This window comes from Corallococcus macrosporus (assembly GCF_017302985.1).
GTDB classification, from domain to species: domain Bacteria; phylum Myxococcota; class Myxococcia; order Myxococcales; family Myxococcaceae; genus Corallococcus; species Corallococcus macrosporus_A.
In genome coordinates, this window is record NZ_JAFIMU010000008.1 from 172,012 (window position 1) to 283,042 (window position 111,031).

General features: G+C 71.0%; 86 protein-coding genes, 6 tRNA genes and 2 pseudogenes (1 of these 94 cut by a window edge). 26 read left to right on the forward strand and 68 right to left on the reverse strand.

The annotated features are described in order from the left end of the window. From JYK02_RS27515 to JYK02_RS27540, 5 genes and pseudogenes are all read right to left on the reverse strand, one after another. A protein-coding gene (locus JYK02_RS27515; RefSeq protein WP_207055533.1) for a DUF6691 family protein crosses the window boundary here: on the reverse strand, positions 1-330 show its 5' portion. The gene continues 126 nt to the left of window position 1, outside the view; 330 of the gene's 456 nt are visible here — the first part of the coding sequence; its start codon is at positions 328-330; the stop codon falls past the left edge of the window. A gap of 1 nt (position 331) precedes the next feature. Further along, on the reverse strand, positions 332-754 hold the full coding sequence (locus JYK02_RS27520) for a YeeE/YedE family protein (RefSeq protein WP_207055535.1): 423 nt from the start codon (positions 752-754) through the stop codon (positions 332-334). Positions 755-806: 52 nt separating this feature from the next. Next, positions 807-1,166, reverse strand: coding sequence for a hypothetical protein (locus JYK02_RS39950; RefSeq protein WP_242589279.1), 360 nt, complete (start codon positions 1,164-1,166; stop codon positions 807-809). 404 nt (positions 1,167-1,570) lie between these two features. After that, positions 1,571-1,660: pseudogene (locus tag JYK02_RS40810) on the reverse strand (hypothetical protein); the annotation flags it as partial. A gap of 171 nt (positions 1,661-1,831) precedes the next feature. Then, positions 1,832-2,722: a hypothetical protein gene (locus JYK02_RS27540; RefSeq protein ID WP_207055536.1), complete on the reverse strand. Its 891-nt coding sequence runs from the start codon at positions 2,720-2,722 to the stop codon at positions 1,832-1,834. 294 nt (positions 2,723-3,016) lie between these two features. Between JYK02_RS27540 and JYK02_RS40930 the strand changes: the two are divergent. Further along, positions 3,017-3,472, forward strand: a pseudogene (locus JYK02_RS40930) (MFS transporter); the annotation flags it as partial. Here the strand turns inward: JYK02_RS40930 and JYK02_RS27545 are convergent. Beyond that, complete coding sequence (locus tag JYK02_RS27545; RefSeq protein WP_431603505.1) at positions 3,453-4,232, reverse strand: MsnO8 family LLM class oxidoreductase; 780 nt, start codon at positions 4,230-4,232, stop codon at positions 3,453-3,455. The pseudogene JYK02_RS40930 and the gene JYK02_RS27545 sit on opposite strands and share 20 nt — an antisense overlap. A gap of 99 nt (positions 4,233-4,331) precedes the next feature. Then, positions 4,332-4,937: a cysteine hydrolase family protein gene (locus JYK02_RS27550; protein WP_207055537.1), complete on the reverse strand. Its 606-nt coding sequence runs from the start codon at positions 4,935-4,937 to the stop codon at positions 4,332-4,334. Positions 4,938-5,215: 278 nt separating this feature from the next. Here JYK02_RS27550 and JYK02_RS27555 point away from each other — a divergent pair, with 278 nt between their 5' ends. Both JYK02_RS27555 and JYK02_RS27560 read left to right on the forward strand, forming a co-directional pair. Then, positions 5,216-5,980 (forward strand): glutamine amidotransferase-related protein, encoded by a 765-nt coding sequence (locus JYK02_RS27555; RefSeq protein ID WP_207055538.1) that lies wholly within the window; start codon positions 5,216-5,218, stop codon positions 5,978-5,980. Between the two features lie 306 nt (positions 5,981-6,286). Further along, entirely contained in the window at positions 6,287-10,204 is a 3,918-nt protein-coding gene (locus JYK02_RS27560; RefSeq protein ID WP_207055539.1) for a protein kinase domain-containing protein, read from the forward strand. Positions 10,205-10,213: 9 nt separating this feature from the next. Here the strand turns inward: JYK02_RS27560 and JYK02_RS27565 are convergent, their stop codons facing one another. Both JYK02_RS27565 and JYK02_RS27570 read right to left on the reverse strand, forming a co-directional pair. Beyond that, positions 10,214-10,732, reverse strand: coding sequence for a GNAT family N-acetyltransferase (locus tag JYK02_RS27565; RefSeq protein WP_207055540.1), 519 nt, complete (start codon positions 10,730-10,732; stop codon positions 10,214-10,216). 10 nt (positions 10,733-10,742) lie between these two features. After that, positions 10,743-11,792: a hypothetical protein gene (locus JYK02_RS27570; RefSeq protein ID WP_207055541.1), complete on the reverse strand. Its 1,050-nt coding sequence runs from the start codon at positions 11,790-11,792 to the stop codon at positions 10,743-10,745. A 148-nt stretch (positions 11,793-11,940) separates the two neighbouring features. Between JYK02_RS27570 and JYK02_RS27575 the strand changes: the two genes are divergently transcribed. Beyond that, a complete protein-coding gene (locus JYK02_RS27575; RefSeq protein ID WP_207055542.1) occupies positions 11,941-12,234 on the forward strand; it encodes a hypothetical protein in 294 nt (97 codons plus the stop codon). Positions 12,235-12,240: 6 nt separating this feature from the next. On the opposite strand, the gene JYK02_RS27580 is transcribed toward JYK02_RS27575, so the two are convergent. Genes JYK02_RS27580 through JYK02_RS27590 form a run of 3 tightly spaced genes read right to left on the reverse strand, consistent with a single transcriptional unit; the run spans position 12,241 to position 16,166 of the window. Then, positions 12,241-13,704 carry a putative metal-binding motif-containing protein gene (locus JYK02_RS27580; RefSeq protein ID WP_207055545.1) on the reverse strand — a complete coding sequence of 488 codons (1,464 nt, stop codon included), beginning with the start codon at positions 13,702-13,704 and terminating at the stop codon, positions 12,241-12,243. A gap of 11 nt (positions 13,705-13,715) precedes the next feature. Beyond that, a complete protein-coding gene (locus tag JYK02_RS27585) occupies positions 13,716-15,209 on the reverse strand; it encodes a putative metal-binding motif-containing protein (protein WP_207055546.1) in 1,494 nt (497 codons plus the stop codon). 30 nt (positions 15,210-15,239) lie between these two features. Next, positions 15,240-16,166 (reverse strand): RluA family pseudouridine synthase, encoded by a 927-nt coding sequence (locus tag JYK02_RS27590; RefSeq protein WP_207055547.1) that lies wholly within the window; start codon positions 16,164-16,166, stop codon positions 15,240-15,242. Positions 16,167-16,265: 99 nt separating this feature from the next. Here JYK02_RS27590 and JYK02_RS27595 point away from each other — a divergent pair, with 99 nt between their 5' ends. Beyond that, on the forward strand, positions 16,266-17,504 hold the full coding sequence (locus JYK02_RS27595; protein ID WP_207055548.1) for an MFS transporter: 1,239 nt from the start codon (positions 16,266-16,268) through the stop codon (positions 17,502-17,504). A 4-nt stretch (positions 17,505-17,508) separates the two neighbouring features. On the opposite strand, the gene JYK02_RS27600 is transcribed toward JYK02_RS27595, so the two are convergent. From JYK02_RS27600 to JYK02_RS27645, 10 genes are all read right to left on the reverse strand, one after another. Then, complete coding sequence (locus JYK02_RS27600; protein ID WP_207055549.1) at positions 17,509-18,585, reverse strand: M20/M25/M40 family metallo-hydrolase; 1,077 nt, start codon at positions 18,583-18,585, stop codon at positions 17,509-17,511. Then, entirely contained in the window at positions 18,572-19,441 is an 870-nt protein-coding gene (locus JYK02_RS27605; protein WP_207055550.1) for a [LysW]-aminoadipate kinase, read from the reverse strand. Before JYK02_RS27605 ends, JYK02_RS27600 begins: the two co-directional genes overlap by 14 nt. Positions 19,442-19,517: 76 nt before the next feature. Then, positions 19,518-20,294: an SDR family NAD(P)-dependent oxidoreductase gene (locus JYK02_RS27610; protein ID WP_207055551.1), complete on the reverse strand. Its 777-nt coding sequence runs from the start codon at positions 20,292-20,294 to the stop codon at positions 19,518-19,520. 593 nt (positions 20,295-20,887) lie between these two features. Continuing rightward, the gene (locus JYK02_RS27615) at positions 20,888-21,883 is read right to left on the reverse strand and encodes a sulfotransferase (protein WP_207055552.1); all 996 of its coding nucleotides are present in this window, start codon (positions 21,881-21,883) and stop codon (positions 20,888-20,890) included. Next, a complete protein-coding gene (locus JYK02_RS27620) occupies positions 21,883-22,728 on the reverse strand; it encodes a family 3 encapsulin nanocompartment shell protein (RefSeq protein ID WP_207055553.1) in 846 nt (281 codons plus the stop codon). Before JYK02_RS27620 ends, JYK02_RS27615 begins: the two co-directional genes overlap by 1 nt. Positions 22,729-22,759: 31 nt before the next feature. Continuing rightward, positions 22,760-23,803, reverse strand: coding sequence for an N-acetyl-gamma-glutamyl-phosphate reductase (gene argC / locus JYK02_RS27625; RefSeq protein ID WP_207055555.1), 1,044 nt, complete (start codon positions 23,801-23,803; stop codon positions 22,760-22,762). Next, positions 23,800-24,651 carry a RimK family alpha-L-glutamate ligase gene (locus tag JYK02_RS27630; protein ID WP_207055557.1) on the reverse strand — a complete coding sequence of 284 codons (852 nt, stop codon included), beginning with the start codon at positions 24,649-24,651 and terminating at the stop codon, positions 23,800-23,802. Before JYK02_RS27630 ends, argC begins: the two co-directional genes overlap by 4 nt. Positions 24,652-24,660: 9 nt before the next feature. Continuing rightward, complete coding sequence (gene lysW / locus JYK02_RS27635) at positions 24,661-24,864, reverse strand: lysine biosynthesis protein LysW (RefSeq protein WP_207055559.1); 204 nt, start codon at positions 24,862-24,864, stop codon at positions 24,661-24,663. 1 nt (position 24,865) lies between these two features. Next, complete coding sequence (locus JYK02_RS27640; protein WP_207055561.1) at positions 24,866-25,903, reverse strand: transketolase family protein; 1,038 nt, start codon at positions 25,901-25,903, stop codon at positions 24,866-24,868. Then, entirely contained in the window at positions 25,900-26,760 is an 861-nt protein-coding gene (locus JYK02_RS27645; protein ID WP_207055563.1) for a 1-deoxy-D-xylulose-5-phosphate synthase N-terminal domain-containing protein, read from the reverse strand. Before JYK02_RS27645 ends, JYK02_RS27640 begins: the two co-directional genes overlap by 4 nt. 286 nt (positions 26,761-27,046) lie before the next feature. On the opposite strand from JYK02_RS27645, the gene JYK02_RS27650 reads away from it, so the two are divergent. Genes JYK02_RS27650 through JYK02_RS27660 form a run of 3 tightly spaced genes read left to right on the forward strand, consistent with a single transcriptional unit; the run spans position 27,047 to position 37,968 of the window. Beyond that, positions 27,047-28,714 carry an AMP-binding protein gene (locus JYK02_RS27650; protein ID WP_207055565.1) on the forward strand — a complete coding sequence of 556 codons (1,668 nt, stop codon included), beginning with the start codon at positions 27,047-27,049 and terminating at the stop codon, positions 28,712-28,714. 19 nt (positions 28,715-28,733) lie between these two features. Then, entirely contained in the window at positions 28,734-28,994 is a 261-nt protein-coding gene (locus JYK02_RS27655; protein ID WP_207055567.1) for a phosphopantetheine-binding protein, read from the forward strand. A gap of 55 nt (positions 28,995-29,049) precedes the next feature. Then, positions 29,050-37,968 (forward strand): non-ribosomal peptide synthetase, encoded by an 8,919-nt coding sequence (locus tag JYK02_RS27660; protein ID WP_207055569.1) that lies wholly within the window; start codon positions 29,050-29,052, stop codon positions 37,966-37,968. A 10-nt stretch (positions 37,969-37,978) separates the two neighbouring features. On the opposite strand, the gene JYK02_RS27665 is transcribed toward JYK02_RS27660, so the two are convergent. After that, positions 37,979-41,644 (reverse strand): type I polyketide synthase, encoded by a 3,666-nt coding sequence (locus JYK02_RS27665; RefSeq protein ID WP_207055571.1) that lies wholly within the window; start codon positions 41,642-41,644, stop codon positions 37,979-37,981. Positions 41,645-41,995: 351 nt separating this feature from the next. Here JYK02_RS27665 and JYK02_RS40530 point away from each other — a divergent pair, with 351 nt between their 5' ends. The 4 genes from JYK02_RS40530 to JYK02_RS27685 all read left to right on the forward strand — a co-directional run bounded on the left by JYK02_RS40530 (position 41,996) and on the right by JYK02_RS27685 (position 53,609). Continuing rightward, entirely contained in the window at positions 41,996-51,691 is a 9,696-nt protein-coding gene (locus tag JYK02_RS40530; RefSeq protein ID WP_207055572.1) for a non-ribosomal peptide synthetase, read from the forward strand. A gap of 113 nt (positions 51,692-51,804) precedes the next feature. Next, positions 51,805-52,065 (forward strand): phosphopantetheine-binding protein, encoded by a 261-nt coding sequence (locus JYK02_RS27675; RefSeq protein ID WP_207055573.1) that lies wholly within the window; start codon positions 51,805-51,807, stop codon positions 52,063-52,065. Between the two features lie 97 nt (positions 52,066-52,162). Continuing rightward, positions 52,163-52,762, forward strand: a complete 600-nt coding sequence (locus tag JYK02_RS27680) for a 2,3-bisphosphoglycerate-dependent phosphoglycerate mutase (protein ID WP_207055574.1) — start codon at positions 52,163-52,165, stop codon at positions 52,760-52,762. Between the two features lie 121 nt (positions 52,763-52,883). Continuing rightward, positions 52,884-53,609, forward strand: coding sequence for a DUF4476 domain-containing protein (locus tag JYK02_RS27685; RefSeq protein ID WP_207055575.1), 726 nt, complete (start codon positions 52,884-52,886; stop codon positions 53,607-53,609). A gap of 10 nt (positions 53,610-53,619) precedes the next feature. On the opposite strand, the gene JYK02_RS27690 is transcribed toward JYK02_RS27685, so the two are convergent. Then, positions 53,620-54,165, reverse strand: coding sequence for a hypothetical protein (locus tag JYK02_RS27690; protein WP_207055576.1), 546 nt, complete (start codon positions 54,163-54,165; stop codon positions 53,620-53,622). 134 nt (positions 54,166-54,299) lie between these two features. Here JYK02_RS27690 and JYK02_RS27695 point away from each other — a divergent pair, with 134 nt between their 5' ends. Beyond that, positions 54,300-55,790: a chondroitinase-B domain-containing protein gene (locus JYK02_RS27695; RefSeq protein WP_207055577.1), complete on the forward strand. Its 1,491-nt coding sequence runs from the start codon at positions 54,300-54,302 to the stop codon at positions 55,788-55,790. 52 nt (positions 55,791-55,842) lie between these two features. Here JYK02_RS27695 and JYK02_RS27700 read toward each other — a convergent pair whose 3' ends face one another. The 3 genes from JYK02_RS27700 to JYK02_RS27710 all read right to left on the reverse strand — a co-directional run bounded on the left by JYK02_RS27700 (position 55,843) and on the right by JYK02_RS27710 (position 58,430). Then, complete coding sequence (locus tag JYK02_RS27700; RefSeq protein ID WP_207055578.1) at positions 55,843-56,280, reverse strand: hypothetical protein; 438 nt, start codon at positions 56,278-56,280, stop codon at positions 55,843-55,845. A gap of 50 nt (positions 56,281-56,330) precedes the next feature. Then, positions 56,331-57,452, reverse strand: a complete 1,122-nt coding sequence (locus tag JYK02_RS27705; protein WP_207055580.1) for a cytochrome-c peroxidase — start codon at positions 57,450-57,452, stop codon at positions 56,331-56,333. Positions 57,453-57,650: 198 nt separating this feature from the next. Continuing rightward, entirely contained in the window at positions 57,651-58,430 is a 780-nt protein-coding gene (locus tag JYK02_RS27710; RefSeq protein ID WP_207055582.1) for a hypothetical protein, read from the reverse strand. A gap of 93 nt (positions 58,431-58,523) precedes the next feature. Between JYK02_RS27710 and JYK02_RS27715 the strand changes: the two genes are divergently transcribed. Further along, positions 58,524-59,663, forward strand: coding sequence for an acyltransferase family protein (locus JYK02_RS27715; RefSeq protein ID WP_207055634.1), 1,140 nt, complete (start codon positions 58,524-58,526; stop codon positions 59,661-59,663). A gap of 6 nt (positions 59,664-59,669) precedes the next feature. Here the strand turns inward: JYK02_RS27715 and JYK02_RS27720 are convergent, their stop codons facing one another. Next, complete coding sequence (locus JYK02_RS27720; RefSeq protein WP_207055583.1) at positions 59,670-60,854, reverse strand: DTW domain-containing protein; 1,185 nt, start codon at positions 60,852-60,854, stop codon at positions 59,670-59,672. Between the two features lie 109 nt (positions 60,855-60,963). Here JYK02_RS27720 and JYK02_RS27725 point away from each other — a divergent pair, with 109 nt between their 5' ends. Beyond that, positions 60,964-61,698: a 16S rRNA (uracil(1498)-N(3))-methyltransferase gene (locus JYK02_RS27725; protein ID WP_207055635.1), complete on the forward strand. Its 735-nt coding sequence runs from the start codon at positions 60,964-60,966 to the stop codon at positions 61,696-61,698. On the opposite strand, the gene JYK02_RS27730 is transcribed toward JYK02_RS27725, so the two are convergent. From JYK02_RS27730 to JYK02_RS27800, 15 genes are all read right to left on the reverse strand, one after another. After that, complete coding sequence (locus JYK02_RS27730; protein ID WP_207055584.1) at positions 61,685-63,058, reverse strand: DUF2914 domain-containing protein; 1,374 nt, start codon at positions 63,056-63,058, stop codon at positions 61,685-61,687. The two genes, JYK02_RS27725 and JYK02_RS27730, sit on opposite strands and share 14 nt — an antisense overlap. Positions 63,059-63,149: 91 nt before the next feature. Beyond that, positions 63,150-63,467 (reverse strand): Grx4 family monothiol glutaredoxin, encoded by a 318-nt coding sequence (grxD, locus tag JYK02_RS27735; protein WP_207055585.1) that lies wholly within the window; start codon positions 63,465-63,467, stop codon positions 63,150-63,152. A 17-nt stretch (positions 63,468-63,484) separates the two neighbouring features. Beyond that, positions 63,485-63,742 carry a BolA family protein gene (locus tag JYK02_RS27740; protein WP_128795669.1) on the reverse strand — a complete coding sequence of 86 codons (258 nt, stop codon included), beginning with the start codon at positions 63,740-63,742 and terminating at the stop codon, positions 63,485-63,487. Continuing rightward, complete coding sequence (locus tag JYK02_RS27745; protein WP_207055586.1) at positions 63,742-64,287, reverse strand: YqgE/AlgH family protein; 546 nt, start codon at positions 64,285-64,287, stop codon at positions 63,742-63,744. The genes JYK02_RS27740 and JYK02_RS27745 overlap by 1 nt, the downstream gene beginning before the upstream one ends. A gap of 60 nt (positions 64,288-64,347) precedes the next feature. Then, positions 64,348-64,797 (reverse strand): response regulator, encoded by a 450-nt coding sequence (locus tag JYK02_RS27750; RefSeq protein ID WP_120527433.1) that lies wholly within the window; start codon positions 64,795-64,797, stop codon positions 64,348-64,350. A gap of 65 nt (positions 64,798-64,862) precedes the next feature. Continuing rightward, entirely contained in the window at positions 64,863-65,675 is an 813-nt protein-coding gene (locus JYK02_RS27755) for an ABC transporter permease subunit (RefSeq protein ID WP_207055587.1), read from the reverse strand. Beyond that, on the reverse strand, positions 65,672-66,556 hold the full coding sequence (locus tag JYK02_RS27760) for an ABC transporter permease subunit (protein ID WP_207055588.1): 885 nt from the start codon (positions 66,554-66,556) through the stop codon (positions 65,672-65,674). Before JYK02_RS27760 ends, JYK02_RS27755 begins: the two co-directional genes overlap by 4 nt. 285 nt (positions 66,557-66,841) lie before the next feature. Beyond that, on the reverse strand, positions 66,842-68,503 hold the full coding sequence (locus JYK02_RS27765; RefSeq protein WP_207055636.1) for a peptide ABC transporter substrate-binding protein: 1,662 nt from the start codon (positions 68,501-68,503) through the stop codon (positions 66,842-66,844). 167 nt (positions 68,504-68,670) lie between these two features. Further along, positions 68,671-71,124 (reverse strand): endopeptidase La, encoded by a 2,454-nt coding sequence (lon, locus tag JYK02_RS27770; protein ID WP_207055590.1) that lies wholly within the window; start codon positions 71,122-71,124, stop codon positions 68,671-68,673. Positions 71,125-71,318: 194 nt separating this feature from the next. Next, complete coding sequence (locus JYK02_RS27775) at positions 71,319-73,514, reverse strand: prolyl oligopeptidase family serine peptidase (RefSeq protein WP_242589283.1); 2,196 nt, start codon at positions 73,512-73,514, stop codon at positions 71,319-71,321. A gap of 180 nt (positions 73,515-73,694) precedes the next feature. Continuing rightward, positions 73,695-74,978 carry an ATP-dependent Clp protease ATP-binding subunit ClpX gene (gene clpX, locus JYK02_RS27780; RefSeq protein WP_014394869.1) on the reverse strand — a complete coding sequence of 428 codons (1,284 nt, stop codon included), beginning with the start codon at positions 74,976-74,978 and terminating at the stop codon, positions 73,695-73,697. A 235-nt stretch (positions 74,979-75,213) separates the two neighbouring features. Continuing rightward, entirely contained in the window at positions 75,214-75,834 is a 621-nt protein-coding gene (gene clpP, locus JYK02_RS27785; protein WP_207055591.1) for an ATP-dependent Clp endopeptidase proteolytic subunit ClpP, read from the reverse strand. Positions 75,835-75,882: 48 nt separating this feature from the next. Next, positions 75,883-77,160 (reverse strand): trigger factor, encoded by a 1,278-nt coding sequence (tig, locus tag JYK02_RS27790; RefSeq protein WP_207055592.1) that lies wholly within the window; start codon positions 77,158-77,160, stop codon positions 75,883-75,885. A 104-nt stretch (positions 77,161-77,264) separates the two neighbouring features. Continuing rightward, positions 77,265-77,346, reverse strand: a tRNA-Leu gene (locus JYK02_RS27795). A 133-nt stretch (positions 77,347-77,479) separates the two neighbouring features. Beyond that, positions 77,480-77,552 (reverse strand) — tRNA-Lys (locus tag JYK02_RS27800). 316 nt (positions 77,553-77,868) lie between these two features. Here JYK02_RS27800 and bet point away from each other — a divergent pair. Then, positions 77,869-78,999: a phage recombination protein Bet gene (gene bet, locus JYK02_RS27805; protein ID WP_207055638.1), complete on the forward strand. Its 1,131-nt coding sequence runs from the start codon at positions 77,869-77,871 to the stop codon at positions 78,997-78,999. A 283-nt stretch (positions 79,000-79,282) separates the two neighbouring features. Beyond that, entirely contained in the window at positions 79,283-80,506 is a 1,224-nt protein-coding gene (locus JYK02_RS27810) for a hypothetical protein (protein WP_207055593.1), read from the forward strand. A gap of 95 nt (positions 80,507-80,601) precedes the next feature. Here JYK02_RS27810 and JYK02_RS27815 read toward each other — a convergent pair whose 3' ends face one another. From JYK02_RS27815 to JYK02_RS27880, 14 genes are all read right to left on the reverse strand, one after another. Then, entirely contained in the window at positions 80,602-81,879 is a 1,278-nt protein-coding gene (locus JYK02_RS27815; RefSeq protein WP_207055594.1) for a trypsin-like serine peptidase, read from the reverse strand. A 175-nt stretch (positions 81,880-82,054) separates the two neighbouring features. Then, positions 82,055-82,128: transfer RNA gene (locus tag JYK02_RS27820), tRNA-Arg, on the reverse strand. Between the two features lie 15 nt (positions 82,129-82,143). Beyond that, positions 82,144-82,217, reverse strand: a tRNA-His gene (locus JYK02_RS27825). A 97-nt stretch (positions 82,218-82,314) separates the two neighbouring features. Continuing rightward, positions 82,315-82,388, reverse strand: a tRNA-Arg gene (locus JYK02_RS27830). A gap of 40 nt (positions 82,389-82,428) precedes the next feature. After that, positions 82,429-82,502, reverse strand: a tRNA-Pro gene (locus tag JYK02_RS27835). 71 nt (positions 82,503-82,573) lie between these two features. Further along, a complete protein-coding gene (gene rdgB / locus JYK02_RS27840) occupies positions 82,574-83,164 on the reverse strand; it encodes an RdgB/HAM1 family non-canonical purine NTP pyrophosphatase (protein WP_207055595.1) in 591 nt (196 codons plus the stop codon). Continuing rightward, the gene (rph, locus tag JYK02_RS27845) at positions 83,161-83,865 is read right to left on the reverse strand and encodes a ribonuclease PH (RefSeq protein ID WP_014394861.1); all 705 of its coding nucleotides are present in this window, start codon (positions 83,863-83,865) and stop codon (positions 83,161-83,163) included. Before rph ends, rdgB begins: the two co-directional genes overlap by 4 nt. 48 nt (positions 83,866-83,913) lie before the next feature. After that, positions 83,914-84,720 (reverse strand): N-acetylmuramoyl-L-alanine amidase family protein, encoded by an 807-nt coding sequence (locus JYK02_RS27850; RefSeq protein WP_207055596.1) that lies wholly within the window; start codon positions 84,718-84,720, stop codon positions 83,914-83,916. Between the two features lie 65 nt (positions 84,721-84,785). Further along, on the reverse strand, positions 84,786-85,850 hold the full coding sequence (selD, locus tag JYK02_RS27855) for a selenide, water dikinase SelD (protein WP_207055597.1): 1,065 nt from the start codon (positions 85,848-85,850) through the stop codon (positions 84,786-84,788). Between the two features lie 11 nt (positions 85,851-85,861). Next, positions 85,862-86,806, reverse strand: a complete 945-nt coding sequence (locus JYK02_RS27860) for a DUF4388 domain-containing protein (RefSeq protein WP_207055599.1) — start codon at positions 86,804-86,806, stop codon at positions 85,862-85,864. Between the two features lie 37 nt (positions 86,807-86,843). Continuing rightward, positions 86,844-87,566, reverse strand: a complete 723-nt coding sequence (locus JYK02_RS27865) for a tetratricopeptide repeat protein (RefSeq protein ID WP_207055600.1) — start codon at positions 87,564-87,566, stop codon at positions 86,844-86,846. Positions 87,567-87,603: 37 nt separating this feature from the next. Next, positions 87,604-88,308, reverse strand: coding sequence for a hypothetical protein (locus JYK02_RS27870; protein ID WP_207055601.1), 705 nt, complete (start codon positions 88,306-88,308; stop codon positions 87,604-87,606). Beyond that, entirely contained in the window at positions 88,305-89,075 is a 771-nt protein-coding gene (locus JYK02_RS27875; protein WP_207055602.1) for an outer membrane protein assembly factor BamD, read from the reverse strand. Before JYK02_RS27875 ends, JYK02_RS27870 begins: the two co-directional genes overlap by 4 nt. A 12-nt stretch (positions 89,076-89,087) precedes the next feature. Next, complete coding sequence (locus JYK02_RS27880; protein ID WP_207055603.1) at positions 89,088-89,594, reverse strand: regulatory protein RecX; 507 nt, start codon at positions 89,592-89,594, stop codon at positions 89,088-89,090. 36 nt (positions 89,595-89,630) lie between these two features. On the opposite strand from JYK02_RS27880, the gene JYK02_RS27885 reads away from it, so the two are divergent. Further along, positions 89,631-90,368 (forward strand): hypothetical protein, encoded by a 738-nt coding sequence (locus tag JYK02_RS27885; RefSeq protein WP_207055604.1) that lies wholly within the window; start codon positions 89,631-89,633, stop codon positions 90,366-90,368. Positions 90,369-90,397: 29 nt separating this feature from the next. Here JYK02_RS27885 and JYK02_RS27890 read toward each other — a convergent pair whose 3' ends face one another. The 4 genes from JYK02_RS27890 to JYK02_RS27905 all read right to left on the reverse strand — a co-directional run bounded on the left by JYK02_RS27890 (position 90,398) and on the right by JYK02_RS27905 (position 95,052). After that, a complete protein-coding gene (locus tag JYK02_RS27890) occupies positions 90,398-91,816 on the reverse strand; it encodes a type IV pilus twitching motility protein PilT (RefSeq protein WP_207055605.1) in 1,419 nt (472 codons plus the stop codon). 143 nt (positions 91,817-91,959) lie between these two features. Beyond that, entirely contained in the window at positions 91,960-92,361 is a 402-nt protein-coding gene (gene rpsI / locus JYK02_RS27895) for a 30S ribosomal protein S9 (protein WP_120526842.1), read from the reverse strand. Positions 92,362-92,370: 9 nt separating this feature from the next. After that, entirely contained in the window at positions 92,371-92,817 is a 447-nt protein-coding gene (gene rplM / locus JYK02_RS27900; protein WP_207055606.1) for a 50S ribosomal protein L13, read from the reverse strand. A 168-nt stretch (positions 92,818-92,985) separates the two neighbouring features. Then, complete coding sequence (locus JYK02_RS27905; RefSeq protein WP_207055608.1) at positions 92,986-95,052, reverse strand: ATP-dependent helicase; 2,067 nt, start codon at positions 95,050-95,052, stop codon at positions 92,986-92,988. A gap of 34 nt (positions 95,053-95,086) precedes the next feature. Between JYK02_RS27905 and JYK02_RS27910 the strand changes: the two genes are divergently transcribed. Both JYK02_RS27910 and JYK02_RS27915 read left to right on the forward strand, forming a co-directional pair. Further along, positions 95,087-95,647, forward strand: coding sequence for a hypothetical protein (locus JYK02_RS27910; protein WP_347402602.1), 561 nt, complete (start codon positions 95,087-95,089; stop codon positions 95,645-95,647). A gap of 28 nt (positions 95,648-95,675) precedes the next feature. Further along, positions 95,676-96,173, forward strand: a complete 498-nt coding sequence (locus JYK02_RS27915; protein ID WP_120526854.1) for a caib/baif family protein — start codon at positions 95,676-95,678, stop codon at positions 96,171-96,173. 15 nt (positions 96,174-96,188) lie between these two features. Here JYK02_RS27915 and JYK02_RS27920 read toward each other — a convergent pair whose 3' ends face one another. Together JYK02_RS27920 and JYK02_RS27925 are read right to left on the reverse strand one after the other, a co-directional pair. After that, positions 96,189-97,367 (reverse strand): class I SAM-dependent rRNA methyltransferase, encoded by a 1,179-nt coding sequence (locus tag JYK02_RS27920; RefSeq protein ID WP_207055610.1) that lies wholly within the window; start codon positions 97,365-97,367, stop codon positions 96,189-96,191. A gap of 8 nt (positions 97,368-97,375) precedes the next feature. Then, positions 97,376-98,635, reverse strand: coding sequence for a metallopeptidase family protein (locus JYK02_RS27925; protein ID WP_207055612.1), 1,260 nt, complete (start codon positions 98,633-98,635; stop codon positions 97,376-97,378). Positions 98,636-98,740: 105 nt separating this feature from the next. Here JYK02_RS27925 and JYK02_RS27930 point away from each other — a divergent pair, with 105 nt between their 5' ends. Beyond that, on the forward strand, positions 98,741-99,322 hold the full coding sequence (locus JYK02_RS27930) for a Maf family protein (protein ID WP_207055613.1): 582 nt from the start codon (positions 98,741-98,743) through the stop codon (positions 99,320-99,322). An 11-nt stretch (positions 99,323-99,333) separates the two neighbouring features. Here the strand turns inward: JYK02_RS27930 and JYK02_RS27935 are convergent, their stop codons facing one another. Continuing rightward, on the reverse strand, positions 99,334-100,296 hold the full coding sequence (locus tag JYK02_RS27935) for a hypothetical protein (RefSeq protein ID WP_207055614.1): 963 nt from the start codon (positions 100,294-100,296) through the stop codon (positions 99,334-99,336). Positions 100,297-100,663: 367 nt separating this feature from the next. Here JYK02_RS27935 and JYK02_RS27940 point away from each other — a divergent pair, with 367 nt between their 5' ends. Further along, positions 100,664-100,915 carry a hypothetical protein gene (locus JYK02_RS27940; protein WP_207055615.1) on the forward strand — a complete coding sequence of 84 codons (252 nt, stop codon included), beginning with the start codon at positions 100,664-100,666 and terminating at the stop codon, positions 100,913-100,915. Between the two features lie 350 nt (positions 100,916-101,265). Here the strand turns inward: JYK02_RS27940 and JYK02_RS27945 are convergent, their stop codons facing one another. Then, positions 101,266-102,744, reverse strand: a complete 1,479-nt coding sequence (locus JYK02_RS27945) for a TolB family protein (RefSeq protein ID WP_207055616.1) — start codon at positions 102,742-102,744, stop codon at positions 101,266-101,268. Positions 102,745-102,866: 122 nt separating this feature from the next. Here JYK02_RS27945 and JYK02_RS27950 point away from each other — a divergent pair, with 122 nt between their 5' ends. Together JYK02_RS27950 and JYK02_RS27955 are read left to right on the forward strand one after the other, a co-directional pair. Continuing rightward, the gene (locus JYK02_RS27950; RefSeq protein WP_207055617.1) at positions 102,867-103,664 is read left to right on the forward strand and encodes a TatD family hydrolase; all 798 of its coding nucleotides are present in this window, start codon (positions 102,867-102,869) and stop codon (positions 103,662-103,664) included. Between the two features lie 29 nt (positions 103,665-103,693). Next, on the forward strand, positions 103,694-104,593 hold the full coding sequence (locus JYK02_RS27955; protein WP_207055618.1) for a tRNA threonylcarbamoyladenosine dehydratase: 900 nt from the start codon (positions 103,694-103,696) through the stop codon (positions 104,591-104,593). Here JYK02_RS27955 and JYK02_RS27960 read toward each other — a convergent pair. Continuing rightward, on the reverse strand, positions 104,590-105,555 hold the full coding sequence (locus JYK02_RS27960) for a PD-(D/E)XK nuclease family protein (RefSeq protein ID WP_207055619.1): 966 nt from the start codon (positions 105,553-105,555) through the stop codon (positions 104,590-104,592). The two genes, JYK02_RS27955 and JYK02_RS27960, sit on opposite strands and share 4 nt — an antisense overlap. A gap of 143 nt (positions 105,556-105,698) precedes the next feature. Here JYK02_RS27960 and mutY point away from each other — a divergent pair, with 143 nt between their 5' ends. Further along, complete coding sequence (mutY, locus tag JYK02_RS27965; protein ID WP_207055620.1) at positions 105,699-106,886, forward strand: A/G-specific adenine glycosylase; 1,188 nt, start codon at positions 105,699-105,701, stop codon at positions 106,884-106,886. A 199-nt stretch (positions 106,887-107,085) separates the two neighbouring features. Further along, on the forward strand, positions 107,086-107,328 hold the full coding sequence (locus tag JYK02_RS27970; RefSeq protein ID WP_207055622.1) for a DUF2934 domain-containing protein: 243 nt from the start codon (positions 107,086-107,088) through the stop codon (positions 107,326-107,328). 27 nt (positions 107,329-107,355) lie between these two features. Here JYK02_RS27970 and JYK02_RS27975 read toward each other — a convergent pair whose 3' ends face one another. Together JYK02_RS27975 and JYK02_RS27980 are read right to left on the reverse strand one after the other, a co-directional pair. Further along, positions 107,356-108,450, reverse strand: coding sequence for a hypothetical protein (locus tag JYK02_RS27975; RefSeq protein WP_207055623.1), 1,095 nt, complete (start codon positions 108,448-108,450; stop codon positions 107,356-107,358). 56 nt (positions 108,451-108,506) lie between these two features. Further along, on the reverse strand, positions 108,507-111,031 hold a 2,525-nt coding region (locus JYK02_RS27980), incomplete at its 5' end, for a vitamin B12 dependent-methionine synthase activation domain-containing protein (protein WP_207055624.1).

Consider the following 111,031-nt stretch of genomic DNA (forward strand, 5'->3'; position numbering starts at 1 on the left):
GGAGGTGAAGGCGGGACCCGGGCAATAGCCGGCGAGCCCCCAGCCCGCGCCGAAGAGCGCAGCGCCGGCGACCAGCCGCGCGTCCGGGCGTGCGTTGCCGAGCGCCGGGAAGGTGGGCGCGAGCACGGGCGCGCGGCGCTGGCGCAGGATGAGCCGGCGCAGCAGTGCGTAGGTCCCCATCGCGCCGGCCATGACGAAGGCGAGGCCGGGCTGCCAGTCACCCGCCACATCGAGGAAGCCCACCACCTTGGCGGGGTCGGTCATGCCGCCCAGCCCCAGGCCGAGCGAGAAGAGGATGCCGGCGAGCCCGGCCATCAGTGCGGCCTTCATCTCAGAGACCTCCGAGAACGTGGTGGACGAGGAACACGGTGAGCGCGCCCGTCACCATGAAGGTGCCGGTCGCGACGAAAGAGCGCAGCGAGCCGCGGGCCAGACCGCACACGCCATGGCCGCTGGTGCAGCCATTGCCCAGGCGCGTGCCGAAGCCCACCAGCAGCCCCGCGAGCACCGTGAGGCCGGCGCCCGTCACCACCGGGGCGCCGAACACCTGTGGAAACAGCGCGCGCAGCAGCAGTCCGCCGCCCACGAGCCCGCCGACGAATGCGGCGCGCCAGGCGAGTTCGCCGCGCGGGGGCAGCAGCAGTCCGCCTGCGATGCCGCTGATGCCGGCAATGCGACCATTGAAGAGGAGGAGCAGGCTCGAGGCGAGCCCGATGAGAATGCCGCCGAGCAGGGGTGGGAGGAACTGTGTCACGTAGGAAGACCTCGCGAGAGCGGTGAAGGGGAAACGGCGGAGCGAGAGAACCTCAGCGCTGCACGGCCGCGGCGGCAGCCGGCGCGGCGTGCGCGGTCGAGTCGAGCAACACGCCGCGGTTCTTGAAGAGGATGAAGGCGCCCATCAGCACGAGGACGAGGGAGAAGGCGCGCTTGAGGGCCGCCTGGGAGACGAAGCGCACGAGGGTGGTTCCCAAGAGGATGCCCGCGGCCGCGAGGGCGGTGAACTCGCCCAGCAGCCCCCAGGGCACCCGCACCTGACCGAGGTAGCCCGCGGCGGGCAGCCCCAGCACGTACACGAAGATGGGAACGGTGAGGATGGAGCCGCCGCCGCCGAGCAAGCCGAGGGCGAGGCCGACGAGGGCAGCGAGCGAGAGGCCGAGGACCAGCACGGCAGGACTCCAGGAGCAGAGGAGGGGCGCTGCCCCCCCCCGCGGCGAACGGGTGTGCGGCACCCACGGGCCGCTTCGCCCATGAGAGCCAGGACAGGCGAAAAGGGATTCACCCCCGCGGTCCGGAGACGCGAAGGCAGCCCGCGCCGACGCACACAGCCACTACAGGCGCCGGCCAAAGCGGCGCAGGCGCAGGCTGTTGAGCAGGACGGAGACGCTGGACAGCGACATGGCGGCCGAGGCGACGACCGGCGACAGCTGCCAGCCCGTCCGCGAGCCGGGAGGTCCGCCACGGCGACGAGACCCGCGAGCCCGCCGTCCACGGCCACGAAGAAGGGCGTGCGGCCCAGCGCGCAGGGGCAGGCCAGCACCAGCACCGCGACGAAGCGCTCCACGGCCGTGGCGAGGCCCGTGGCGCTCGGGTCCACCCCCAGCCACGCCGCGAGCGTGACGAGCGCGATGCCCAGCACCACGGGGACGAAGATGCCGGCCACCGTGTCCGCCAGGCGCGCGATGGGCGCGCGGCTGCACCGCGCGCGAAAGGCGCTCAAGACGGGACTGGAGCAGGTGTGCGGCGGGTGCGCTGCCGCGGGCTGCCTGGACTGCGGCTGCGCGAAGAAGGCCGCGGCGCTGGCGCGGTAGGGCGCCCCTCGGGCTGGCGGTCGCTAGTGATGCGACCCGTGAGCCCCATGGCCAGGCACGCCCACCGGACCGGAAGTGTCCGCCGGCTGCACGCGCAGCACGAAGGGCACCGTCACCACCCGGCCCTGGCGCTGCACCTGGACCCAGAGCTTGTAGAGGCCCGCGCGAGGGAAGACGGCGTGGGCCGCGACGCCCTGCCCAGGCTTGGAGTCAAGCGGGTGCACGTGGAGGAAGTCCTTTCCGTCCGCGCTGAGCACGGCGAAGTGGGCCATGGCCTCGAGGTAGGGCTCGAGGTCGTCCACGGGGCGGCCCGTCGCAGCGTCGGCAATGGCGAAGTGCAGGTGGGCACCACCGGCGCCCGCACGCGCCGCGTCGCCTCCGTGCAGGGTGAAGACGAGGCCGTCACTGCGCTGCGTCGTGGGCGTCACGGTGAGCGCGGGCGATGGACGGGACGGGCCCTCCACCCGAAGCGGATGCCGGTCCACCGGGGCGCCGCCGCCCGGTCGCGCGTAGTCCACGAGCACCATGTACTCGCCGCCCGACTCGAAGGTGTGCTCCAGCGCGAACTCACCCTCCCGGGCCTCCGGGTGCACGTGCGCGAAGCTCCGCAGGTCCTTGGAGATGAGGAACAGGTGCATGGGCTTGCCGTGCGACAGGTCCAGTGTCGACACGGGCTGGCCCTGCGCATCCCTCACCCGCAGCGCGAGCGTCGCGGGCCTGCCCGCCTGCACAGGCGAGGGGTTGGTGCGCAATTGCGTGCTGAACATGGCGGACTCCTGCTTGGGCTGAGCGTGGGGATGGCCGCGGACCTGCGATGCGGCCTGTCCGGGCGCGGGTCCCGCCAGGGCGAGCGGCGCGGCCAACAGCGCGACGTGCGCAAGGGCGGTGGTGAGGGCAGGTTTCAGGCGTGCCATGGAGCAGCTCCGGGGGAAGACGTGGATGGAGTGACCTCCTCCAGGAAGACGCACGCGGGCGCAGGGCCTTACACCCCTCCAGTGCGGCCACGGGACGACCCACCAGGGTGTAAGGCCCCAGAGCGGCCTTCGTCCCTCTTCAGAGCACGGGAGTTCTTCATCTGCCCGCCTCGCCACTCGCTCGAAGGGGTCTTCCATGTCCGCCACGCTTCTACCCAGACCGCCCCGTCCGCGGCGTTCCTCAAGGAGCGCGCGCTTGGCCTGTCGCTGCTCGTCATCGCGACGGCGCAGTTGATGCGCGTCCTGGACGATGCCATCGCGAACATCGCGCTGCCGAGCATCCAGCGTGACCTTGGCGTCTCCGCGGCGGCCCTCCCGTGGGTCGTCAATGCATACGTCCTCGCCTTCGGCAGCCTGCTCCCATCCGGCGGCCGGCTCGGCGACCTCTTCGGACGCCGCCGGGTGTTCCAGGTCGGCCTGGGTGTGTTCGCCCTCGCCTCGCTGCTCGGCGGCCTCGGCGTCAACGTCGAGATGCTCATCGTGTCGCGCGGCCTCCGGGGGCTTGGTGCCGCGCTGGTCGCCCCCAATGCGCTGGCCCTCATCGCCACCACCTTCCCGGTGGGCCCGCCGCGCAACCGCGCGATGGCCGTCTACGGCGCGATGTCCGCGCTCGGCATCAGCATCGGCGTGCTGCTGGGTGGGTTGCTGAGCTGGCGATGGGTGTTCTTCATCAACGTCCCCATTGGCCTCGCGGTGCTCCTCGGCACCCGGACGCTCGTCGAGGGGCAGCGCAACCGCGGCCGGCTCGACCCGAATAGTCGGACGACCCCAGCAGCCACACCGGCGGACGCGCGAACGAGCGCGGGATGCCATTCTCCTGGTCCTGGACGGGGCCGGGCACGGCATGGACGCCACCGTCTTTGTAGGGATGGCCGTCGGGGAAGTGGCCCTCCAGGAAGTGAAGCAGTTCTCCGAGCTGAGCCGGGAAGTCCTCCGGGCTGACCTGTCCGCGCCGCAACGCGGCCGCGGTGGCCATGTCCGTGCCCGGCGCACGGCCAACGCCCAAGTCGATGCGCCCCGGCGCGAACGAGGCCAGGAGCCCGAACTGCTCGGCGACGACCAGCGGCGGGAAGTTGGGCAGCATCATGCCGCCCGCGCCGAGCCGAATCCGATGGGTCTCGCCGACGAGCCGGGCCAGCAGCATCGCGGGCGACGACGTCGTGACGCCCGGCATGGCGTGGTGCTCGGCGACCCAGTAGCGGGTGAAGCCCCGGCGATCCACCAAACGGGCCAGCTCGATGCTGCCTGCCAGGGCCTCGCGCGCCGTCACGCCTCTTCCCGCCATTGCGAAGTCGAGGATGGGAATGGCAGCCGGCGCCGTGCCGCGGCGCGTACCGAGAATTGCATCGTTCACGAGGTCTTCTCTCGAATGAAGGGGGTCTTCAGGAGATGCCTGGGGAGCGGCTCCTCTCGGATTCGAAGTCCGGGGAGGCTTCGAGTTGGTGGCCACCTGCGGCCCGAGGGCCTCCCCGGTGGAGGACCGGGTGGCGTGAGCGCGGAGCAGCGCGCGTCGGGCCGCCTGGCGCGCCGCGCCCCGCGCTCGGAAGCCTTACGCCCAGGCCCCCGCGTCCTTCACCACCAGCGCGAACAGATCGCCGAGCGCCGCGAGTTCGTTGCGCTGCAGCTCCGCCGCCGGCACCACGCCTCCGGTGGGGCCGGGCAGGTCGCGCGTCGCGGTGGCCGCGGCCACCACCGTGTTGCTGTAGCCAAGGTCCAGGGCCGCCCGCGTCGTGGCCGAGACGCACATATGCGTCATGAAGCCCGCGATGATGAGCTCCTTGCGGCCCGTCGCCTGAATGCGCGCGTGCAGGTCGGTGCCGGCGAAGGAGTTCGGCAGGGCCTTGGTCACGACCGCCTCGCCTTCCTTCGGAGCCACGGCCGGGATGATGGCGCTGCCAGGCCCCCGCGGGTCGAAGATGGTGCTGCCGGCGGGGCCGTGGTGCACGACATGGAAGACCGGCGTGCCATGGCGGCGGGCCAGCTCGAGCAGGCGCGCCGTCTCCGCCACCGCGGCGTCAATGCCGGCGAGCGGCAGGTTGCCGGAGGGCAGGTACTCCGCCTGGGCGTCGACGATGACGAGCACCGCGCGGTCGAGCGGGGAGGGATGGGCCGGCGGGGCACCGAGCATGGATAGAAGCGTACGGGGGGCAGTCATGGAGGTCTCCTCGAGGGGCTGGCAGCCCGGGTTGGTCCCCATGGAGTAGTCCGTGCGCATCCGCTCCGTCATTCGCTGTCTTCGTGCAATGCCTGTGCAGAAATGGTCAGGGTCGGAGCTCGAAGCCGTGCTGCGAGCCGGCGGGAGCGGCGCGGGGCGTTGGCTTTCGAGCGCGGCAGGGGGAACGCAGCGTCCAGCGGACCGAGAACTTCCGTTTCCCGGGCGGACGCTGGGGACCATCCTTAGGCTCCTGCACCGACCTCGCCCTGGAGCCCCCTGTGACGCCTCGCCCGCCTCGCGCCGTGCTCTTCCAACACGACCTGCCCGTCGGCTCCGGTGGGCTCGCCGCCGCGCTCGCGGGGGCGGGATTCGCCCTCGAGCCTCGCTACCGGGAGGTCCGCCCGGGGGACGCCGACGCGGAGCTCGCGGTCGTGCTCGGCGGCTTCATGGGCGCGTACGAGGCGCAGCGCTACCCCATTCTTCGTGACGAGCTGTCGCTGCTGGAGCGGCGGCTCGCGCGGGGCCTGCCCACCCTGGGCGTGTGCCTTGGCGCGCAGCTGCTCGCGCAGGTGGCCGGCGCGCGCGTATATCCGGACCCCCAAGGAATGGTCGTCGGCGTGCACCCGCTCGTGCCCACGCCCGCCGGCCGGGCCCATCCCGTCTTCGCGCCGGACGCCCCCGTCTTCGACGTTGCCCACTGGCACGCCGACACGTTCGACCCCGTTCCCGGGGCCATCCGGCTTGCGGGCTCGGAGCGCACGCCCCAGGAACTCTTCGCGCTGGGCAGTGCGCTCGGCATCCTCGTCCATCCCGAAGTCGACGCGTCCACCTTCGAGGGCTGGGCCCGAGCGAGCCCGGACTCGCTCGCCCGGGCCGGCCGCACGCTCGAAGCGCTCGCCGGGGACGAACTCCCGCGGCTTCGGAGCAACGCGCCCCGCATCGAAGCGTTTCGCGTCCGGCTCGCCCATTTCCTCATGGGCCAGGTCGCCTCGCTCGCGGGCCGGGTAGGAGGCCCGGGCGCCCCGGCGCGCGTCTCGGAGTGAGCCCGGACCGCCGAGCGCAGTGCGGCTGAACAGCGGCTTGTGTCAGCCGAGCAGGGCGAGGTTCGCCCGCGACAGTCCGGCGTCGCCGTGGCAACGGATTGCCCAAGGTGACGTTCTTCCAAGCACGGCCTCGCCTTCCCCCCGCGTGGACTGCCCCAACGGCTCACGGAGTCCTCGCTGACGCCCAGCTGGCGCGCGACCTCCGCCGCTCCGCCAGTTGCCGCGCCGTCCAGCGCTTCGGCGACGTAACACGTCAGGCCCTTACCCAACTTGCCTGAAGGGGGTTAGCGTGAAGGCCCTGCCCCCGTGATCGCGACCCCTTCCAGCTGCCTGACCGACGAGGTCCTGGTCGAGCTCCTCGAGGACCAGTTGACGGACGAGGCGCTGGCGCAGGTGCACCGCCACGCGGCCGGGTGTGTCGAGTGCCGGGGCCTGCTGGCCACGCTCACGCCCGGCATCCAGCGCTCGCAGGTGGACGACCCGCAGGAGCGGGAGACGGACAGCCTGCCGCCGGATCCGGTGCCCTGGACGCCGCCACCGTCCTTCGATGCGTTCCGCCTGGAGCGCCCGCTGGGCCGGGGAGGCATGGGCATCGTCTACCTCGCGCACGACACCTCGCTGGACCGGCGCGTGGCGGTGAAGTTCATGGCGTCGGCGCAGCCGGATGAGCGCTTCCGAGACCTGTTCACCACGGAGGCCCGGGCGCTCGCGCGGCTTCAGCACGCGAACATCGTCAGCGTGTTCAGCGTGGGCACGGTGGACGGCCATCCGTACATCGTCTCCGAGTACGTCGTCGGAGAGACGCTCGCGGAGCTGCCCCTGCCGGTGCCGTGGCGGCGGGTGCTGTCGTTGGGCGTGGGCCTGGCGCGGGGGCTCGCGGCGGCGCACCGCCAGGGCGTCCTCCACCGCGACCTCAAGCCCTCCAACGCGCTCGTCACGCGCGAGGGCGAGGTGAAGCTGCTCGACTTCGGCCTCGCCGAGCGCTTCGAAGTGGGCGCGGAGCTGGCGTCCGGCTCGCCGCTGCTCGTGGGCACGCTGCCGTACATGGCGCCGGAGGTGCTGGCCGGAGGCCCCTCGAGCGCCCGCAGCGACCTGTACGCGCTGGGCCTCATCCTCCACGAGCTGTGCACGGGCCAGGTGCCCCGCCGCGCCTCACGCCGTCCCGAGGACACGCCGCCCCGCGCCGCGCTGGGCCCGGAGGTGGATCCGGACTTCGCCGCCATCATCCTGCGCTGCCTCGCGGTGGATCCGCACGAGCGCTTCGCCTCGGCGGAGGCGCTGTGCGAAGCGCTGGAGCAGTTGGAGCGCTCCATCTCGCCCGCGCCGCTGGCGGCCGGCAATCCCTATCGCGGCCTGGCGCCGTTCGCGGCCGAGCACCGCGCCCTCTTCTTCGGACGCGAGGGCGACATCCGCGCCGTGCTGGAGCGCCTGCGCACGCGCCCGTTGGTCCTGGTCGCGGGCGACTCCGGAACGGGCAAGTCCTCGCTGTGCCGCGCGGGAGTGCTGCCCCGCGTGGCGGCCGGAGACCTGGGCGACGGACGAGAGCCGCACGTCCTCACGCTGTGGCCCGGCCACCGCCCGATTGAAGCGCTGGCCGCCGCGCTCGCGCCGGTGCTGGGGCGCAGGGAGGCCGACCTCGTCACCGCCCTCACGGACACGCCGGCCTGGCTGGGGCAGGCGCTGCGCGAGACGCACGGGCGCGGGCGGGGACTGCTGCTCTTCATTGATCAGCTGGAGGAGCTGCTCACCCTCTCCGACCCGGGACAAGCGGCGCACTTCGCGCGGCTGCTGGGAGAGCTGGCCCTGCCCTCCCCCGGCGTGCGCGTGCTGCTGGCGGTGCGCGGCGACTTCCTCACGCGCCTGTGCGCGCTCCCGGGTCTGGGGGACGAGGCGGAGCGCGCGCTCTACATCCTCCGGCCCCTGTCCCCGGAGGGCGTGCGCGAGGCCATCATCGGTCCGGCCCGCGCGCGGGGCGTGGCCTTCGAGTCACCGGAGCTGGTGCAGACGCTCGTCGCCTCCACGGCGCATGGCGTGGGCAGCCTGCCGCTCCTCCAGTTCGCGCTCGCGGAGCTGTGGGAGCGCCGCGACTCCGCCGGGGGCCGCATCACGCGCTCGGCGCTGGAGGCGATGGGCGGCGTGGCCGGAGCGCTGTCCCGGCACGCGGACGGCGTGCTCGCGCGCATGAGCCCGGCGGAGCACGCGGCGGCGCGGCGGCTGCTGCTCCAGCTGGTGACGGCGGAGGGCACGCGCATCGAGCGTGGCGCGGAGGACCTGGCGGACGCCTCGGATGACACGTCCCGCGCGGCGCTGCGCGTGCTCGTGGAGGGGCGGCTGCTGCACACGCGCACCGTGAACGGCCTGCCGCGCTGGGAGATCGCCCACGAGTCGCTGATCCGCAGCTGGGGCACGCTGCGCGACTGGCTGGACGACGACATCGGGCACCGCGTGCTGCGCAAGCGCGTGGAGGCGGCCAGCGCGGAGTGGGACCGGCTGCGCCGCGCCAGCGAGGCCCTCTGGGGTCAGCGCCAGCTGGATGAAGTGCGGCTGCTGGAGCCCGCCACCCTGGGCTCCCGGGAGCAGGCCTTCCTGAGCGCGTCCCACCGCGCCGTGCGCCGCGCACGCTGGGGACGGGGGCTCACCGCGCTCGTGCTCGCGCTCGCGGTCCTCGCGTCCTACGGCGGGCTCAAGCTCCAGGCGTACCTGGAGGACTCGCGCTTCATCGACGCGGAGCTGGGCACCGCGAAGGAGGCGCTGGCCTCGGGCCGCACCCTCGCCGCCCGGGCGCTCGCGAGCCGCGAGGAGTCACTGGCGATGTTCGACGGCCGGGCGCCCTCCTCGCTGGGCCCGGAGACGGCCACGGATGCCACGGGGCTTCGCAGCGCCGCGGAGAAGCGGTGGACGGAGACGCTCGCGCTGCGTGACCAGGCGGAAGCCGCCTTCACCCGCGCCAGCCGCAGCCTGGAGCGCGGCCTGGACCGGGACCGCCACCACGCCGACACGCGACGGCTCATCGCGGCGGTCCTGTCCGAGCGCGTGCTGCTGGCGGAGTCCTTCCACCAGCGACACGAGCGCGACGCGTGGCTGCAACGCCTGGAGCAGGAGGTGGACGCATCGAAGGAAGGCGCGGCCTGGCTGCGGCGCTTCCACGAGCCCGCGGAGCTGTCCTTCGAGAACCTGCCCTCCGGCGCCCACGTCTCCCTCTCGCGCGTCGTCCGGACGGACGGTCCGTTCCGCCAAGAGCCCCTGCCGGACACGGGCAGCTCGCGCTTCGTCCTCCCGGAGGGCTCCTACGTGGCCCACGTCACGCAGCCGGGACGTGTGCCCGTGGACGTCCCGGTGTTCCTCACGCACGGCACCCGGGAAGCGCTGCGCCTGACGCTCCCCACGCAGGTGCCCGAAGGCTACGTCTACATCCCGCCGGGCTGCTTCCTCCTGGGCAGCGCCGAGCCGGAGGTGGTGCGCCGCTTCACCTTCAGCCCGCCCATGCATCGCTACTGCCTCACCGGCGGATACCTGGTGGGCCGCGACGAGGTGACGTTTGGCGACTGGCTGCGCTACCTGGAGGACCTGCCTCCGGACGCGCCCGCGAGGCGGGTCCTGGAGCAGCCGCACTTCGGCGACGGAGGCGCCATCACGCTGCGGTGGAAGCAGGGCACGGGCTGGGTCTTCACCTTCCACCGCACCCGCGAGGAGTTCCGCACCGCGAAGGAGGGCGAGCCCCTGCTCTACGCGGAGCGCACGCGTCACGCGAGCGTGGACTGGAAGCAGCTCCCGCTGTCCGGTGTGTCCGCGCAGGACCTGGAGGGCTACTTCTACTGGCTCCACCGGACGAGGCGGCTGCCGGGAGCGCGCCTGTGCGGCCAGCATGAATGGGAGTACGCGGCGCGGGGCGCGGACGGCCGGCGCTACCCCCACGGCGACCAGCTCCAGCCGGACGACGCCAACATCGACGCGACGTATGACCGGCGGCCGCTGGCCTTTGGCCCGGACGCGGTGGGGACGCACCCCGCGTCGGTGAGCCCGTTCGGACTCCAGGACATGGCGGGCAACGCCTACGAGCTGACGCGCTCCGTGACGCCGGAATTCGGCAGCGTCGTGCTCCGGGGAGGCTCCTGGTATTACGACTCGTTCGTCGCGGCGAGCGCCGACCTCTCCCCCGGTGACGCGACCGCGCGGGACGTGCGCAGCGGCGTGCGCGTCTGCGCTTCGTTCGACCCGCGCTGACGCGGAAGCTCAGCCAATCACATACACGCGGTTGGCGATGCCATCCTCGGTGACGTGGCGGTCCAGGCGCATCCCCAGCCGCTCCGCCACGCGGATGGACGCGACGTTGTTCGGGTGGATGATGGCCACCAGCGGGACGTGTGGCAGGTGCCGGGCCGCGAGCGCCAGCGCGACCCGGGACACCTCCGTCGCGTAGCCGGAGCCCCAGGTTTCCGGCGTGAAGCGGTAGGCCAGGTTCAGCACGCGCTGGCCTTCCAGCTCCTTGTGGCGCACGCCGCCCAGGCCCACGACGACGCCGGGCGCGTCCAGCCGCTCCACCAGCCAGTAACCCACGCCGTCGCGCGCCCAGTCCTCCAGCCAGACGTCCAGGATGCGCCGCGCGGCCTCGCGCGTCTCCATGTAGCCGCGGCGGCTGAACTGGTTCGTGGCCGGATCCGAGTGGAGGGCATAGACGGCCTCCAGGTCGGGCTCGCTGACGGCGCGCAGCAGCAGCCGCTCGGTGGTCGTGCGTTCGAAGTCCTGCTTCATGCCGGGCAGTCTACGTGAGCCAGGTCCACTCCAGGTCGTCCAGCGCGGGGGCCTTGCCGGCCCTCACGCGCCGTGCGGCGAGCTCCTCGCGCCACGTCTCCCGTCCTCCCGGGATGGGCCAGGCGCGCGACACGGTCCCCTTGGGGCCGGGGGTGAAGCTGCGCACCAGCATGCGGTTGACGCGGTCGACGGTCTCCGGCGTCGCGCCGGCGCGCAGCTGGAAGTCCGCGCTGAACAGGGCGCCCTCCTCGCGGACGGAGTTCCCGGGGCGCGGCGGGTCGATGAACGGCCACAGGCCCAGCAGCGGGGGCTCCACGCCTTCGAGCAGCGCCGCGTGAAGCCGGTTGTGGCCATCCAGCACCAGCCACTTCGCCAGGATGTCCACGTACATCAGCAGCACGGGCGGCAACGTCCCGGCCCTCGCGTGCTTGCGCCAGCTCTTCACGCGCCCGGAATCAGGGGGCATGGGCGGGCGCAGCCAGAGCACGGCGCCGGGCCGTTGTGCGGGCGTGTTCTCCCACCAGTCCTCCCTCCACGCGAAGGGGTACGTCGGCTCCGTCACGGAGGCCAGCGAGTGCGGCGGCATGGGCGGCTGACCGAAGCCCCACTCCATGGGGGAGACGGGGTGCCGCTCCGCCTTCTCCGCGGGGATGGCGCGCACGGGGCGCAGACACCAGTGCCCGGCGTGGAGCACCGGCAGCGGAGCCTCCACGAGCGCCCGCGCCAGCCGCCAGTTCCACTGCTCCCACCAGGCCTCGGTGCCGGAGGCGGCCTCCACGGACCGGACCTCGGGCGCGGACAGCGGCGGCAGGACCTCCGGAGGGGGCCACGTTCCCCTCAGGAAGATGGCGCGGTCCCAGTACGCGTCGATGCGGGTCCACAGCAGCGTCACGCCCACGCCGCGCACGCGGAGGCGGTAGTCCGCGGTGGCATCCAGGTGCAGCGCGGGCCGTCGTGCCCAGCGGCCCACCGCGGGCACGTGCAGCAGCAGTCCAGGGCCGGGGGTCTCCAGTCCCCAGCTCCGGTTGTCATCCGCGACGATGGAGACTCCCAGGTGCATGCTCCGCGCTCCTCGCAGTGCCCGGGCAGCATGGGCTTCCGGAGCGTAGCCGACCGCACGCCTGCCTTGCGGCCATGCGGGGACTGCCCGCTCCCCCCTGCCATCCCGGGACGGCCGCCCCCACCTTGAGGGCAGGAGGTGATGGGACATGGCGGACAGGATTCTGGAGAAGCAGCACGAGCACGAGCGCGAACAGGAGCGCGAGCGGCTGCGCGAGCTGGAGCAGAAGGACCTGGAGGTGGAGTCGAAGCGAGGCGCCCGTCCCCTGGAGGGCTTCGCGGGAGGCCACACCACGTGGACGGGGGATCAGGACGACCAGGCCGCGGCCCGCGTGCACGCCGGTGACGCCGACGCCGCCTGGGAGGCCAGTGAGCGGCAGGCCCGGCTGGAGCCCGCCGAGCCCTCGTCCGAGGACGACGACTCGGGGCTCCGCCGGGAGTAGCCGGCTTCAGGGCGCGCAGTAACGCACGGACTGGAGCGTGAAGGCCTGGGGGTCTTCGGTGGCGGTCATCAGGAGCGCCCCCATCCAGTTTCCGGGCAGCTCATGCACCCGCACCCACTGCGAATGGCGGTGCAGGGGCATGGGCTGGGGCCCCGGGCTCTGGTCCTTCGCGCTGCCATCGGGCCCCCGGGTCCAGAACCGGCCCTCCCAGTCGAAGGACGTGTCGCCCGTCCCCTGGGGGGAAACGGCGCGCACGGAGAGCCAGGCCATCTGGAGGCCCCGGGAGGTCATCGTGGCGCCAAACCACGGCACCTCGCCCTCCGTCGTGGACGCGAGCGTTTCCGGCGCGGGGCTCTTGAAGACGGACCGCAGCTGCTTGAGCGGTGACGGCCGGACCGACGTGTCGCGATAGAGCAGCGACGGCTCGTCGCCCAGCAACATGGCCGTGGGCGAATCCCCCACGTCGAGCACGCGCGAGTCGGTCGAGGAGGACAAGCTGCCGTCGTAGCGCGCCAACTGGATGCGCGACGGCTGGCCGACGCCGTGGTCTTCCACCACCATCAGCAGGAACCCTCCACCCTCGAGCGCCATTACGGTCGGAGTGGACAGACGGACCTGCTCCTCCTTCGTCAGGAACACGACCCAGGGACCGCTCACCACGCGTCCGTCCAGGTCCACGACCCGCCCCAGCACCTCCTTGGCATCGCTCGTGGCGCTCCAGACCACCGCGACCTGCTGTCCGTCCCGGCTCACGGCCGCCCGCGCGGCGACCGAGACATGGAAGTGCTCGTAGATGAGGATTCCTCCCGGGGGCCCCAAGGGGTTGCCCTGCTCATCCAGGTGAACGAGGAGCAATCGCGAGCTGACCTCCGAGGTCACGTACCGCCCGACGTAGACCAGCGCCGGTCCACGCGCGGTCCGCACCAGGCTGACCGAGGTGATCGGTTCAGGGCCGGGCGCGACGGGCACCTGGATGACGGCCTGCAGCTTCAGCGACGCATCCAGACGGCGAACCTGGAGCGTGTCCGAGCCCGCGACGGAGGCCATCAGGAAGCCCCCCGGCACGGGCAGGCTGTCCACGAGGCCTCCGTGCGGCGGCGTCCCCAGGGAATCCACCTGCGCCCAGGTGGCTGGATCCGTCACCCCGTCACAGTCGTTGTCCAGCCCGTCGCAGCTCAGCTCCGTCGCTTCGTACTTCTCGCCATAGGAGCGCGCGGTGCACACGGCCTCATAGGCGCCGTCCACCAGGGCCCGACTGGCTCCGGCGCAGACGCCCTGGGTCTTCTCGCAGGGCAGGGCCTGCGCCACGCCACTGTCGGGCGTCCCGGCGTCGTCCGTGACGCCGGCATCCCCCTGCGTGCCCGCATCCACCTGCGTGCCGGCATCCTGCTCCGGGCCCGACGGGCTCGTGTTGGAACCACAGCCTGCGAGCAGCAGGGCCACCACCAGGGACTTCATCCGTGAATGCATGTGTCCTTTCCTCACTGCGCGCAGTACCGCAGTGAGCGAAGCGTGTAGGTCCTGGGGGTGTCCGTGGCGGTCATCATGAGCGCGCCCATCTGGCCCCCCGGCAGCTCATGCAGCCGCACCCAGGAGGCGGTGACATGAAGGGGGATGGGCGCGGCGCCGGGCGTCCAATCCGTCACGCTCCCCGTCGGGCTCCGGCCCCAGAGCCGGCCTTCGACGGCGAACGAACCGTCCCCTCCGGGCGGCGGGTCGGAGACGAAGAGCATGGAGAGCCACGCCAGCTGCAGCCCCCGGGAGGTCATCGTCGCGCCGAACAGGCTGGTCTGGCTGCGTGTCGTGGCGACCAGGGGCTCGGCCGTGCCCTGGTTGAAGAGGGACCGCACCTGGAGGAAGCGGGGATTGAACCCGTTCGGCTCACGGTAGATCAGCGTCGGCTCTCCCGTGCCGCCCTCTTCCAACGGAGCTGTCAGCAGCATCCGGGGAAGGGCCCCATACTTCACGGTGAGGATGCGCTCGTCCCCCACGGGCAGGAGGTCGCGGTCGAAACGCCGCAGCCAGACCCGCGTGTCATCGAACGAGCCCTGCTTGTTCTCATTCGCCTTCACCAGGAAGCCGCCATCGCCCAGGGCCAGCACCTCCGCCTCGGAGAGGGTCAGCGGGTCCGACGTGTGCAGCACGCGCGCGGCGGCCAGGACCTGGCCGGCGGGGTCCACGGTCATGCCGTGCACTTCGCGGGCCCCTCCGAGCTCCCACGCCCAGAGCACCGCGAGCCGCTCTCCATCCAGGGACGGGGCCACGTGCACGGTCACCCAGCTATAGGGCCCCTCGATGACGACGAGGCCCTCGGGCGGGCCGATGGGAGCGCCCTGCTCGTCGAGCGGCACGAAGTGCACCTGCGAGTGGTAGGCCGGCTCCGGGTACACGGTGGCGTAGAAGAGCGCGACGCCTCGCGAGGTGCGCACCAGCTGGGCCCCCGTCACGCGAATGGGCGCGGGCGACAGCGGCAGGGCCACCGAGCCCTGGAGGCGCAGGGACGCATCGAGCCGGAGCACCTGGATGGAGCCCAGGCCGTCGGAGGAGACGAACAGGAAGCCCCCCTCCACGGGCAGGCTGTCCGCCCATTTTTCATTCGGAGCCCACTGCATCGGCGCGGCATCCGTCCACGTCGTCGGATCCGCGACGCCGTCGCAGTCGTTGTCCAGGTTGTCGCAGCGCGTCTCCGCGGCCTCATAGTCCGCGCCGTACGAGCGCGCGGTGCACACGGCCTCATAGGCCCCGTCCACCCACGCCCGCTTCGCGCCGGCACAGACGCCCTGGGTCTTCTCGCAGGGCAGGCCTTCCGCGATACCACTGTCCGGCGTCCCCGCGTCGTCCGTGACGCCCGCGTCGACAGAAGTCCCCGCATCCACCTGCGTGCCCGCGTCCCGCTCCGGCTCCGACGGGCTCGTGGAGGATCCACAGCCCACGAGCACCAGGGCCAGCACCAACGACTTCACGACCGATTGCATGTTCCCCTCTTCCCCAATGCTCAAAACGTATCACGCGGTCTGACGTAGCACCGTGAGCCCCCGCATGAAGTCCTCCGGCAGCGGGGACTCCACCTGGATGATCCGCCCCGTCGCGGAGGACGGTACCTCCAGCCGCCACGCGTGCAGGGCCTGACGCCCCACCGCGAGCGCCGCCGGGTGCTTGCGCGCGTCTTCCGTGCCGTAGAGCGAATCCCCCAGCACCGGATACCCGGCCTCCGACAGCTGCACGCGGATCTGATGCGTGCGCCCCGTGTCCAGGTCGATGTCCAGCAGCGCCCCCTCCCGGAACCGCTCGCGCACCGTGAACGTCAGCGCCGCGCGCCGGGCGGAGGGCACGCGCGTGGTGAAGCGGCGCGGATCCTTCGGGTCCCTCGCGTAGGGCCCCTCCAGCCTTCCGGTGTCCGGAGGCCGCCCCAGCACCAGCGTCTGGTAGCGCTTGTCCACGCGCTTCTCCTGGAACGCCTTCAAGAGCGCCGCCACCGCGTCGTCCGTCCGGGCCAACGCCAGACAGCCGCTCGTCTCGCGGTCCAGCCGGTGCACCACGCCCGGCTGTGCCACGCCCTCCACGTCGAACGGCGGGCACCGCGCCGCGAGCAGCCCCACCACCGACGCCGCCCGCCCCTCCGGCTCCACCACCAGGTCCGGCGGCTTGGCCACGATGACGAGCGCCGCGTCGTCGTACAGCACCGGCAGCTCCGGGCCTTCCATGGACGCATGCGGCGACGGCCGGGGCTCCGGCGTCTCCAGCGTGAGTTCCTCGCCGCCCCACAGCTTGCGCGTCGCCTGCGCCTTCTTGCCCCGGATGCGCACCCGTCCCGCGTCCAGCATCGCGCGCGCCCGCTCCGGCGTGAGGCCCGGGACGTGCTTCGTCAGGAACCGGTCGAGCCGCTCGCCGGCAATCTCCCGGGGAACCACGAGAACCTTGTGCCGCGTCATGCCTTTCCCCGTCTCCCAAGGCAGGCAGGGAGTCAACCACCGTGTAGGCGTGCGCCCACCGAGCACACGTCAGGGGCGCGCAGTAGAAAGGGGCCCTCCGTGGCCACCTCCTTGTTTTCCCGTTCGGGCTCCGCTCGGGCCCTGTCCCACCGCGACTTCACCCTCCTCTGGCTGGGCACGCTCGTGTCCAACATCGGCACGTGGATGGAGTCCGTCGCGCTGGGGGTCTACGTCACGCAGGTGACGGGCCAGGCCGCCTGGACGGGCGGCGTCGCGGCGCTGACGCACCTGCCCTCGATGGTGCTCGCGCCCCTGGGCGGCGCGCTCGCGGACCGCTTCGACCGGCGCACCTTCATGGCCGTGTGCGTGTGCGTGCAGGCGCTCCTGGCCGCGCTGCTCACGGTGCTGGCCGGCACGGGGAACCTGTCCGTGCCGTGGGTGGCGGCCATCTCGCTGCTCAACGGCGCGTTCAGCACGCTGGTCATCCCCTGCGCCACGGCGCTCACCGTGGCCGTGGTGCCCAAGGAGGACCTGCACAACGCGCTCAGCCTGGACTCGGCGCAGTTCAACCTGGGCCGCATCATCGGGCCCGTGCTGGCCGCGCTCGTGCTGACGAAGGTGGGCATCGCCGGGGCGCTCTTCGTCAACACCCTGTCCTTCCTCGCCGTGCTGCTGGCGCTCGCGGCCATGCGGGGCGCGGCGGCGAGCGCCATCCCCCCGCGGGTGGAGGCGCTGTGGGCCGGCATCATGCGCGGCGTGCGCCTGGCGTGGACGGACCCGGGCATCGCGCTCGCGCTGGGCTCCGGGGCGCTGGTGGGGCTGCTCATCTCCCCGTTCGTGGGGCTGGTGCCGGTGTTCGCCCTGAAGGTGCTGGGCGGGGACGCGACCACCACGTCCATGCTGCTCACCGCGCAGGGCACGGGCGCGGTCATCGCGGCGTTCGGCTCGGGCGCCATCGCCGCGAGGATGGGGCGGCAGGCCTTCCTGGAGTCCGCGCTGCTGCTCGTGGGGCTGTGCTCCGCCGCCTACTGGCTGTCCCCCACGCTGCCGGTGGCCCTGGTGACGCTGTTCATCCTGGGCGCCGTGTACCTGGTGGCCTTCACCGGCCTGAAGACGGTGTGTCAGGCGCGTACGCCGCCGGAGCTCCAGGCGCGCGTGAGCAGCCTGTTCCTCCTGCTGGTGAACGCGGGCTACATCCTGGGCGTCTGGGGCCAGGGCGCGCTGTCGGACCGCGTGGGCGTGCGGCCCATCACCGCCGGGTGCGCCCTGCTCTTCTTCGGCATCGTGGTGGGGATGCGCACGCTGCGCGCCCGGGGCCTGGCCGCGCTGGGCACCTGAGCGCTCAGCTCCCCGCGGGCGCCTTCGCCGGCAGCAGCGCCAGCACGCGCGCGAGGACGGCGACGCCCTCCTCGTACTCCGGCAGGTCGATGTGCTCGTTCGGCGTGTGGTCCAGCGCCGCGTCGCCGGGGCCGTAGGCCACCGTGGGCACGCTCCACGCGGAGGCCACGGTGTTCCAGTCGGACGTGCCCGTCTTCAGGCGCAGCGTGGGCTTCGCGCCGCGCTCGCGGATGGCCTGCTTGAAGACGCGGGAGAGCGCGTCGTTGCCGTTGGTGGACACGGCGTCCTTGCGCGCCACGGTGCGCACCGTGACGGTGGGCACGGTGGCCAGCGCCGCGAGCAGCGCTGCCGTGTCCGTGGACGGGCCGGTGCGGATGCTCACCGCGGCCGTGGCCCACTCCTCCGTCTCCGTGGCGCCGGTGTGGAAGGCGTTGAGCGAGGGCAGGTTCTGCTCGAAGAGGGACGGCCGCTCGCGGTTCCAGTCGTCACACAACCGCTTGAGCGCGTTCCACGCGTCGATGACGTGTTCGGCGGCGGCGCGGTAGTCGCGGCTCGCGGTGTGGCGGCGGCTGGCGCGGTGCTCCAGGTCCAGGCGCAGCAGCCCCTTGTAGCCGATGGTCACCGCGTGCGCGCCGCTGGGCTCGCCGTTGATGACGAAGTCCGGGGCGTACTGCTCGCGCACGTGCAGGGCGCCGCGCGTGATGGCGACCTCCTCCTCCACGCAGCCCAGGAGGAGGAACTGCTTGCCGGCGCGCTCCGCGTCGTCCAGCAGCTCCACGGCTTCGATGAACGCGCACAGCGGGCCCTTGGCGTCCACGGCGCCCCGGCCGTAGAGCTTCTGGCCCTCCAGCCGCACCGGCACCTCTCCGGGCACGGTGTCGATGTGGCCCAGGAACGCGATGACGGTGTCGCCGTCCCCATAGCGGGCAATGGCGTTGCCCATGGCGTCGGTGTGCGCCCGCCAGCCGCGCGTGCCCAGCCGCTCCACCAGCGCTCCGGCGAAGGAGGCCTCCTGGTGGCTGGGGCTGTACTGCTCCACCATCCACCGCAACAAGTCGACGCCCGGCTCACGCGCCCGCATCCGCCCCGCCTTTGTCCCGAAGGGTGAACTTCGTGCCGCCCGCCTCCTCCAGCGCGGAGAACACCGGCCGCGCCACGCGAGACGCGCTCACGTACGCGGAAGGAACGCCGCCCTCCAGCGCCCGGCGCACGGCCTCCAGCTTGTAGCGCATGCGCCCGCCCGCCAGCGGCATGCAGCCCTCCACGTCATCGCTCGCGCGCACCAGCGTCGCGGGGTCCTTCGGATCCGCGAGCAGCCCCGGCACGTTGGAGAGGATGACGAGCGCCCGGGCCCCGAGCGCCGCCGCGATGGAGGACGCCACGTGGTCCGCGTCCACGTTCACGAGCACGCCGTCTTCCGTCACCGCCGGAGGGCACACGACGGGCACGTAGCCGCCGTCCAGGAGCGTCCCGAGGAGCGCCGCGTTGACGGAGGAGACCTCACCGGCCAGGTGCTCGCGGTCGATGCGCATCCGCCCGTCCGCGCCCTGCAGCTTGAGCGGCGGCCGCCTGCGCGCGGTGAGCACGCGGCCGTCCGCGCCGCACAGCCCCAGCGCGGTGACGCCCTTCGCGAGCAGCGCCAGCACCACGGCCTTGTTCACCTCACCCACCCACGCCATGGTGAGCGCGCGCAGCGTGGGCGCGTAGGTGAGGCGCACGACGTTGCCGTTCGCGGTGGTCGCCTCCGGGCGCTCCATGCCCAGCGAGCCCAACAGCCGCTCACCGGCCTCCGAGCCGCCGTTGACGACGACGACGCGCGCCCCCTGGCGGACGAGCTCCACCACGTCCGCGCAGACGTTCTCCAGATCCACGCCCGCCGCGCCGCCAATCTTCACGACGACGGGGCGGGAAGCGGAAGAAGCGGGGATGGAGCTCATAGGCACTCCAGGTCCACGCTCGCCGCGCCGCCAATCTTCACGATGGGGCGGCGGGACGGAGTAGCGGCGTTGGCGCTCATCCGATGACGCTCGCGCCGCCGTCCACCAACTGCACGGTGCCGGTGATGAAGGATGCGCGCTCACTGGCGAGGAACACCGCCGCGGCGGCGAACTCCTCCGGGAGCCCCACGCGCTTGAGCGGGATGTGGGCGCCCATGGCGCGAAGTCCCGCCTCCACGTCGCCCGCGTTGCCGGCGGTGCGCTCCACGGGCGGCGTGCGCATGTAGCCCGGTGCCAGCACGTTGACGGTGATGCCGCTGTCGCCCAGCTCCTGCACCAGCGCGGCGGAGAAGCCGACGATGCCCAGGCGAGCGAAGCCGGACAGCGCGAAGCGGGCCACCGGCCGCACCACCGTCTCCGACGTGATGAACAGCAGCCGTCCCCACCCGGCCTTCTTCATGTGGGGCAGCGCCGCGAGCGCCAGGGAGATGGGCGGCAGGAGCACCGCGTCCGCCGCGCTCCGGTACGCGTCCACGCCGAAGGTGGAGGCCGGGCCGGGAGGAGGACCGCCGCTGTTGGTGACGACGACGTGCAGCGCGCCCAGCTTCGCCGCGACGTCATCCACCCAGCGGCGCACGTCCGCGTCGTCCTTCACGTCCACGCGCGTCGCCAGCACACGGCCACCGCGCGCCACGGCCTTGAGCCGAGCCTCCGCCTGGGCCAGCCGGTCCGTGTCCCGCGCGCCGATGGCGACGTGCGCGCCCTCCTTCGCCAGTTCCTCCGCGACGGCGAGTCCCAGCCCGCTGGAGCCACCCGCGACGAGCGCGACCTTGTTGGCGAGTCCCAGTTCCATCCGCGTCCCTCCAGAAGTCGGCGCCAACCGCGCCTGAGTCATCCCACCGCACGCCACCGGACCGCGCATCAAGGTCCCAACCGATCCGACTGTCGGGCCCGCTTCCGCCGCTCGGGTGGAGCACGCCTTCCCTGCCGCCGTTCCCCAACCGGTCCGACTGTCGGACCACTTCCCGCAGACCGGGCCGTTCAGCCCTCTCCTGCCGCCATTCCCAACGGGTCCCACTGTCGGCCCACTTCCCGCGGCCCGGGCCGTTCAGCCCTACCCCGCCGCCGTCCTCCAACGGGTCCAACTGTCGGACCACTTCCCACGGCCCGGGTGGAGCAGCCTTCCCCGCCGCCATTCCCAACGGGTCCGACTGTCGGACCACTTCCCACGGCCCGGGTGGAGCACGCCTTCCCTGCCGCCGTTCCCCAACCGGTCCGACTGTCGGACCACTTTCTACGGTTCGGGTGGGGCAGCCCCTCCCTGCCGCCGTTCCCCAACGGGTCCGACTGTCGGACCAGTTCGTCCGGTTCGCCGCCGCCGGGGAGGCCCCTCCGGGTTCTCACCTTCTCAACCCCGGGGATGGGATTCAGGCCCGAGGGCTCAGCTCAGGAGCGGGGCTCCACGCCCGCGGCGTCCGGCGCGGCCCCACCGATGGGCGCGCGCTTTGCGCCGCTGAAGTACCCGTACTTCGCCATCAGCGGCCACGCGAGCGCCACGGTGAGCGCCTTCGCTCCGGACGCCAGCTCGCCCTTCCAGGCGTCGTCCTCGCCGCGCAGGAGCGTGGGGCCGCTGCGGAAGCGGTCCGGGTTGCCGGTGACGGTGTGGTTCTTCCCCAGCACCACCGTGCGGCCCTTCACCGGGTTCTGCGCACGCGGCACGCCCACCAGGTCCAACACCGTGTCCACGGCGCGGTCCGGCGCGGCGATGAAGTCCTCGTATCGCAGGAAGAGCGACTGGCCGGGGAACCGGCGCGTCACCTCTTCCGACGCGGCGTTGAAGCCCACCCAGTACGCCGTGCTGCGCGCGGCCGACATGGGGACGACGTACTGCTTCGTCTTCGTCCACGAGTGCGTCACCGCACGCGGGTCCCGCACCAGGTGCAGATACAGCGGCCGGATGCCTTCCACGCGCGGCAGCAGCGCCGCCTCGGACGGGAACTTCCCGCTGTCCACCAGCACCGTGCTCCCCGTGGCCCGCGCGATGGTGCGGTACGTGCGCGCCAGGAAGTCCGCGTGCGCCTGGAGCGCCTGCGAGTCCCCCGCCTCGTCCAGCACCCGCAGCGTGTGCCGCGTGCGCACGGCGGCCTGCTGCCGCTTCACCACCGCCTCGGCGTGCGCGCGGGGCGTGAGGCCCGCCGGCACGTCGGAGGTCAGCACCGTGTTCCAGATGCCGCACTCCACCAACTGCTGGCCGCAGCCGCACAGCGTGTTGGAGCCGTTCCCGTACGCGTTCTTCCACAGGAAGCTCAGCTCCCCCACGTGGAAGAACCCCGGCACCTCGTTGAGCACGTTGCCCAGGATGGTGCTGCCGCTGCGGCACCAGCCGGTGATGTAGAGGACGGTGAGCGGCGCGGCCTCGCTCTTCGCGCTCGCGGTGGCCATCAGGTCAGCGACGCCACGAAGAAGTGGGTGGGCAGGTGCACCGCGAGCGTCGTGTAGACCTCGCCGTAGGCCGCCAGCCCCTCGCGCGGGAAGATGCCCGGCGGCGGCTCCGCGAACCGGATGACCGAGCGCTCGCTGTCATACAGCGTCGCCGCGGCGGTGAAGTCCCCCACGATGATGGTGCCCGGGTTCACCATGCGCGTGCGGCACAGGCGGATGCCCATGGCGGCCAGGTCCGACAGCAGCGACTGCTGGCCCACGAGGTGCTCGTAGAAGTCCAGCGAGTTGATGACGATGCCGTCCGCGGAGCCGCCCATCTGCTCCACCTGCGCGCAGGCGTTGAGCAGCGAGCGCACCGCGGTCTTCTGCGCCGGCAGCCGCACGATGCCCGGCGTGTGCAAGAGGCCCCGCACGCCGTCCCCACCCTTGCCGATGCACAGCGCCTGGTTCTCCGCCGTGTTCAGCCGCACCAGCAGGCGGAAGTCGATGAACTGCGCCAGCGACTTCGGATCCTCCAGCAGGTTGCGCGGCACCTGGATCCACGCGCGCGTGGGCTTGAGCGCCTGCGTGTCCTGGTGGAACTCGAAGCCGGCTTCCGGGCGCAGCTCCACGTCCTGCACCGGCCCGCTGGGCTTCGTCTGGGGGTGCGTCTCGTACCAGAACGGCACCGGGTCGCGCTCGGCCTTGGCCGTCTTGAACATGCCGCGCACCGCGATGCGCGGACGGCGCTTGAAGCCGGGGAACGCGTCCACGATGGAGTGGTCGTAGTCCACGTGCGCCTTCGTGCCCTGCTTCTGGACCGCGGCCGCGAACACCTCACCAGGGGACTTCGTGGTCAAGCTCATGGGATGCGGCTCCTCTAAAAAGAACAGCGGTCTAGAGCGGATGCAGGCCCCGGAAGCCCAGGCCTTCGGTCTCCGGACGGCCCAGCATCAGGTTCAGCGCATGCACCGCCGTACCGGCGGCGCCCTTCACCAGGTTGTCGATGGCGGCGTTCACCACGATGCGGCCCCGCTCCGCGTCCACGTCCACCGCCAGGTCGCAGTGGTTCGTGCCCAGCAGCGGCCCCGGCTCCGGGAACGGCGACAGGGACGCGCTGGGGCGCAAGAGCCGCACGAAGGGCTTTTCGCGGTAGCGCGTGGCGATGGCGCGCACCACCTCCGCCTCATCCACCGGCCGCGCCGCGAAGGCGTGCACCGTCGCCAGGATGCCGCGCACGCCCGGCACCGCCGTGGCGCTGAAGTGGATGGTGGGCTTCTGGCCGGTGACGTGCTCCGCCACGCCCTCCAGCTCGCCCGTGTGCCGGTGGCCCACCGGCTTGTAGCAGCGCAGCGCGTTCGCGCGCTCCGGGTGGTGCGAGGAGCGGTCCGGCGTCGAGCCGCCCCCGGACGAGCCCGTCTTCGCGTCCACCACCAGCACGTCCGGGCGCGCGAGCCCCGCGTGCAACAGCGGCAGCAGCGCCAGCAGCCCCGCGTGCGCCATGCAGCCGGGAATGGCCACGTGGCGCGCATTCGGCAGCGCGTCACCCATCCACTCCGGCAATCCGTAGACGAACGCGGGCACGTCCTCCGGGCGCGGGTGCTTGCCGTACCAGCGCGCGTGCCCCGCGGGGTCCAGGCGGAAGTCCGCGCTCAGGTCCACCACCCGCTCCGCCAGCCGGCACACCCTCGGCCAGCGATGGAGCAATTCGCCTTGAGGCAGGCAGCTCACCAGCACGTCGCAGGACTCCAGCGCGTCGTGCGGCGTGTAGCGCAGCGTCCCCGCCCCGCGCAGGTGCGGGTGCGGGAAGTCCAGGCGCTTGCCGGCGAACTGGCCGGAGGTGGCCTGCACCACCTCCACGGCCGGGTGCGCGAGCAGCAGGCGCAGCACCTCGCCGCCGGTGTAGCCCGCGGCTCCCAGCACCGCCACGCGCGCGCTCATCGCCCGGCTCCGGCTCCGGAGGCGACGTACTCCGCGATGAGGTCCGGCAGCGGGACGCCCGTCTCGTCGATGCTGCGCGCGAACTCCACGCAGTGGTTGATCTCGTTGACGTAGATGTCGCCGCCGCGCGTCTCCAGCAGGTCCACCGCCACCATGTCCCCGCCCACCGCGTCCGCCGCGGCCTCCGCCAGCTTCGCGTGCACCCCCGACACCTCGTAGCGCTCCGGCACGGCGCCGCGCGCGGTGTTGGTGATCCAGTGCTCGGAGCGGCGGCGCAGGCCGCCCACCGCACGGCCGATGACGTAGACGCGCAGGTCGTAGCCCGGCTTGTCCACGTACTCCTGCACCAGCGCCACGTGGTCCTGCGCGCCGCCGCTGCCAAAGCGCGTGGACAGCACGCCCTCCGCCGCGGAGCGCGAGTCCAGCCGGGCCACCATCCGGCCCCAGCTCCCCAGCACGGGCTTGGTCACCACCGGGTAGCCCCTGGCCTCAATCGCATCCAGGCACGCGTCCTCGTCGAAGGCCACGAACGCCCACGGCATGGGCACGCCCTTCGCGGCGAGCGCCGCGCTGGTGAGCGCCTTGTCCCCGCACAGGGAGATGGTGCGCGCGCTGTTGAGCACGCGCAGCCCCTTCATCTCCAGGAACGTGGCCAGGTAGCGCGCACGCGTGAAGGACATGCTGCGCATCAACACGGTGTCGGCCTCGTTGACGCGCTGCCGGTCCATCGACAGCACCATCCCGGAGTCCTGCACCAGGTTGACGGCGCAGTCGCGCCTGCGCAGCGCCTCGAGGAGGAGCTTCTCCTCGGTGCGAATGCGCGTATAGACGAGGTCGACCTTGCGCATGGCGCGGGTCTACTCCCCCCAGTCTTCCTCGACCTCGGGTGCTTCCTCGAGCCGCAGCGGGTTCACGCCCACCACCTCCAGCTCTGCGGAACAGCCGTCACAGGAGAGCACCTCGCCCACCATCCGGTTGCCCGCGGGCACCGGCTGCGCGCACAGGGGACACTGGTCGGCCGGCACGGACTGCGTCATCGGGTTCGGGTTCTGGACCTGCATGTCAGTCCCTCCTCGGTTCGGATCCCACGGCAAACACCGGGGTTCTTGGGAGCACTCCCAGGATGCGCTCGGCCACCTGCCCGCCCTCCAGCCCGTGGCCCTTGAGCAAGGCTTCGTGCGAACCGGCGCGCGGGTCGTAGCGGTCCTGGATGCCCACGCGCAGCACGCGCCGCCCCAGGTCCAGCGAGCACACCGTCTCACACACCGCGCTGCCCAGGCCGCCGAGCACGTTGTGCTCCTCCACGGTCACGAGCAGCCGCGTGCGCGACGACGTCTCGCGCACCGCCTCCTCGTCCAGCGGCTTGAGCGTGTGCACGTTGAGCACGCGCGCGGAGACGCCCTGCGCCTCCAACAGCTTCGCGGCGTCCAGCGCCACGGCCACGCCCACCTCGCCGTGCGCGAGGAGCCCCACGTCGTCGCCCTCGCGCAGGAGCGCGGCGCGGCCCAGTTCGAAGGGCGGGCGTTGAATGTCCAGGCGGGTGACGCGGTTGCGGCCCAGCCGCAGGTACACCGGCCCCTCGTGCGCGAGCATCGCCTGCGTGGCCTGCACCGTCTCCAGGCCGTCCGCGGGCGACACCACCGTGAGGTTGGGCATCGCGCGCAGCACGGCCAGGTCTTCGATGGCGTGGTGCGTGGGGCCGAAGAACGCGCCCGCCACGCCGCCGTAATCACAGACGAGCTTCACGTTGGCGCGCGCGTAGGCCAGGTTGAGCCGCACCTGCTCGCACGCGCGCATCACGCCGAACGCCGCGAAGCTGTGCGCGATGACGGTGTGCCCGCCGTGCGCCAGGCCACACGCCATGTCCAGCATGGTGGCCTCGCAGATGCCCAGGTTGAAGTAGCGCTGCGGGTGGCGCTTCTCGAACGGGTCCCCGCCGCCGCCCAGGTCCGCCTCCAGGAAGACGACGCGCGTGTCATCTTGAGCGAAGCGCGCCGCCGCGTGCCGGAACACCAGCCGGCTGGACAGCTCCGGGTGCGCGGCGAGCCACGCCTCCGGCGCCTGGGCCAGGTCCACCGCCGGGGCCAGCGACGCGCTCATTGGCCGTCCTCCCCCAGCGACGCGAGCGCCCGGCGCAGGTGCTCCGCGGAGAACACGGCGTAGTGCGGCCCCTTGCCCTTGAGCATGGGCACGCCCGCGCCCTTCTGCGTCCGGGCGACGACCGCGCGCGGACGGCCCCCCACGACCGGCGCCTCCAGCGCGGCGCACAGGGCGGGCAGGTCGTGCCCGTCCACCTCCAGCGACTGGAAGCCGAACGCGTCCAGCCGCTGCACCAGCGCCTCCTGCGACAGGATGGACTCGGTGGGCCCGTCGTTCTGCCCGCCGTTGCGGTCGATGATCAGCGTCAGGCCCGTGAGCTTGCGGTGCGACGCCACCTGGAGCGCTTCCCAGTTGGAGCCCTCGCCCATCTCGCCGTCGCCGCAGATGACGAAGGTGCGGTTGGGTTCACCGCGCAGCGCGTGCGCCAGCGTCAGCCCCACGCCCAGCCCCAGCCCGTGGCCCAGGCTGCCGGTGGCGAACTCCACGCCCGGCACCGCCGCGTTCACGTGCCCGGTGAAGATGCTGCCGTCCGCGTTGTAGTCGCGCACCAGCGTCTCCACGTCCACGAAGCCGAACTCCGCGAGCGCCGCGTAGAGCCCCGCCGCCGCGTGTCCCTTGGACAGGATGAGGTGGTCGCGCTCCGGCATCTTCGGCGCGCGCGGATCCACGCGCATCACCCGGCCCAGCAGCGCCACCAATATCTCCACCATCGACAGCGAGCCGCCCAGGTGACAGCCCGACGGCGTCGCCGCCAGCCGCACGATGGTCTGACGGATGCGCTTCGCTCGCCGGGGCAGCAGCGCCAGCCCCGCGTCCGACGCGGCGCCCGAGGGGCCGTCTCCAGTGCGAGCAGGCATCGCCGGGCCGCTGGAGGCCGTGGGTTCATCTGGCGTCCGCGCGTCGCGCGACAGCCCGGGAGTCGTTGGATTCGCCGAGAAAGTCATGCCCGTAGCGTCGCTGTCACAGCCCCGGAATCCGGCTGTTGTGAGACACACTAGGAAATCGCATTATGCGCCGTCAACGCGGATTTTCTTAAGATGTAGATGTACGAGAAAAAACCGTCTTGCCCGGTAATCTCGCGGTGTTACACGCGCGGCACGCTCTGCATTCCCAGGCCTCGCGTCAATGGGAGGAGACCTTCAGATGGGGCAGCGTTTCCATAACGCAGCGGCGTTGGAGAAGGGTTCGGAGTACCGCCGGAAGGGTTGGTGGCGTGACACCACGGTGGTTGACGATCTGCGTCGCTGCGTCCAATCGCATCCGGACAAGACCGCGATCATTGCCGCACGGTACTTTTCCAAGGACATCACGCGTCTGACCTACGCGGAGCTGGCGCGGTACATGGACCGCTTCGCGCTGGGCCTGCGCGATTTGGGCGTGGGGCGCGAGGACATCGTCGCGGTGCAGCTGCCCAATGGGTGGCACTTCACGGCGCTGGCGCTGGCGTGCGCGCGGATCGGGGCGGTCATCGCGCCCATCCCGCCCGACTACCGGCGGCGCGAGGTGGAGTTCATCCTGGGGCGCACGGAGGCGTCCGTTTACGTGGGGCCCACGTCATGGACGGGGCACTCACACCGGGACATGGCCCGCGACATCGCGGCGGCGCTTCCGTCGCTGCGCCACCGGGTGCTGCTCGGCAGCAACGACGGGCTCCAGGCAGGCGAGCGGGACTTCGAGCGCCACTTCATCGAGCGGGAGTGGGAGAAGGAGGCGTCGCTGGAGGGCGTGGCCCCGGCGGCCGCGGACGACGTCTGCAACATCCTCTACACGTCCGGCACCACGGGCGAGCCGAAGGGCGTGGTGCACTCGCACAACACGAACTACGGCATCACGCGCGCGCTCTGCGACACGCTGGGCATCGACGGCACGGACGTGGTGGCGCTGCCCTCGCTGCTGACGGCGTCCACGGGGTTCACGTACTCGTACCTGATGCCCATGCTGCTGGGCGCCACGGCCATCTACATGGACGTGGGCGACCCGGAGCTGACGCTCAAGCTCTTCGAGGAGCATGGCGTCACGTTCACGTACGGCATTCCCACGTACCTGATGAACCTCATCGCGTTGCAGAAGAAGCGCCAGCGAAACACCTCCTCGCTGAGGCAGCTGGCCACGGGCTCCATCCCGGTGCCGCCGCACCTCATCGCGGCGGTGCGCGAGGTGTTCGGCGTGCGGCTGCACACGCTGTGGGGCATGACGGAGAACGGCGCGGTCACCATCACGCGCCATGAGGACCCGCCGGACTGGCCCAGCCAGAGTGACGGGCGGGCGGTGGCGTGGATGGAGACGAAGATCGTCCCCGCGCTCGCGGAGGACGGCACGCCGTATCCGGACGGGACGGGGCGGCTGCTGGTGCGCGGCGCCAGCCAGTGCCTCACCTACTTCAAGCGCGACGACGTGTACGCCGCGGCGGTGGACGCGGAGGGCTGGTTCGACACGGGCGACCTGGCGCGCGACGACGGACGCGGCGGCATCCGCATCGTGGGGCGGCTCAAGGACGTCATCTTCCGGTACGGCTACAAGATCCCCGTGGTGGAGGTGGAGTCCGCGCTGTACTCGCACCCGAAGGTGAAGGAGGTCGCCGTCGTCGCGCACTCGGACGACAAGATTGGCGGCGAGCGGGTGTGCGCCGTCGTGGTGGTGCGCGAGGGCGAGGCCCCGCCGACGCTCACCGAGCTGCGCGACCACCTCAAGCAGCAGGGCATGTCCAACCAGTACTGGCCGGACCGCCTGGACATCATCGACGAGATGCCCAAGACGGCCACCGGCAAGGTGCGCAAGTACCTCTTGCGTGAACGCCTGAAGCCCGCGTGAGCGGACGGGAGGAACGGCCATGAATCCGAGCACCGAAGAAGCCGCCACCAGCGGCACGGAAGCGACGCTCGCCGCGTGGTGGAAGGAGCTGCTGGGCGTGGAGGTCGTGCGCCCGGAGGACCACTTCCTGGAGATTGGCGGCAACTCCCTCATGGCCACGGTCCTGTCCAACCGCATCGAGAGCGAGCTGGGCGTGGAGGTGTCCATGGTGGAGCTGTTCGACACGCTCCGCGCCGTGGCCACGCTGTGCGACGAGCTGCGCCAGGAGCAGACCGCTTGAGCCGCGCCGCCCCTTGAGGGCGGCCCCCTTCTCCCCGCTTCCCTTCGAGGGCGACATGACGACCGAGCACCCCGGCTCCCCTTCCGCCTCCGCGCCGAAGTCCCGTCGCCGTGCGCCTCCGGTGGTGCCTGTCTCCCGCGACGCGTTGTTGCCGCTCTCCTTCGGGCAGCAGCGCATGTGGTTCATCGAGCAGCTCACGCCCGGGGGCATCTCCTACAACGTCCCGTACTTCGCGAGGCTCACCGGCGCGCTGGACGTCCCCGCGCTGGAGCGCGCCCTGGCCGTGCTGGTGGAGCGGCACGAAGCGCTGCGCACCACATTCGCCGTGGTGGATGGACAGCCCGTGCAGCGCATCGCACCGTCCCTGTCCCTGCCGCTGCGGGTGGAGTCGCTGGAGGCACTGCCCGCGTCCGAGCGGGAGCAGGCCCTGCGGCGGACCGCGGAGGCGGAGGCGCGCACGCCCTTCGACCTGGGCGCGGGGCCGCTGGTGCGCGTGCGGCTGCTGCGGCTGGGCGAGACGGAGCACGTGCTGCTCCTGATGCTGCACCACATCTGCTGCGACGGCTGGTCGCTCACGGTGATGGAGCGGGAGCTTCAAGCGCTCTACGCGGCCTTTCGCACCGGCACGACGCCCGCGCTGCCCGCGCTGCCCGTGCAGTACGCCGACCATGCGGTGTGGCAGCGGCAGTGGCTCCAGGGCGAGCACCTGACGCAGCAGTTGGAGTGGTGGCGCGGTGAATTGTCGGGAGCGCCCCCCGCGCTGGAGCTGCCCACGGACCGGCCCCGTCCCTCCGCGCAGTCCACTCGCGGCGCGGTGCACCGCCACGCGCTTCCTCCGGAGCTGGGGAAAGCGCTGGAGGTGTTGTGCCGCAGGCAGGGCGTCACGCTCTTCATGGCGCTCTTGGGTGGCATGCACCTGCTGCTCTCGCGGCTCAGCGGCCAGGACGACGTCGTCATCGGCTCGCCCATCTCCGGCCGCACGCGCCAGGAGGTGGAACCGCTCATCGGCTTCTTCATCAACACCCTGCCCTTGCGCGTGCAGGGGGAGGGCTCGCTCGGCTTCGGGGAGCTGCTGCGCCGCGTGCGCAAGACGTGCCTGGACGCGTACGCGCACCAGGAAGTGCCTTTCGAGCAACTGGTGGACGCGCTCCAGCCCGAGCGCGACTTGAGCCGCCCGCCGCTCTTCCAGGTGCTCTTCACGCTCCAGCACTCGGCCGTGCCCGCGCTGGAGTTGGAGGGCTTGAAGACGTCCGAGCTGGACTTCGAGCCGGGCGTCTCTCGCATGGACCTCACCGTCTTCCTGCGCGAGACGCCTGAAGGGCTCGTGAGCCTTTGGGAGTACAGCACCGACCTCTTCGACGCGGCCACGGTGGCGCGCTTCGCGGAGCACTACACGCGCCTGCTGGAGGCCGCGGTCGCGGAGCCCGAGCGGCCCGTGGCCACGCTGCCGATGCTCAGCGAGGCGGAGCGCCAGCGCCTGCTCGAGCTGGGCACGGGCGCCGCCGTCCCCTACCCGCGCGAGGCGTCCCTGCCCGCCCTCTTCGCGGAGCAGGCCGCGCGCACGCCTGACGCGGTCGCCCTGGAGGCAGGAAGTCAGAAGCTCACGTACGCGGAGCAGGCCGCTCGCATACCTGATGCGATTGCCCCGGAGGCCAGAGGCCAGCGGCTCACATATGCGGAGCAGGCCGCGCGCACGCCTGACGCGGTCGCCCTGGAGGCCGGAGGTCAGCGGCTCACGTACGCGGAACTGGAGGCACGCGCCAACCAACTCGCGCACCACCTGCGGGGCCAGGGCGTAAGCCTGGGAACTCCGGTGGGCCTGTGCGCGAGCCGTTCTCTGGAGATGGTCGTGGCGACGCTCGCCATCCTCAAGGCGGGGGGCGCGTACGTCCCGCTGGATCCGTCCTACCCGTCCGAGCGCCTGGAGTTCATGGCGCGCGACGCGCGCATCTCCGTGCTCCTGGTGGAGCCAGGCCGTGAGTCCGCGCTGAAGGGCCTGGCCTCGCGGGTCGTGGTGCTCGACCCGTCGTGGCGGACCTTCGCGGGCCACCCGGAGTCCGCGCCCGACGTGCACATCCCCGCGGATGCGCTCGCGTACGTCATGTACACGTCCGGGAGCACGGGGCGGCCCAAGGGCGTGGGCGTTCCCCACCGGGCCGTGACGCGGCTGGTGAAGGGCGTGTCCTACGTCCGGTTCGACGCGCAGGACGTCGTCCTCCAGTTGGCCACCACGTCATTCGACGCCGCGACGCTGGAGCTGTGGGGAGCGCTGCTCAATGGCGCGAAGCTGTTCCTCTACCCGCCGGTAACGCCATCGCTGGAGGAACTGGAAGCGACGCTGGAGCGCGAGCACATCAGCGTGCTGTTCCTCACCACCGCCTTCTTCGAACAGATGGCGCTCAACCGGCCCGCTTCACTCGCGCGGGTGAAGCAGGTCATCACCGGTGGCGACGTCCTGTCTCCGCTGGCCGCGCGCAAGCTGCTGGACGCGGGCCGTGCAGTCGTCAACGGCTACGGCCCCACGGAGAACACCACCTTCTCCGCCACCTACCAGGTGAAGCGGGACCTGGATGCGCGGATGCCCGTGCCCATTGGCCGGCCGCTGGAGAACTCCCAGGCGCTGGTGCTGGACGCGCGCCTGGAGCCCGTGCCGCCCGGCGTGGTGGGCGACCTGTACGTGGGAGGCGACGGCCTCGCGTGGGGCTACCTCGACCGGCCGGAGCTCACCGCGGACCGCTTCGTCCCCCATCCCTTCAGCGAAACTCCCGGCGCACGCCTCTACCGCACCGGAGACCGCGCGCGGTGGCTGCCCTCCGGCGAGCTGGCATTCATGGGCCGCGCGGACTCGCAGGTGAAGCTGCGCGGCTTCCGCATCGAGCTGGGAGAGATTGAGACCGCCCTGCGCCACCTGCCCGGCGTGGAGGACGCCGTGGCGGAGGTGCGAGAGTACGCCCCCGGCGACAAGCGGTTGGTGGCGTGGGTGGCCGGCACCACCGTGGACATGAGCGCGCTGCGCCCAAGTCTGGCCGCGCGGCTGCCCGCGCCGCTGGTCCCCTCCGCCTTCGTGAAGCTGGACCGGCTGCCGCTGACGCCCGTGGGCAAGGTGGACCGCAAGGCGCTCGCCACCCCCATGGGTGACGCGCCCACGGGCGAGTCCTCCGTGGCGCCCGTCACCCCGACGGAGACGGCGGTCGCGGAGGTCTGGGCCGCGCTCCTGGGCCGCACGCGCGTCGGCGCGCAGGACTCCTTCTTCGAATTGGGCGGGCACTCGCTGCTCGCCACGCAGGTCGTCTCGCGGCTGCGGGAAACGTTCGCCGTGGACCTGTCCGTGCGCATGCTGTTCGAGGCGCCCACGGTCAGCGGACTGGGTGCGCGCATCGACGCCCTGCGCGGCGAGGGGCCATGGACCAAGGGGCTCCCGTTGGTGCCCGGCCCGCGCGAGGGGTGGCAGCCCCAGTCGTTCGCGCAGCAGCGGCTGTGGATCATCTCGCAGCTCGATCCGCTGGGCGCGTCCTACAACGTCCCGCTGGTGACGCGCCTGCGCGGACCGCTGGACGCACGAGCCCTGGAAGCCAGCCTCGTCTCGGTCATCGAGCGCCACGCCGTCCTGCGAACCACCTTCGGGACCGTGGATGGCCAGTCGATGCAACGCATCGGGCCCGCGGGGGACTTCACGCTGCAACGGGAGGACGTGGACGCGGGCGCGGTCCAGGCGCGGGTGGAGGCGGAGGCCCTCCAGCCTTTCGACCTGCGACAGGGGCCGGTGGTCCGAGCCCGGCTGCTGCGCGTCGCGGACGATGACCACGTCCTGGTGCTCGTCATCCACCACATCGTCTTCGACGGATGGTCCATCGACGTGCTCCAGCGCGAACTCGACGCGCTCTACCCCGCGAACGGACAGAGCACGCTGCCCGCCCTGCCCATCCAGTATGTGGACTTCGCGCGCTGGCAGCGAGAGGTCTTCCAGGGCGAGGAGTTGGAGGCCCACCTCACCTGGTGGCGTGATCAACTGGACGGCGTCCCGCACGTCCTGGAGCTGCCCGCCGACAAGGCGCGCCCGGCCGTGCAGACCTTCGCGGGCTCCAGCCTCCAGGTCCCCCTGTCGCCCGAGCTGTCACGGGCCCTCACCACGCTGGGCCAACGAGAGGGCGCCACCCTCTTCATGACGCTGCTGGCCGGCTTCCAGGCCCTGCTGTCGCGCTACAGCGGCCAGCCGGACTTCCTCGTCGGCTCGCCCATCTCCGGCCGCAATCGCCGCGAGGTGGAGGGCCTGCTGGGCTTCTTCGTCAACACGCTGGCCCTGCGCGCGGACCTCTCTGGTGCTCCGTCCTTCCAGCAGTTGCTCGGCCGCGTGCGCGAAGCCTGCCTGGGCGCCTTCGCTCATGAAGACCTGCCGTTCGAGCAACTGGTGGACGCGCTCAAGCCGCCGCGCGATCCCGCCCGTTCCCCGCTGGTCCAGATCCTCTTCGTCCTCCAGCGCGCCGCCGCGCCCCTCGCCCTCCCCGGCCTCCAGGCCGAGGACGTCCCGTTCCGGTCCGGCACCAGCCGTGGCGACCTGATGCTCTTCGTGCGCCAGACCGCGCACGGACTCGTCGCGTATTGGGAGTACAGCACCGCCCTCTTCGAGGAGGCGACGGTGCTGCGGATGGCCGCGCACTACGTCCGGCTGCTGGAGGGCGCGGTCGCGCGTCCTGATCTGCCCGTGGCATCCCTGCCCCTCATGTCCGCCGAGGAGCGCCAGCAGGTCCTGGTGACCTGGAACGCCCGCGGGGTTCGCATCCCCGCGACGAGCCGACTCCCGCTCCCCAAGGACGTGGAGGGACCTCCTGCCTGGACCACCCGCGAGGCGTTGAGCTGGCGGAAGGAGGCAGGCGGTGCTCCGGCGTCGCCGCCCTTCTCCGTCTACGTGTTGGATCCGCTGCGCGAGCCGTGCCCCATCGGCGTTCCGGGCGAGCTGTACGTCAGCGGTGAGGGCTTCGCGACCGAGGACGCCGGACGCCCGGACCTCGCCGCCGAGCGCTTCGTGCCGTCGCACCTGGGCACCGTGCCCGGCGCCCGGCTGTACCGCACGGGTGAGCGGGCCCGGTGGCTCGCGGATGGCCAGTTGGAGCGGCTGCCTCCCTTGCCCCGCGCCGCGCCCCCCCGCGCCTTCCGGGCAGAGCTGGGCCGGGTGGAGACGGCCCTGCGCGTCCTCAATGCCGTGCGCGACGTCGCCGTGGTGTTGCGCGAGGACACGCCGGGCCTGCGCCGGCTGGTCGCCTACGTCGTGCACCCGGAGTCCACCTTCGATCCGGACCTCCTGCGCCAGACCCTCTCGCTCAAGTTGCCGGAGCACCTGGTGCCGTCCATCTTCGTGCGCCTGGACGCCCTGCCCCTGTCGCCCGGCGGCAAGGTGCACCGCGCCAGGCTGCCCGCGCCACCGGCGGCGCAGGAGGGCTACGTCCCGCCGCTGACGGAGGTGGAGCGGAAGGTCGCCGCGCTCTGGGCATCGCTGCTGGTGCGGCCGCGCGTGGGCCTGCGGGACCACTTCTTCGAGCTGGGCGGACACTCGCTGCTCGCCACGCGGGTCATCTCGCGGCTGCGCGAGGACTTCGGCGTGGACCTGCCGATGAGCGCCCTGTTCGAAGCACCGACCGTGGCGGGGCTCGCCGCGCGGGTGGAGGCACTGCTGCACGCGGCCCCTCGTGGCCTTGCGCCGCCGCTCGTCCCCGGTTCGCGCGAAGGGATCATCCCGCAGTCCCACGCCCAGCAACGGCTGTGGTTCATCTCCAAGCTGGACCCCAGCGCCCACGCCTACAACGTGCCGCTGGTGACGCGCCTGCACGGACCGCTGGACGCACCGGCCCTGGAGGCCAGCCTCGTCGCGGTCATCCGCCGCCACGAGGTCCTGCGCACCACCTTCGACGAGGTGGACGGCCAGCCTGCTCAGCGGATCCATCCCGCCTGGGACTTCAAGCTCGCGCGCGTGGACCTGCCCCCGAGCGAGCAGGACGCCTCCTCGCTCCGGCACCGCGTGGAGGCCGAGGCCCATGTGCCTTTCGATCTACGCCAGGGCCCGCTGATCCGCGCCACGCTGTTCCGGCTGTCGGACGACGACCACGTCCTGGTGCTCGTGTTCCATCACACCGTCTTCGACGGGTGGTCCATCGCCGTGCTCCAGCGCGAACTGGACGCGCTCTACGCAGCGCGGGTGAAGGGCATGGAGGCCTCGCTGCCCGCGCTGCCCATCCAGTACGCGGACTTCGCGCGCTGGCAGCGCGACTGGCTGCGAGGGGACGTGCTGGAGGAGCAGGTGGCGTGGTGGCGCCGGCAACTCGCGGGGGTCCCTCCCGTGCTGGACCTGCCCACCGACAAGCCGCGTCCACCGGTGCAGTCCTTCAACGGCCACAGCCTCCAGGTCCCCCTGTCGCCCGAGCTGTCACGGGCCCTGACCACGCTGGGCCAGCGCGAGGGCGCCACCCTCTTCATGACCTTGCTGGCCGGCTTCCAGGCCCTGCTGTCGCGCTACAGCGGCCAGCCGGACTTCCTCGTCGGCTCGCCCATCTCCGGCCGCAATCGCCGCGAGGTGGAGGGCCTGCTGGGCTTCTTCGTCAACACGCTGGCCCTGCGCGCGGACCTCTCTGGTGCTCCGTCCTTCCAGCAGTTGCTCGGCCGCGTGCGCGAAGCCTGCCTGGGCGCCTTCGCCCATGAGGACCTGCCCTTCGAGCAACTGGTGGACGCGCTCAAGCCGCCGCGCGATCCCGCCCGCTCTCCGCTGGTCCAGCACCTCTTCGTCCTCCAGCGCGCCGCCGTGCCGCTCACCCTTCCGGGACTCCAGGCCGAGGACGTCCCGTTCCAGACGGGCGTGGCGCGCTTCGACCTCATGCTCTTCGTGCGCGAGTCGGATCAGGGCCTGACGGCGTTCTGGGAGTACGACACCGCCCTCTTCGAAGAGGCCACGGTCCAGCGGATGGCCGCGCACTACATCCGGTTGCTGGAGGGCGCGGTGGCCCAACCCGACCGCCCCGTGGCCGCGCTGTCGCTGCTCTCCGAGGAGGAGCGCCGCCAGGTCGTCGTGACCTGGAACGCGGAGAAGGACACGTCGTTCGCGCCGGGGCTGATGCACCGGTGGGTGGAGGCACAGGTCGCGCGCACGCCGGACGCCATCGCCGTGACGGACGGCGAGTCGTCGCTCACGTACGCGCGACTGGAGGTCCGTGCGAACCAGCTCGCGCATCACCTCATCGCGCTGGGTGTCACGCCCGGCAGCGTCGTGGGCCTGTGCCTGGAGCGCTCCAGCCTGGACATGCCCGTCGCGGTGCTGGCGACGCTCAAGGCCGGAGCCGCCTACGTGCCGCTGGATCCGGACTATCCGCGCGAGCGACTGGCGATGATGCTGGAGGACACGCGCCCGCCCGTCGTCCTCGCGCATGCGTCCTTCGTGGGCTCGCTGCCCCCGGCGCGCATCGTCACGCTGGAGGAGCAGACCGCCGCGCTGGCCACGCGCCCCGAATCCCCTCCGCCCGTGGAGGTGTCGCCCGAGTCGGGCTGCTATGTCATCTTCACGTCGGGCAGCACCGGACGGCCCAAGGGCATCGCCATGTCCCACCGGGCCGTGGGCAACATGGTGGGCTGGCTCATCCAGCGCGCCGTCCGCGCCCAGGCCACCACGCTCCAGTTCGCGTCGCTCAACTTCGACGTCTCCTTCCAGGAGTTCTTCGGCACCTGGTGCCTGGGAGGCCGGCTGCTCCTGTGCTCCAGCGAGATCCGCCGCGACCCCTCCGCGCTCCTGCGCCACCTGACGCATCACCGCGTGGAGCGCCTCTTCCTGCCGTTCGTCGCGCTCCAGATGCTCAGCGAGGCGGCACGCAACGCACCGGAGCTGCCTCCGCTCAACGAGGTCATCACCGCGGGCGAGCAACTCCAGGTGACGCCCGCGCTCGTCGCCCTCTTCGAGCGGCTGCCCGGCTGCGTCCTGGAGAACGAATACGGTCCTTCGGAGACCCACGTCGTCACCGCCTGGCGCGCCTCCGGTCCTCCGGCCACCTGGCCCGCTCTGCCGCCCATCGGTGCACCCCTCCCCAACACGCAGACCTACGTCCTGGACACGCGCGGCGCGCCCTGCCCCATCGGCATCCCGGGCGAGCTGTTCCTCGGCGGCGCGGGGCTCGCCAGCGGATACCACCGGCGCCCGGACCTCACCGCCGAGCGCTTCCTGCCGGACCCGTTCAGCGACGCGCCGGGCGCGCGGATGTACCGCACGGGCGACGTGGTGCGCTGGCTGCCGGACGGCACGCTGGAGTTCCGCGGGCGCGCCGACTCGCAGGTGAAGGTGCGCGGCTTCCGCGTCGAGCTGGGTGAAGTGGAGGCCGCACTGCTCGCGCTGCCGTCGGTGAAGGAAGCCGCGGTGACGGTGCGCGAGGAGCCCCCCGGCCCGAAGCGGCTGGTGGGCTACGTGGTGCCGCGTGAAGGAACACCGCTCACGGTGGACACCCTGCGGGCCGAATTGCGCCGGTCGCTCGCGGAGCACGCGGTCCCTTCCACCTTCGTGCTGCTGGAGCGCCTGCCGCTCACGCCCAGCGGAAAGGTGGACCGCCGCGCCCTGCCAGCACCGGAGGCCCTGCGCCCCGAGCTGAGCGAGGACTACCGCGCGCCCGAAGCAGGCCTGGAACAGGCGCTGTCCGCCATCTGGTCCCAGGTGCTCCACGTGGACCGGGTGGGCGCGGGCGACAACTTCTTCGACCTGGGGGGCAACTCGCTGCTGCTCCAGTCGGTGCACGCGAAGCTGGAGACGCTGGTGGGCCGCAAGGTCTCGCTGGTGACGCTCTTCCAGTACCCCACGGTGCGCGCCCTTGCCGCGCACCTCGCGCCGGCTCCGGAGACTCCCTCGCAAGCCCCCGTGCCCACGACGCCGCCTCCGGAAGCCGGGGCCCAGCGGCGCGACAACCTGCGGCGCATGGCCCAGCGGCGCGGCCGGCCGCCGGGCTCCGGATGAACTCCGGGCGTCAGGGGATGAGCGCCGCCAGCTTCGCGCCCAGCGCGGCGGCGTTCTCGCCGGTGAGCATGGAGTTGTGGTCGCCGGGCACCGTCTCCACCCGCACCACGGCGCCCGTCTTCAGCCACTCCAGCCCCAGGTGCTCCGGCAGCGGCTCCACCACGGTGGCGGCGCGGAAGAACTGGATGGTGCCACCCTCGAAGGGAGGCATCGGGTAGCGGAGCAGCGCCTGGATGTTCGCGTCCCATACGCGCAGGAAGCGGCGCTCCTGCTCCGGATCCATGAAGGGCGCGGCGTTCTCCAGGCCCGTGCCCCCGCCCTTCTCCAGCGCCTTCACGATGTCGGCGGGGCCCGGCGAGTCGAACATCGCGCACAGCGGCACCGCGTGGCCCTCGGCGGTCAGCCGGCGGGCCATCTCGTAGATGACCGCGCCGCCGAAGGACGCGCCCGCGAGCAGGTACGGCCCCTGGGGTTGCAGCGCGCGCAGGCCCTCCAGATAGGCCGTGGCCATCTCCTCCACCGACGTGTGCACGGGGCCGTCCGGATCCAGGCCCCGGGACTCGAACGCGTAGACCGGGCGGCCCTCGCCCAGGGATTGCGCCAGCTGGCGGTAGAACACCGAGTGCCCGCCCGCCGCGTGGACGAAGAAGACCGGCGGCCCGCGCGTGCCCTGCTGGAGCGGCACCACGCCTGGAGGCAACTGGGTCCCCTTCTCCTCGGTGCCGCCCAGCTTCTTCGCCAGCAACTCCACCGTGGGCGCGGTCAGCATCTCCCGCAGCGCCAGCCGCTTGCCGAAGCGCTCGGACACCATGGCCAGCAGCCGCAGCGCCAGCAGCGAGTCACCGCCCAGGGCGAAGAAGTCGTCGCGGATCCCCACCTCCTCCACGCGGAACAGTTGCTGGAAGCACTCCACCAGGTCGCGCTCCGTGGCGTCGCGGGGCGCCACGCGCGAGGCGCTTCTCCGCGCCTCGGCGGCCCGGGGCGCGGGACGGGGCTCGCGCGAGGCGCGAGGCTGCGCGACGGCCGGAGCCTCCTCCAGGCTGTAGTACACGCGGTCGAAGCTGTACGTGGGCAGGTCCACGCGGCGGCGCTTCTCTCCATCGCGGAAGCGCTCCCAGTCCACGTCCACGCCCGCGGCCCACGCCTCGCCCAGGGCCTCCAGCGAGCTCACGGTCACGCCGTCCTTCGTCGGCAGCGTGGCGAGCACGGGCTGCGTCTTGCGCGCCGGGTGCTGGCGCGCGAGCGAGGTCAGCGTCGTCCCCGGGCCCACTTCGATGAGCGCGCGGTCGCCGGACTCCAGCAGGCACTCCAGCGCGTCGGAGAAGCGCACCGTGTGCCGCAGGTGCCGCACCCAGTATTCCGGAGACGTCGCCTCGCGCTCCTGGAGCCAGCGGCCGGTGAGGCTGGAGACGACGGGCAGCGTGGGGGCGCGCAGCTTCACCTTCGCGACCTCGCGCGCGAAGCCCTCCAGGAAGGGCTCCATCATCGCGGAGTGGGCCGCGCGCGCGTAGCGCACCCGCTTGAACTCCACGCCTTCCTTCGTGAGCGCCGCCTCCACGGCCTCCAGCGTGGGCAGCGGCCCGGAGAGCACGCACGTCTGGGGGCCGTTGACGGCGGCCACCGACACGCCGGTCCCCAGCAGCGCCTCCACGCGGGACACCGGAGCGAGCACCGACACCATCCCGCCCGGAGGCATGGCCTCCATGAGGCGCCCTCGCGCGACCACGAGACCCAGCGCCTCCTCCAGCGTGAACACGCCCGCGAGGCACGCGGCCACGTACTCGCCCAGCGAGTGCCCCAGCAGCGCCGCCGGCTTCACGCCCCACGACAGCCAGAGCTGCGCCAGGGCCCAGTCACACGCGAACAGCGCCGGCTGCGACCACAGCGGCCGGTCCAGCTCCCGGGCCGCGGCCTCCTGCCGGTCCGGGCCCGCGAACAGCACCTCTCGCAAGTCCGCGCCCATCGGCCCGCGAAGCAGCTCCGCGCAGGTGTCCAGCGCCGCGCGGAAGGCGGGCTCCCGCAGGAACGACTCGCCCATGTTCACCCGCTGCGCGCCGCCCCCCGGGAAGAGGAAGGCCACGCCGCGCCCCTCGCCCTCGTCGAACACGGTGCGCGCCGGGGAAGCCTCACCCGACAGCAGCGAAGCCGCGTCAGGGCCCCGGCCCACCACTACGAAGCGGCGCCAGGGAAAGCGCGCCCGGCCCACCTGCAACGTGTGCGCGACGTCCGCCAGCGCCTCCGGGATGGCCTCACGCGGATCCCCCCCCGCACTCCCCGCCTGCTCCCGCAGCCTCTCCACGAGCGCGAGCGTCATCCGCTCCAGTGCGCCCTCCGTCTTCGCGGACACGAGCAGCAGCTCCTCCCGCCGCCGGGCCTTGTCCGCCTCCACGCGCGGCGCCTCCTGCAACACGACGTGCGCGTTGGTGCCGCCAATCCCCAGCGAGCTCACCCCCGCGCGCAGCGGCAGGGGCCCCTCCCACGGCCGCAGGCGGGACACGACGTGGAACGGACTGCCCTCCAGCTCCAGCAACGGATGCGGCGCGGTGAAGTTCAGCGTCGGCGGCAGTTGCCGGTGCTCCAGCGCCAGCACCGTCTTGATGACGCCCACCAGCCCCGCCACCGCGCCCAGGTGCCCGACGTTGCTCTTCACCGACCCCAGGCCGCACACCCCGGGCGCCACGCCCTGGAACACCTGCCGCAGCGCCGCGACCTCGATGGGGTCCCCCAGCGCCGTCGCCGTCCCGTGCGCCTCGATATAGGACACGTCCCCGGGCGCCACGCCCGCCACCGCCTGCGCGTCCGCGATGACCGCCACCTGCCCGTCCACCGACGGCGCCGTGAAGCCCGTCTTCCCGCTGCCGTCGTTGTTCAGCGCCGTGCCCAGCACCACGGCGCGGATGGGGTCGCGGTCCGCCACCGCGTCGTCCAGCCGCTTGAGCACCACCGCCGCCACGCCGTTGCTCGCCACCGTCCCGCCCGCCTTCACGTCGAAGGGCCGGCACCAGCCGTCCGGCGACACGATGTCCCCCTCCTGGAAGCGGTACGGCGCCAGCTGCGGCAGCCGGATGGACACCCCGCCCGCGATGGCCATGTCGCACTCACCCGCCAGCAGTGACTGGGTCGCCAGGTGCAGCGCCACCAGCGCCGTGGAGCACCCGGTCTGCACCGTCATCGCCGGCCCCTTCAGGTCCAGCTCGTACGACACGCGCGTCGCCAGGAAGTCCAGGGACACGCCCACCGCCAGCCCCGCCCCCACGTCCGGGTCGCGCAGCCCGTACAGCGAGTAGCCTCCGCCCGCGAACACGGCCACCCGCTGGGGCTTGCCCCGGGGCGCGTGCCCTGCGGACTCCAGCGCGGACCACGCGCACTCCAGGAAGGCGCGCTGCTGCGGATCCATGCCCTCCGCCTCGCGCGGCGAGTACCCGAAGAACGCGGCGTCGAAGGACTCCGCCGCCTCCAGCACGCCCGCCGCGACGACCCACTCGTCCCCCTGCGGCATCCCCGCCTTCGCCCGGCCCGCGTCGTCCAGCCGCGTGATGGAGTCCACCCCGCCCGCCAGGTTGCGCCAGAACTCCCGCGCATCCGCCGCCCCCGGAAAGCGCAGGGCCAGGCCCACCACCGCCACCGCCATCGACGGCTCGGGGGCCGTCGCTTCGCTCGCGTTCGCGTCGTCCATGCCGGCCAGACTGCCAAAGAAGCCCGGAACCCGGGGAAGGACCGAACCTGCCTGCCTGCCCTGGGGCTGTGTGTGCTCGCGCGGGAGTTCTATTTTCCGCATTTCGAAACCGCTCGAGCGTCCCTCGGGCAGGAGCCTCCATCAGCACGCGGAGTGGAATCACCTCATCCATGGAGGCGTGGCTGGCCGGCACGGGCAGAAGCTGCTGGGCGTGGATGTGTCGATGCTGGATGTTCAACTGGCTCTGCGCCGTGGCCAGGTCGTGCGACGAGCTGAGCCAGGAGCAGACCGCTTGAGCCGTGCCGCTCCTCGAGGGCGGCCCCCTTCTCTCCGCATCCCTTCGAGGGCGACATGACGACCGAGCACCCCGGCTCCCCTTCCGCCTCCGCGCCGAAGTCCCGTCGCCGTGCGCCTCCGGTGGTGCCTGTCTCCCGCGACGCGTTGTTGCCGCTCTCCTTCGGGCAGCAGCGCATGTGGTTCATCGAGCAGCTCACGCCCGGGGGCATCTCCTACAACGTCCCGTACTTCGCGAGGCTCACCGGCGCGCTGGACGTCCCCGCGCTGGAGCGCGCCCTGGCCGTGCTGGTGGAGCGGCACGAAGCGCTGCGCACCACATTCGCCGTGGTGGATGGACAGCCCGTGCAGCGCATCGCACCGTCCCTGTCCCTGCCGCTGCGGGTGGAGTCGCTGGAGGCACTGCCCGCGTCCGAGCGGGAGCAGGCCCTGCGGCGGACCGCGGAGGCGGAGGCGCGCACGCCCTTCGACCTGGGCGCGGGGCCGCTGGTGCGCGTGCGGCTGCTGCGGCTGGGCGAGACGGAGCACGTGCTGCTCCTGATGCTGCACCACATCTGCTGCGACGGCTGGTCGCTCACGGTGATGGAGCGGGAGCTTCAAGCGCTCTACGCGGCCTTTCGCACCGGCACGACGCCCGCGCTGCCCGCGCTGCCCGTGCAGTACGCCGACCATGCAGTGTGGCAGCGGCAGTGGCTTCGGGGGGAGCACCTGACGCAGCAGTTGGAGTGGTGGCGGGGTGCATTGACGGGAGCGCCCCCCGCGCTGGAGCTGCCCACGGACCGGCCCCGTCCCTCCGCGCAGTCCACTCGCGGCGCGGTGCACCGCCACGCGCTTCCTCCGGAGTTGGGGAAAGCGCTGGAGGTGTTGTGCCGCAGGCAGGGCGTCACGCTCTTCATGGCGCTCTTGGGTGGCATGCACCTGCTGCTCTCGCGGCTCAGCGGCCAGGACGACATCGTCATCGGCTCGCCCATCTCCGGCCGCACGCGCCAGGAGGTGGAACCGCTCATCGGCTTCTTCATCAACACCCTGCCCTTGCGCGTGCAGGGGGAAGGCTCGCTCGGCTTCGGGGAGCTGCTGCGCCGCGTGCGCAAGACGTGCCTGGACGCGTACGCGCACCAGGAAGTGCCCTTCGAGCAACTGGTGGACGCGCTCCAGCCCGAGCGCGACTTGAGCCGCCCGCCGCTCTTCCAGGTGCTCTTCACGCTCCAGCACTCGGCCGTGCCCGCGCTGGAGTTGGAGGGCCTCAAGACGTCCGAGCTGGACTTCGAGCCGGGCGTCTCTCGCATGGACCTCACCGTCTTCCTGCGCGAGACGCCCGAAGGCCTCGTGAGCCTCTGGGAGTACAGCACCGACCTCTTCGACGCGGCCACGGTGGCGCGCTTCGCGGAGCACTACACGCGCCTGCTGGAGGCCGCGGTCGCGGAGCCCGAGCGGCCCGTGGCCACGCTGCCGATGCTCAGCGAGGCGGAGCGCCAGCGCCTGCTCGAGCTGGGCACGGGCGCCGCCGTCCCCTACCCGCGAGAGGCGTCCCTGCCCGCCCTCTTCGCGGAGCAGGCCGCGCGCACACCTGACGCGGTCGCCCTGGAGGCAGGAAGTCAGAAGCTCACGTACGCGGAGCAGGCCGCGCGCACGCCTGACGCGATTGCCCCGGAGGCCGGAGGCCAGCGGCTCACGTACGCGGAACTGGAGGCACGCGCCAACCAACTCGCGCACCACCTGCGTGGCCAGGGCGTAAGCCTGGGGACTCCGGTGGGCCTGTGCGCGAGCCGTTCTCTGGAGATGGTCGTCGCCACGCTCGCCATCCTCAAGGCGGGGGGCGCGTACGTCCCGCTGGATCCGTCCTACCCGTCCGAGCGCCTGGAGTTCATGGCGCGTGACGCGCGCATCTCCGTGCTCCTGGTGGAGCCGGGCCGTGAGTCCGCGCTGGAGTCCCTGGCCTCGCGGGTCGTGGTGCTCGACCCGTCGTGGCGGACCTTCGCGGGCCACCCGGAGTCCGCGCCCGACGTGCACATCCCCGCGGATGCACTCGCGTACGTCATGTACACGTCCGGGAGCACGGGGCGGCCCAAGGGCGTGGGCGTTCCCCACCGGGCCGTGACTCGGTTGGTGAAGGGCGTGTCCTACGTCCGGTTCGACGCGCAGGACGTCGTCCTCCAGTTGGCCACCACGTCATTCGACGCCGCGACGCTGGAGCTGTGGGGAGCGCTGCTCAATGGCGCGAAGCTGTTCCTCTACCCGCCGGTAACGCCATCGCTGGAGGAACTGGAAGCGACGCTGGAGCGCGAGCACATCAGCGTGCTGTTCCTCACCACCGCCTTCTTCGAACAGATGGCGCTCAACCGGCCCGCTTCACTCGCGCGGGTGAAGCAGGTCATCACCGGTGGCGACGTCCTGTCTCCGCTGGCCGCGCGCAAGCTGCTGGACGCGGGCCGTGCAGTCGTCAACGGCTACGGCCCCACGGAGAACACCACCTTCTCCGCCACCTACCAGGTGAAGCGGGACCTGGATGCGCGGATGCCCGTGCCCATTGGCCGGCCGCTGGAGAACTCCCAGGCGCTGGTGCTGGACGCGCGCCTGGAGCCCGTGCCGCCCGGCGTGGTGGGCGACCTGTACGTGGGAGGCGACGGCCTCGCGTGGGGCTACCTCGACCGGCCGGAGCTCACCGCGGACCGCTTCGTCCCCCATCCCTTCAGCGAAACTCCCGGCGCACGCCTCTACCGCACCGGAGACCGCGCGCGGTGGCTGCCCTCCGGCGAGCTGGCATTCATGGGCCGCGCGGACTCGCAGGTGAAGCTGCGCGGCTTCCGCATCGAGCTGGGAGAGATTGAGACCGCCCTGCGCCACCTGCCCGGCGTGGAGGACGCCGTGGCGGAGGTGCGCGAGTACGCCCCCGGCGACAAGCGGTTGGTGGCGTGGGTGGCTGGACCCACCGTGGACATGAGCGCGCTGCGCCCAAGTCTGGCCGCGCGGCTGCCCGCGCCGCTGGTCCCCTCCGCCTTCGTGAAGCTGGACCGGCTGCCGCTGACGCCCGTGGGCAAGGTGGACCGCAAGGCGCTCGTCACGCCCATGGGTGACGCACCCACGGGCGAGTCCTCCGTGGCGCCCGTCACCCCGACGGAGACGGCGGTGGCGGAGGTCTGGGCCGCGCTCCTGGGCCGCACGCGCGTCGGCGCGCAGGACTCCTTCTTCGAATTGGGCGGGCACTCGCTGCTCGCCACGCAGGTCGTCTCCCGGCTGCGGGAGACATTCGCCGTGGACCTGTCCGTGCGGGCCCTGTTCGAGGCGCCCACGGTCACCAGTCTCGCGGCCCGGATCGATGCGCTGCGGCTGGGGAGCCACCGTCTCCAGGCGCTGCCGCTCGTGCCCGGCCCCCGGGATGGGTGGCAGCCCCAGTCGTTCGCGCAGCAGCGGCTGTGGATCATCTCGCAGCTCGACCCGCTGGGCTACGCGTACAACGTGCCCCTGGTCACGCGGCTGAGGGGCGCGCTGGACACGGACGCCCTGGAGCGGAGCCTCGCGGAGATCATCCGGCGCCACGACGTCCTGCGCACCACGTTCAACGAGGTGGACGGGCAGCCGGTGCAGCGCATCGGGCCCGCGGGGGACTTCACGCTGCAAAGGGTGGACGTGGCGGCCGCGCAGCTCGCGGAGCGCCTGTCCACCGAAGCGCGCCGCCCGTTCGACCTGCGACGCGGTCCCCTGATGCGGGGCCTGCTCCTGCGCGTCGCCGATGACGACCAGGTGTTGATGCTCGTCATCCACCACATCGTCTTCGACGGCTGGTCCGTCGACGTGCTCCAGCGCGAACTGAACGCGCTCTACCCCTCGAAAGGACAGGGCACGCTGCTGCCCCTGTCCCTCCAGTACGTGGACTACGCGCGGTGGCAGCGTGAGTCCTTCCACGCAGAGGAGCTGGAGGACCAGCTCACGTGGTGGAGGGAGGCGCTCCGGGGAGCACCGCCCGTGCTGGAGCTGCCCACCGACAAGCCGCGCCCGTCCATGCAGACCTTCCAGGGCGCGAACTTCGAGGTGCGGCTGCCCCAGTCCCTCCACGGCGCGCTCCAGTCGCTGGGCCAGCGCGAAGGCGCCACGCTGTTCATGACGCTGCTGGCGGGCTTCCAGGCCCTGCTCGCGCGCTACAGCGGGCAGGAGGATCTCGTCGTCGGCTCGCCCATCTCCGGCCGCAACCGCCGCGAGGTGGAGGGGCTCATCGGCTTCTTCGTCAACACGCTCGCCCTGCGCGCGGACGTCTCGGGGACGCGGTCCTTCCGGCAGTTGCTGCGCGGCGTGCGCGAAAGCTGCCTGGGTGCGTTCGCGCATCAGGACCTGCCGTTCGAACAACTGGTGGATGCGCTCAAGCCGCCCCGCGACCTCAGCCGCACGCCCCTGGTGCAGGCGATGTTCGTCCTGCAGCGGGCCGCGACGCCGCTGTCCCTGCCCGGCCTCGCGGTGGAGGACTTCCCGTTCCAGGCGGGCATCTCGCGCTTCGACCTCATGCTGTTCATGCGGCAGACGCCGCACGGACTCGTCGCCTACTGGGAATACAACACCGCCCTCTTCGAGGAGGCGACCCTGGCCCGGATGGCCGCGCATCACGTGCGCCTGCTCGAAGGCGTCACCGCGAACCCGGACCTGGCCCTGGTGGACGTGCCGCTGCTGTCACCGGAGGAACGCGAGCAACTGCTGGTCGCGTGGAACCACCGGGAGGAACAGCTCCCCGCACGCGAGCGGATCCACGTCCGGGTGGAGGCGCAGGCCGAGCGGACACCGGACGCGGTCGCCCTCACGAACGCAGCGGAGTCGCTGACGTACGCGCAACTGGACGCACGCGCCAATCAGCTCGCGCACCACCTCATCGCCCTGGGCGTCACGCCGGGCAGCTCCGTCGGGCTGTGCCTGGAGCGCTCCAGCCTGGACATGCCCATCGCGGTGCTCGCCACCCTCAAGGCCGGCGCGGCCTGCGTCCCGCTGGATCCGAACGCCCCGGCCGAAAGTTGGGTGCCCGTACTGGAGGACACCCGCGCGCCCGTGGTCCTCGCGCATGAGCGCTTCGTGCGTGCCCTGCCTCCAGACACCTCCGCGCGCATCGTGACGCTGGAGGCCGCCTCCGTGGCACGCCATCCCGCGTCGTCACCCGACGTGCGGCTGTCACCCGAGGCGGTCTGCTACGTCGTCTTCACCTCGGCCGGGGCGGACCGTCCCAGGGGCATCGCCATGTCCCACCGGGGCCTCGGAAACGTGCTCGCCTGGCGGACCCGCCATGCCGTCCGCGCGCGGGCCACCACGCTCCAGCTCGCCCCGCCCGGCTCCGACACCTTCTTCCAGGAGCTCTTCAGCACCTGGTGCGCCGGTGGCCGGCTGGTGATCAGCGACGAAGAAGCACGCCGCGACCCACGGTCCCTGCTGCGCTTCCTCACCCGGCACCCCATCGAGCGGCTCTTCCTGCCATCCGTCGAACTCCAGTCGCTGAGCGAAGCCGCGCACGCCGCGCCAGGCCTTCCTCCGCTCCACGAGGTCATCACGTCAGGCGAACCGCTCCAGGTGACGCCGGCCCTCGTGTCCTTCTTCGAGCGGCTGCCCGGCTGCGTCCTCGAAAGCCAGTACGGCCCTCCCGAAACCCATGCGGCCTGCGCGTGGCGCGCTGCGGGCGCCCCCAGCACCTGGCCCGCACGCCCTCCCCTGGGAAGGCCGCTGCCTTCGGTCCAGCTCTACGTGCTGGACCCGCGGCAACAGCCCTGCCCCGTCGGAGTTCCGGGCGAGCTGTACGTGGGCGGAGAAGGACTCGCGCACGGTCTGCCGGGCTGGCCAGGGCTCACCGCGGAGCGCTTCGTTCCCGCTCCCTTCAGCACCACGCCGGGCGCGCGCCTCTACCGCACGGGCGACAAGGGCCGCTGGCTCGCGGACGGACAACTGGAGCGGCTTGGACGCATGGACGGACAGGTGCGGCTGCGCGGCTTGCGTATCGCGCTGGGCGAAGTGGAGTCCGCCCTGCGCGCCCTGCCCGACGTGCGGGACGCCGCCGTGGTGGTCCGCGAGGACACGCCGGGACGCAAGCAATTGGTGGCCTACGTGGTCCAGCCGGAGGCGGCCTTCTCACAACGGGTGCTGCGGCAGGCGCTCGCGCGGCGGTTGCCGGAGCACGGGGTGCCGGCCGTGCTGGTGCGCATGGACGCGCTGCCGCTGGGCCCCAGCGGCAGGGTGGACCGCAACGCCCTGCCCGCGCCCGTGGAGGAAACGGCGGACGACACCGGCTCGCGGGCCCCCATGACGGCGGTGGAGAAGGTGATCGCCGACATCTGGGCCTCCCTGCTCGTGGTGCCCCAGGTGAGCCTCCAGGCCCACTTCTTCGAGCTGGGGGGACACTCGCTGCTCGCCACGCAGGTGGTCTCCCGGCTGCGGGAGGCCTTCGGGGTGGACCTGTCCCTGCGCGTCCTCTTCGAGGCGCCGACGCTCGCGGAGCTGGCCGCGCGGGTCGAGGCCCTGCGCCAGCAAGCCCATCCCCTCCGCACCCCGCCCTTGATGCGCCTGGAGGGTGGCGACTCCGCGCCCCAGTCCTTCCCGCAGCAGCGCCTGTGGTTCATCGACGCGCTCGCGCCGGGCGGGTTCGCCTTCAACGTCCCCCTGTTCGTCCGGTGCAAGGGACCGCTCGACGTGGCCGCGCTGGAGCGGTCGCTCGTGGCGCTCATCGACCGTCACGAGTCCCTGCGCACGGTGTTCGCGCAAGAGGACGGCCAGCCCGTGCAGCGCGTGCTGCCCTCGGTCCCGTTCGCGCTCGTGCATGAGCCACGGGAGGACGTGCCGCCCCACGAGCGCGACACCGTGCTCCGCCAGCACGCGGAAGCGCGGATGCGCCACGTCTTCGACCTGCGCTCGGGTCCGCTGCTGACGGCGACGCTGGTGCGGCTGGACGCGGAGGACCACGCGCTCTTGCTGCTCATGCATCACATCATCACGGACGGCTGGTCCACGGAGGTGATGGGACGCGAGCTGGGCATCCTCTACGACGCCTTCACCCGGAACCAGACGCCGCGCCTGCCGCCCCTGCCCATCCGTTACACGGACTACGCCCGCTGGCAGCGCGCGACCCTGCGGGGCGAGGGGCTGGACGCGCAGGTGGCCTGGTGGAAACAGCACCTGGAGGGCGCGCCCCCCGCGCTGGAGCTGCCCACCGACCGCCCACGGCCGCCCGTGCAGGCCCAGACTGGCGCGGCCCATGTCGTCCGGCTCCCCGCCGCCGTGGACGCCGCCGTGAAGGAGCTGTGTCACCAGCAGGGCGTCACGCCCTTCATGGCGCTGCTCGCGGGCTTCCAGGCGCTGCTGTCGCGCTACAGCGGGCAGGACGACCTCGTCGTCGGCTCGCCCATCTCCGGCCGCAATCACCGCGAGCTGGAAGGGCTCATCGGCTTCTTCGTCAACGCCCTGCCGCTGCGCGTGAAGGTCTCCGGCGCCAGGTCCTTCCAGGGACTCCTGCACCAGGTGCGCGAGACGTGCCTGGGCGCGTACGCGCACCAGGAGGTGCCCTTCGAACAACTGGTGGACGCGCTCCAGACGCCGCGAGACCTCAGCCGCACACCGGTGTTCCAGGCCGTGTTCGCCCTCTTCCAGGACTTCCCCGGCATCCCGCTGCGAGGGCTGGAGACGGCGCCGGTGTCCTTCGATCCGGGACTCGCGAAACACGACCTCACCCTCTTCGTGCGCGAGTCCGCCTCCGGGACGCTGACGCACTGGGAATACAACACCGCCCTCTTCGACGCGGCGACGGTGGAGCGCATGGCGGGGCACTACGTGCGGCTGCTGGAGCAGTTGACGCGAACCCCGGAGCGTCCGCTCGCGTCGCTGTCCCTGCTGACGGAAGCCGAGCGGCGGCAGTTGCTCGTCGCGTGGAACGACACGGCGCTCGAGGTGCCGGCGGACGTACGCGTGCTCCCGTGCATCACGCGGCAGGCGCGGCAAAGGCCGGATGCACTCGCGCTGGCGAGCGACGGGCAACGCCTCACGTTCCAGGAGCTGGAGACGGGGGCGAACCGGCTGGCGCACCTGCTGCGCGCGCACGGCGTGGGGCCGGAGACCGTGGTCGCCCTGTGCATGGACCGCACGCCCGGCTACGTGTGCGGCGCGCTGGGCATCCTCAAGGCGGGAGCGGCCTACCTGCCCATGGACCTGAAGTGGCCGGAGGCCTGGTGGCGGCACGTGCTGACGGACAGTGACGCGCGCGTCGTCGTCACGAGGCAGGCCTTCGCCTCCCGCTTCGAGGACCGCGGCGTGCGCGTGCTCTGCCTGGACGCGGAGCCCGCGCTGGAAGCGCAGCCCACCACCGCGCCCGGGGTGACGCCGCACGATGAGGCGATGGCGTACGTCATCTACACGTCGGGCAGCACGGGCAAGCCCAAGGGCGTCGCGGTGACGCATGGCACGCTGGCGAACCTCGTCGCGGGGCTCGGCACGGTGGCGGCAATCGCGCCGGGGGACCGGGCCACGCTGCTGACGGGGCTCGCGTTCGACGCGACCGTCTTCGAGACCTGGCCCGCGCTCTCGCATGGCGCCAGCCTCCACCTGCCGTCGGACGAGGTGCGCGCGGAGCCCGCGCGGCTGGTGCGATGGCTCGCGTCGGAGGGAATCACGCTCACGACGCTGCCCACGCCCATGGCGGAGGCGGCGCTGGAGCAGCCCTGGCCCGCCGGCATGCCGCTGCGACGGGTGCACGTCGCGGGGGACGTGCTGCACCGCCGCCCGGGCCCCTCCGTTCCAGGCCGGTGGTTCAACTGCTACGGCCCCACGGAGAACACCGTCATCGCGACCTCCGGCGTCGTGACGCCCGAAGTCCCCCAGGGCCCGCTGCCGCCCATCGGCACCCCTGAGCCGAACGTGCGCGTGTACGTGCTGGATGGCGCGGGACAGCCCGTGCCGGTGGGCCTGTGGGGCGAGCTGTTCCTGGGAGGCGCCCAGGTGGCGCGGGGCTACCTGGGCCAGCCCGCGCTCACGGCGGAGCGCTTCGGGCCGGATCCGTTCTCCCCAGAGCCCGGCGCGCGCCTGTACCGCACGGGCGACGTGGCGCGGTGGCTCGCGGACGGGACGCTGGAGTTCCGGGGCCGCGCGGATTCGCAGGTGAAGCTGCGCGGCTTCCGCATCGAGCTGGGCGAAGTGGAGGCCGCGCTGCTCGCCCAGCCCCGCGTGAAGGAAGCGGTGGCCCAGGTGCGCGAGGACGTGCCCGGCCAGCGCCGGCTGGTCGCCTACGTCGTGCTCCACGAAGGGACGGCGTTCACGGTGGACGCGCTGCGCGCGTCGCTGCGCGGGGCGCTCGCGGAGCACGCCGTGCCCTCGGCGTTCGTGGTGCTGGAGCGCCTGCCCCTCACCGCGAACGGCAAGCTGGACCGCAAGGCCCTGCCCGCGCCAGACGCGCACCGCCCCGAGCTGAGCGAGGACTACCGCGTCCCCGAGGCCGGCCTGGAAGAGACGCTGGCCGCGCTCTGGGCCGGAGTGCTGGGCCTGGAGCGCGTGGGCGCGAGCGACAACTTCTTCGACCTGGGCGGCAACTCCCTGCTGCTCCAGGCCGTGCACGCGAAGCTGGAGGCGCGGGTGGGCCGCAAGGTCCCGCTGCTGACGCTCTTCCAGTACCCCACGGTGCGCGCGCTCGCCGGCCACCTCTCACCGCCGGGGGACCCGCCACCGGGAGCCAAGCCCACCCCCACCCAGGACGCGGGAGCCCAACGCCGGGACAACCTGCGGCGCATGGCCCAGCGGCGCGGACGCTGAGGAGGCCCGGGGAGCCCTCCAGCCCGCCTGCCTGCCCTGGCGTCGTCAGACTTGACGCGGTAGTTCTATTTTCCTCAATTTACAGCCATTCAAGCATTCCGGAGGAGCCCACCATGAGCACACCGAGCGCCGTCCCCTCGCCCATGGAGTCCCGGCTGGCCGGGTACTGGCAGGAGCTGCTGGGCGTGGACGCCGTGCGGCCGGAGGACCACTTCCTGGAGGTCGGGGGCAACTCGCTCCTGGCCACGATGCTGGCCAACCGCATCGAGGACGACCTGGGCCTCCAGGTGGGCATGGTGGACCTGTTCAACACGCTGAGCGCGGTGGCGGCCGTCTGCGAGCGCCTCCAGCAGGAGACCCAGGCCGCCGGCTGACCTGGAGGGCGCCGCGTGGCCGCAAGACGACGGGCCGGGCGGGTGGACGGGGCTTGCCTCTTTTCCGCCCGCCCCCGGTTGGGCTAGCAGGGGGGCCATGCCCATCCTCGCCCTCGTCCGTCATGGTCAGTCGCTCTGGAACCTCGAGAACCGCTTCACCGGCTTCGTGGACGTGCCCCTCACCGAGCAGGGCCGCAACGAGGCCCGCAAGGCCGCGGACGCCCTCAAGGGCGTGAAGTTCGACGTCGCCTACACCTCCGCCCTGAGCCGGGCGCAGCAGACGCTGGCCATCCTGCTGGAGACGCTGGGGCAGACCCCGCCCGTCATCCGCGACGCGGCCCTCAACGAGCGCCACTACGGCGACCTGCAGGGCCTCAACAAGGCGGACGCCGCCAAGGAGTTCGGCGAGAAGCAGGTCCACGTCTGGCGCCGCTCCTTCGACGTGCCGCCCCCCAACGGCGAGTCCCTGGAGATGACCGCGAAGCGCGTGCTGCCCTTCTACGACCGCGCCATCGCGGGCGACCTGCGCCAGGGCAAGAACGTGCTCGTCGTGGCGCACGGCAACTCCAACCGCTCGCTGGTGATGCGCCTGGACAAGCTGTCCGGTGAGACCGTGGTGGGCCTGGAGCTCGCCACCGGCGTGCCGCTCGTCTACGAGATTGGCGCCGACGGACAGGTCGTCTCCAAGCGCGGCTAGAGGCCGCCCGCCGGTGCTTCACCAGGGCTTCCCTGGGGGATGTTCGTGAGGGGGGCTTGAATGAGCGCCCCTCTGTCCCGTCAGATGGGACGAAGCAAGAACACCCCCAAGGATGCACACCATGAAGGCCCTGACCCTCGCCGTTGTCCTGCTGTCCTCCGCCGCCTCGCTCGCCCAGACCGCGCCGCGCGCCGAGGACTCGGTCAATGCCGCCGCCGCCTCGGAGTTCCGCCGCCCGCCGCCGCCGGGCCACTCCACGCCCCGCCCCCCGATGCCGCAGCCGCAGCCCGTTCCGCCCCCGCCGCCCGCGCGCAACCTGGCCGTCGTGGACCGCGACCAGGTGGAGCGCCGCATCGACCGGCTGGAGAACGCGCTGCGCGACGCGATGTCCCGCACGAAGGACGCCAAGGGCCGCGAGAGCATCCGCGCCGCGATGGAGCAGCTGGACAAGCTGAGCGAGTACGTGGACGAGGCCGCGCCCTACGGCACGGGCCTGCCGCCCCCGGTGGTCAACCAGCCCGCGCCGATGCCGCCCCCGCCGCCGGTGGTGCGCCCCATCGCGGACGCGCAGTTCCGCGGCCTCACCCAGGCGATGCTCCGTGAGGCCTTCCCGCGCGAGAAGCTGCGCATCCTGTCGCAGGTGGCGTCCAACGAGAACTTCCTCGTGACGCACATCATGTCCGTGCTGGGGCAGTTCTCCTTCTCCAACGACAAGCTGGAGGTGGTGCGCCTCATGCGGCCCACGCTGCTGGACCCGCAGAACAGCTACCAGCTCTACCAGGCGTTCCCCTTCTCCAGCGACAAGGAGCGGCTGGAGACCATCCTGGACGGCGGCGGGCGCTACTAGCCTTGCGCCGTCACCGCTGGAGCGCGGACCAGATGGCCCGCGCCTCCGGCGAGTCCACGGTGGCATGGACGCTGGCCACCACGCGTCCTTCCGCGTCCAGCGCCAGGACGTAGGGGGTGTCGCTGGAGGCAAGTCCCAGCGCCTTCGCCATGCCGCCGTTCTTGTCCAGCCAGGTGTCCTTCCAGGAGTCCTTCGGCACCTGGTTCTTCGCCTTGCCCCGCGCCGCGCCCTCGCTGACGAAGAACGGCAGCTTGAGGGTGATGAGCGACTGACGGTGCACCGAGTCCGTCACGTGCCGGTCCGCCGCGTCGAACCACCCGCGCATCCGGTCGCCCGCGTCCTTGTCGGTGATGATGACCAGCAGCGTGGGACGCCCCTTCAGCTCGCCGCTCGCGTGAGGGCCGGACGTCAGGTCGCGCGCGGAGAACTCCGGCAAAGGCTGGCCGTTGGAGGGCAGCGCGAACGCGGCGCCCGGAGCCGTGAGCAGCGCCCCGGCCAGCACCAGCCCTCCCAGCGTGGAGCGGCCCCAACGCGAGTTCCCGGGTCGGTGTGTCATGGGAGGACAGGTGCTCACGGGCCCGCCGGTCACCAAGCGTCCGGGATGCCTGCGCACGACAGGCTGCCTGCTTTGCCTGGATATCCGGTAGCGTGGGGGTCCCCCCTTACCCCCCTGTACCGGGAGGCCCCCCCTTGAGAACCGTTTCCCTCGCCCTGCTCCTGCTGCCCCTGACGGGCGGCGCGGCCGTGAAGAGCGTCTCCACCCCGGCCCAGCTCCAGACCGCGCTGTCGTCCGCGCAGGCCGGTGACGAGATCGTCCTGGAGGACGGCACGTACGCCTTCAGCGTGAACCTCACCTGCGCGGCGGAAGGCACGTCGGCGGCGCCCATCGTGGTGCGCGCGAAGAACCGCCACGCGGCCCTCATCCGCTTCAACGCGCAGGAGGGCTTCAAGGTGTCCGGCCGCTACTGGACCTTCGACGGGCTGACCGTGGAGGGCGTCTGCTCGAACGACCAGACCTGCGAGCACGCCTTCCACGTCACCGGCCACGCGGAGAACTTCGTCCTGCGCAACAGCCGCGTGCGCGACTTCAACTCGCAGCTCAAGGCGAACGCGACGCAGAACGGCAGCGTCTGGGAGATGCCCCACCGCGGCCTCATCGAGAACAACGAAATCTACGACACGCGCGTGCGCGCGACGGGCACGCCCGTCAACAAGCTGAACATCGACACGGGCGATGACTGGGTGGTCCGCGACAACGAAATTCACGACTTCGGCAAGCAGGGCGGCGTCTCGTACGGCGCCTTCATGAAGAGCGGCGGCAAGCGGGGCCTCTTCGAAAGGAACCGCGTCCTGTGCGCGAAGGACCGGACCGGCGAGACCGACACGCGCATCGGCCTGTCCTTCGGCGGTGGCGGCACCGGCAACCAGTACTGCGCGCCGGCCTTCGACCCCAACGTGCCGTGCTCGCCGGAGCACACGGACGGAATCATCCGCAACAACATCGTGGCGAACTGCACGGACGCCGCCGTGTACCTGAACAAGGCCGCGAACACGCGCGTGCTGTTCAACACGTTCGTCGGCAACGGGCTGGGCGTGGACTTCCGCTACGCCGCGTCCACCGGCCAGGCCACCGGCAACGTGATGGCGAGCACCGTCCGCAACCGCGACAGCGCCACCGGTACCTTCACCGCGAACCGGACGGGCGTGGACAACGCCACCTTCGCGTCCTGGTACGTGGCGCCGCTCAAGGGCGACCTGACGCTCAAGGGCAACGTGTCGTCGCTCATCGGCGCGGCCCCGAAGAACGCGCTGGCGCCGGAGGACTTCTGCCTGCGGACCCGGCCCGCCTCGGCCACGCTGGGCGCGCTGGAGCACTCGCTGGGCAACTGCACCCCGGGCACCGGCGGCGGCACGGACGGAGGCACCGGCACGGGCGGAGGCACGGACGCCGGCACCGGCGGAGGCACGGACGCGGGCACCGGCACGGGCGGAGGCACGGACGCGGGCACCGGCCTGGACGCGGGCACGGGCGGCATCATCCCGGACGCGGGCACGGGTCCGGAGGAGGAAGCCCCCGGCGATGACGACGAGGATGGCGGTTGCAGCGCGAGCCCGGGCCTGCTGCCCGCGCTCCTCGCCCTGCTCGCGCCCCTGGCCCTGCGCCGTCGCGCCCGCCGCTAGCGAAGGCACGTCGCGGGGAGGCTGGCGCTCCAGCCTCCTCGCGGCACCCGCGTCAGAACGCGGTGGAGACGAACAGGCCCGGGCGGATGGACAGGATGCCGCCCGCCACGAGCAGCAGCGACACCAGCGTGCCCACCAGCACCGGCACGTAGCCGGGCACGGGCCGCGCCGCGCCGGACGCGGAGGCCTCGCCGCTGGCCTTCAGGCGCCGGCGGGTGGCGCCCAGGGGGCCCTGGATGGCCCCCACCGCCAGGACCATCATCACGATGTGGCCGATGAGCGCCGGGTAGTACCCGCGCGTCACCAGCACCGCGATGCCCACGAGCACCTGCAACTGCAGCAGGCCGGAGTAGGACGCGCCGACGATGCGCCCCACCTTGTCGAACGGGCGCTTCGTGGCGACCGCGAACGCGAAGAACGCGAGCGCGATGACGCCGGACAGCAGCACCAGGTAGCGAAGGCCCGAGTGGAGATGGAAGAAGAAGGTCATGGGCGCAGGGGTTTAGCACCCGCCGGGCGGGACGCGACGTTTCCGGAAGGCTACGACGGGTCCGGCTTCGGCGTGCGCTTCGTGCTGGGGGGCAGGGGCGGCGCGGAGATGCGCTCGGCGGGGGGCAGCTCGCCGGTGAGGCTCTTGAGGAAGGCCACCAGGTCGTCCACCTCGCCGTCCTTCAGTGTGCGGCCCAACTGGTAGCGGCCCATCAGGCGCACCATGGTGGGCAGGTCCCTCACGCTGCCGTCGTGCAGGTACGGCCCGGTCATCTCCACGTTGCGCAGCGTGGGCACGCGGAAGTAGCCGCGGTCGTCCTCGTTCTTCGTCGCGTCGAAGCGGCCCGCGTCGGTGAGCGCCGGGTATGCCTCCACCAGCCCCAGCTTCTGGAACGACGCGCCGCCCACCGCCGGGCCGTTGTGGCACGTGGTGCAGCCGGTGGTGACGAAGGCCTCCAGGCCGCGCTGCTCCTGCGCGGACAGGGCCGAGTGCTCGCCCGCGAGGAAGCGGTCGAAGCGCGACGGCGTGGTGAGCGTGCGCTCGAAGGCGGCCAGCGCCCGGGCCGCGTTCGCCAGCGTGACGGGCTTGCCGCCCTTGGGGAAGGCGGCGCGGAAGCGGGTGGCGTACTCGGGGATGGAGGACAGCGTGGCCTCGACGCGCTTCGCGTCCGGCATGGCCATCTCCACCGGGTTCATCATCGGGCCTTCGGCCTGGGCCTCCAGCGTGGCCGCGCGGCCGTCCCAGAACTGCGCGATGTGGTGGGCCGCGTTGTAGACGGTGGGCGAGTTGCGCGTGCCCTTCTGCCCCTTGTGCCCGTCCGACAGCGCCTTGTTGTCCACGCCGAACGTGGTGAGGCCGTGGCAGCTGTTGCAGGACACGTCGTGGTTCTTCGACAGCCGGGGCTCGTGGAAGAGCATGCGGCCCAGGGCCACCTGCGCCTCGGTGTCCGTGGGCAGCGGCGCCTGGTTGCGGGGCGCCTGGAAGAAGTGCGCCGCCAGCTTCGCCACCGCGTCGGCATCCGGCACCGCGGGCTTCGCGGCCGGGGCCTCTACCGCCACGGGAGCAGGCGCGGAAGGCTTCGCCTCCGGGGCCGCGCCAGAGGAGCGCTCACAGCCCGCGAGCGCGCCCAGCGCAGACAGGGTGAACCCGAGAAGCAGTCGATTTCGCGTCATGAACAAGGCCTCCCGTCAGCGGCACGGAACGAAGCGCACCGTACCAGCGCCCCGGGCGGCGGGAGCAGGGACGGAAAGTCGCACCACCCGCCGGGCTTTCCCATGCCATCAGTCCGGCAGCGCCCGTCCGGACAGCGGCCCGGCGGGCACGGAGTGGGGGTGCTGCGGAACAACACCGGCACCGCTACCCCTTCTTCTTCAAGGCCCCGGCGGCGTGCCGGGGACGCGGACCGGCGCGTCCGCCTGGAAGCGGGGCGCCACGGAGGACGGCGGATGCAGGACGACGACACGGGCGGCAAGGGGCGGGAGGTGGACGTGCTCGTCTGCCGCAAGTGCCTGACGAAGAGCGCCCGGAGCGGCGGGCAGGACCTGCCGCGCTGGCTCCAGGGAGAGCTGGCCGAGCGGGGCCTCGCCGGACAGGTGCGCATCACGCCAACGGGCTGCATGAACCAGTGCCCGCGCCGGCAGGTCACCGTGCTCGTCTCCGACTCCGATGATCCGCAAGGCCGCATGCTGCTGGTGGAGCCCCGGCTCCAGCGCGACCTGCTCCTGAAGTTCGTGGAGCGCCGCGCGCGGCCGGACGCGCCCGCCGCTTCGCCTGGCGGCGGCGACGGTGCGGGGCGGGGGCAGGAGCACCTCGGTGATGAACCGGTCCACGAGGAACGCGGCCAGTAGCCCCGTCGCGGTGCCGGCGGTGTCCCACGCCAGGTCCTTCAGGGAGAAGGCGTTGCCGCGAGCGCGGTCGTAGACCTCCTTGCCCAGCCCCACGCCCAATCCCAGTCCCACGCCGGTAAGCGCCCGCGCTCCTGGTGAATCGAACAGCACCGCGCCCGCGCCGTAGCCCACGCCCGTGGCGGCGGCGCACGCCGCGAAGTGTCTGGGCTTGTCGTCGCCAAACCAGTCATCACCGGACGCGGCGAGGGAGGAGGCCGGGACGGCGGACAGCGCGAGGGCGGCGAGCACGGCGCGAGGGGGCATGCATCCATCCTGTAGCATTCCCCGCACGAGGACGGGACCTGGGCTGAGAGTGAAATCCAGGGGTGTTTCCACGCTTGCCGACCCCCACGGTTGGTGCGTTTTGGAGACGGAGCCCGCAGGTGGGCTTATGCTCGACTGGCTTTGAAAGGCTTCGGTCCCTCGCTCAGCTTCCGGCAGGCCCGTCACCCCGCGCTCGATGGCGCGCGGGGGTTGGCCGTGCTCGCCATGGTGATGGGTCACACGCTGGACGCGCTCTTGGCGCCGGCCTTCCGCGACCATCCGTGGGTCCAGGAGTACTGGAAGCTGCGGGGCATCACCGCCCCGCTGTTCCTCCTGGTGAGCGGCTGGGCGGTGGTGATGGCGCTGGGCACGAAGCCGGGCGCGGCGAAGGACTCCTTCGGCCGCCGGTTCCGCCGCGCGCTGTTGCTGTTGTTCCTAGGTTACCTGCTGCACTGGCCGGGCTGGGGCGCGGTGCGCGAGCTGGGCTTCAGCGACGCCATGCTGGCCAAGGTCTTCCAGTTCGACGCGCTCCAGTGCATCGGCGCGGCGCTGATGCTGGGCGCGATGGCGCTGGTGGTGACGCCGCACCGGGGCGCGCGGGCGCTGCTCCTGGGCGGGCTGGCGGTGGGAATTCCCCTGGCCAGCGCGGGCATGTGGCACGCGGGCGCGCACCTGCCGGTGCCGCTGCAGCAGTTCCTTGGCAACGGGGAGGGCAGCCGCTTCCCGTTCTTCCCCTGGGCGGGCTTCTTCTTCGCGGGCGCGTTCGCCGCGCACGGGCTGCACCTGTTGAAGCCGGGCCTGGCGCAGGGCTTCGCGCTGCTCGCGCTGGGCGGGGCGCTGGTGGCGCTCACCCGCTGGGTGCCCATCGAGTGGACGCCCACCAGCCCCACGATGGTGATGTACCGCGTGGCGCAGGGCCTGATGGTGCTGGGCGCGGTGAACCTGCTGCCGCAGCGGCTGAGCGGCCTGCTGGCGCCGCTGGGGCGGCTGTCGCTGTGGATCTACGTGCTGCACCTGCCGGTGGTGTACGGCTGGGCGGACACCGCGGGCCTCGCGCAGCGCATCGGTCCCCGGCTGGGCATCGCGGCGGCGCTGGGCGTGTCCGTGGCGCTGCTGGTGGGCTGCTATCTCGTCGCCCGCGTCGGCCGCTGGGTGCGAGAGCAGGCCCGCCCCTGGCGCGCGGGCTCCACGACCCTGGGCGCCAGTGTCGGCACCGCGCGCCTGGGCCAGTAGAACGCTTCAGCCTTCGGAGCCGGTGCGCGGCAGCTTCGCGGGAGGCTCGGTGGCATTGCCCCGGGCCACCAGCTCGCGGGCCACGGACTCCAGTGCGCTGATGCGGCGGCCCGCGCGGCCCCGGGCCCACGTGGCCACCTCCGGCGCCTTGAGCAGCGACACCGCCTGCTCCACGCCGCCCGCCTTGCCCTTGAGCGCCCGCGCCGTGGCCAGCCGCACGTTGCGCGCGGACCTGCGCGCCAGGCCGCCGTTCCACAGCAGGTCCAGGGCGAAGGTGGTCCACACCGTCAGCTCGTCGTCCGGACGCAGGAACGCCTCGAAGCGGGCCAGCGCCTGCGCGCGCGGCTCACCGGCGCGCAGCGCCTCCTCCGGCAGCTCGACATGCAGCGGCGTGCTGTGCGCGATGGGCTGCTCCGGCGCGATGACCGCCTCGAAGCGCTCGCCCGTGGCGTAGCGGACCGCCACCAGGTGCACCAGCTCCGGCGGGATGCCCGCCTCCAGCGCGTGCGCGTTCGCTTCCGCGTAGAAGAGGACCAGCCGGTCCGCGGCATCCGCCAGCGAGCGCAGCTCCAGCGGCGGGCGCCACTCGCTCTTGTAGATGCGGCGCCGGTTGGGCCCCGTGCGCGTCTCCTGCCGCTCCAGCTGCGTGTCCACCATGAACTCGAACGCGCCCAGCATGCGGTCGAAGTAGTCCGGCTTGCCCTCCAGCTGGCCGAGGATTTCCGCCACCGCCTCGATGGTGGAGACGCAGTGGTCCGCCGGCTCCGCGCGGATGCGGTAGTTGCTGGGGCGGCGAGGCACGAAGCCGATGCGCGGCAGCGCCGCGAGCACCGGGTTGCGCATCACCACCTTCTTCGCCTGCGGCCAGGTGCCGTCCACGACGATGAGCGTCTCCGGCGGGTTCGCCTGGGCCTCCTCCACGGAGATGGCGTCCTCGCCCGGGAAGAGCACCGCGACGCGCTCGGGGTGCTTCGCCAGCTCCTCCAGCCGCGCGTGGCCGGTGAAGTCCACGCCCCGGTGCAGCTCCGAGTTGGGCAGCGACAGGTGCGCCATGCGCGCCGTGCCGATGGCCACGCGCCGCTCCCGCGGATGCTGGAGGAACACCACGCGCGTGCGCGTCTGGAGCTGGGGGACGTGCGCGCAGTAGCACGCGCTTTCAGGACGCAGACACTTGATGCAGAAGGTACGCACGCCCGGCCCTTTATCACGGCCCCGCCCCCAGCGGCCGGGAGGGGCGCCCGCGCACGGAAAGGGCCGCCCCCTCCCCTGCCCGCCCGGGAACGGCTACATGGGGCCTACCGTGAACCTGCTCCTGCTCTTCGACGAGGACTTCCAGCCGGACGGCACCGCCCGGCTCACCGGCCGCCGCGCCCAGCACGCCCGCGAGGTCCTCAAGGCCGAACCCGGCGAGTCCCTGCGCGTGGGCCGCCTGGACGGCCCCACCGGCACGGGCGAGGTGCTGGAGAACGCCCCCGGTCTGCTCCACCTGCGCGTCACCCTCACGGACCCGCCCCCGCCCAGGGCCGGCGTGGACCTGCTGCTGGCCATCCCCCGCCCCAAGGCGCTCAAGAAGGTGCTGCCCGCCGTCGCGTCCCTGGGCGTGGACCGCGTGGTGCTGGTGAACGCGGCCCGCGTGGAGAAGAGCTACTTCGACTCCAAGGTGCTCAACGAGGCCTTCGTCCGCGAGCTGCTCCACCAGGGCCTGGAACAGGCCCGCGACACACGCGCCCCGGAGGTGCTGATCCGCGAGCGCTTCCGGCCCTTCGTCGAGGACGAACTCGACGCCGTCTTGGGCACGGAATCACTGCGCCTGCTCCCCCATCCACCGGCCAGCCAGCCGCTCGGGGCCCAAGGGGTGGAGCGCGCCCGGCGCGTGGTGCTCGCCATCGGTCCGGATGGCGGCTGGGTGCCCTTCGAGGCGCAGCTGCTGGAAGCGCACGGCTTCCAGCCCTTCTCCCTGGGCCCGCGCATCCTCCGTGTGGAGACGGCGGTCCCGGTGCTGCTGGGTCAGGTGACGCTGCTCAAGGCGCCGTAGCCGCCGCGGGCGCCGTCGCTGGCGCGGGAGGCGGCTGGAGCTTCTGCCACTCCTCCAGCGGCAGGGGCTTGGTGACCTTGAGCACGGACACGTCCACCCTCTCCGGGCGCGGCTCGGTGCGCGTGTCCTCGGTGACGGTGAAGTTCAGGCGGTTGATTTCATGCCCGGCCTCCGTCTCCAGCACGACGCGCCAGTCGCCCGGCTTGGGCGTGGTGCCCGGCTGCGCGTAGTAGCGGTAGCCCCCCTCCGAGCCGTTACTGCTCACGCTGGCCAGGAAGCCCTTGCCCAGCGCCGTCCAGCCCTTCTCCGGGTGGTCGTAGTACCAGCGCACGCGCACGCGGTACGGCTCGAAGCCCTTGGGCGCGAAGATGCGGAAGAAGTACATGGGCTGCTCGCCGGGCCGCACCGTGAAGTCCTGATCGCCGTGGTGGAACGCCGTCCAGACCTTCCACCAGGGCTGCGCCTCCGACGTCAGGTGATACACGCCCGGCGAGACGCGCTTCACCTGGTGGTAGATGCCGCTGTACTGCACCGCCAGGGGCACCGGGGGAATCACGCCCAGGAAGTAGCACCCGAGCAGCAGCGCCTGCGCGCCGAAGCCGGGCACCGCCACCGTGCGCAGCAGCGCCTTCTCATCCGGGCGCCACCGCTTGAGCACGCGCAGGAGCCCGTAGACGCTGCCGCAGCCCAGCAGGACGGAGAGCGTGAAGATCCACCACCCCACCCTCCCGAAGAGCACCGGCAGCAGCGACGCGAAGTACAGCGTCACGCACAGGCTGAAGACGGCCACGCGGATGACGGGCCCCAGTTGCCGGAAGCGCGGCAGCTCGTTCGCCACCAAGAGCCCGAACATGCCCGCCATGAACAGCAGCGGCGTCAGGCCCGACGAGCTCTTGAAGAGGAACAGCGTGAACGCGCTCAAGAGGCTGCCCAGGAAGAAGTGCAGCGCGTCCTCGCGGAAGCGCCACACCTTCGCCAGGAGCTTCGGCGGCTCCACGCCCTCGGGGTAGCGCTGCTCCAGCACCAGCAGGCCCGCGAGGATGGCCAGGTAGACGAAGTTCTGCACCTCCGTGAGCGCGTCGTCGACGGGGCTCAGCGTGAGGACGTCGTAGAGGAAGCCCGCGAAGAAGAAGAGGGCCATCTCCTGCTTCTCGTACTTCGCGCGGAAGGCCTGCACGCGGTCCACCAGCGTGGGCGTCTTCTCCGTGCTGACGAGGTCGTCCGGATCCGCGACGCCAGCGCCGGGCATGGCGACCGCGACGTTCGGCCCGGGCGGCAGGGGGCCTGTCCCCACCGGGCTTCCGGGCACTTCGGTGGACGCGTCCTGCGGCTTCGAATCAGGCGGTGTGACGGTGAGCACGGCGGCGAGACCCCTCTTGGCGACCGCCGCCCAGTCTACGCGGGGGACGGGGCCCGGGTCTTCCCCCCGGCCCCGAGCCCTTTGCTTGCGCCTACTTGCCGCCGGCGGCGACCAGGTCCCGCAGCTCGCCGCGCTCCGCCAGCTCCATCAGGATGTCGGAGCCGCCCACGAACTTCCCGTGGATGTAGACCTGCGGAATCGTGGGCCAGTTGGAGTAGTCCTTGATGCCCTGGCGCACGGCCGGGTCCGCCAGCACGTCCACCGTGTGCACCGGGCCCAGCGGCTGCAGCAACTGGAGGGCGCGCGCGGAGAAGCCGCACTGGGGGAACAGGGCATTGCCCTTCATGAAGAGGACGATGGGGTGCGACTTCACCGTCTCGTCGAACTGGGCCTTGAGGTTCGCGTCCATGAAACGTTGCTCCTTCTTCAGCGGGGCCCGAGCTTCTTCCACTGCTCGGGCGAATAGGTCTTGAGCGCCAGCGCATGCAGCTCGCCGGACTTCAGCCACTGCTGCAGCGGCGCGTACACCAGCTGGTGCTGTTCCACCATCGTCTTGCCGGTGAAGGCGGGAGACACGACACGCGCCTCGAAGTGGTCTCCCGTCCCCGTGGTGTCGTTCAACTCCACCTCCGAGCCCGGCAAGGCGTCGAGGAGGTAACGGCGAAGCGTCTCGGCGTCGAGCATCAGTTCATCCCCTTTCCCATCACCAACATGGCCGGGTCCACGCCCAGCCCACGCAGGGTGGCATCCCACAGCTTCCCCGGGTCCTGTCCCAGCACCGCGTCCGCGGTGGCGTCGGCGTACAGCCACGAGCCCGCGGCAATCTCACTCTCCAACTGCTTGGGGCCCCAGCCCGCGTACCCCAGGCAGAAGCGCACGCGCGGGTCGGTCCGCTGCAAGAGGGGCCCCAGCGCGTCCAGGGTGACGCTCAGGTAGAGGCCGGGCAGGACGACGTGCTTCTCCGGAACGGATTCGTCGTCATGCAGGACGAAGCCCCGCTGGGGCTCCACCGGGCCGCCCACGAACACCGGCTGCGACACGCGGTCGGTCGAGATGTCCATCGACTGACCGCGCGCCAGCTCACCGAGCGTCAGGGGCGCTCCCCGGTTCACGACGAGCCCCATGGAGCCCGTCTCCCCGTGTTCGATCATCAGGATGACCGAGCGGTAGAAGTTCGGGTCTCCGAGCTGGGGCATGGCCAGCAGGAAGCCTGAGACGAGGTTCTTCACGCCAGGGAGCATCGGCCGTCCGGCGGGGGTGTGCAACCGGAACCCGCTCCCCTGCTGGCCTCAGTGCCAGCTCTGGTGCTTGGACTTCAGCGCCTTGGCCAGCTTCTCCGGATCCAACGGCTTGCCGATGAAGAGGTCCGCGCCCAGGCCCTTGCACTTGCGCGCGGTGGCCGCGTCGCTCATGGCGCTGACGCCGATGAGGACCGCCTGCGGGAACTTCTCACGCAGCTTGGACATGAGCGTGGTGCCGCTGCGGCCGGGCAGGAACACGTCCACGATGGCGGCGTCCATGCGCTTGTTGCGCACGGCGAACTCGGCCTCCTCCGCGCTGCCCACGGGCATGGCGTCGTAGCCCCAGCCGCTCACCATCTCCACCAGGAGCTCGCGGTGCGCGGCGTCGTCCTCCACCACCAGCACTGAACCCCGGACGGTCTCCTTCCGCAGACCGTCGTCACGCGGACGCTCATCACGGGCAGGCGAGAGAGGGATTTCTTCCGTCGGGAGCGACATGGTGTTCACCTGGGGGCAAAGGGTTTCCGTTCGAATGGAACCTTTGTCCCAATGTGCGGCATTCCTCACACTTCGCGACGGCGACCTCCCCCCAAGGCCTGTGAAGCGAGCGAGGCGCCAAGCACCAGCAGGACGAGCAATCCCCACGCGGGAATAACGACGCGGCCCCCGCCCTCGTAGATGAGCGCGGCGTAGGAAGTCCCCAGGTAGCGGCCCAGGGACATGGGCTCCATGCGGGCGATGCCGAAGAAGCTCACCGTGGACTCGGTGAGGATGGCGTTGGGCAGGCGGCTCAGGAACACGGCGAGCACGAACGGGCGCAGCATGGGCCACAGGTGCACACGCAGGACGTGCAGCCCGCCGCCGCCCAGGGCCCTCGCGGCGGCCACGTACTCCTGGCCCTCCAGCGTGGCCAGGCGGTCGCGGAACATGCGCGCGGGGCCGGCCCAGCCCACCAGGGCCAGGGACGTCACCATCAAGCCAAAGGGGCCCAGGCCGCCGCCCATGCCCGCGTCCATGAGGGACTGGCCCGCGAGCTGGAGCACCATCACCACGAGCACGTCCGGCAGGGCGAACACGGCGTCGACGGCGCGAAGGAGCACCTGCTCCGTCACCCCGCCGGACAGCCGCGCGAGCGCCGCGACGGCGAGCCCCAGCACGGTGGACAGCGCACCGGCCGCGAGCCCCACGGCCAGGGACACCCACAGGCCGCCGAAGGCCAGCTCGCACACGCTGCGGTCAGGGCGGTTCAAGTCCCAGCCCAGCGGGCAGGTGTTGGACAGGGCTTCCGGGAACAGGCGTCCGGCCAGGAGGCTCAGGACGCCCAGGCCCACCAGGAGGACCAGTCCCACCCAGGCGCGCACGGGGACGCGGCTCAAGCGCGGGCCTCCCGGGCGCGCGGATCCACGAGCATGCGCAGGAGCTCCACGGTGAGGCTCACGACGACGAGCACGGTGGCGAAGGTGGTGGTGGACACGACGACGACGGCGACCTGCTTGTTGAGCACGGCGAGCACGTAGAGCTGGCCGAAGTAGGGCAGGCCGAAGACGCGCTCCGCGGCGAACGAGCCCGCGAGCAGCGCGGTGGCGACGGGCGTCACGGCGTCCAGGAGCGCGGGCCACACGTTGGGGAGCACGTGGCGGCGCAGCACGGTGCCCGGGTCCAGGCCCTTGCTGAGCGCGGTGCGCACGTAGTCGCGGGACAGCTCGGTCTCCAGCGCGTCGCCCACGAGCGTGCCCAGGAAGGTCCCGGGCCAGATGGCGATGACGACCGCCGCGCAGAGCTCCGGCAGCAGGTGTCCGCGCTCCACCACGGCGGGGGCCAGGAGCAGCGCGGGGATGAACACCGGCGTGCCGAACGCCACGGCGGGGAGCACATCACCGAAGACAGCGAAGCGCCCTCGCCGCCACCGGGTGCGAAGGAGCGCGAAGGCCACGGCCCAGGCCAGGGCCAGGGGCAGCGCGACCAGCCCCACGCCCACGCTGCCGGAGAGCTTCTGGAGGAGCTCATCGCCGGTGATGCCCTGCGCGCTGGTGCCCAGCCGCTCCCCGGAGAAGAGTTTCTGCCAGGGCCGCAGGAACCCGAGCGGCTCACCGATGCCCAGGTCGCGCTGGTACGAAGCCGCCAGCTCCGGAGACACCTGCCGCTTGGCGTCGCTCTCCGTGGTGAGCGGCAGCGCGGCCATGAGGAAGTAAGAGGCCACCGCCACCACCGGCACGAGCACGAGCTGGCGCACAAGGCGCGTCGCGATGAGGCGCATGCGCTAGCGCCCCTGCCCTGAAAGCCGTGACGGAGGGATGCGCCAGTCGCTCACCGGACACGTCACCACGTTCCACGGCGCCTGCCGCAAAGGCCGTGATGAGCACGCGCGCCATGCGCCTCCGGCGAAGTACGGCCGGACGGTTCGCATTGAGCCTTCACGCGAAGGGACTGCGCCGCGAGACGCGATGCCTCGCGACCGGGACCTCGCGCGAATGCGGCAACCGTGCGGAGCACGCAGGCAGTGCGACGTCACACTTCGCATCACGGAATCCGTGCGCATGCGCTACGGCCCCTGCCCTTCCGCGCGGGCGTTGGCCGTCTCATCCGGTCCCAGCCGCAACGCGCGCAGTGCGAGGAAGTTGAACGGATCCACGTCCAGACCGTGCAGCCGGGCCCGCGCTCGGAAGTAGCGGTCCGGGTGGTACAGCGGCGCGATGACGGCCTGCTCCCCCACCAGCACCTCCTGCGCCTTCGCGTACAGCTCGCGCGCATGCGCCGGATCCGGGTCGCCGTCCGCCGCCTCCAGCAACTGCTCGAAGCGGCGCATCGGTTCGCCACCGGCCTGCGTCTCCCAGCCGGTCTGGTGGTTGCCCTGGCGTTCGAACAGCGTGAAGAACGTGTTCGGGTGCGCGTAGTCCGCGCCCAGCCGCCGCAGCTGCAGGTCATACGCGCGCGGCCCCTGCGGCGTCCTGCGCGCCACCTCCGCGGAGAAGTCCGAGCGCGAATCCACCACCACCTGCACGCCCACCTTCGCCAGCTGCGCCGCGATGCGCTCCGCCAGCGCCTCCTCCGGCACGAACGAGTCCCCCGCCTTCACCACCAGCCGCAGCGGCCGGTCCAGCCCCTTCGCCCCCGCCAGCTCCGCCTTCGCCCGCTCCGGCTCGTAGCGAGGCAGCCGCGCCGCCTGCTCCGGCGTCGCCGCGTCCGGCAGCTCCGGAGGCAGCAGCACGTTCGTCGCGCGCGCCGCCGGCAACAACCCAGCGAGCAGCGCGTCCCGATCCAGCGCCCGAGCCAGCGCCCGGCGCACCTCCGGCCGGTCCAACGGCGGACGCTCCGTGTTGAAGGCCAGGAAGTACGTGGACAACAGCGGCTCGCGCTTCAGGTCCGCGGCCCGCATCCCGCGCAGCGCCGCCGCGCTGTCCACGAACACGAAGTCCACCCGGCCCCGCTCATAGAGCGCCGGGCCGATCTCCGACTTCATCAGCGTCAGCACCGGCGCCGGCGTCTCCCCCGGCCCCAGCGGTGGAGGGAACGCGCTGCGTGGGTTGTAGACCAGCCGCACGCGCTCACCCGCGCGGTCCCATCGCTCCACGCGGTAAGGCCCCACCGCCAGCGGACGCCCGTCACGAGGCCGGTCGAAGTAGTCGCGCACCGCCTCGTCCGACTTGCCCTCCAGGTCCGCCGACGGCGCGGGAAAGAACAGGTACACGTTCGCGAGCCGCGCCAGGAAGTAGCTCCGGGGCCGCTCCAACGTCACCCGCAGCGTCCGAGCATCCACCGCCTCCACGCCCACGCGCGCCAGCGCCGCCTTCACCTCCGCCTCCGGCGCCCCGCGCTCCAGCAACGCGAGCACCTCCTCCGCTCCCTGGAGGTCCGCCATCTCGCCACGCTCGCGCCCCAGCAACGCCCGGTGCCACCCGAAGACGAAGTCGCGCGCCGTCACGGGCGAACCGTCCGACCACGTCACGCCGGGCTTGAGGTGGAAGGTGTAGACCTCGTGCCCGGCCGCGTCCGCCTCGCGCTCCCAGCGTTCCGCCAGGCCCGGCTGGACGGAGTGGTCCGCGCCCAGCGTGGTGAGCCCCTTTTGCGTGGCCAGCATCACCGGGTAGTTCACCCAGCTCTGCGGATCCGAGTGGCTCCAGTCGAGCGTGGTGGGCATCGCGGGCACCACCACCTTCACGCCCGGCTCGGGCTGGAAGCCGCAGGGCCCGCAGGCCGCGGCCATCACCAGCACCAGGGAGTAGGACAGGATTCGCGCGCGGGGAGCCACCGTCCGCGTTGTACCCCGACCGGCGCCGGAAAAGAGAGAAGCCAGGAGACCGGCGACTCCTGGTCGGCCGGCATCCTGGCTTCGTCACTGCCCGGCCCCCTCAAGGGGCCGAAGGCTCAACCTCAGGCCTGCGAAGGCGTGGACACGGCCTCCGTCACGGACAGCCCCGGCTTCAGGTTGTCCCCGGCGCCCTTGCGGCCGAACTCCTCCGGCTTCTCCAGGACGAGCGCCTCACGCAGCACGTCATCCACGAACTCCACCGGGACGATGCGCAGCGCCTTGCGGATCTTCAGCGGGATGTCCTTCAGGTCCTTCTTGTTCGCCTTCGGAATCAGGACCGTCTTGATGCCCGCGCGGTGCGCCGCCAGCGTCTTCTCCTTCAGGCCGCCGATGGGCAGCACGCGGCCGCGCAGCGTGATTTCACCCGTCATCGCCACGTCCTTGCGGACCGGCACGCGCGTCAGCGCGCTCACCAGCGCCGTGGCCATGGTGACGCCCGCGGACGGACCGTCCTTGGGAATCGCGCCCTCCGGCAGGTGGACGTGGATGTCGTAGTTCTCGAACACCTTGCGGTCGATGCCGAAGCGCTCCGCGCGGCTGCGCACGTAGGACATGGCCGCCTGCGCCGACTCCTGCATCACCTCGCCCAGCTTGCCGGTGATGATGAGCTTGCCCTTGCCCGGCATGGACGTGGCTTCCGTGGTCAGGATTTCGCCGCCCAGCTCCGTCCACGCGAGGCCCGTGACGATGCCCACCTGGTCCTCGCGCTCCGCCACGCCGTAGCGGAAGCGGGGCGTGCCCAGGAACTTCATCGCCTGCTTGCGGTCCACCTCGATGAGGTCCCGCTTGCCGTTCTTCAGCACGTCGCGGGCGATCTTGCGGAACACGCCGCCAATCTCACGCTCCAGCGAGCGCACGCCCGACTCGCGCGTGTAGCGGTGCACGATGGTCTTCAGCGCGTCGTTGGTGATCTCGATCTTCAGGTCCGTGAGGCCGTTGGCCTCCTGCTCCTTCGGGATGAGGTAGCGCCGAGCGATGGAGAGCTTCTCCGGCTCCGTGTAGCCCGCGATGCGGATGACTTCCATGCGGTCCTGGAGGGGACCGGGGATGTTGTGCATCGTGTTCGCGGTACAGATGAACATCACCTTGGACAGGTCGTAGTCGAGGTCCAGGTAGTGGTCATTGAAGTTGTGGTTCTGCTCCGGGTCCAGCACCTCCAGCAGCGCCGCGCTCGGGTCGCCACGGAAGTCCGTGGACATCTTGTCGATCTCGTCCAGGAGGAACACGGGGTTGTTGCTGCCCGCCTTCTTCAGGGACTGGATGAGCTTGCCCGGCATCGCGCCGATGTACGTGCGGCGGTGGCCGCGGATTTCGGCCTCGTCACGCACGCCGCCCAGGGACAGGCGCACGAACTTGCGGCCCGTGGCCCGCGCGATGCTGCGCGCGAGCGACGTCTTGCCCACGCCCGGGGGACCGACGAAGCACAGCACGGGGCCCTTGAGCTTCTTCACCAGCTGCTGCACGGCGAGGTACTCGAGGATGCGCTCCTTCGGCTTCTTCAGGCCGTAGTGGTCCTCGTTGAGCACCCGCTCCGCTTCGGTGACGTCCAGCCGGTCCTGGGTCTCGTCGTACCAGGGCAGGCTGATGATCCAGTCGATGTAGTTGCGGACGACCGTGGCCTCGGCGCTCATCGGGCTCATCATCCGGAGCTTCTTCAGCTCCTTCTTGACCTTGAGCGTGGCCTCCTTGCTCATCCGCTTGTTCTTCAGCTTCTCTTCAATCTCCTGGATCTCGTTCTTGAACTCGTCGCGCTCACCCAGTTCCTTCTGAATGGCCTGCATCTGCTCATTCAGGTAGTACTCCTTCTGGGTCTTCTCCATCTGCTTCTTGACGCGCGTGCGGATCTTCTTCTCCACCTGGAGGATCTCGATCTCGCCCTGCATCAGCTCGTAGAGCTTCTCCAGGCGCTTGGCCGGGGACTCCGTCTCGAGCAGCGCCTGCTTGTCGTTCAGCTTCAGCGACAGGTGCGCGACGATGGTGTCCGCCAGGCGCGCCGGGTCGTCGATGCTGGCGACCTGCATCAGCATCTCCGGCGGGATGCGCTTGTTGAGCTTCACGAAGGCTTCGAAGACGGAGTGGACGGAGCGCACCAGCGCCTCCAGCTCCACGCTCTTCTCCAGCTGCTCTTCGACCTCGTCCACCTCGACCATGAAGAACGAGTCGTTGGGGTGGAACTTCTTCACCTTGGCGCGGCGCACGCCCTCCACCAGGACCTTCATCGTGCCGTCGGGCAGCGGGAGGAGCTGGATGAGGTGGCCGATGGTGCCGAAGTGGAAGATGTCGTCGGGCGAGGGGTCGTTCGTCTTGGCCTTCTTCTGGGCGGCCAGCAGGATGACCGCCTTGTCATCCGGACCCTTGTGGGCCATCGCGTCCTTCAGCGCCGCGATGGACTTCTCCCGGCCGACGAACAGCGGAACGACCATGTGCGGGAACACGATGATGTCCCGAAGGGGCAAGAGCGGGATGGTGAGGCCCCGCTTCTGGGCTTCCTTCTTGTCGTCACGTCCGAAGAACATGTATCCGCCACCCGCTGGCCTGCCAGACAGGCAGGCCCTTCAAGAGTTGCCCACATGCCGCCCAAGCGCGCATGCAGGGTGAAACACCGCTCTATAACACGCCGGTCGCAGGCCCCGTTCCCGTCACAAGATTGGGGGCCTGCCCCCTGCCATCAAGGGAACACCGGGAGGCAGGACTGTGTCCTGCCCCGATTCTAACGGCTCTCGGCCGCTACCCCTGCATCCGGCCGTGCCACGCCCAGGACCTGGAAGAGGAAGGCGTACATGTCGACGCTGGACTCGATGGCCTTGGCCACCTGGTCCGCCCCTCCGTGGCCCGCGTTGGCCTCAATGCGTAGCAACGTGGGCGCCGCATTGCCCTTCGCGTTCTGCACCGCCGCCACGAACTTGCGCGCGTGCATGGGGTCCACGCGGTCGTCGTGGTCGGAGCTCATCATCAGGAGCGCCGGGTACTGCACGTCCTGCCGCACGTGGTGGTAGGGCGAATAGGCGTACAGGGTCTTGAACTGCCCGGCGTCCTCCGCCGACCCGTACTCCGGCACCCACGTCCGCCCGCTGCCGAACAGGTGGAAGCGAACCATGTCCAGGAGCGGCACGCCGCACACCACCGCGCCGTACAGCTCCGGGCGCTGCGTCATGGCCGCGCCCACCAGGAGGCCGCCGTTGCTGCCGCCGTAGATGGCCAGCTTCTTGGCTTGAGTGTACTTCTCCTTCGCCAGGTACTCGGCCGCGCCGGCGAAGTCGTCGAAGACGTTCTGCTTGTTCGCGCCCTTGCCCGCCTCGTGCCACGCGGTGCCGTACTCACCGCCGCCGCGCAGGTTGGCCACCGCGTAGACGCCGCCCGCGTCCAGCCAGGGCAGGATGCTCGCGCGGAAGGAGGGCTGCATGCTGACGAGGAAGCCGCCGTACCCGTACAGGAGCGTGGGCGCGGAGCCGTCCTTCTTCAGGCCCTTCTTGTACACGAGGAACATGGGCACCTTCGTGCCGTCCTTCGACGTGTAGAAGACCTGCTCCGTGGTGTACGCGTCCGGGTCCATGGGCACTTCCACCTTCGCCCACAGGTCCACCTTCCCGCTCTTCACGGACGTCCGGTACACCTGCCGGGGCGTGGTGAAGGAGCTGTAGGAGAAGTAGGCGTCGTCCTGGTCCTCCAGGCCCGTCAGGTTGCTGGCGGCGCCCACGCCCGGCAGCTGCACGGTGCGCACCGGCTTGCCCTCCAGCGTGGTGATGCGCAGCTCCGTCGTCACGTCCTTGAGGTACTCCAGCGCCAGGTGGCCGCCCACCAGCGACACGCTCTCCAGCGTCGCCTTGGGGTCCTCGGGCACCAGCTCCTTCCAGTTCGCGCGCTCGGTCTTCTTCGGGTCCACGGCGAAGATGCGCTGGCGCGGGGCGCCCTCGTCGGTGACGACGTAGAAGCGGTCCTTCCAGGCGAGGACGTTGTACTTGGCGCCCTTGCCCTTCACGAGCAGCCGCCAGTCCTTCTCCGCCGGGTGCTTCCAGTAGACGTCGTTCTCGCTCCAGCCGCGCAGGATGGACGCGAAGAGGTACTTGCCGTCGCGGGACAGGTCGCCCTGGAGGAACGTGGTGGGGTCGCCCGTGCGCTCGTGCACGACGACGTCCTTCTTCGGGTCCTCGCCCAGCTTGTGGAACTTGAGCGTGGTGTAGCCCGGGCGCGCGTCCACCGGGATGGAGGGGTCCGTGGGCAGCCACTCGTAGTAGAAGCCCTTGCCGTCCGGGGTCCAGTTCGTGTTGGCGTACTTCGCGCCCTCAATCACGTCGACCTTGGACCACTCGCCGGTGTCCACGTCGATGACGTGCAGGGTGGCCTCGTCCGCGGCGTTGGGGCGCACCGGGAAGGCCACGCGCTTGCCGTCCCACGACGGCACCCAGCGGCCCAGGGACACCGGGGCCGCCTTGCTCATCTCGTTCGGGTCCAGCAGCACCTTCTCCTGTCCGGACTCGCCGTCCTTCCAGTAGACGATGGCCTTCTCCTTGTCCTTGTGGGTCCGCATGTAGAAGAAGCGGTTGCCCCGGCGGAACGGCGCCGTCACCGAGTCCACGTAGAACAGCTCCGTGAAGCGCTTCGCCAGCGCGTCGCGGCCCGGCATCTTCGCCAGCGCGTCACGGGTGAAGCCGTCCTGCGTCTTCATCCAGGCCTGGACCTCCGGGGCCTTCTCGTCCTCCAGCCAGCGGTACGGGTCCGCCACCTGCTGGCCGTGCAGCGTGTCCACCACCGCTTCGGAACGGGTCGCCGGGTAGGCCATGCGGGAAGGGCCCTCCCGGGCCGGAGCGCTGTCGCCCTTCGTGTGGGAAGACGCGGAGGCAGGGGCCTCTTCGCGCGTGGCTTCCTTCGTCGAGGTGCAGGCCACGAGCGACAGCAGGGCAGGCATGAGGAGCTTTCTCATGGGGGACAGCAGATACAAGAAGCCCCCGTTCCCAGCCCGGAAAAAGTGCGCCCCGCCTCCCCCGCCTGGACGCCCTGGAAAGACACAGGGCGCGCCCCGGTCAAGACCGTGACGCGCCCCGTCATCCTCTTCAGGCCCTTGCGAGCCCCTAGGGGATGCCTTCGCTCAGGCCGATTCCTTCTTCGGCTCTGGCGTCTCCTTGTTGTCCTGCGAGTGCAGGACGACGGGCTCGCTCTTCTTGAGGATGACCTCCTCGGAGATGAGCACCTCGCGGGCCGTCTTGCGGGACGGGATTTCGTACATCACGTCCAGCATGGCCGTCTCCAGGATGGAGCGCAGGCCGCGCGCGCCCGCCTTGCGGCGGATGGCCTCCGACGCGATGGCCTTCAGGGCCCCGTCGGTGAACTTCAGCGACACGCCGTCCAGCTCGAAGAGCTTGCGGTACTGCTTGGTGAGCGCGTTCTTGGGCTCGCCCAGGATGTTCACGAGCGCGCCTTCGTCCAGCTCCTCCAGCGCGGTGATGATGGGCAGACGGCCGATGAACTCCGGAATCATGCCGAACTTGAGCAGGTCCTCCGGCTCCACGTGCTTGAGCAGCTCACTCAGGTTGCGCTGCTTGCGCGACTGGATCTCCGCGCCGAAGCCCAGGCTGCGGCCACCCAGGCGGCGTTCAATCACCTGCTCCAGGCCGCCGAACGCGCCGCCGCAGATGAAGAGGATGTTGGTGGTGTCCACCTGCAGGAACTCCTGCTGGGGGTGCTTGCGGCCACCCTTGGGCGGGACGTTGGCCACCGTGCCTTCGATGATCTTCAGCAGCGCCTGCTGCACGCCCTCGCCGCTCACGTCGCGCGTGATGGAGGGGTTCTCCGACTTGCGGGCGATCTTGTCGATTTCGTCGATGTAGACGATGCCCCGCTGCGCGCGCTCGATGTCGTGGTCCGCGGCCTGGAGCAGGTTGACGATGATGTTCTCCACGTCCTCGCCGACGTAGCCGGCCTCCGTGAGGCACGTGGCGTCCGCGATGGTGAAGGGCACGTTGAGGATGCGCGCCAGCGTCTGCGCGAGCAGCGTCTTGCCGGAGCCCGTGGGGCCGAGCAGCAGGATGTTGCTCTTCTGCAGTTCCACGTCGTCCATCGCGACCTTGGACTCGATGCGCTTGTAGTGGTTGTGCACCGCCACTGAGAGCGTCTTCTTCGCGCGCTCCTGGCCCACCACGTACTCGTCCAGCACGGCCTTGATTTCAGAGGGCCGGGGGATGCGCAGCTTGGTGTCCTTGGTCTCCTCGCGGTCGATCTCCTCCGCGATGATGTCGTTGCACAGCCCGATGCACTCGTCGCAGATGTAGACCGTCGGGCCCGCGATGAGCTTCTTCACCTCCTTCTGCGACTTGCCGCAGAAGGAGCAGCAGAGGGTCTGGTTGTCTCGCTTCTCCACGTTCTTACCCGCCATGAAATCCCTCGCTGCGCCTGAAAGGCCCCAACCCGCTTCGCGTCCGGTCCCCTGCCCCTGCGTCCAATCTAGTCAGCCCCCATCCGGAACGTCCACGCACCTTCCGGGTACTTAACAAGGGGAAAATGCCGGTGACGGGAGAAACGAGAAGGCCGGAGGCGCGGGAGAAGATTCCCAGCACCCCCGGCCGCCGGCCGGGTGGTTGTCACCCCGGCACGTTCGGATGTCGGTGTGTCTACTTCTTCTCTTCCGGCTTCACGCCCACGACCTTCCGCGGGTCCTGGATGGCGTCGAGGATGCCGTACGCCTTCGCCTCCGCGGCGCCCATGAAGTAGTCGCGGTCCGTGTCCTTCTCCACGCGCTCGATCGTCTGGCCGGTGTGCTTGACGATGAGCTCGTTGAGCTTCGCCTTCATCCGGAGGATTTCGCGGGCCTGGATTTCGATGTCCGTCGCCTGACCGCGCGCGCCGCCGAGCGGCTGGTGGATCATGATGCGGCTGGAGGGCAGCGAGTAGCGCTTGCCCTTCGCGCCGGCGAGCAGCAGCACGGCGCCCATGGAGGCCGCCTGCCCCACGCAGATGGTGGAGACAGGCGCCTTGACGTACTGCATCGTGTCGTAGATGGCGAGGCCCGCCGTCACCGACCCGCCGGGCGAGTTGATGTAGAGGTTGATGTCCTTGTCCGGGTCCTCGGACTCCAGGAACAGGAGCTGGGCGACGATGGCGTTGGCCACGTCATCGTCGATCTCCGTTCCTAGCATGACGATGCGGTCCTTCAGGAGCCGGCTGTAGATGTCGTACGAGCGCTCACCCCGGTGGGTCTGCTCGATGACGTAGGGGACGGGCATGAAGGGCATGTCGGATGGACCTCTAGAAGGGACTTACGAAGACTTGAAGGAAAAGCCTCAAGAATACTTCGCCCGGCCCTTGAGGAATTCAATCGTCTTTTCCTCGCGAAGTCGCAGAGACAACCCAAGGCGCTCGTCCGGGCCCTTGAAGTACTTCTTCACCTGGGCGACCGGCTGGTTGGCCTCGATGGCGAGGTCCTCGATGCGCTTCTCCACCTCTTCGTCGGACGCCTGGATGTTCTGCTGCTGGGCGATGGCCTCGAACAGCAGCGTGCCCTTCACCTCCAGGGTGGCCTTCTCCCGCATCTCGTCGCGCAGGCGGTTGAAGTCCAGGCCCAGCTGGCGCGGGTCGATGCCCTGACGCTGCATCTGGCGGAAGGCGCCCTCCATCATGGAGTCGATGGCGCGCTCCACCATGGCGCGGGGCACGTCGAACGGGTTCTTCTCCAGCAGCGCCTTGATGAGCGCGTCGCGCTCGTCCACGGTGGCCTGGTTCTTCTTGGCCTTCTCCAGGTCCGAGCGGACCTTGGCGCGCAGCTCGTCCACCGTCTGCGCGACGCCCGTCTCCTTGGCGAAGTCGTCGTTGAGCTCCGGCACCACCGGCTTCTTCAGCTCCTTGACGGTGATGTGGAAGACGGCCGTCTTCCCGCGGACCTCTTCGGCCTGGTAGTCCTGGGCGAAGGTGTACTCGACGTCCTTGGACTCGCCGACCTTCACGCCCGCCAGCTGCGGGATGTTGCCCTGGATGAGGTCGCCATCCTGCACGCGCACGCCAATGCCGTCCGCCTTGCTGCCGGGGAACGCATTGCCGTCCACCTTCGCCTCGAAGTCGATGGTAACCTGGTCACCCTGCGCCGCGGCGTCGCGGTCGGTGACGGGCTCGATGCGGCCCATGTTCTGGCGCATCTGCTCAATCTGCTGGTTCACGGCGTCGTCGGCGACGGCGGTGTCCACCTTGGTGAGGGCCAGGCCCTCGAAGTCCTTGGCCTCCACCTTCGGCTTCACCTCCACGCGCGCCTCGAAGCTGAAGGGGGCGCCGGGCTTGAGGCCGGAGTTGGTCACCTGGGGGGAGGCGACGGCCTCCACCTTGTGCTCGCGCACGGCATCCAGGTAGGCGCGCTGGACGACGCGCTGGATGACGTCGTCCTCCACCTGCTCGCGGTACTTCTGCTCGAGGATGCGGCGGGGGACCTTGCCCTGGCGGAAGCCGGGCAGGCGCACCTGACCGCTGAGCGCGGCGTACGCGCGGTTGAGCTCCTCAGCAACGCGGGCGTTGTCGACCTCGATGGAGAGCTTCTTCTCGATGGGAGAGAGCTCTTCGACCTGGACCTTCATGCGGGCCTCGCTCGCCGCCTCCACGGGCCTTCGCGTCCCGGGGCGGCAACCGGAAAGTGGGACGTGCGGCTTTAGGGGATAGGCACGAACGGGTCAACGCGAAATGGGCGAGGAGGGACTCGAACCCTCACACCTTGCGGTACCAGATCCTAAGTCTGGCGCGTCTACCAGTTTCGCCACCCGCCCGACGCGTCGCGCGACCGCCGTCCTACTCCGAAACGTCCGTGGACGACAGGGGCTTTCCCACCCACGCCCGTGGGCCAGGGGGATGCCGGAAAAGACACAGGGCCCCTTCCGTTTCCAGAAGGGGCCCTGCGAGTGAGAGCGGAGGGAATCGAACCCACAACCTATGGATTAAGAGTCCATTGCTCTGCCAATTGAGCTACGCTCCCGGCTTTGCGTTCGGCCGCGTTGGCTGCGCGACGTCCGAGGTGGCGCGGTGAATACCGGGCGCCGCCCGCCCTGTCAAAACGTTTTTGCACCCTCCTGCCATTCTCCGCGTCGGAACCGGATGCCCGGCGTGCGGCCGACCATCCAGGGCCCCCGGAAGCGATGCGAAGGGTCGGCCCGGCTCGCATGTTGATCCATGCCCCTTTTTCGCGCTGCAGGCCTGTAGCAGGGCCCGGAGCGCGTCGAGGGAAGCAACCAGGTGGGCGGGCGAGGGTCGTCCGTCCTTATCGGAGAGCGTGGATGCGGGACATGAGCGTGATCGAAGCGAATGGGAAGGCGGACGGAACGACGTCGCCGCAGGGTGCGGCCTGGAACCGCGAGCGGGTGGAGCTGGTGAAGCGGACCATCTGCCCCCGGGGCATCAGCGAGGACGAGTTCGCCCTCTTCATCGAGCAGTGCAAACGCAGCGGGTTGGATCCGCTCCTGAAGGAAGCGTTCTGCGTGGCGCGCCGCCAGAACATCGGAAACCGCGAGCGCCCCAACTGGGTGACGAAGTACGAGTTCCAGCCCTCCGAGGCCGGCATGCTCGCCCGCGCGGAGCGCTTCCCGGACTTCAAGGGCATCCAGGCGAGCGCGGTGTTCGCCGAGGACGAAATCGTCGTGGACCAGGGCAAGGGTGAGGTGGTGCACCGCTTCAACCCGGCCAAGCGCAAGGGCGCCCTCGTGGGTGCCTGGTCGCGCGTGGTGCGCGAGGGGAAGCTCCCGGTCGTCGTCTGGCTGGACTTCTCCGGCTACGTCCAGCAGACGCCGCTCTGGGCCAAGATTCCCACGACGATGATCGAGAAGTGCGCCCGCGTGGCGGCGCTGCGCAAGGCGTACCCGGAGGCCTTCGGCGGACTGTACGTGCGCGAGGAGATGCCGGCCGAGGAGTACGACTCGCACGGCGCCGGTCCGGGCCTGCCCGGTCTGCACGACGAGCCGGCCCCCGCGTCCGGTTCCTACGAGGTGCTGGGCTCGAAGCCCGGCCCGGTGAAGGCGTCCTTCCCCACCCTGGCCCCGGCCCCCGCTCCCGCGGAGGCTTCCAAGGCCGTGGCGGTGGAGGCGGCCCGGGCTCCGGAGAAGGAGGAGCCGAGGCTGGACGTGGACCTGCCCCTGGCGCCCTCCCCCGCTCCGGTGGCGGCGGTGCCCGTGGAGAAGGCCCCCGAGCGTCCGAAGGCGAGCGCGGTGGTCGTGGCGTTCGGTCCGTACAAGGGCAAGACGACGTCGGAGCTGTCCGACGACGAGCTGAGCGAGACCATCGACCTGGCGCACGAGAAGCTGATGGAGCAGCCGCGCGCCCGGTGGGCGAAGGCCATGCGCGAGAACCTCACCGCGCTGGAGGCTGAGACGGAGCTGCGCTGCCGCGTGCCGTCCTCCAAGGACGGCGCCGGGACGAACCCGGAGGCCTGAGGCCGTCGTTCGCTGAGTTGATCAACGCCCGCGTCCCGAAGAGGGGCGCGGGCGTTTTTCCTTGCCGCGCGGAACAATCCCTGGCGCGCCCTTGCATTCCACGCTGCGCGTCTCCACCTGCACTCTCGGTCAAGGACATTGACCAGATGGAGCAGGGCACATGGTCGGGCGTAGGGCATGGCGGTTCATCGTGGCGGGGTTGTTCGCGAGTGGCGTGGGCGCGGGTTGCGGAAACTCCGCGCCAGCGAGTTCCATGGCGGGGCCAACGGAGAGTCCCCAAGAGGTGGATACCGGGGCTCCGGATCCAGGCAGCGTCACCGGAGAGGAGGCTCCAAAGCCCGCTCCGGTGGAGACGGGCAATCCTTCCGAGCAGCAGCCCGAGGTGGTTGTTCCATCCGAGCAGGAGCCCCCTCCGACTCCGCCTCCGCAGGAACAGCCTGACCCCACGGCGTGCGAAGGGGTCCCGAGCGTTTCGCAGCAGCAGCTCGCGGCATTCGAGGCCTGGAGCCATCAAGGCGACAAATACGTCTCGTGCTCGGCCTCCGCGCCGGATGGCGTGGGCGGCGCGCTGGTCCTGCGAGGCAACGGCGTGACCTTCGAGATCGCGACGCGCTCCGGAAGTTCGCTCACCTGGTACAACGTGAACGACTTCGTCGCGACCGCGCAGCCCGGAGGGATGCTGGGCATCACCGACCCCATCCAGGACGTCCCCCAGTGGCTGCTGTTCGTCGACGGGCCCACCTCGTATGCCCGCCAGCAGCCGAACGAAGCGGCGGAGATCGTGCTGACGTCGGTGGATCCGGCGGGCGGGCTCCGGGCGGTCCTCGCGGATGGGACCCTCAAGGCCTACGACGTGCGCGGCGAGACCCGCTGGATCCTCCCCGTCTCCCTGAGCGCGCCCCTGAGCGCCGTGGGCGTGGATGCCCGGGGAAACACCCTGGTGCTGGCGGCGGGTGACACCCAATTCGGTCCTTCGACGGTGGAGGGGCTGTGGGTGGACGGCGACGGTCAGCCCGGTCAGTCCTTCCTCGCGCTGGCCCAGGCCCCATCCGGCAGCTACGAGCTCATGCCCCAGGCGAAGGAAGGGCTGTTCCTGGCCGTCAACCACGGCGCGAGGACGTGGGCCGCGGCCTTCGAATCCCTCAAGCCCGAGGCAGGCCCCGCGCCTGAGTGGCTCGCCCGGGGAGCGGAACGGCCCCTCCTGCGGCTTCCGGGAGGCAAGGGCTACTTCCGGCCTTCCGTCACCCAGGTGGGCTACTCCATCTGCGAGCGGCAGGCGGAGCTCGTCTCGCCGACGGGCAGTTCATGCGGCACGCTTCCGTTCCCCACCACCTCCGACGATGCCTCCTATTTCTGCGAGCACCTGATGCTGGGCGCCGACGGGACGGTGGTCGAGCCGCTGAGCTCGAAGTACATGGGGAGCCCCGGCAACCCAGGGCCGGATGACCCGCAGCCGGAGTGGGGACTGCACTGCAAGGTCCGGTACTGGCCGAGGCTGCTCCAGTAGAGGCGTTCCCACCGGAGATGAACAACGCCCGCGTTCCCTGAAGGGAAACGCGGGCGTCTTCAGTCCCGGATGGGCGGTCCCATCCACCACGGGCCCTAGTAGTACATCGGGCCGCCTGGCAGGTTGTAGGTATACGGGTATGACGTATCCGGCACGGTGACCCCCACGATGCCCGAGCCATTGAAGTACGAAGAGGGGATCTGGAACCGGAAACCATGGTTCCCCGTGAGCCCGAACTGCCGGTTGATGTCCGGCCGGAGCTGGTCGGTCTGGACGGTGAAGGTCGTGCCCGTCATGGGAAATGATGTCCGGGTGAGGTTCACGGTGACCGTGAGCGGCGCCTCCGGCGTCCTGCGGTCGAAGACCCACCCCGTCACCCAGCCCGCGCTGTCGATGCCCTCGATCGCGCCCTTGAACTTGAAGCAGAGGCGATTGCTGGTGAAGCCCGGAGTGGCGCAGAGGGCATTCAGCATGGGGCGGATCACAGTTCCTACCCCCGTCGGGACCAGCGTCGACTGGGCAGCCACCTTACAGGTACCCGTCGGGCCGTCTACGTACTCCCCTCCCCTCGCGCCGGTCACCACGGCAACAACGGTATTGCCGTCGCGCGCGTAGACCGCTCCTCCCGAATTGCCCCGGAAGATATCCAGGCTCACTTCATAAAAAGAGCCGCTCGTTCCGGTCGACCGCACCGTCCCACCCGAATCAATCTTCAATGGCATCCCTGAAGACGATCCAATCGTTGCAACAGGGGCCCCGAACGAGAGCGGATAGGTACCAAAGGCCACCCTTGCAGGGGTGAAGCGCGGTGTGGCAGACCGATCCAGTCGCACGAATGCATAGTCATTCGGGTCGGTGGACCCTCCCATCAGGACGACCTCGCTGACCGTGAAGATATCCTCACTGGTCACGGTCGCCACTGTCGTCGCGGAGGGCCTGTAATAGCCAAACGACCATTTGCTCCCGACGATCGAACCGGTGAAGCAGTGCCCTGCCGTCAGGATCAGGTCATCATCCACGAGCACCCCCGAGCAGGAGCCCACTGTCGGGTCGTTGAGGAAGCGCTCGGTGGGGCAGAGGTTGTACTTGGCCCCCAGCGTCGGGCTCGCCGCGACGGACGCGGGTGTCGCGGACCCGTAAATGGGAGTGGAGTGGAGCGCGAGGTCAACCAACGCGGGATCCGGATGGGCGTAGACATCCGTGCGGTCGTCGGTCCAATCATAGGCGCGGTCCTTGCGGCTGCGCAGCTCGACGGCATCAGGAGCCTCCTCCGAGGATCCACACGCCCCGGCCGACAGCCCAGACACAACCGCCATCCACAGCGCCACACTTCGCGAGGCGCCCCAACGCGCCACGTTCGTCTTGTTTGTCATAGTCCCCTTCACGGAAAGCGCGGGGGCTTTTAGACAAACCAGACATCAATGAAAGGAATTATTTCCCCGTGAACGATTCCAGCGCCGCACATGGCGTGGGAACTGCGTCTGCACGGAGACCGAAGCGCGGAGCCGGGTGGCGGCTGCTGACGCGGCTTCGAGAGGGTTGAGACAGTGCGCCCAGAGGGACTTGAACCCCCAACCCTCGGCTTCGAAGGCCGATGCTCTATCCAGTTGAGCTATAGGCGCGGGGAAGCAAAGAAGGGCGAATGACCGGGATCGAACCGGCAACCTCCGGAGTCACAGTCCGGCGCTCTAACCAGTTGAGCTACATTCGCCGTCACTTCGCACGTCACACGGCGTTGATGCGGCGGTCTCCTACCGTGGAAACCGGGGCCGTTCAAGGCCCAAATCATTCCCCAGCCAGCAGATTTGCGCCCCAGGCAGGACTCGAACCTGCGACCCCCGACTTAGAAGGTCGGTGCTCTATCCAGCTGAGCTACTGGAGCTGGCCCGTCCTGACTGCTGAAACACCACAAGCACTTCAAATCGGGGCGAGAGGATTCGAACCTCCGACCCCCTGCGCCCAAGGCAGGTGCGCTACCAGGCTGCGCTACGCCCCGAGAAGTGCCGCATTCTTCGCCCAACGCGGACGGACGCGCAAGCTTGCTGTTCCTGACGCCCGCCCGCCCGGTCAGAGCGCCAACAGATGGCGCCGCATCAACTGGAAGGCCCGGGCCCGGTGCGACACCCGGGACTTCTCCTCCGGGGCCAGCTCCGCCATGGAGCGCCCGCCCTCCCCCGCCACCTGGAACACGGGGTCGTAGCCGAAGCCGTTCGTCCCCTTGGGCGAGCGCAGGATGACGCCCTCGCAGCGGCCCACCTCCACGTGGGGGGCATCGCCCTTCCCCGTCACCAGGGCCAGGGCGCAGCGGAAGGACGCGGTGCGCTTCTCCTCCGGCACGTCCGCCAGCTCCTGGAGCAGCTTCTCGTACCGGTCCTTGTCGCTGCCCGGCGCGTACCGGGCGGAGTGCACGCCGGGCCGCCCGTCCAGCGCGTCCACGCACAGCCCGGAGTCGTCCGCCAGCGCGGGCAGGCCGGTGGCCAGGGAGTACTCGCGGGCCTTCTTCACCGCGTTCTCCTCGAAGGTGGCGCCGTCCTCCACGGGCTCCGGCACGGGGGGCAGGTCCTTGAGGGACACCACCTCCACGGCGTCGCCCACCAGCAGGCGCAGCTCGCGCACCTTGCCGGCGTTGCCGGTGGCGAAGAGCAGCTTCGGCTTCATCCCAGCACCTTCGCCTGCGCGGCGGCGAGCTGCTGGATGGCGGCCAGACCTCCGTCCAGCATCGCGTCCATGGACTTGCGGTCGAAGAGCTTGTGCTCGGCGGTGCCCTGCACCTCCACGATGCGGCCGTCGCCCGTGGCCACGAGGTTCAGGTCCACCTCCGCGGTGGAGTCCTCGTCGTAGTCCAGGTCCACGCGCACCTCGCCGTTCACCACGCCCACGGAGACGGCCGCGAGCGGGGTGAGGCCCTTCAGGATGCCCGGCTTGTTGAGCGAGCGCATGGCCAGCACCAGCGCCACGTACGCGCCGGTGATGGACGCGGTGCGCGTGCCGCCGTCCGCCTGGATGACGTCGCAGTCCAGCGTGAAGGTGCGCACGCCCAGGGCCTGCAGGTCCACGGACGCGCGCAGGGCCCGGCCGATGAGGCGCTGGATCTCCATGGTGCGGCCGGACTGCTTGCCCTTGGCGGCCTCACGCGAGCCGCGGGTGTGCGTGGCGCGCGGGAGCATGCCGTACTCGGCCGTCACCCAGCCCGAGCCCTTGCCCATCAGGTGCGGCGGGACGCGGTCCTCCACCGAGCAGGTGACGAGCACCTTGGTGTGGCCGAACTCCACCTGGACGGAGCCCTCCGCGTAGCGGTTGACGTTGGGCGTGAGGGTGACAGGCCGGAGGTCCAGCGCACCACGGTTGAAGGAACGCACGAGGGAAGGCTCCTGACAGGGAGGGACGGGCAAAGCCCCCACGCTTTATCAGGGCGCGGTGGATCCAGCCACCGGTTGCGGGGGCGAGGAGTCCCGCCGGCGCGTCTCCCGGAGGAAGGCCTGCACCCCGTCCGCGATGGCCTCCGCCAGGGTCTCCTGGTACGCGGCCTTCCCCAGCCGCGCGCCCTCCTGCGGGTGGGAGATGAAGCCCACTTCAATCAGCACCGCCGGCGCCTCCACGCCCGTGAGGACGAAGAAGGGGGCCTGCTGCACGCCCCGGTCCGCCGCACCGCTCCTGGAAACGAGGCGCGGGTGGATGGCATAGGCCAGCCGGGACGCGTCCGTGTGCGCCTCCGTGCGTGCCAGGTCATCCAGGATGAAGGCCAGCGTGGAGTGGCCCCGCGCGGAGCGGGCCGTGGGCGCTTCTGCGTTCTCGCGGTCCGCCACCGCCCGCGCCGCCTCACCGGAGGCGTTGGCGGAGAGGAAGTACGTCTCGATGCCTTCCGTGCGCTCGCGCAGGCGCTTCGTGGGCATGGAGTTGGCGTGGATGGAGAGGAAGAGGTCCGGCCGCTGGATGTTGGAGAACTCCACCCGCTCCGACAGCGCCATCTGCGTGTCGCGCTCGCGCGTGAGGAACACCTCGCTGCCCGCGGCCTCCAGCTTCTCGCGCAGGCGCTGGGCAATCTGGAGGGCGATCTCCTTCTCCCAGAGGTCTCCGGGCCCCTTCGCGCCCTCCTTCGCCCCGCCATGTCCCGGGTCGATGACGATGCGCGCACCGCGCTCCCCCGCCCCGGCGAGGGCCGGCAGGAGGCACGCGAGCAGGAGGGGGCGGAGGGGGAAGCGGCGAGGCGACATTCGCTCGCGGATGTTAGCGGAGGCCCGGCCCGGAGGCGAAATCCGCTCCCCCGGGCCGGCGTGCTTCAGCCGATGACGTCGATGCCGGGACGGCCCGCCTGGACCTCGCCGATGAGGGCCGCGTCCACGCCCGCCTTCTCCAGCGCCTGGATGGCCTTGAGCGCGTGGCGCGCGGGCACGCTGGCCAGCAGGCCGCCGTTGGTCTGCGCGTCCGCGAGCAGCCACTGGATGTGCTCCGGCAGCCCCTCCGGGAACGTCACCTGCTTCTTCACGTGGGCGAGGTTCGTCTTCGTGCCGCCCGGAATCACGCCGGCCTCCGCCAGCGCGGGCACCTCCGCGATGAGCGGGATGCGCTCCAGGTCCAGCGCCGCGCGCGTCTTCGCGCCGGTCATCATCTCCAGCAGGTGGCCCAGGAGGCCGAAGCCCGTCACGTCCGTGAGCGCGTGTACCTTGAAGGCGCCCGACGCGAACACCTCACCGGCAGCCTTGTTGAGCGTGGCCATCTGCGCCGTCACGCGCTTGGTGAGCTGCTTGGACGCAAGCCCCCGCTTGATGGCGGTGGTGGCGATGCCCGTGCCCACGGGCTTGGTGAGCAGCAGCACGTCCCCCGGCTTCGCGCCCGCGTTGGTGAGCACCTTCTTCGGGTGCACCACGCCGGTGACGGCCATGCCGAACTTGGGCTCCGGGTCGCGGATGCTGTGGCCGCCCAGGATGGGGATGCCCGCCTCGTCCGCCTTGGACTGGCCACCCGCCAGGATCTTCTGCAGCGTCTTGAGCGGCAGCTCGTCCGGGAAGCACACCAGGTTGAGCGCGAACAACGGCTTCGCGCCCATGGCCCAGATGTCCGACAGCGCGTTGGCCGCGGCGATGGCGCCGAACTGGAACGGGTCGTCCACGAGCGGCGGGAAGAAGTCCACCGTCTCCACCACGGCCATGCCCGGCGCCACCTGGTACACGGCGGCGTCGTCGTTCGTGTTGAAGCCCACCAGGGCCCGAGGGTGGGACGCCGCCCCCTTGAGCCCGCCCAGGACCGTCGCCAGGTCCCCCGCCTTGAGCTTCGCCGCGCAGCCCGCGCAGTGGCTCATCTCCGTGAGGCGCTTCTTCGGCGCCACCGGCTTCCCGCCCGCCATGGTTGCCTGCCTTACTCCGCGCGCACGTAGTCGCGCTTCATGAGCTGCACCACCGTCTCGGCGGTGAGCACGTCGTCGCCGTCCGAGTGGTCCAGCACGCCGCCCAGCGAGCCGTGGTTGTGCACGAGCTGCAGCACGTCCAGCATCTCCGGCGTCAGCTCCTTGAGCGGCGCCGTCAACGGCTGCGCGATGCGCAGCGCCGTGGCCATGGGCGGCAGGTTCGGCTGCAGGCGCTTGAACTCGTCCAGCTGCCGCAGGGCGTCCATCAGGAGCGCTTCCGTGGAGGAGTCCAGCTCCACCATGAACTCCTGCGTGTCCGCGGGGCGCAGCTCGAAGTCACCCTCTTCCCAGGTGACGATGCGGTTGAAGCTCTTCTGCGGGCCCAGGTTGTGGTTGTCGTCGATGACCGCGTAGTACACGCGGCCCTGGCGCAGGTAGATGCGGCCCTCGTGGGCGTTGTTCACCACGAGCACGCCGTTCTTCTTGGACGTGTGGAAGAGCTGGAGCAGGTCCGGGAGGGGAATTTCCTCGATCTTCCCCGTCATGGAGCTGGCCTTGGTGGTGCGCGCGGCCTGGGCGGCGGCGGCCTCCTCCAGCTTCTGCTTCACGACGCTCTCGTCCACGGCGGCGCTCTCCGCGCCCTGGTGCACGAGCTTGAGGATGGAGGTCCCGATGAGGATGCGGTCCCCCTCCTTCAGCTTGGCCTGCTTGACCTTCTCGCCGTTGACGAAGGTGCCGTTGGTGGACCCCAGGTCCTCGATGGTGATGGCTCCGTCGGAGAACAAGATCTTCGCGTGCTTGCGCGAGACCATGTCCTCCACCAGCACCATGTCCAACTCGCTCGACCGTCCGACGACGATCTGCTTGTTGGCCTTCAGCGGGAACTCACCGCCCTGGTACTTCCCGGAGATGAACTTGAGGGCAAAGGACTTCGCCGTACCGCCAGGAGTGCTCACGGTGCCGCGACCTCGATGATGGAAGTTGCCATGGTGCTCAACCCGTCACTTCCGCCTTCCCCGGGTCCTTCACCAGGTTGAGGTACATCTGCGCGCTCTTGTTGCCGGGGCTGCGCACGAGCACGTCTTCCCAGACCTTCACCGCCTCGTCACGGCGTCCCGCCGAATAGAGGGCGATTCCATAATTGATCCGTCCAGGAATGTACGACGGATTCTGCGCGATGACCTGTTCGTACTCCGCGATGGCCGCCGCGTTGTCCCCGGCGTCCCTCAGCGCGTTGCCGAGCTTGAGGCGGATGTCCACGAACTCCGGGAAGTGCGCCAGCGCGCGGCGGTACTCTTCAATGGCCTTCTGCCACACGCCGCTGGAGGCGAACACGTCGCCGATGTCGGCGTACATGTTGGCCACCTTCTTCATGACGTAGGGGTCCAGCTCGCCAGGGGCGCCCTTCTGGCGGGACAAGGCGGCCTGGTAGACCTCCTTCGCCTCCGCGTACTTCCCCATGTCGTTGTAGATGACCGCCAGGTTGAGCGCGGCCTCGGTGTACGCGGGGTTGAGCCGCAGCGCGGACTCGAAGGCCCGCTGCGCCCGGGCGAACTGGCCCTGGTCGTGGTAGATGATGCCGAGCATGTTGTAGACGTCGGCGAAGGTCGGATTCTGCTCGACCACCTTCGTCAGGAACTGCTCGGCCTGGGCGTACTGCTTCTTCTCGAAGGAGCCGCGCCCGAGGGTCAGTAGCTGCTTGAGGGCTTCGTCCATGACTCGGCCCGCGCGGGCCCCTGCCTCCTCGGGTAGCCTACATGAGCCCGGGCGAAAACAAGAATTGATCGCCCTCGCGCACGAGCAATAACGGACGCTCCCCCCGGGTGTCGACCGGACGCGCCGGAAGGTCCCCCTCCACCCTGTAGTGCTCCGTCACCGTCGCCTCGTCCCGCTCCAGCCGCGCGTACCACGCCTGGGCCGTCAGCCGCCGCTTGCTCAAGGGGGCCACCTCCTCCCACGCCTTCCCCGCCCCGCCGTCTCCTCCCGGGCCCGCCAGCCGGGCGAGCGCGTCCGGCCGGCCCTCCGCCAGGGCCCGCCGCCGCGCCTCCAGCGCCGCCACCACCGCCACCAGCCGGGGGGCCACCGAGGACACGGGCCTCCAGCGGCCGGACGCGCGGGTGAAGGGCACGGCCTCCACGCCCGCGGTGCTGACCGTGGTGGGGCCCAGCACGCCCTCGAAGTCCAGCGTGGCGAAGGCCTCCGCGCTCCGGCCGTCCGGCGCCACCGACACGGTGATGCGCGCGTACTGGAGCCTGCGTGACATGAGCGGCACGTTCGTGCCCGGAACGGAGAGCGACACGCCGTCGTGCTCGGCTTCCTTCAGGGCGGTGATGACCTCCGCCTCCGGCCCGGCCGCGAAGCCCAGCAGGCGCGGGCCCAGGAACAGGAGGACGCCGGTGACCGCGAGCACGGCGATGCCGATGCCCCCCAGCCGCCCCCAGTCCTCCAGGCGCCTCACGACCCCAGCATCTTCTGGGCGCGCTGGGCGGCGGGCGTGCCCGGCAGGCGCTTGAGGACCTCACGCAGCGTGTTCTGCGCGCGCTCCGTGTCGTTGAGCTTCACGTAGGCGTTGTGCAGGTCGAAGAGGGCCTCCTCTTCCAGCGGCGTGCCCGGGTAGTCCTTGAGCAGCCCCTCCAGGCGCTGGGCCACGGCCTTCCAGCGCTCGCGCTTGGCGTAGAAGGACGCGACGTAGAGCTCGTGGCGCGCCAGGCGCTGGCGGGCGTCGTCGGCGTGCACCTTGGCGTCCTTCGCGTACTGCGAATCCGGGTACTGGCGCAGGAAGCCGTTCATGGCCCGGAGCGCGTCGTACATGGGCTTCTGCTCCTTCTCGTAGGAAGGCGGCAGGGCGAAGAACTCCGAGGGGAACTCCTCCACGTAGGAGAGCGCCGCGCGGTAGGCGGCGTAGTCCACCTTGGGGTGGGTGGGGTGCAGCTTGATGAAGGAGTCGAACTTGTCGCGCGACTCCGGGAACATCTCCCGGGCGAAGTCCAGGTCCGCCAGCTTCAGCTCCGCCTCGCGGGCTGCCTCCAGGTAGGGGAACTTGGTGCGGACGTGGTCGAAGTACTTCTCCGCCTTGAGGAAGTCCTTGTCCTCCAGCGCGGCCTCGCCCAGCGCCAGGTTCTCCGCCGCCTGGGTGGCGTAGTCGGGCTCGCCCGCGGGCCCCGCGGAGAGGGCGGCACAGGAGGTCATCAGCAGGGCGGTCAGGACGAGGACGGCGGAGCGCATCACGCCCCCAAACTATTCGTCCTGCCCGGAGGGGTCCAGCGAAGGTTCTCCCACCAGCCGGGTCACGATGTCCGGCGCGAAACCCCGGCTGAGCAACAGCCGCCCCGCGCGGGCCTGCTCCTTCGCGTCCAGCGGGCGGCCCGCCAGGCGCCGCTTCTCCAGCACCTGCCGGGCGGCCTCCAGCGCGTCGAAGCCCACCGCGTCCTTCGCCTCGGACAGCGCCCGCCGGGCCTCCGTGCCCTCCAGCCCGTGCGCCTGCAGCCGCTGGAGCACCGCCCGGGGCCCCAGCTTCCCCTTGCCCAGCAGGGCCGCGGCGCGTTCGCGCGCGAACTTCGCGTCGTCCAGGTAGCCCCACTCCGACAGGCGGGTCATCACCGCGTCGCGCACGGACGCCGGGAAGCCCTTGCGCTCCAGCGCGAGCGTCAGCTCATGCCGGCTCCTGCCGCGCGCCTTGAGCAGGCGCAGGCAGGCGTCGGTGGCGCGCTGGACAGCCTCTGGCCCTTCGGGCTCGTCAACCATCGCGGAGTCCCTACCATGTGGTAACAGGCCATCGCCATGCACCCCATCCTCGCCCGCTTCCTCACCGCCGACGCCGCCAGGGAAACGCTCCGCAAGGAGAAGGCGGGTGAACCGCTGACTCCGGAGGAGCAGCACTTCGTGACCGCCGCGGACGCCAACCCCAAGCAGAAGGCCATGCTGCTGGGCGTGAGCGGCCGCGCGCTGTCCTCCGACGCCCAGGCCGCGCTGGTGCTGCTGGCCGCGCACGCCGCCGCGCGCGCGCTCACGCAGGACGAGGCGCTCTCCGCCGCGACGCAGAAGGCGCGCGAGGCGCTGAAGGAGGAGGGCGCGAGCGACGAGGAGTCCGATGCCTTCCTCGCGTCCATCCTGCTGGAGGAGGCCTTCGGCTACGAGCAGGAGGTGGACAGCTTCGACGCGGACTACGTGAAGGAGTCCCTGGGCGAGGTGCCCGCCCTGGCCGCGCTGTCCAAGGAGTCCGTGGACGCGCTGTTCCTCGCGTTCGCCAAGGCCGCGCCCAACGACGCGGACCGCAAGGCGCGCGAGCACATGGCCCGAGCGCTGTTCGACATCGCGTGGTCGGAGGGGCCCACCTCCATCAACCCGGAGCACCTGGAGACGCTGCTCGACAACGAGGTCGTCCAGGAGTCCGACGAGGTGCAGGACGCGCGCGTACGCGCCACCGTGTCCCTCTTGCAGACGCTGGCGCACCAGGGGCTCATCGGCCCGATGCGCCTCACCCGGCTGCGCGCGCAGCTGGGGGACGACGACGCCTGAAGCGCCGCCCTCCCCTTTCGCCCGGCTGACTAGAAGCGTTCGATCTGGAAGTCGTCGTCGCCGCCGGCCGCCGGAGCGGGCGCGGCCACCGGCGCGGGCGTGGGCGGACGGGCCGCCACCTGCGGCGGCAGCGGCCGGCCCTGGACGACGCCGGGCGGAGGCGTGGCGGGACGCGGCGCCGCGACACCGGGCGGAGGCGTCATCGGACGGGCCGCCATGGGCGCGCCGGGACGCGGGGCCTGGGGCACCGGCGCGGGCGTGGGCGCCGCGGGGGCCGCCGCGGCGGGCGCGCCCTTCTGCGCGAAGGACGCCGAGCCCGGGATGGGCCGCTCCTCGCCGGCCTTGGCGTCGAAGTTGTCCCACTTCGAGTCGGACGTGCCGCTGATGCCGGAGAAGCGCAGCGCGAAGTCGTCCGGGTTGCTGGCCTGGCGGTGGGCCTCGTCGTAGGTGACCAGGCCGTTGCGCACCAGGCTCATCAGCGACTGGTCGAAGGTCTGCATCCCGTAGGAGTCCGTGCCCTGCGAGATGGCGTCGTGGATCTCCTTCGTGCGGTCCTTGTCCTCAATCAGCTCACGCACGCGCGCGGTGACGCGCAGCACCTCCACCGCGGCCACGCGGCCCTTGCCGTCCGCGCGCGGCACCAGACGCTGACTCACGACGCCGCGGAGCACGCTGGAGAGCTGCAGGCGCACCTGCTTCTGCTGGTGCGGGGGGAACGCGGACACGATGCGGTTGATGGTCTCCGTGGCGTCCAGCGTGTGCAGCGTGGACATCACCAGGTGGCCCGTCTCCGCGGCGTGGAGCGCCGTTTCAATGGTCTCGTGGTCGCGCATTTCGCCCACCAGGATGACGTCCGGGTCCTGGCGCAGCGCGGACTTGAGGGCCTGCGAGAAGCTCATCGTGTCCACACCCACTTCGCGCTGGTTCACGATGGAGCGCTTGTCGCGGATGAGGAACTCGATGGGGTCCTCGATGGTCATGATGTGGTTGGTTTCGTTGGAGTTGATGTAGTCGATCATCGCCGCCAACGTGGTGGACTTGCCGGAGCCCGTGGTGCCCGTCACCAGCACCAGGCCGCGCTCCTCACCGCACACCTTCTCCAGCACCGTGGGGAGCAGCAGGTCCTTCATCGTCATCACCTTGAAGGGGATGACGCGCAGCACCGCGCCCACCGTGCCGCGCTGCTGGAAGACGTTCACGCGGAAGCGGCCCAGGCCCGGCACGCCGTAGGCCAGGTCCACTTCGTTGCTGACCTTGAACTTCTCCTTCTGGAACTCGTTCATGATGCCGAACGCCATGCGCGCCACCTCTTCCGGGGGCAGGCGGCGGCCGTCCTTGAGCGGCACCAGCGAACCGTCCACGCGGAACATGGGCGGCAGTCCCGCCTTCAGGTGGATGTCGGAGGCTCCGCCGCGCAGGGCGATCTGCAGGATTTCGTTGAGTTCCATGAGAGGGCCCGGATGGTAGCAGAACGCCCGCGCCCCTCGCGACGGGGCCGCGCCCACCCGCTTGCCCGCAAAGCACGACGGCGGAGGCTTCCCGAAGGAAACCCCCGCCGAAGAGCGGCCGGACAGCTGGCCGGCAAGCGTGATTAGCGCTTGGAGAACTGGAACCGACGACGGGCGCCGGGCTGGCCGTACTTCTTGCGCTCGACCGCGCGGGCATCGCGGGTGAGGAAGCCGGCCTTCTTCAGCGCCGGACGGAACTCCGGGTTGAAGGCGCACAGCGCGCGCGCGATGCCGTGACGGATGGCACCGGCCTGGCCGGAGAGGCCGCCGCCGCGCACGTTGACCGTGACGTCGAGCTTGCCCTTCTGCTCCAGGATCTCCAGCGGCTGGTTGAGCACCATCTTCGACGTCTCACGGCCGAAGTACTCGTTGATGTCGCGGCCGTTGATGACGACAGCGCCGTTGCCAGGACGCACCCAGACGCGAGCGGTGGCCTCCTTGCGGCGGCCCGTGGCGTAGAAACCGAGTTCAGGATTGATCGCCATGGTTGTTCCTTACGCCTCGACCTTGAACGCCACCGGCTTCTGGGCGGTGTGCGGATGGGTGTCACCAGCATAGACCTTGAGCTTCGTCATCATCTGACGGCCCAGGGCATTGCGGGGCAGCATGCGGCGCACGGCGTTGAGGATGATGTCCTCGGGGTGACGCTGGCGCAGCTTCGCGAGGTTGGTGATCTTCAGGGCGCCCGGGAAACCGGCGTACGGGTGACGGTAGTACTGCTTGTCCGTCTCCTTCGTGCCCGTCACCTTCACCTTGTCGGCGTTGATGACGATGACGTGGTCACCCGTGTCGATGGACGGGGTGTACGTGGGCTTGTGCTTGCCCTTCAGGAGGGTGGCGATCTGACTGGCGGCGCGACCAAGCACCTTGTCGGACACGTCGATGACGTGCCACTGGCGCTTGATGTCCCCAGCCTTGGCGCTGTAGGTCTTCTGCGACATTTCGTGCACTCCAGACTTCGGCGCGGCGCCCAGGTGCATGCCAGGGGCCGCGTGCTCGTGCGATACCAACCGCGGGTCCTCCGCCTTAACTCCGACAGAAGCCCGGAAAGGCTGACCCTCCTAGTAGGACGGCGGGATCAAGTCAAGGTTGGGCGTACGGGGAGCCCGCTAGGGCGCCCGGCCAGGGGTGCCCGGGCCCGGTCCCCCGGCGGTGGGCTTCTTGAAGCGCTCCTTCAGGTTCGCGAAGAAGTTCTTCTCCTTCTCATCCGGAGGGCCTTGACGCGGCGCGTCCATGTCCACGACCTCGAAGGCGTCCGGGGGCAGGTCCTCCAGGAAGCGCGAGGGCGTGCGGGGGACCTCCTTGCCGCGCTTCACGCGTACGGTGGAGCGCGTGAGGTAGAGCAGCTCCTTGGCGCGGGTGATGCCCACGTAGCAGAGGCGGCGCTCCTCCTCGAGGTTCTGCGCCTCGCCCTGCATGCCGCCGTGGGGCATCAGGTCCTCCTCCATGCCGATGAAGAAGACGAGCCGGTACTCCAGGCCCTTGGAGGCGTGCAGGGACATGAGCGTCACGCGCTTGTTCTGCCCCGGCACCTCTTCCTCCTCCTGGCGCGTGTCCAGGCTGAGGCGGTTCAAGTACGTGAGGAGGCTGGCCTTGGGGCCCTCGCGCTTCTCGAACTTCTCCAGTGACGCGAGCACCCCGTCCACGCCCTTGAGCTTCTTGTCCGCGGCGGTGCCGGAGACGGCCTTGGCGCGGGTGGCCTCGCGGAAGCCGATCTCCTCCAGCAGCTTGTGCGTGGCCTCCGACAGGCGGGGCGTCTGGGCGAAGGCGTCGCGGTAGCGCTCCACCATCTCCACGAACTCCAGCACCTTGCCGCCCGCGCCCGCGGGCAGGTCGTCGTAGGTGTCCGCGCGGCGCATCACCGTCCAGAGCGTCACGCCCTCCGCGCGCGAGTGCGCGTGCAGCCGCTCCATGGTGACGTCACCGATGCCGCGCGAGGGCACGTTGACGATGCGCATGAGGGAGATCTCGTCCAGCTTGTTCGCCAGGACCTTGAAGTACGCGATGACGTCCTTCACCTCGCTGCGGTCGAAGAACTCGCTGCCGCCCACGACTTCGTAGGGGATGTTCTTCTCCCGCAGCATCTCCTCCACCGGGTGGGCCTGGCCGTTGGTGCGGTAGAGCACCGCGATGTCGTCCGCGGGGATGCCCAGCGAGATGTGCTTCTGGATTTCATGCGCGATGAAGCGCGCCTCCTCCTCGTCGTTGGGGCACGCCACCACCTTCACCAGCGGACCGCCCTTGCGGTCGGTCCACATGCGCTTGTCCTTGCGCTCCGGGTTCTTGGCGATGACGGCGTTGGCCGCGTCCAGCACGCGCTGCATGGAGCGGTAGTTCTGCTCCAGCCGCACCTCCTTGCCGCCCGGGAAGTGCTTGTCGAAGTCCAGGATGTTGCGCACCTCCGCGCCGCGCCAGGAGTAGATGCACTGGTCGTCGTCGCCCACCGCGCACACGTTCCGGGCCGTGCCCGCCAGGAGCTTGAGCAGGTCCAGCTGGGCGTGGTTGGTGTCCTGGAACTCGTCCACCAGGAGGTACTGGAAGCGGGCCGTGTACTTGCGGTGCAGGTCCGGGTGCTCGCGCAACAGGCGCGCGGGCAGCACCAGCAGGTCGTCGAAGTCCACCGAGCCCTGCGCCTTGAGCGCGAGCTGGTAGTCCGCGAAGACCATGGAGGTGATGAGGTCGTAGTCGTCCCCCATCCCCTCCGGCTTGGGCTGGGGCGCCTCCCCGGAGTTCTTCGCCTTGGAGATGAGCGTGAGGACCTTGCGCGCGTCGAAGGCGCGGTCATCGATGCGCTTCTCGCGCATGGCGCGGCGGATGATGGAGAGCTGGTCGCCCATGTCCGCGATGGCGAACTTCTTCGGCCAGCCCAGCCGGTGGATGTCCTCGCGCAGCATCTCCGCGCCGAACGCGTGGAAGGTGCAGACGAGCACGCCCTGGGCACGAGGCCCGGCCATGTGGATGAGCCGCTCCTTCATCTCCGTGGCGGCCTTGTTGGTGAAGGTCACGGCCAGGATGTTGCGGGCCATGATGTGGTTCGGCCGCTCGTTGAGCAGGTGGACGATGCGGTGGGTGATGACCCGCGTCTTTCCACTGCCCGCGCCCGCCAGCACGAGCAGCGGGCCCTGGAGCGTCTCGACGGCCTCGCGCTGAGGAGGATTGAGCTTCGAAAGGTCCATTGCGCGCGGGCCAGGGATACCCTTTGATTCGTCCGTGCGCGACTATTTCCTCCGGCTGGCCATCGCATCGTTCGCGCTCGGCGTGGGCGGCGGCTGCCTTGACGACGAACGCACGACATCTCCCACCCCGCGCGACGTGGTGACGACCGCCGCACCGTGCGTGTACTTCAAGGACCTGGCGCCCTTTCTGCCGGAGTCGCTGGAGGGCTTCACGGTGGGTTCCACCGCGGGCTCCACGGGGAAGTACGGCGAGGTGTCCGTGTCGGAGGCGGAGCGCACCTACACCCGGGGCGAAGGCCGCGAGGTGAAGGTGCGCATCGTGGACACCACCATGGGGCTGAAGCTGGGGCAAGCCATCCGCGAGGCGGCGCACAAGGCACGCGGGCGAGCAGCCAGCGACCCCACGGCGCCCATCCAGTGGAAGGAAGCCGTGGGCTTCGTGCGCTATGACGCGGAGGAGGCCGTCGCGGAGGCGAACCTCCTGGTGGGCGACCGCTTCGTGGTGGCCGTCACCAGCCGCGGCTTCCCCAGCACCGTGGAGGTGCGGCGGGTGGCGCGAGGCATCGACCTGGCCGGGCTGGCCCGGCTGCAGTGATTCAAGAGTCCAAGGAGCGTTTGTGGCGGTGAAGGACAAGGGGTCGCGGCCCCAGACGACCCAGGAGTTGCTGGAGCAGGAGAAGGCGGCCCGCCTGGGCGTGTCGTCCCTGGGCAAGCGCGAGTTCATGGAGCAGTTCCAGAAGCTCTCCAAGAGCTACGCGGTGGACCCGGGCAACCCCGGCTCCTACGCGTGCGAGGGCTGTCAGCGCTGCGCCAACTGCATGTTCTGCAAGGACTGCGACAGCTGCCACCAGTGCACGCACTGCACGCGGTGCGAGCTGTGCACCAACTGCTCGCACTGCGTGGAGTGCAAGAACTGCCACGCGTGCGCCTACTGCGTGCAGAGCGAGAACTGCTCCAGCAGCGCGTACGTGGTGATGAGCAAGAACCTGCAGGACTGCAACTACTGCTTCGGCTGCGTGGGGCTGTCCAAGAAGGACTTCCACATCCTCAACGTGGGCTTCAGCCGCACCGAGTACTTCAAGGTCGTCGGGCGGCTGCGCAAGGAGCTGGGCATCCCGTAGCCGGCCGCCCTCTTTTCAGAGGGCGCGCACGTAGAGGGCCTTGAGGTACTCCGTCTCCGCGAGGCCCGCGAGCACCGGGTGGTCCAGGCCGGCGCCGCGCCGCTCGAGAATCTGCACCGGGCGCTTCGCGTCCGCGGCGGCGTCCAGCACCATGGACTCGAAGCCCTGACGGTCCAGCTTCCCCGAGCACGAGCACGTCACCAGCAGGCCGTCCGGCTTGAGGCAGCGCAGGGCGCGCAGGTTGAGCTCGTGGTAGGCGCGCAGCGCGGTGGCCAGGCCCTCGCGGCGCTTGGCCAGCCCCGGCGGGTCCAGGACGATGGTGTCGAAGCGGCGGCCCTCCTGGTCGAAGCGGCGCAGCACGTCGAACGCGTTGCCGTTCTCCACCTTCACGTTGGCGCGGCCGTTGGCCTCCGCGTTGGACTGGATGCGGGAGGCGGCCTTCGCGTCCTGCTCCACCGCGAGCACCGACGTGCAGTGCTTCGCGAGCGCGAGCGCGAAGCCGCCGTGATAGCTGAAGCAGTCCAGCGCGTCGCCGCGGCCCAGCTCGCCCGCGCGCAGGTGGTTGTCCACCTGGTCCAGGAACGCGCCCGTCTTCATGTCACCCAGGAGGTCCACGTCGAAGCGGTTGTCGCCCTCGTGGTAGGTGAAGCGCGCGGCGCCTTCGCCGTGCAGCAGGCGCACCTCGCGGGGCAGGCTCTCGAAGTCGCGGCCGGAGGCGTCGTCGCGGCACACCACGTGGCTTGCGCCCGTCTTCTCCACCAGCGCCCGCGCGAGCATCTCCTTGCGCGCGTCCATGCCCTCCGACAGCGTCTGCACGGTGAGGCCCTGGCCATAGCGGTCCACGAAGAAGCCGGGCAGGAGGTCCGCCTCGCCGTGCACCAGGCGCAGGCCGTCGCGGCCGGGCAGCACCGCGCGGCGGGCGAGCGCGGCCTCCAGGCGGCGGATGAAGAAGGCGTCATCCACCTTCTCCTCGTTCGGGCCCTTGCGCGTGAGCAGCCGCAGGGCGAGCGGGGAGCGGCGGGCGTAGAGGGCCTGGCCGATGGGGTTGCCCTGCGGATCCACCACCGCCACCACCGCGCCCGGCGTGTCGGTGGAGGGGGCTTCGGTGAGCTCCGTGCGGTAGACCCAGGGGGTGCCGCGACGCAGCGTCTTGGCGCCCTTGAGGCTGACCCGGGCGGTGGGAAGGGAAGGCATGTGGGGGCTCACTCCAGGCCGCGCGCGGCCAGTTCCTCGTCGTCTTCCCCTCGCAGATGCCCGATTTCATGGAGCAGTGTCACGCGAATCTGTTCGCGCAGCTCCTCGGGCGTCCGCACCGCGCGGGCCAGGTTGCGCCGGTAGAGGGCCACCGAGCGGCAGGGCGTCTCCGAACCGTCGCACGGCTCCTGGAGGGACGGCCCCCGGAACAGGCCCAGGATGGTGGGCGACAAGGGCGGCTGGTTGGCGAGCAGGTCGTCCTCGGCGGGAATCTCCTCCGTGTCCACCGGCACGCCCTCCAGGTCCTTGCGCATGTCCGAGGGCAGGTCCGCCAGCGCCCGCGCCACCTGGGCCTTGAACTCCTCCGGGGAAGGCAGCGGCGGCGGGGGGAAGTCCTCGGGCTCCAGCGCCTGGGCCTTCGCGAAGTGCTCGTCCGCCCTGGCCCACTGGCCCTCGCGCTCCAAGAGGAGCCCCAGGTGCTGGTGCGCGTGCGCCGCGCGCTCCTTGTCCTTCAGGAGCGACGCGAAGGCCGCTTTCGCCTCGCGGAAGCGGCACAGCTCGAAGAGGGCCAGGGCCTTCTCGTACTTCGCCTCGTGGTTGCCCGGCTCGCGGGCGAGCACGATGGTGGCGCGGTCCAGCGCCTGGTCCGCCTGCCCCAAATCATTGAAGGCCATGGCCGCCACCAGCGCCAGCGGGGGCACGAGCTCCGGGGGCGTGGAGGGCTGGGACAGGCCGCGCTCGGCGTAGAGCGCGCCCAGCTCGTCCCGCTCGCGCGTGGAGGGCAGCTGCACCGCGTACAGGTGCGCGGCGCCCAGGAGCGCGTCCGCGTCCCCGGGGTCGATGGCCAGCGCGCGGGCGTAGGCGAGCTGCGCCTCCGGCTCGCGGTGGAGCGCGGCCAGGGCGGCGCCCCGCTCCGCGTGGGCCGCGGCGAGGTCCGGCTCCAGCGCGGCGGCCTGCGCGGCGCAGGAGAGCGCTTCCTCGTAGCGGGCCGCGTCGTAGTAGTCGCGGGCCGCGTCCAGGGGGGCGCCTCCCTTCGCGTCGCACACCGCCAGCGGGTGGACCTCCGCCACGTCCTCGTCCAGCAGGCGCTTCACGGAGGCGCTGGGGCCCGCGTCCTCGGAGGAGGCGTCCGCGAGCGTCCCCGCGTCCTTCGCCACGGCGGCGGCCGCCGTGCCCGCATCCGTGCCCGCGTCGGCGGCAGCCGGAGAGGTTCGTTTGCAGGAGGCGAGCAGGAGGAGACAGACAGCGAGCAGACCGCGCCGCGACATGGGCCGGGAGGCTATGGCATCCGACCCATGCACAGGAAGCGGGGACGTGCCTGCCCGGCCGAGGGGTCCCCTGCCCTCCCCGGCTGCATTACCCTCCGGCCACCCATGAGCGAACTCATCCTGGCATCCACCTCCAGCGCGCGACGGGCCCTGATGGACGGGCTGGGCGTGCCCTACCGCACCAAAGCCCCCGGCGTGGACGAACACGTCCCCGCGGGCCTGCCCGCCGACGAGGCCGTGCGGATGCTCGCCGTGCGCAAGGCCCGCGCGGTGCAGGAGCGCCACCCGGAGGCCTGGGTGCTGGGCGCGGATCAGCTGGTGGAGGTGGGAAGCGACGTGCTGGGCAAGCCCCGGGACCGGGACGCGGCGCGGGCACAGCTCCAGCGCCTGCTGGGGAACACCCACGTCATCCACACCGCCGTGTGCCTGCTGGGGCCGGGTGGCCACCACTCGGAGACGGTGGAGGACACGCGCCTCACGTTCTTCCCCGTCCCGCCGGAGGAACTGGAGCGCTACCTGGACACCGGCGAGTGGGAGGGCTGCGCGGGCAGCTACCGCGTGGAGGGCCGGGGCCAGGCGCTGCTCCAGAAGCTGGAGGGCGACCGCACCAACGTGCAGGGCCTGCCCATGCTGTCCGTGGTGCGGCTCTTGCGGCAGGCGGGCTTCGATTTCTTCGTCCGCCCGTGAGCCGCTAAAGCTCACCCCGCGCTGGACAGCTCCGCGAGGATTTCGTGGTACGCGGCGCGGGCCTTGTCGGACTGGTCCGCCTTGAAGCTCACCGCGGCCACCACCGGGTGGCCGCCCCCGCCGTAGCGGCCGGCGATGGCGGACAGGTCGTGCTGGCGCGTCTGGGGCTTCCACGGGTTGGAGCCCAGCGACACCTTCGCGCGCGACGCGCCCCTTCCGACCCACAGTGTGTAGCGCGCGTCCGGGTAGAGCGCGTACGCGATGAACTTGTTGAGGCTGTCCACGCCCTCGTCCACCAGGTCGAAGTGGACGACGCCGTGCTCGTACCGGGCCTTCTCACGCACGAGGTCGATGTTGCGCTGGTGCCGGAAGAGCAGCGGCTCCAGCGGGGCGGCGATGAGCGGCGACGCGGCGATGTCCGCCAGCGAGTCCGTCTGCATGCGCCGGATGACCTCCGGGATGAGCGTGTCGTCCTTCGTCGCCTCCAGCACCGTCATGATGCGCAGCGCGGGCTCCTCCAGCGCCACCGCCATCTGGGGGCTGGGGAACTGCGCGCCGTCGATGATCTCCGCCCAGTGCAGCAGGTCCTTCAGCGGGGACGCGTCCCAGCCGAAGCGCTCGCGCGCCACGTCCGCCAGGTACAGCGTGCAGCTCTTGCGGTGCGGGTCGTGGAACTTCCGGCCGCTGGTGTCGCGCTGGAAGTGGGGCTCGTCGCCGGGCTGCTGGAAGGCGGAGGCGTGATGGTCGAACCACCAGGTGAGCCGCGCGTCCTGGCTGTAGCGGAAGTCGACGATGACGTTCTCGTCCCCGGTGAACACCGCCGGGTCGATGCCCTCCGCGCCCGGCTTGTGCGCCAGCCCCCGGTAGCTGAACGTCGCGTCCGCGCGCACGCGCTCCCGGTAGAAGCGGGTGAAGACCGCGGCGCTGGCCGCGCCGTCGAAACAGTTGTCGTGGAAGAGGACCTGGACTCGCATGGGCGTCCGCCCTCTACCCTGAATCCCCGCCGCGTCCCAACCGCACCGTGGTCCCCGGGCCGCAGCCCCTGTGGCCAGGGGGTGACACAGGACCCACCCATTCTTTTCATGGCGTTGAACGAGATGCGCGCCATTGAACGATGCGTGGAAATCACTCCACTGACTGAACGAAAAACTCGACAGAACGAGGAACGACCCTGAAGGGCTGAAAAAAGGAACGCCTGCCTGCCCTACGGAAACCCGCTATCCGCAAGGAAAACCCCTGGAATCAGGAACCTGACGGGGAGGCTGAGCCCTGGCACCTCGCCTGCATGGTGTCAGACCGACGAGGTACTCACCCGCGCGGCACGAAGTGGCGGGAGGAACCATGGCGAAGCGGACCGCAGGCAAGGCGAAGGGTGGCACGGTGGTGCGGCGGCAGGGTCGGCGGGTGATGCCCGCGCTGCGGCGCACGGCGAAGCGCGCGCGGGTGGCGGCCCAGAAGGCCCAGCTCACCGTGGGCGAGGTCATCGCCGCGGCGTTCGACACGGCGGGCGGTGAGATGAGCGGCGTGCTGGAGCTCGTCACCTCTCCGCAGATGACCCGCGCGCTGGGCCGCCGCATCGTCGTCGTGGGCTGAGGAAGCAGCCCGCGTCCCGGCCCGTGAAGCCCAGGCCGCGCTGCCGGAAACGGAGCGCGCGGGCACCGGTGCCGTCGCGACACGGCTGTCAGCCCTCCTCCACCAGGTGCCGCGTTTCACGTGAGCGCGGGTGGAGTGTCTCCTCCCATTCCCCTTCGTCCTGGAACCTGGATCCGCTGGACCCGGAAACGGATCCGCGCGGGTTCATCCGGACCCTGGACTGCCCGCGTTCGTCACTTCGCGCCAGGTGGGCCGCGCGCTTCGCACCCTGAAACACGACGGCCCGCGCTCCCCGGAGAAACGGGAAACACGGGCCGGGAAGCCCCGGAGACCGGGGCTTGGGACGCCGGTTACTGCCGGGGCTGCCAGCGCGGGCGGTAGTCGTCACCCTCGCTCGTCAGCACCGTGTACGTGTCCTTCGGGTGGGTGATGGCCGTGGCGGCGGGCTGGCCCGTGGCCGGGTCGATGGCCCTCACGACGAGCTGACCGCCCAGGACGTAGGCCACGAGGCGGCCATCCGGGGAGAACGACGGCAGCGTGGCGTTCTCCGCGAAGAGCACCGGCTCGCCATCCTTCGCGCCCGAGGCGTCCACGCGCTGCACGTAGATGTCGTTGCCGCGGTCGGTGCCGCACAGCTCCGCGCCGGTGTTGCCGCACAGCACCGCGGCGTTGCCGATGAGCAGGTAGTTCGCGCGCACGTACGCCACCCACTTGCCGTCCGGCGACCAGTTCGGGTTCGCGATGTACGAATCCACCGAGCCGCCCGTCACGGGCCGGCTCGAGGTGCCCGCGAGCAGCTTCGGGTCGCCGCCGCCCGTCACCGGCAGCGAGTACAGCTTGAGCACCTGGGTGGCCTCCGTGCCGAAGTTCACGGTGGTGCCTTCGGGATTGGCCAGGAAGAGCAGCTGCGAGGTGACGCGGTTGAAGTGCGGCTGCTCACCCGACGTGGGCGAGCCCGCGAGCACGGCCGGCGCGGCGCCGCCCGTGGACACGTAGATGCCCGTGCCCGCGGCGCTGTACGCGTAGTCCGTGCCGTTGGCCGCCCAGTCCGGGAAGGTGCCGCTGTTGGTGATCGAGGTGATGGTGCCGCCCGTCGGCGCGATGGTGGAGATGCCCGTGCTGCCGCGCACCCAGGCGATGAGGTTGCCCGGCTCCCACTCCATGTAGCGGATGCGCGCGGTGCCGCCCGTCGTCAGGACGTTGGGCTCGGCGGCCGTGAGCGGCACGGGGCGCACCGCGAGCTCACCCGCGGCGCCGGTGACGTCTCCCTGCACGAAGGCCACCTGGGTGCCGCCCGGGCCGAAGCGCGGGTAGGCGCTGAGGCCGCCGTCCGCGCTGAGCGACGTCATGCCCGGCACGTCGTAGGCCGTCACCAGGGCGCGCGTGCCGCCGTCGTTGCCCGTCACGGCGATGAGGAGCGACTGGCAGGTGGCGGCCTCGCAGCGCAGGCCCGCCATGCAGTCCGAGGACGCGGTGCACGCGTCGCCCTTGGCGACGTTCATGCCCGCGTCGGTGCCGGCGTCGACCTCCGTGCCCGCGTCGGTGCCGGCGTCGGCCTCCGTGCCCGCGTCGGTGCCGGCGTCCGTCCCACCGCCGGTGCCCGCGTCGCTGCCGGCGTCCGTCTCACCACCGGTGCCCGCGTCCTCTTCCGGCTCGGTGGGGATGGCGCGCAGTTCGCACTTGTTGTCGGCGTTGCAGACGTACGACTGACCCGCCGGAGGCGTGCCCTTGTCACGGCAGTCGAACTGATCGACGCACTCGTCGCCACAGCCGGTGGCCAGCATCGTCAGCGCCCCGAACAACGCACCCCACACCGCTCGCTTGGTCATTCTCATGCCTCCAAAGTCAGGGGGGGCGTCATAGCTTCGCGTTCACGGATGACGGGACGCCTTGAAGGGCCTGTCATCCGGGCTTGTCAGTGATTGAACGGCTCTGGGAAGAAGGGTGCTCAATGATCGACACGCACTGCCATCTGGACGCCTCGCGCTTCGACCCGGACCGCGACAGCGTTGTCACGCGCGCCTGGGCCGCGGGCCTGCACGGCATCCTCATTCCGGCGGTGGGGCCACAGACGTGGGAGCCGCTGCTGGAGCTGCCCCGCCGGGACGCGCGCATCCAGGTGGGGCTGGGCATCCATCCGCAGTTCCTGCCGGACCTGCGGCCGGAGGACGACGGCGCGCACCTGGAGCGGCTGGACGCGCTGCTGGCCCAGGGCGGCGCCGTCGCGGTGGGCGAGTGCGGACTGGACGGTCCGACGCTGCCGGGCGCCTCGCTGGAGCGGCAGCTGGCGGTGCTGCGCGGGCACCTGGCGCTGGCGCGCAAGCACGGGCTGCCGGTGCTGATGCACTGCCACCGGCTGCACCCGGCGATGATGGAGCTCCTGAAAGCGGAGGCCTGGCCGGAAGCCGGCATCCTCATGCACAGCTACAGCGGCGGCGCGGAGCTGGCGCGCTTCTACATCCAGAAGGGCTGCCACTTCTCCTTCGCGGGCCCGGTGACCTGGGCGGAGGCGCGCAAGCCGCTGGACGCCCTGCGCGTGATTCCGGCGGACCGGCTGGTGGCGGAGACGGACTCGCCGGACCAGGCGCCCACGCCCTTCCGGGGGCAGCGCTCCGAGCCGGGCTACCTGCCCCACATCCTCGCGGGCATGGCGCAGGTGCTGGGGGAGCCGGTGGAGGTGCTCGCCCAGCGGACGACCGAGAATGCCCGCCGCCTGTTCCGGGAAGCTTTCCCCTCCCCTTCGCGGTAGGCGAGCGTCGCGTGATAGAGGAGCCCTTCATGAACCCGCAGCCCGCCCCCACCCCCACCGCCGAGACCGAGGCGCCCCCCGCCTCCCCGGCCGCTTCGAACGTCATCGCGCCGGAAGCGTCGCTGGCGAAGCCCTTCAAGCTGTCGCGCCGCTTCGACCGCACGGCGCGCCTCTTGGGCGACAACGCCATGGAGCGGCTGGCCAACGCGCACGTGGTGGTGTTCGGCCTGGGCGGCGTGGGCAGCTTCACGGCGGAGGGCCTGGTGCGCAGCGGCGTGGGCCGGCTGACGCTGGTGGACCACGACGACGTGTGCGTCACCAACACCAACCGCCAGCTGCACGCGACGGTGAAGGCGGTGGGCAAGTCCAAGGCGGAGCTGATGGCGCAGCGCTGCCAGGAGATCAACCCGCAGGCGAAGGTGGAAGCGCTGCGCGAGTTCTACCGCGAGGAGCTGGCGGAGACGCTGCTGCCCGCGGGGAAGTACGACTTCGTGGTGGACGCCATCGACAACGTGAAGGCGAAGCTGCACCTGTTGCACCGGTGCGTGACGCTGGGCGTGCCGGTGGTCAGCTCCATGGGCGCGGCGGGCCGCCTGGACCCCACGGCCATCCGCGTGGAGGACCTGAGCGAGACGCACATGGACCCCTTCGCCAAGGACATCCGCAAGCTGCTCAAGCGCAAGTACGGCGTGGAGACGGAGCGCCACACGGGCATCACCGCCGTGTACTCCATTGAAACGCGCCGGCAGCCGGTGCCGCTCAACTACGACGACGCGACCGACGGCTTCCTGTGCGTCTGCCCGCAGGACAACGAGTTCCACACCTGCGACCACCGCACGCAGATTGACGGCAGCGTGGCCTTCGTCACCTCCGCCTTCGGCATGAACGCCGCGGGCGTGGTGGTGCGCCGGCTCGCTTCGGCGCGCTAGGCGACGCGGGGCCGGGCCTGCGCCACCGCGGGCTCGCGGCCACACGGACGGCGGAACACGCAGCGGGCACAGGCGTCCAGGTTGCCTGTCTGCGGGAACGCCTCCGAGTCCCTGGGCGTGTTGGTGGCCACGTCCTTGAGCAGCGAGCGCATCCCCTCCACGCTGCGGGCGAAGTGCTGGCGGAAGGAGTCCATGGCGGACGGGTCCACCGTCACGTCGTGCTCCAGCCCCTCGTTGAGGTACACGAGCGACGCGCGCACCTTCTCCAGCGGGTAGCGGTAGCGCTGCGCGATGTAGAGCGCGTAGCCCAGCACCTGCTCGTCGTAGCTCTCGCGCGAGCGGCCCGTCTTCCAGTCCACCACCACGACGGAGCCCTCCGCGTCCACGTAGGCGAAGTCCGGGATGGCGAAGGTCTTCACCCCGTCCAGGACGAAGTGGGCGAAGTCGAAGCCCGCGTCCACCTCCAGCCACTGCGCGGGCTTGAGCCCCTTGGCGATGCCGGGCCAGCGCGACTGGAAGAACCACGCGAGCGCGTTGCGCACCGTTTCGAAGTTCTGCTTCCAGGCCTCGTTGGGAATCTCTTCCGCGTACTCGTGCTCCGCGAGGCCGGTGAAGGGCTTGCGGTACTTCGTCGTCCAGTACGCCTTGGAGCGCGAGTGCCGGAAGTCGTCCTGCATCAGCTTGTGCGTGCGCGCCTCCACCTTGGCGGGATCCACGTCCCGGCCGGCGCGCCAGTCCAGCAGCACATCCTTGAGGGCCTCGTGCACGATGCTGCCCGCCCACGTGTAGCGGTTGTGCAGCTTCTTGAGGACGTAGAGCTCACGCACGTCCCGGGCCGCCTCCGCCTCCCAGCCGCCCCAGGAGCGGTAGTAGTAGAGGTAGTAGGCCCGGAGACACTCGGAGAACTTCTCGTGGCGGCTCTTGGACCAGGAGAAGTCGTTGGTGATGGGAGGACGGGCCATGGACGCGGGGCATCCTATAGACGATCGCCCGCCTCGCCAGAAGAGGGACGGGCGGCCGGACAACCGCCCCCTGCCGTCGGTAAAAACGCCGGGTGCGCCCGACCGTACGGGTATGGTGCCGCGCCTCCCCCGTGAAGAATCACATGAGCCCACGCAAGCGCACCGAATCCAGGGCCCTCCCCGCCCCCGTCTCCCCTGAGCGTCACACTGCCCTGCACGGTCCGCTGCTCTCCTGGTACGATCGGAACAAGCGCGACCTGCCCTGGCGCCGCACGCGCGATCCGTACGCCATCTGGCTCAGCGAGGTCATGCTCCAGCAGACGCAGGTGTCCACGGTCATCCCGTACTGGGAGCGTTTCCTCGCGCGCTTTCCCACGGTGAAGGCCCTGGCCTCCGCGCCCCTGGACGACGTGCTCTCCGGGTGGAAGGGGCTGGGCTACTACTCGCGCGCGCGCAACCTGCACCGCGCGGCGCAGGAGGTGGTGGAGCGCTTCGGCGGGAAGCTCCCGTCCACCGCGGAGGAGTTGCTCACCCTGCCCGGCTTCGGGCGCTACACCGCCGGGGCCGTGGCCTCCATCGCGTTTGGCGAGGAGGCCCCCATCGTGGACGGCAACGTGGCGCGCGTGCTGTCACGCCTCTTCGAGGTGGAGGGTCTGCCCGGGGACCGCGACCGTGAGGCCACGCTGTGGGCACTGGCCTCCGCGCTGGTGAAGGGCGAGCGGCCCGGGGACTTCAACCAGGCGCTGATGGAGCACGGCGCCACGGTGTGCCGGCCGGAGTCTCCGCTGTGCCTGCTGTGCCCCGTGCGCGACGGGTGCATCGCGTTCAAGAAGGGCCGCGTGGACGAGCTGCCTCCCGCCAAGGTGCGCGCCGCGCCCCGCAAGCTGTTCCTGGCGCTGGCCGTGTGGCCGCACGCGGGCACGCTGCTCTTCGCGCGCCGCGCGGACAAGGGCCTCTTCGGCGGCCTGTGGGAGCTGCCCGCCGTGGAGGTGGAGGAGGACACGCCGGAGGCCGAGGCGACAGAGCGCCTGTCCACGACGCTGGGCGCGCCGCTCACGCTGGAGGGCACGCTGGACAGCGTGCGAAGGCAGCTCACCCACCGCGACCTCACGCTGCGGCTGCTGCGCGTGACGGGCGCGACGCGGCCCACGAAGTCCGCCGCGTTCCAGGAGCTGCGCTGGTGCACGCCGCAAGAGGCGGAGGCGCTGGGCATGAGCACCGCGATGCAGCGCGCGCTCGACGCGGCGCTGGGGCATGGCGTGATGGGTGGCGAAGCCGTGCCCGCGAAGAAGGCTCCGGGTCGCGGCGGCAGGAGGGCAACCGGCCGCTGAAGCGTCTGGCGGCCCCGTGCTGGCGGACCGCGCGTACGGGCCCCTTCCGCTGGTGGATTTTCCGAGCGGGATGGCCCGTTGGTCCCTCAACACTTCGCGACCTGGGATGTCGCTCCGGCAACCCCGTACGCCTTGGGTCTCTTCCGCGCTGCTGGGGTGCGTCCGAAGCTTCAGGCCGCCTTTTCCAGGAGGAAGCCCGATGGCTCGTCAGAACGCGCAGAAGTCGCAACCGAACCCCGCGCCCAAGGCCGCTCCCGAGCGGACCGAGGACAAGAAGCCGGCGGTCACGGCGAGCGCGCCCACGAACAAGACCGCGGCGCCCACGCAGGAGCAGATTGCCCGCCGCGCCTACGAAATCTTCCAGGCCCGCGGCGGCACGCACGGCAACCCCGAGCAGGACTGGCACCAGGCCGAGCGCGAGCTGCGGCTCGGCCGTCAGTAGCCGCTCGCCACCACCGCCGTCCGCGCGTCAGTGCGCGGGCGGCAGTCCCTGGAGGGCCGGGCGCTCCGACTCCAGTGCCCGCTTCAGCCGGCGCTGGGCCTGCTTCAGCTCCTCCAGGATGCGCTCCGCGTCCACCACCGAGCGCATCGCCAGGCCGCACGCGGGCGTCAGCAGCACCGTGGACAGCGCGCGCGAGAAGCCGATGTCCCCCGGCAGCGCGGCCTTCAACGACGCCTCCACCGAGTCCGCCAGCTCCTCCACCGAATACGTGGACGCCAGGTCCGTGGGGATGACGCCCAGGCTCAGCGTGGCGCCCGAGTCGAGGAAGCGCTTCAGCGCCTCCGTCTCCTCCAGCATCGCGTCCAGCGACAGCCGCACGTCCAGCGAGACGAGGTCCGCCTGCGCGTCCAGCAGCACGCCCCAGTCCGTGTTGCCGCAGCAGTGCACGCCCACGAGCGCGCCCTCGCGCTGCAGCGCCACCACCAGGAGCCGCAGCTCCTGCTGCGCCAGCAGGTGCTGCGGGTTGAGCCGCACGTAGGCGTAGAGGCCGGGCTCGTCCAGGTAGAACAGGGGCGTGGTGCCCGTGCGCTTGAGGGCGCGCACCATGGCCAGCGCGCGCACCATCACCAGCCGGTACAGCGCCGCGTCCAGGCCCGGCACCGCCAGCACCGGCTCACCCGTGGCGGTGCGCACCACGGAGCGCACCGTGAAGGGGCCGGACAGCTGCGCCTTCGCGAAGGCGAGCTTGCGGTGCTCCACCTCCCAGAGGAACGGCTTCCACGCGCGGCACGCGTCCGCGGTGGGCTCGAAGGACTCCAGGTCCCCGGAGGCGAGCGCCGCCTCCAGCCGCGCCTCGAAGGCCGCGCGCCCGTTGTTCCACGCGTCCACGTCCACCGTGCAGACGCCGTCCTCGTCGAAGCGCAGGCCCGGCAGGCCCTCCAGCGCGGCCGGAATCATCAGCTCCGACGGATGCCCCACCGGCAGCTGCGGCAGGAACGGGATGTCCATGGCGAGCGCGGCTTGCAGACCCAGTTCCACCTGGGTGTGCGGCAGGCTGCCGATGCCCGTCGTGGCACACGCGGGCAGGAGCTGGACGGCGCGACGGATGGTGGGCGAAGGCATGGCGGCAATCTAACCCGTCCGGCGCGGCAGGGCCCGGGCTTCGGGCCCCCAACGCATCAAGTCACCGAGAAATACGTCGCATTCGGGTGGTGGAAGACGATGGCGGACACGCTCGCCTCGGGCTCCATCATGCAGCCGTCGGTGAGCTGCACGCCGATCTCCTCCGGCTTGAGCGCGGCGAAGAGCTTCGTCTGGTCCTCCAGCCGGGGGCACGCCGGGTAGCCGAACGAGTAGCGCTTGCCGGTGTACTCCGCGCGGAAGCGCTCCAGCATCGTCATGTCCGCCCGGTCCGGGAAGCCCCACATGCTGCGCAGCTGCGTGTGCAAGAGCTCCGCGTAGCCCTCCGCCGTCTCCAGCGCCAGGGCCTGCACCGCGTGCATCTTGAGGAACTCGCCCTTCGCCTTGAAGCCGTCCGCCAGCTCACGGATGCCGGAGCCCGCGGTGGTGACGAACAGCGACAGCGCGTCCACCGGCTTGCCGTTGTGCAGCGGCTTCACGTAGTCCGCCAGGCACAGGCCGTTGTCCTTGTCCTGCCGGGGGAAGTCGAAGGACGTCACCTGCTCGCCCGTCGTGCCGTCGAAGAGCAGCACGCGGTCGCCGTCGCTGGCCGCCTTGAAGAACTGGAACACCGAGCGCGCCTGCATCACGCCGCCGCGCAAGAGCGTCTTCAGCTCCTCCACCGCCTCCTTCAGCGCCAGCGCCTTGCGGCCCTCTTCCGTCTTCGCGAGCTCCGCTTCCGCCGGGGTGCCCAGCGCGCGCGACGACGTGCGCTGGCCCAGGTGGCGGCCGTAGAGCATCACCGGGTTGATGAACTTCCAGATGTGATCCAACGGCGTGTTGGTGAGCACGTGCCGCGCGAAGTCCGGCGCGGGCGGCACCGCGTCCAGCACCGGCACCTCCGTGCTGCGCGAGCGGCGCACCGGGGCGGCGGGCGCGGGGCGCTCCTTCGCCTCCTGCGCCAGCTTCAGCCGGCGCGCGGCCAGGTCGTCCCGCAGCTTCGCGTGCGCACCCGGCTCCACGATCTGCTTCGCCAGCTCCAGGCCGTTCATCGCGTCCTGCGCGTAGGCCACCGTGCCGCCGCCGTAGGCCGGGGCGATGTTGCGGTCCACGAAGTTGCGGCTGAGCGCGGCGCCGCCCACCAGGATGGGCGTCTCCACGCCCGCGCGCTTCAGGTCCTCCGCGGTGGCCACCATCTGGTGCGCGCTCTTCACCAGCAGGCCCGACAGGCCCAGGATGTCCGGGCGGTGTTCGCGCACCGCCTGCACCAACTGCTCGGGCGGGACCTTGATGCCCAGGTTCACCACCTGGAAGCCGTTGTTGGCGAGGATGATCTCCACCAGGTTCTTGCCGATGTCGTGCACGTCCCCCTTCACCGTCGCGAGGACGATCTTGCCGCGCGACGCCGTCTGGGTCTGGCTCATGTGCGGCTCCAGGTGGCTCACCGCCGCCTTCATGGACTCCGCGCTCTGGAGCACCTCCGCGACGATGAGCTCGTTGGCGCCGAAGAGGCGGCCCACCTCGTCCATGCCCTTCATCAGCGGCCCGTTGATGATGTCCAGCGGCGACATCTCCTTCATCGCCAGGTCCAGGTCCGCCGTCAGTCCGTCGCGCGTGCCCTCGATGATGTAGCGCTGGAGCCGCTCGTTCAGCGGCAGGCTGCTCACCTGCGCGCGTGCGGGCTTGCGCTCGCGGAAGTGCGCCGCGAAGGGCGTCACGGGGTCCGTGCCCCGGTTGTAGAGGAGGTCCTCGGACAGCCGGCGCTCCTCTTCCGGTAGCGACGGGTAGCGCTCCAGCTTCTCCGAGTTGACGAGCGCCATGTCCAGGCCCGCCTGCACGCAGTGGTACAGGAACACGGAGTTGAGCACCTCGCGGCCCGCGGTGGGCAGGCCGAAGGACACGTTGCTGATGCCCAGCACCGTGCGGCACTGCGGGAAGCGCTGCTTGATCAGGCGCACGCCTTCAATCGTCTCCACGCCGCTGCCGGTGTACTGCGCGTCGCCAGAGGCGCAGGGGAACACGAGCGGGTCGAAGTACAGGTCCTCCGGGCGCATGCCGTACTTCTGGGTGAGCAGCTCGTAGCTGCGCTCGGCCACGGCGAGCTTGCGGTCGCGCGTGACGGCCATGCCCACTTCGTCGATGCAGCCCACCACCAGCGCCGCGCCGAACGCCTTCGCCAGGGGGACGACCTTCTCGAAGCGCTCCTCGCCGTCCTCCAGGTTGACGGAGTTGATGATGGCCTTGCCCTGGCAGTACGTGAGCGCCATGGCGATGACCTTCTCGTCCGTCGAGTCGATCATCAGCGGCACGCGCACCTTCTTGACCACCACCTCCAGGAAGTGGCGCATGTCCTCCAGCTCGTCCCGGTCCGGGTTCGCCAGGCAGATGTCGATGACCTGCGCCGCGCGGCGCACCTGGGCGCGCGCAATCTCCGACGCGTCGTCGAACGCACCCGCGACGATGAGCTCCTTGAACTTCTTGCTGCCGATGACGTTGGTGCGCTCGCCCACGATGATGGGGCGCTGCTCGTCCGTCACCTCCAGGTAGTCCACGCCGGACAGCGACGAGCGCGGCTTGGGCGTCT

Bases quoted from the DNA above. Each gene is read 5' to 3' on its own strand.
- JYK02_RS27540 (WP_207055536.1), bottom strand. From the start codon at position 2,722: ATGGCACGCCTGAAACCTGCCCTCACCACCGCCCTTGCGCACGTCGCG.
- JYK02_RS27550 (WP_207055537.1), bottom strand. From the start codon at position 4,937: ATGACTGCCCCCCGTACGCTTCTATCCATGCTCGGTGCCCCGCCGGCC.
- JYK02_RS27565 (WP_207055540.1), bottom strand. From the start codon at position 10,732: ATGAAGCAGGACTTCGAACGCACGACCACCGAGCGGCTGCTGCTGCGC.
- JYK02_RS27570 (WP_207055541.1), bottom strand. From the start codon at position 11,792: ATGCACCTGGGAGTCTCCATCGTCGCGGATGACAACCGGAGCTGGGGA.
- JYK02_RS27575 (WP_207055542.1), top strand. From the start codon at position 11,941: ATGGCGGACAGGATTCTGGAGAAGCAGCACGAGCACGAGCGCGAACAG.
- JYK02_RS27580 (WP_207055545.1), bottom strand. From the start codon at position 13,704: ATGCATTCACGGATGAAGTCCCTGGTGGTGGCCCTGCTGCTCGCAGGC.
- JYK02_RS27585 (WP_207055546.1), bottom strand. From the start codon at position 15,209: ATGCAATCGGTCGTGAAGTCGTTGGTGCTGGCCCTGGTGCTCGTGGGC.
- JYK02_RS27590 (WP_207055547.1), bottom strand. From the start codon at position 16,166: ATGACGCGGCACAAGGTTCTCGTGGTTCCCCGGGAGATTGCCGGCGAG.
- JYK02_RS27600 (WP_207055549.1), bottom strand. From the start codon at position 18,585: ATGCGGGCGCGTGAGCCGGGCGTCGACTTGTTGCGGTGGATGGTGGAG.
- JYK02_RS27605 (WP_207055550.1), bottom strand. From the start codon at position 19,441: ATGAGCTCCATCCCCGCTTCTTCCGCTTCCCGCCCCGTCGTCGTGAAG.
- JYK02_RS27610 (WP_207055551.1), bottom strand. From the start codon at position 20,294: ATGGAACTGGGACTCGCCAACAAGGTCGCGCTCGTCGCGGGTGGCTCC.
- JYK02_RS27615 (WP_207055552.1), bottom strand. From the start codon at position 21,883: ATGGCCACCGCGAGCGCGAAGAGCGAGGCCGCGCCGCTCACCGTCCTC.
- JYK02_RS27620 (WP_207055553.1), bottom strand. From the start codon at position 22,728: ATGAGCTTGACCACGAAGTCCCCTGGTGAGGTGTTCGCGGCCGCGGTC.
- argC (WP_207055555.1), bottom strand. From the start codon at position 23,803: ATGAGCGCGCGCGTGGCGGTGCTGGGAGCCGCGGGCTACACCGGCGGC.
- JYK02_RS27630 (WP_207055557.1), bottom strand. From the start codon at position 24,651: ATGCGCAAGGTCGACCTCGTCTATACGCGCATTCGCACCGAGGAGAAG.
- lysW (WP_207055559.1), bottom strand. From the start codon at position 24,864: ATGCAGGTCCAGAACCCGAACCCGATGACGCAGTCCGTGCCGGCCGAC.
- JYK02_RS27640 (WP_207055561.1), bottom strand. From the start codon at position 25,903: ATGAGCGCGTCGCTGGCCCCGGCGGTGGACCTGGCCCAGGCGCCGGAG.
- JYK02_RS27645 (WP_207055563.1), bottom strand. From the start codon at position 26,760: ATGCCTGCTCGCACTGGAGACGGCCCCTCGGGCGCCGCGTCGGACGCG.
- JYK02_RS27650 (WP_207055565.1), top strand. From the start codon at position 27,047: ATGGGGCAGCGTTTCCATAACGCAGCGGCGTTGGAGAAGGGTTCGGAG.
- JYK02_RS27655 (WP_207055567.1), top strand. From the start codon at position 28,734: ATGAATCCGAGCACCGAAGAAGCCGCCACCAGCGGCACGGAAGCGACG.
- JYK02_RS27660 (WP_207055569.1), top strand. From the start codon at position 29,050: ATGACGACCGAGCACCCCGGCTCCCCTTCCGCCTCCGCGCCGAAGTCC.
- JYK02_RS27665 (WP_207055571.1), bottom strand. From the start codon at position 41,644: ATGGACGACGCGAACGCGAGCGAAGCGACGGCCCCCGAGCCGTCGATG.
- JYK02_RS40530 (WP_207055572.1), top strand. From the start codon at position 41,996: ATGACGACCGAGCACCCCGGCTCCCCTTCCGCCTCCGCGCCGAAGTCC.
- JYK02_RS27675 (WP_207055573.1), top strand. From the start codon at position 51,805: ATGAGCACACCGAGCGCCGTCCCCTCGCCCATGGAGTCCCGGCTGGCC.
- JYK02_RS27680 (WP_207055574.1), top strand. From the start codon at position 52,163: ATGCCCATCCTCGCCCTCGTCCGTCATGGTCAGTCGCTCTGGAACCTC.
- JYK02_RS27685 (WP_207055575.1), top strand. From the start codon at position 52,884: ATGAAGGCCCTGACCCTCGCCGTTGTCCTGCTGTCCTCCGCCGCCTCG.
- JYK02_RS27690 (WP_207055576.1), bottom strand. From the start codon at position 54,165: ATGACACACCGACCCGGGAACTCGCGTTGGGGCCGCTCCACGCTGGGA.
- JYK02_RS27700 (WP_207055578.1), bottom strand. From the start codon at position 56,280: ATGACCTTCTTCTTCCATCTCCACTCGGGCCTTCGCTACCTGGTGCTG.
- JYK02_RS27705 (WP_207055580.1), bottom strand. From the start codon at position 57,452: ATGACGCGAAATCGACTGCTTCTCGGGTTCACCCTGTCTGCGCTGGGC.
- JYK02_RS27710 (WP_207055582.1), bottom strand. From the start codon at position 58,430: ATGCCCCCTCGCGCCGTGCTCGCCGCCCTCGCGCTGTCCGCCGTCCCG.
- grxD (WP_207055585.1), bottom strand. From the start codon at position 63,467: ATGGACGCGAACCTCAAGGCCCAGTTCGACGAGACGGTGAAGTCGCAC.
- JYK02_RS27740 (WP_128795669.1), bottom strand. From the start codon at position 63,742: ATGCTCGACGCCGAGACGCTTCGCCGTTACCTCCTCGACGCCTTGCCG.
- JYK02_RS27750 (WP_120527433.1), bottom strand. From the start codon at position 64,797: ATGTCGCTCCCGACGGAAGAAATCCCTCTCTCGCCTGCCCGTGATGAG.
- JYK02_RS27760 (WP_207055588.1), bottom strand. From the start codon at position 66,556: ATGCGCCTCATCGCGACGCGCCTTGTGCGCCAGCTCGTGCTCGTGCCG.
- JYK02_RS27765 (WP_207055636.1), bottom strand. From the start codon at position 68,503: ATGGCCGCGGCCTGCGGGCCCTGCGGCTTCCAGCCCGAGCCGGGCGTG.
- lon (WP_207055590.1), bottom strand. From the start codon at position 71,124: ATGTTCTTCGGACGTGACGACAAGAAGGAAGCCCAGAAGCGGGGCCTC.
- JYK02_RS27775 (WP_242589283.1), bottom strand. From the start codon at position 73,514: ATGCCTGCCCTGCTGTCGCTCGTGGCCTGCACCTCGACGAAGGAAGCC.
- clpX (WP_014394869.1), bottom strand. From the start codon at position 74,978: ATGGCGGGTAAGAACGTGGAGAAGCGAGACAACCAGACCCTCTGCTGC.
- clpP (WP_207055591.1), bottom strand. From the start codon at position 75,834: ATGCCCTTCATGCCCGTCCCCTACGTCATCGAGCAGACCCACCGGGGT.
- tig (WP_207055592.1), bottom strand. From the start codon at position 77,160: ATGAAGGTCCAGGTCGAAGAGCTCTCTCCCATCGAGAAGAAGCTCTCC.
- JYK02_RS27815 (WP_207055594.1), bottom strand. From the start codon at position 81,879: ATGACAAACAAGACGAACGTGGCGCGTTGGGGCGCCTCGCGAAGTGTG.
- rdgB (WP_207055595.1), bottom strand. From the start codon at position 83,164: ATGAAGCCGAAGCTGCTCTTCGCCACCGGCAACGCCGGCAAGGTGCGC.
- JYK02_RS27850 (WP_207055596.1), bottom strand. From the start codon at position 84,720: ATGTCGCCTCGCCGCTTCCCCCTCCGCCCCCTCCTGCTCGCGTGCCTC.
- selD (WP_207055597.1), bottom strand. From the start codon at position 85,850: ATGGCGGGCGGGAAGCCGGTGGCGCCGAAGAAGCGCCTCACGGAGATG.
- JYK02_RS27865 (WP_207055600.1), bottom strand. From the start codon at position 87,566: ATGGACGAAGCCCTCAAGCAGCTACTGACCCTCGGGCGCGGCTCCTTC.
- JYK02_RS27875 (WP_207055602.1), bottom strand. From the start codon at position 89,075: ATGCGCTCCGCCGTCCTCGTCCTGACCGCCCTGCTGATGACCTCCTGT.
- JYK02_RS27880 (WP_207055603.1), bottom strand. From the start codon at position 89,594: ATGGTTGACGAGCCCGAAGGGCCAGAGGCTGTCCAGCGCGCCACCGAC.
- JYK02_RS27885 (WP_207055604.1), top strand. From the start codon at position 89,631: ATGCACCCCATCCTCGCCCGCTTCCTCACCGCCGACGCCGCCAGGGAA.
- JYK02_RS27890 (WP_207055605.1), bottom strand. From the start codon at position 91,816: ATGGAACTCAACGAAATCCTGCAGATCGCCCTGCGCGGCGGAGCCTCC.
- rpsI (WP_120526842.1), bottom strand. From the start codon at position 92,361: ATGGCGATCAATCCTGAACTCGGTTTCTACGCCACGGGCCGCCGCAAG.
- rplM (WP_207055606.1), bottom strand. From the start codon at position 92,817: ATGTCGCAGAAGACCTACAGCGCCAAGGCTGGGGACATCAAGCGCCAG.
- JYK02_RS27905 (WP_207055608.1), bottom strand. From the start codon at position 95,052: ATGGACCTTTCGAAGCTCAATCCTCCTCAGCGCGAGGCCGTCGAGACG.
- JYK02_RS27920 (WP_207055610.1), bottom strand. From the start codon at position 97,367: ATGCCTTCCCTTCCCACCGCCCGGGTCAGCCTCAAGGGCGCCAAGACG.
- JYK02_RS27925 (WP_207055612.1), bottom strand. From the start codon at position 98,635: ATGTCGCGGCGCGGTCTGCTCGCTGTCTGTCTCCTCCTGCTCGCCTCC.
- JYK02_RS27930 (WP_207055613.1), top strand. From the start codon at position 98,741: ATGAGCGAACTCATCCTGGCATCCACCTCCAGCGCGCGACGGGCCCTG.
- JYK02_RS27935 (WP_207055614.1), bottom strand. From the start codon at position 100,296: ATGCGAGTCCAGGTCCTCTTCCACGACAACTGTTTCGACGGCGCGGCC.
- JYK02_RS27940 (WP_207055615.1), top strand. From the start codon at position 100,664: ATGGCGAAGCGGACCGCAGGCAAGGCGAAGGGTGGCACGGTGGTGCGG.
- JYK02_RS27945 (WP_207055616.1), bottom strand. From the start codon at position 102,744: ATGACCAAGCGAGCGGTGTGGGGTGCGTTGTTCGGGGCGCTGACGATG.
- JYK02_RS27950 (WP_207055617.1), top strand. From the start codon at position 102,867: ATGATCGACACGCACTGCCATCTGGACGCCTCGCGCTTCGACCCGGAC.
- JYK02_RS27955 (WP_207055618.1), top strand. From the start codon at position 103,694: ATGAACCCGCAGCCCGCCCCCACCCCCACCGCCGAGACCGAGGCGCCC.
- JYK02_RS27960 (WP_207055619.1), bottom strand. From the start codon at position 105,555: ATGGCCCGTCCTCCCATCACCAACGACTTCTCCTGGTCCAAGAGCCGC.
- mutY (WP_207055620.1), top strand. From the start codon at position 105,699: ATGAGCCCACGCAAGCGCACCGAATCCAGGGCCCTCCCCGCCCCCGTC.
- JYK02_RS27970 (WP_207055622.1), top strand. From the start codon at position 107,086: ATGGCTCGTCAGAACGCGCAGAAGTCGCAACCGAACCCCGCGCCCAAG.
- JYK02_RS27975 (WP_207055623.1), bottom strand. From the start codon at position 108,450: ATGCCTTCGCCCACCATCCGTCGCGCCGTCCAGCTCCTGCCCGCGTGT.